This window comes from Maribacter sp. TH_r10 (assembly GCF_033101095.1).
GTDB classification, from domain to species: domain Bacteria; phylum Bacteroidota; class Bacteroidia; order Flavobacteriales; family Flavobacteriaceae; genus Maribacter_A; species Maribacter_A luteus.
Genome location: NZ_JAWMPY010000008.1, coordinates 1 through 115,343, shown reverse-complemented (window position 1 = coordinate 115,343; position 115,343 = coordinate 1). Strand labels below are relative to the sequence as shown.

The window sequence follows — 115,343 nt, the reverse complement described above, 5'->3', positions numbered from 1 at the left end:
GATCATATTCAATTGTTGTAGCCAATATGAGAAAACACCTTTTCCAAATATCAATTATCGGATTTCTAATCCTGATTTCTTGCCAAAAAGAAAAAGAAATCACTATCGAAAATGATGATTTTAAATGGACTATTAATATTCCGAATAACTTTAAAGAAGTTTCGGAAAAGAATTGGATTAAGGTTAAGTCAGATGGAATGGAATCATTCGAAAAAGTATCTGCCCAGAAGGTTAAAAAAGAAGATATTGAGAATACTTTATTCGCTTATAAGAATGGACAATTCCACACTTTGGAATCAAACTATAAAATAATCAATACGACTGAAAATTATATAAAAAGCAATAAAGAACTGAATACTGTGACGTACGAATCTTTGAAAAAAGCAATGTCAAATACGGAATTAGATTCTTTATCATCTAAACAAGTGATAAGCGGAATGGAATTTGACACTTTCGAAATTAATTTTGACTATCCGAATGGTGAAAGACTTACGACAAAGAGTTTTAGAAGATTGTTTGGAAATAAAAGATTTACAATAAACATAGTTTACAAAGATGAGGCAATCGGAAAAGAGCTGATTAACTCAATTACAAACTCGAAATTTGAATAAATACTGGCTACAACACCGTATTTAATTTATTGCTAGTTCTAGCCTACTTACGAAAATCCTCGCGGATTTTATAATCGATTTTTATTTGCTAAATTAGGTGTTTAAACCACGCAACATACCATATACAAACACGTTACCATACATTTGAGAAAACCGAACTAAATGACAATTTGGACTATATTGTTTATAATTATTGGAGTTTATGTATATCTGACTTATACTAAAATTGAATTTTTAAATTTAAGAACTGGATGCAAAAAAATATCAGCAGAAGTTGTGGAATATAGAAAAGAAAAAGGACCAATGCGGAATGATTATACGGAATTGGATTACCCTTATGTGAAAATTGATTTAGAAAACAAAGAATACACGATTAGAAGACTGAAATACGCTAACAGTATGAATAAACCATTTGCCATTGGGCAAAAAGTTGATGTATTTTGGTATGGAAGCGACCTTTTGTATTGGAATGCTTATGATAACGGAATTAATAAATATTTGCCTAATAAATGGAATTTACTGAACTGAAAAGCTTGCCGAAAAATAAAAAACGTGTGGCAACACTGGTAACTGTTGCACAAGCCCTTAATTCCCACATAAACGGATTTATATAAGCCTCTTCAAGGGGCTTTTTTTCAATGTGTCCCAGAATTGAAAAGACGTTTTCGGGTACCGTACTAGGGTTTAAAAAAAGTCGTAGAAGACAATTTTCACCAAATATGCCGAAACAAGCATTCCCGCCCCGCTTTTCGCTCGTTTTCCAATGAATTTCAGGTATTTCTTCAGGTTGTAGGCGATCGCCAACTGGAAACTCGCGAACAGTTTTTCCTGATAGTTCTTCTTGCCTTGCATACCTAAATTTGCGATCCCTTTCCCGATCGCCAATGATCGACAAAGACTTTTTCCTTAACTTGTGCAACAGGCACAATACCTAAACGTAATGCCCTTCGGGACACTACGTATAGCCGGGTCGTTGTGTTTCATTGAATGTAAACGGGAATTGTCGAATTAATAGTTTATAAATGCGAATATCTCCTTAAAATTATATTTTATGTAAGAATAGATAGTTTTTAATCTACTTATATTATGTATATTTGTCGTATTAAGATAAAATATAACAATGCTTAACCTTATTCCGACAGAAAAAATTATTGAACGTCTTCGCTATGAAAACCCATGGTGGATCACCAAAGAGATTCCGAACACTTATAGCTCCATGTCTAGGAGGTTATATTTTGACCTATTTTATCCGTTCGTAACTGAAAGAAGAATTAAAAGAGCGGTAGTCCTGATGGGACCTAGAAGAGTTGGTAAAACAGTGATGTTATTTCATTGCATTGAAAATTTACTGAAAGAAAAAACAAATCCTCACAAATTATTCTTTATTGGAATCGATAATCCTATTTATGTCAATTTAAGTCTAGAAGACATATTAATTCTTTGCAAAGAGTCCTTGAACCTTGAAAATCTTGATGGTTGTTATGTTTTCTTTGATGAGATACAATATTTGAAAGATTGGGAAAGGCATTTAAAAGTATTAGTTGACTCTTATCCCGAAACTAAGTTCATTGTTTCTGGTTCAGCGGCAGCTGCATTAAAATGGCATAGCACAGAAAGTGGTGCAGGCAGATTTACTGATTTTTTGCTGCCTCCGTTAACATTTCAAGAGTACATCCATTTGAAAAAGTTGGATCATTTAATTTTTCAAGGTGATATTCAATACGGAGACAAGGATATACCATATTGTCTAACTCATGACGCCAAAGCATTAAATAAGGAATTTATTCATTATTTAAATTTTGGAGGCTATCCGGAAGTTGTATTCTCTGATAGAATTCAGAGTGATATGGGTAGGTATGTTAAAAACGATATTGTGGACAAAGTTCTACTTCGTGATTTGCCTAGTCTATATGGAATCAAAGATGTTCAAGAGTTAAATAGATTTTTCACATATATAGCTTACAATACTGGAAATGAATTTTCCTATGAAACTATGTCAAGGGAAAGTGGTATTCTAAAAGATACGCTAAAAAAATATTTGGAATATTTAGAAGCAGCTTTCCTAATTAAGGTGTTAAATAAGGTTGGCGTCAATGCTAAAAGATTAAAAAGAATAACGAGTTTTAAAGTATATCTTACCAATCCGTCACTCCGTACTGCTCTATTTTCGCCAATAAGTGAAATTGACCAAGAAATGGGAAACATGGTAGAAACAGCAATTCTTTCGCAATGGATGCATAGAGAACAATTGGATTTAACATATGCTAGATGGAAGGACGGAAGACAAGATGGGGAAGTAGATTTGGTTCTAGTTGATGAAAAAAATTATAAACCCGTTTGGGGAGTAGAAATTAAATGGAGTAATCGATATTTCGATAAGCCTCAAGAATTAAAAAGTTTAATTAAGTTTTGTGATGCAAACAAACTCGATTCCGCTGTTGTAACCTCTATTGATCAAATTGGCACAAAAGAAGTAAAAGGATTGAAATTTACATATCTTCCTGCTTCAGTCTACGCTTACAATATTGGGGAGATTACACTTAAAATGAAAACTGGTAATTAACAAAACGAAAACACAACAAAATGTATTTTGCATGGCTGCCCTTTGGACTAGCAACAGCACCATACACAACCGTGGGCAATAGGCCGAAAATCGAACTAACTTTAAAATTCAGGCAACCATTTAAAAAGATTTTACGTCTATATAAATACAAACGGACTTGAATTGTAAAACTTTAAAGGATATGTTAGAAAACCCGAAAGTGAATATCAAAATTAAACTTGCTTCTTTATGGGCTTCAGCAACTTTCTGTTATTTATATGGAGATTATTTTGAACTCTACACACCAGGAAAAATAGACAGTTTACTTTCAGGTGAAAATATTTTAGATAGTCCTACTAAATTATTAATAGCCTCAATGATTTTAGCAACTTCATCAGTAATGGTGGCACTCTCAATTATCCTAAAACCAAGAATAAATCGTGTTCTTAATATTGTATTTGGAATGTTGTTTACAATAATGATGTTATTCATTGGATTCAATTCAAATACTAAATGGTATGGTTTCTATGTGTTTTTAGCATTTTTAGAAAGTATTATTACTGCATTAATTGTTTGGTATGCTTGGAAATGGCCTAAAGAAAAATAAATACTTTAAGGAAAAAGTTTGAACAAATTAAGAAAAGAATATAAGCCAATTGCCAACAAAGGTAACCGATGCTCAAGTCCTTAATCCCTACATAAACGGATTCATATAAGCCTCTTCAAGGGGCTTTTTTCAATGTGTCCCAGTATTGAAAAGACGTTTCCGGGTAACGAATCGGGGCAAAAAAAAAGTCGTAGAAGACAATTCCCGCCAATGATGCCGAAACAAGCATTCCCGCCCCGCTTTTCGCTCGTTTTCCAATGAATTTTAGGTATTTCTTCAGGTTATAGGCGATCGCCAACAGGAAACTCGCGAACAGTTTTTCCTGATAGTCCTTCTTGCCTTGCATACCTATAGTTACGATCTCTTTCTCGATCGCCAATGATAGACAAAGACTTTTTTCTTAACTTGTGCATTAGGCACAATGGCTCGGGGCTGGGCGGAAAAGTCCTGCGGACGTTTTCCGCAACAGATCATAGCCGAGACGTTTTGTGCCATTTGGGCAAAACTGTAACAATTACTCTATTACATCGTCAGAATTAGTATAAAATACTAAAATCAAATAATCAATGATTGTAAATACAGTACAGAAGAATTTAATTAAGACCGCAAGAATAACTGGCTTATGGTATTTAATAATGGCTATTACAGGAATTCTAGGGTTTATGGTCTTTCATTCTCAAATATTTGTATCTGGTAATCCTGAACAAACGCTAACAAATTTAGTAGAATTAGAATCTACAGCAAGAATTAGGTTGCTATTAGAGTTTGCTATCGTATTATCTCAGGCACTTACCGCAGTTTGGTTTTTCAAATTATTTAAAGATAAATATGAATGGGAAGCTTGGACTCTAGGTATATGGGGAATGGTAAATGCTTTAGCCATTATGATAAGTGCAATTTCAATCGCCTCAGCAATAGGTATTGCAAATTCTGATATAAGTGCTATGGAAGACAAAGTTTTACTAATTCAGGTTTTTCAAAATATTATTTCGCATGCTTGGGGTATTGGTGGACTATTTTTCGGGTTATGGCTATTTCCCATGGGATACATAGTTATCAAATCTAAAAGGTTGCCTGTCTGGTTAGGAAGAGTTATTATTCTAGGTGGAATAGGCTATCTAATTTCTACAATTATTCGCTACGCCGGAATTGATTTTAGCTACAATAGATTTCTTACGCTACCTGCAACCATTGGTGAATTTTGGATGATTGGTTATTTGCTGATTTTTGGAATAAGATCTAGCCATGAGTAAAATTAAATTAAAACGGCACACAACACCGGTAACCGTTGCACAAGCCCTTAATTCCTACATAAACGGATTCATATAAGCCTCTTCAAGGGGCTTTTTTTATTACTTCATTAGTATTGGACTGTAAATTTCTGATGGCCTTATCCTTTTTAAGACAACTTTAAATTCAACAATTTTATAACAAAGACCTATTTCTATTAATATATTATCTTTAAGTCAGTAAGCGACAAAACAAATTGAGACCATACGGAGTATTCATAAAACCACAAAAATGAAAGTAACACTTATAAGCATCCCAGTCCGTGATCAAGAAAAAGCCCTGCGGTTTTATACTGGGAAATTGGGCTTTATAAAAAAGAAGGACGTACCATTAGGTGAAGGAAATCGTTGGTTGACCTTGGTGTCAAAAGAATGGCAAGATGGACCGGAATTATTGTTGGAACCCGCCCCAAACCATTTTGAACCGTCAAAAGTATATCAAGATGCATTAATGAAGGCCGGGATTCCATGGACCCAATTCGATGTGGAAAATATTGATGCCGAATTTGAAAGATTAACGAAACTTGGGGTGGAGTTCAGCGTAAAACCAACCGAAATGGGGACGGTTAAAGTCGCCATTTTTAATGATACCTGCGGAAATAACATTCAACTTGTTTAGGAGTTGGAAAGCACTACGACTTAAGATTTTGACTCTTTTTAATAATCAGGGAATTGAAGAATTACTTTTAAGGTTCGCCGCATGTGTATTTAGTGACGAAAACCCTTAGCTACCTCAGTCAATATATCAATAAAGTTGGTCATTTATAAACATAGCGGTTAAGACCTGTTTTATTCTAATGAAATGAAATCGAATATTTCTCAATGGGTATTATATAATCTAGTTGTTTGCTTTGCTGTTTATTGGTTGTCAAACGTTATACTTTGGTATCCTTGGAGTATAAATGAGCAATTGGGACAATGTATAATGTTGACCGTAAATCCGATTTTGTGGGGATATGCATCCTATGTATGTATTAAAAAATATCCGAAAGCCCATTTGTTCAAAGGGGTGGTTTTCAATAGTATTATTTTTATTGTGGTGGCCATTGTTTCCGATATGGTTCTCTTTGCAGGTATTCAAAATGCAATGGATAAACTAATGCATGTGACGACCTTATATGGATGGGCTTTCGTGGTAACGGTTCCTTTTACCATATATCTATTGTTCAAAAATAAAATGAAAGCAAAAAAGAAAGTGCTGGTTGGGGATGATTTTAAAATACCATTGATTATCGGTTTGTTTTCATTTATGGTAATTTCCATTATCTTGTTATTTAATATACGTTTTGGATAATGAAACGGAAAAATTCAATTGCATAGAAAATGAGCGATAACTATATAACTATTTGTACCATAGAAGAAGTTGAAAATCCTATTGATTTAGGGCAAAAAATACTTCAATGGTTACAATCAAATGAAATTATTGAACAAGAACCGTCAGACTGTATTCTAAGTACCAAAACAAAAGGGTATAAACCGGGTAAAAACCATACAAGTGCTATTGGGTATGACGAAGATCTTTTACGGCTTAAAGTATGTGGGGTAGAAGTGAAAACAGAACGTGAAGTTTTCAATGTTGGCGCATTTACGCCTATGACTAAATTGGAATGTCCAAATTGCCGAGCGAACAGGTTCGAAGGAATAACGCCTCAAGACTTTTTTACCGACAATTGTACAAAAGAACAATTAAACTTATTTCATACGGTATTTCCCGAATTTGATAAGTGGACAAACAATGAAAAGGCTACGCTCGTCTGTCCACATTGTTCTAACGAAAGTAACTTGTCCGACTATGGTACCGATCATTCGATCGCATTTTCCAACCTTGGTTTTACTTTTTGGAATTGGCCAGATCTAAACGAAGAATTTCTAATGGACCTAAAGTCTGTTATAGGAACAGAAATTGTCCGAATGAATGACCACCTTTAAAACGTTCGGTTATGAATAATACCTGCATGTGTGGTATGTGTTCATCGAATACCATTGGTTGTTGTCTTTCTCTTATTTGTTTGGATTAACGTCTGGAATTACAGGCAACGCCAAATATTTTTGGGCCCAGGGAATGAATAAATCTAAAATTCAGTACTTTACCCTAACTTTTATAATAACGAAGAACAGGGCTTGTTCTCGGTACGAACGATTACCTTTTAAATGAGTATAATGAAGCTACGAAACGTTTTTGGCGGTAAAGACCAGGATGATAATGATCCGTATTGGGAATTTAATGAAAAAAGGCATTTTAAGCCTAAACTGAATAAAGGTGATTATTATAAATTAAGCGGTTTCGATTTCGGATGGTTTGTGCTTGAGCCTATGTCTAATTTCGTGCAAGACAAGGAGCACGAAATTGAACGGGGAAAATCTTTATCCTACGGGCAGAAAGCACTTTACTATTGGTGGTATTTGGATGCTCAGGTAACCAATGGCGGATTTGTTCAATTTTACTACAATGGTTATGCTCCTTATGTAGCGACGATAATCAAGGGGTTGGAGTTTATCGGTGATATGGAAATGGCCGATCTTGTCAAAAAAGCGGATACCATTTATCAAAAAAACAAGGAACTCGTGATCAAGGCACAAAAAAACGATTTGTTTGACAGTGACCTTTACGATAAACTTGAAGAACTGTCCGTACTCGATGACAAATACTATGGTTTGAATAAGAAGACCATGGCATCATTAGAAAGTTACATACGCAAATACCCTGATGAAATATGCTTGACTGAAGATGGTTTGCCCTTTGATTTAACTTATACGGGCTTATATAGGACGTACTTTGAAAACAAAAATATAAAAGAAGAATTTAGCGTTGAAGCAGGTTTGATAAATGGGGAATACAAACTTTTTTATCAAAACGGCATCCTGAAAGAAATGGTGGTGTACGTAAAAGGCCAAAAAACCAGGGAACGTAAAGCGTATAATGAAGATGGGGTTTTAGTACATGAGGTTATAAAAGGAGATACTGAAAACAGTTTGATTCATAAATGGTTTTATGAAAACGGAATTCCTAAAAAGATGGAGACCAGAAATGCCGATACCGATAAAAAATGCGGGGCCTATAAAGAGTGGTATGATAACGGACAACTTAAAGCGGACTCCAATTTTATGAACAATAGTACGAGAATTGGTAAATGGTCGGAGTATTGGAAAGATGGAAGTAAAAAATTCGAGGGAGAGGTTTTGGAAGGAAAACCCCTTTGCATCAACTATTGGACAGAAGAAGGTGGGCAAACACTTAAAAACGGTACGGGAATGTATTATACGGAATGGGTGACACGATCCAGTACAACCATCTATGAAACGGAATTCAAAAATTATTTAAAGGACGGTACGGCGAAAAGTATCAAAGATGGTCGACTTACCTTATATCAAGAATATAAAGAAGATAAACAGCACGGTTATACCAGATCTTATTATGATGACGGAAGCGTAAAAGATGAAAAGTATTACGAGGATGGAAAACTGATTTCTTCGAAAAAATTACCATGATCTAAAGAACTTAAAGTGTGCATGTCCCTTATCGGGACCATTTAGGTGCATTGGCAAAAAAAAACCGAGCGAATGAAAAGAACACTTGAAGAACAGCGAATTGATTTTTCCAATCAAAAATTTCTGGCCACACCCTTGGCGGGTTTGATCGTGTGGACGATTATTGGGCTTATCGGTATTTTTTTCTCGGATTTTGTGGCCGTATGGTCAATTTTCATAGGAACCGGAAGCATTGTGTACTTTGCTCTGTTTCTTTCTAAATTTACGGGTGAAAATTTCCTGAATAAAAGTAAACCGAAGAATGAATTTGATAAATTGTTCTTTTTTACGGTGGCGCAAGCGGTTATGGTCTACGCCATTGCAATTCCGTTTTTTCTAGTGGACTATTCGTCGTTACCACTGACAGTAGGGATTTTAACCGGACTAATGTGGCTTCCGTTTTCCTGGATTATTAACCATTGGGTGGGGATTTTCCATACGCTGACAAGGACAATTTTAGTACTTTCACTATGGTATCTGCTTCCTGAATACAGGTTCAGTGCAATTCCCTTTGGAATAGTGCTGATTTATCTAGTTACGATACTGATTTTGAAGAACAGAAAGAAAGTGGAGAAAGAACTATCGACAACAACACCTCTCAAATAAAACCGTTTTTCAACGCTACTTAATAAAATAAACCTTTTTTTCTTCCATTGGTTATTTGGGAATAGGGGCATAGGTATGTGTGTATTAATGTGTTGGGAATCCATGCGGGATTAAAGGCACCATTCCATTCAAAAAAATTAAAAAAATAAGTAACCCACTTAAAAATTTTATCATAATTTTGACCTGATTTTCGGTTACATATTCTTTTTTGAAGAATGGTATTAAAAGGGAATCAGGTGTAAATCCTGAACAGTTCCCGCTGCTGTAAATCCCTTCCGGTTGTTCCGGAAAAAATCTTTTTAACAAACCACTGTCTTTTAAGATGGGAAGGGTTAAAAAGAGGGATGAGTCAGAAGACCTGCCGCAATTCACATAGACAGAGCTTTCGGGAGTTATAGCTTTGGGTAGATTTTCTATTCTGACCATATCCCCATTGTTTTGTTTTGTAAATAAGTTAATGCAAATTATTAACCTCAATACAATTCAAATGCAATTAAAATCAACCTTTAAAGTATTGACCCTCTTGGTGGGTGTCCTCTTTTTTTCGTCCTGTAGCGACGATGATGAAGATGATGTAGTACCTATGTTCTTCACCGATTCCGATTATCAGACGGAATATGAGTTTACCTTGGGCGATACGTTGGTAATCGACCATGAAATACAGCATATACCATTGAATACGGCTTTTAGCTGGGTATTGGGAGAAACCGTAATCTCCACCACTAAAAATCTGGAGTATATTGTTGGGGAAGCAGGGACCTTCGCGCTTGAATTCAACGCAAAGGCGGAAAATGATTCCCTCTTTAGATCGTACCAATTGACGGTAAACGATCCTTATGACTTGTACTATCGGCCAAAGACGGAAAACAGTAGCGAATATATTTCAGAAATAATCGAATACAAACCCGCACCGGGACAGTTTATCAATGATACCTATGGTACCATGGAAGCTGCGGGGAAAATCGTCGGTGGAAAATCCGACCTTCTTTCCTTGGGAGCTTGGGGCGGTTACGTGGTTTTTTCTTTTGACCATACCATAGAAAACCGGGAAGATGCCAAGGATTTTGTTGTGTACGGCAATGCGATGAACGGACTTTCAGAACCCGGGATCGTACAGGTTTCATTTGATGAAAATGGGAATGGGTTACCTGATGATGCTTGGTATGAACTGGCAGGGAGTGCCCATGACGCTGAAACCACTTTATTGGATTATGCGACTGTGTATACCAATCCCGGCGAACATGCCGATGTACCTTGGGTCGATAATTTGAATAATGAAGGAAGTGTATTGGTCAGTTCTTACCATGCGCAAAACTATTATCCACTATTTATAGAAGAGCAAGAGCAGGTTACCTTTAACGGTACCAGGGTGTTTCCGACGATAAATTCAAGTGGTTTTGTTTCTATAGACGCCTTGGAGTGGGGGTATGTAGACAATTTTGATGCCGAGTATAGTACTTATGGCGGAAATGCAATGGAAATTGATTGGGCGATAGATGCGGATAGGAATGCAGTGAATTTAAAAGGAATCGATTTTGTAAAAGTGTACTCCGGGGTACAGGAAAATGCGGGTTGGCTTGGTGAAGTCTCTACCGAAATCAAAGGTGCTTCAGACCTTTCGATGATTAATTAATGGCTATTCTTAGAGTTCAATATGGGAGGGGGTCCACGTTTTACGTGGGCCCTTTTCTTTGCTTAAAACCTTCATCTTGGTGGTAACGTTATAGGCGAAAAAGTATGGATCAACGCAAATAGCCTTGTTAAAGCATAAAGTGCCATTGCCGGTTTTTTTCAAAAGGATCCATAATATATTTTAGGCCCTTCTAATAAAATATTATGTTCTATAAATACGTTTGATAAAGGGTTTTTAATGGTCGGGAAATAAGGTAAAATATAAAATCGACTTTAGTTGATATAATGACTTGTTAAAAGATTTTGGGTGATAGAAAATAAGAGTTCATAAAGTGGAGACCAGCCAACACTTTAAAAACGGGGTGATACCGAAAAACCTTACGAGTAGGAATAATAAATTAAAAGCAAATTTTATGAATTGGTATTTAAAAGTTTTAAACCAGTATGCTGACTTTAATGGCCGGGCAAGAAGAAAAGAATATTGGATGTTTGTTTTATTCAACGTTTTGTTTGCATTCATCGCAATGATTCTTGATAACGTTCTCGGTATTGCGTTTGAAAATATTGGATATGGACCGATTTATGGCCTATATGGTTTAGCCGTTTTTATCCCAGGATTGGCAGTTGGTGTAAGAAGACTTCATGATACGGGAAAAAGTGGATGGATGTTGTTGGTAGGTTTAATTCCAATAATCGGCGCAATTTGGCTATTGGTATTAATGGCAACAGACGGTGATTCTGGAGATAATAAATATGGTCAAAATCCTAAGGCAGTAACTGCTTAAAGTTAAAGAGATCGATCTTTTAAAATTATGTTTCGGGGGATTTTTGCTCCGTTTTATTGGTGTACTTCAGATTTAAAACTTAGTAGAATAAAGCCTAATAACACAGAAATCCTCCAATATGTATTCTGCAATCCTTCAAGACATACTATTGTGGTACGGCCGAAAATACAAGAAGAACGGAAAACCGCAGCGTCTTAATAATAGGTAACCCCGTTGATCACGTCCATAAGGCCTTTGGCCGCAGCTTCCCCGGAAATCATTGCCGCGTTCAGGGAACCGTTCAACAAGGTGTCACCTGCCAAGAAAATTTCGGAGGTCAATTGGGTTTCAGAGGGTGATAAACCATAGTTTAAACCAATGAGGTCTGGCAATGCTTTTGGGATAGTGAATTTTTTCAGGAATATGGCAATGTCAATATTACAATGGCGTTTCAGCTCTTCCTGAACTTGGGTAATAAGGGCCTCTGCTGATAAACGGTGATCTTTGACCACCGTTACCGATAAAAGTTCATTTTCGGTATTCCCAGAGGTATGAAGACTGGTATGGTAAAAAATGTTGTTGATCAGGGCCGATTTATCGGCTATGAGCCCGATCAAAGGTTGGGAGATTACCTTGGTTTCGGTTTCAAAATATAGGGTTTCGCAGGAATGCCAAGAAATAGTTTGGTTTTTTAAATTCGGGACCAGGGCGCTGGCCTCCGTTGCTACGATCGTATAATCGGTTTGCAGTACTTCACCATTGTTCAACACTATTTCTTTGTTCTTAACGCTGGCCACGGGGCAATTGTATTTAATGCTAGTGTGTTCCAGTTGTTGTACAAGCTGTTGGGGAATGGCAGCTATTCCCGATTTGGGTAAGGCAGCATACCCCTCACCGAACATTTTATAAACGAATTGGAACATTCTGCTCGATGTTCTTAGATCCGGCTCCAGAAATATACCACTGAAAAAGGGTCTGAAAAATTGTTCGATCATTTGGGCGGAAAACCCAAAACCCGTTAAAAAAGACAGGGTCGTTTCTTCTTGCTCCCCAAATATTTCGAGTACTGATTTTTGCTTTAAAATTCTATTTAGTTGGAGAACTTTCAGTTTATCCGAAAAATCCCCGATACCCGAGAAAACGGTAGGGAAAAGAAAACGGATGTCCCTAAAAGGATCACCAATAATATATTGTTTACCATTGTTGAAAATAGCAGCTCCCGGCATAAACTTTTGCAAGTCCAACGCCTTGAGGTCAAGGTGTTTTTGAACAGCGGGGTAGGCCGTTAATAGCACTTGGAAGCCATGGTCGAGGGTGTAACCGGCAAAGGTTTCTGATTTGACCCTTCCACCGGCCGTATCCGAAGCTTCCAAAATCGTTGGAGAAAACCCGTGCTCCTCCAAAACTTTGGCCGCAATGAGCCCACTGATACCTGCACCGATAATATGAATATTGTGGTTTTTCTTTTCCATAGGGTCATTTGAAAATCAAATTACTAGGGACAAAGATAGTAGTTTTAAATAATGTTTAACAAAATATATTAATAGTTAAACAAATTATAAAATATCTTTACCTCGGTTAGTGAATAGAACAGAACAAATATATATGGATAAAACAGCGGTAGTACGTTGCAAACATTTTAATGCGGCCCATCGGTTGCATAATATGCATTGGAGCGATACCAAGAACAAGGAAGTTTTTGGTAAATGCAACAATCCCAATTATCATGGACATAATTATGATTTGGAAGTAAAGGTCATTGGGGCTGTTGATCCTGGCACGGGTTATGTAATAGATACCAAAGTACTGTCCAACATTATTAAAAACAAGGTGCTCGACCGTTTTGACCATAAGAACCTGAATTTGGATACCGAAGAGTTCAAGACCCTGAACCCAACGGCAGAAAATATAGCCCAGGTTATTTATAGACTGATCAAACCGGAGTTAAACACTGATCTGGAACTGAAAATAAAACTTTATGAAACACCAAGAAACTATGTTGAATACCCTTATTAAAGAAAACGGACTTAATGGTTTTAGTGATGAGGAAATCGGTGACGACCATATTTATACGGGGTTGGAAACCCCAATGAAAACCGATGCCTTTGAAATTTCAGATGAGGAGAAAAAAGAAAAAATAGAAGACCTTTTTGCGCAGATCATGGATGTTATGGGATTGGACCTTACCGATGACTCTTTAAAAGGGACCCCCAAACGGGTGGCCAAAATGTATATCGAGGAGATATTTTCGGGACTCAATCCCGCCAATAAACCCAAAGTGGCCCTGTTCGATAATAAATACAGATATAATCAGATGCTGGTGGAAAAGAACATTACCTTCTATTCCAATTGTGAGCACCATTTTGTGCCGATCATAGGAAAGGCACATGTCGCCTATATTTCGTCGGGTAAGGTGATAGGACTTTCCAAACTCAATAGGATCGTACAATACTATGCCAAACGCCCACAGGTACAGGAACGATTGACCAATCAGATCGCGATGGATTTAAAGACGATCCTACAGACCGAAGATGTTGCCGTAATCATTGATGCCAAGCATTTATGTGTATCTTCACGGGGTATCAAAGATGATACTTCTGCTACGGTCACTTCGTACTATGGTGGCGTGTTCATGAAGTCGGACAAGATCGCCGAATTACAGAATTATTTGAATGAATAAGGGTTATGAAAACAGTGAACGAAGCTAAAACAGGTCCAACCCATAAAGGAAAAAACACAATGAAGAATCTATATGATATTCCGATCCATAGTTTAAACGGGGAACCTATCGCGCTGTCGAAATTTGAGGGCAAAAAGATATTGATTGTGAACGTTGCTTCCGAATGTGGTTTTACCAAGCAGTACAAAGAGCTACAGAAATTGAGCGATACCTATCCCGATTCGCTGGTGGTCATCGGTGTGCCCTGCAATCAGTTCGGAAATCAAGAACCGGGGAATGCACAGGAAATACAAACGTTCTGCGAACGTAATTTTGGGGTTACTTTCCTATTGACCCAAAAAGTGAACGTAAAAGGCAGTGAACAACATCCGTTATACAAATGGCTTACCTCTAAAGACCTGAACGGAAAGAAAAGCTCGAGCGTAAAATGGAATTTCCAAAAATACCTGATCGATGAAAAAGGCCAGCTTATCGATTACTTTTTTTCATTGACCAAACCCATGAGTTCCAAGATCACCCGATACCTGTAGATTTATTACGATAGTTTCTTCAAATAGGTGTCGGCCTGTTCCAGATGTGATTTTCGTTTTTCTTCGGGCATTTTGTCGAACATGGAAACCAACATCCCCAATCGTGGATTTTGGGTAAAGAAATCGCGGTGTACGTGCATAAACCGCCAAAAGAGTCCGTCCCAAACGTCCTGCCATTCCCCTTTGGGGTAATTTCCCATTTTCATCAGGTAATTACTACCGCTGATGTATGGCTTGGTGGCGAACAACCCTCCGTCGGCAAATTGGCTCATACCATAGATGTTGGGCACCATGACCCAATCATAGGAATCTATGAACAGCTCCATGAACCAGCGATAGACTTCATCGGGGTCAAATTCACAAAGCATCATAAAATTACCCAAGACCATGAGTCTTTCTATATGATGGCAATACCCGGTCCGCAAAACTTTCTTTATGGTTTGGTCAATTGGGGGAATGCCCGTGGTTCCGTCATAAAATGAAGATGGAATCTTCTTCCTGAACCCCCAATAATTCCGTTTTCGTTCTTGTGAGCCATGAAATCGGTACATACCGGCCATAAACTCTCGCCAACCGATCAGTTGTCGTATAAAACCTTCCGTTGAGTTAATGGGAATAGTGTACTCTTTGGAATAAGCCAAGCAGGCATCTATGATTTCCTGTGGGGTAACCAGTCCAATATTCAACATGGGGGTCAGTACACTATGGTGAAGTATCGAATTTTCGGCCACGATCGCATCTTCGTAGGTTCCGAACTCCATAAAGCGTTGTTCAAAAAATTGGTGCAGCCAAGCCTTGGTCGTTTCAAAATCGGTAGGGTAGAGGGCATGTTCGGTCAGCTGGCCCAAATGGTCTTGGAAATTTTCGTTTACATAGGCATTCGCTTCAATCTGGTAATCATCAATATCAGGAAATTGTATGCCCGGGGGAGTTTTTTTCTTTGGGTATTTCTTTCGGTTCTCCGTATCAAAAGTCCATTTTCCGCCCGTAGGTGAACCATCGGGATCGATCAATATATTGCGTTTTTTCCGTTCTTCGGTATAGAAGCTGGTTTGGTGGTATTTCTTCCTTCCATCCTTAAAATAAGCCTTTAGGTCTTCCTTGGTGTTCAGGAATAGTGGCGATTGTAGCACCTCAAGGCTTATTTTCGCATTTTGGCAGCCTTGGGTTATGCGTTTTTCCAACCAATTATCATTGGGGTCTATATATGTGATATGGGTGATGCCCTGATTACCCAGTTGGGGCAAAAGTAGGCGAATGTCCGAACGTTCTTCGGTCGATGGGATATAATGAACCTCAATATCCATGGACTTTAGGTAAGTTTCATACTTTTTCATGCTGGCCCTATGCAGCGCTATCTTTTGTTTATGAAACGGATATTGCCGAAAGAAAAGATATTCTTCTACCAAATAAACGGGGGCCTTCTTTTGAAAAAGAGGGGAGTCTTTAAAAAGTTGGTGCGGAAAGATCAGGTGTATGCTTTTCATTTGTTTCTTCTACAACGTTCACTACAATATTTTACTTCTTCCCAATGCTTTTCCCATTTCTTCCGCCATGAAAAAGGGCGAAGGCAAACCGGACAAGTTTTTTGGGGAAGGTGCTGTTTTTTCATTACGGTTTTTTATTCATTATCGCTGTCCCCTCGAGCGCAGTCGAGAGGTTGTTTTCGTTTACAGTAACTTTAATTCTTTCTTGCATTGCTTCCAGTAGGAAAAGAATGAAGGATAATACCCTTTTACCGAAAACATGAATTCCCGCGGTTCTTCCGTGCCTTGGTAATGTACATTGAGTGGATGTTCCTTGTAATGCACATCCGTCAGGGCATAGATATGCACCAACTCGTGGAACTCCCCGATAAATATTTGCATTCCGGGAATGTTTTCGGTCAGGGCGAGCATAAAATCCATACTTTTTTTGGAAATCGGAAGCCGGTTAAAATGTGAGGGCTCCAATAATAGGATTCGGTTGGCCGTTCTATCGTTCATCCAAAGGGGATCAAGATTGTAAAAATTATAAATACAGGTGGGTTGGTCCGTTATGATCTCCAAGGCCGAATGTTTGGGTAGGGGCGTTGTGAGTTCTAGGGTCGTGGTTGGGAGAAGCACCTCGGGCACAGACATATCCTTAAGCGTGTCATAACCCACATCTAAAAAAGTGTCCTGTTGATCGGTATGGCAATACTTGTTTACGTTCTCTTGGTTGGCCAGGTATTTTTTGTTGCTATTGGCCCCTGCGACCCATTGCCAGCTCAACGCATTACTGGCCCAATCGGCATCCAATAAGTGATAGTACATCCAATGGGCGGGCGATTTCCAATGACTTTTGGCAATATTACAGGCCAAGGAAGCAATGTACATACGAACATGGTTGTGCAAATATCCCGTTCTGTAAAAATTTGTAATGGCCGTATCTATGGCTTCGATTCCCGTGCGTGCGTTGATGATGGCGGTGGAAAGACCCGTATTCGTAACCGGATGCTGGGCTTGTTTTAGGTCCAAATCAATGGCATTGCCCTTGGCGATCCAAATTTGTTGCCAATAATCGCGCCAGGCCAGTTCCTGGATGAACTTTTCTATTTTTTCAGGAGCGTACCCCCGTTTTAAAACTGCGGTAAGTACTTGTTTTGTGGAAATGACCCCACGGGAAATATAGGGCGATAAATAAGTGACCTTTCCATCGATGAAATTACGGGTAGCCCCATAGGCTACGGGGTCTATTTTTTGTAGCCGTTGCAATACCTCGTTGTACGAGGTAGGAAAAAGCGGTATTTCTTCTTTGAACAACACGGGTTTATCGTTTGCTTATTTTGTTGCCTGTAATGGCCCTTTGTCGGGAACATTTGAATCTATTGATGTCGGGATGCCTCTTTTTTAGGTGTTTTTGGCTTACGCCACTGTTCACGCGTTTTCTCCAACGTTTAAAACTCGATGTTTTCAGTTGGCCGCGCATCAGAACGATCACCTCTTTCTCCGGTAGCCCAAACTGATAGCGGATAGCTTCAAAAGGCGTGCGGTCTTCCCAGGCCATTTCTATGATGCGGTCTAGCTCCCTTGGTGAAAATTCTTTTTTGTGCGTGGTCATAGCACATGGGGTTATAGGTTAGGATAAACGCTCTATTCGTTGCATCACCTGTTCCGCTTCAAATACTTTGGCATCGCTCATTTTACGGTTGGTAGAAGAAAGGCTATGGGCCTCTTTCATAAGTTTACCGTATTGCGCTTGCAGTTTTTCTTTCTCCGTTTTCTTATTGAATAGTCCGAACATTGTTTTGTTTTGGTGTGATATACTCCTTGAGGTATCATGGTTTAATCCCATAAAGATATATAATGTTTAACAAATAATAACAAACATTAAACAAAATATAACATTTGATTTATTGTCAAGATTAGGAAGAAGGTTGATAACTGTTGATAAGTACGTTTTAACAATAGTTGCTTTTATTTTACTTTTAGAGTACGATTTTACGTACGTGTGGGAATAGGGCAGGAAAAAGGGTTGTAAGTGGTAGGTGCAACCGCAAAATGGCTTTTGAACCTTTGTTTTTTGTGGCGTTTTGGCCCTAAAGAAAAAAAAGTAAATGCCATTACGGTTTTCTGTAAAATCGAAACGGAAAAATGTAGTAGGTTGCGAAAGTCATCGGTTTGCACCTTTTGAGGGGGGTAAACCATGTGTTTTACAAGTATATAAACAAGTTGTGGGTAATTGAAGAATTTTCAAGTGATTGAAAAAAATGAAAAAATTGAAAAAAGATTAGAAAACTTATGAATATACCGAATTTACCTACTGATAATTTATATAAGTTTCTTGCTTTGACAGGTCTTTTTTTAATGGTTGCCAGCTTTGGTTATAAAGAATATCGGAATCACGAATATAATATCCAAAAAACGGAAATAAAGGTTGAAGAAAAAATTTTAGAATTTAAAATTGAGAATAAAAAAACAATGGTAGAACATTCCAGAAAACTAAGGGATTTTGAAGTTGATATACTGAAACCTAAAAATGGGGATAAATCCATTGAAGATTTACAAAAACAAATTGAGAAATTTATAAACTCATATAAAATTGAAATTGAAGAAGCTGAGTTGGACTGGTATTACAATGATGCAGGAAAACTGCTAATGAATTCTGAATTAGCAGAAGTATATAAAAAAAGAACAGATAAATTAAATTGGATATTAAATCTATCCATGTTAATTGGATTTTTCTCAATGATTAGTGGATTTTATTTCTGGTATATAAAACTTCAACGACATCAAGACTTGATTTTATTAAATGAGTATAAAATTTCGGAATTAAAAATTAACCAAGCTAAAAATAAATAATAAAAACGTTGAACAACACCGGTAACCGTTTCGCAAGCCAATAATACACCTTGTTTTTCGCCCCTGTTTATGGTTTTCTGTAAAGCGAAAACTAAAAATTGTAGTAGGTTGCATAGGCCATTGGAATGCGCTTTTTGAGGGGTGTGAATGATGGTTTTAAATTTATATAAACGAGTTGTGGTATATATGGAAAAGAAAAAAAGACCTATCATAAAAAAAATAGTAATAATGTACGGAAGTATTCTTCTGATATTTTTTATTTCTGTAATTTATATGAGTAGAAACAATGGAAAAGATGCAGATTATTATAAAGAGGTTAATCTAAAAATGAATGGTATAATAACCGATATCAAACCATTAAATGTTTATGGACATGATTACGGTGTGATAGATATAAATATAAGTGAAAGTAATATTAGTGATTATGATATTCGCCAGGAACAGGATAGATACCTAGGAGTAATTAAAGCTAGCAAAGCTTCATTGGTATTTGGGGCAGTGAGCCAGGTCAAAACTGGAGATTCGATAGTTTTAAATATTCAGAATTATTCTATTTATAGAAATAAAAGAATAATAAGAGAAAGTACGATTGGAATGCCTCCAAAAAGCTTCTTATTTAGACCTTTCAATGAAATTAATCGAAAAATTAAACTTTAAATTGAAATTTGAAAAACCATTACAACTTTATATAATTTTTGGGGTCTTCACCTTAATCGGATTATACTTATTAGTAGTTTCTTTTAAGCAAACTATTATTAATCCATACATTATATTGGTTTTTGGTATATTATTCACCTTTTTTGGTCTAATTGGTATGTATAAGACGTATTCTCAATAAAAAATACGTACGACAACATTCCCTATAAATCTATTGCGAGTGGATTTCCTAATGGGAATCACTAACTTTATACAATGGCCCCCCGCTCTGCGAAGTCTGTGACTTCGTAGCACTAATTCGCCCGCTGTTGACAAATAGGTCTTAATTGCTATCAAAGCCTATTTTTTAGAGTACATTGTTTTAAATAAAATAGTATATGCGACTACTTCTTATCATCTGTTTATGTTGTCTCGGTTGTAAAAACGAAACGTGGGTAAAAAACAACGTACAGGACCAAACCCTAGAAAAAAAGGTTAGGCAGGTGCATGATACGATTGGTTTTACAAAGTATAATTGGCAGTTAGATACTATTTATAACCGTTTAGGTATAAGGGATTCTATAAATAATTTGCAATGGAAAGCAGCTATATGTCCACATGACGATTACAAATACGCTGGCCGTTTGTATTACGAATCGCTAAGGGGAATTAATGCCAACACGATTATTTTAGTGGGTGTAGCGCATCGCGCTAGAAACTTCAGTCTTCAGGACAAAATCATTTTCGGGGATTTTACCCATTGGGAATCGCCCTATGGTGATTTAAAAGTTTCCGATCTAAACGCTGAAATTATCGATCGACTTCCAAAATCTTCATACCTGGTTCATAACGATATGCAAGCGTTGGAACATTCTTTAGAAGCCATTGTGCCTTTTTTACATCGAAAAAACAAAAACCTGGAAATTATCCCGATCCTTGTGCCTTATCTAAATTATGAAACGATCGATCGTGTGAGTGATAATCTCTCTAGTGTTATATCAAAAATGTTAAAAGAAAAGAATCTTGAATACGGAAAAGATGTCGCAGTTGTAATTTCCAACGATGCGGTGCATTATGGTAATGAAGAGTGGAGTGGGGATTTAGCACCTTTTGGGGTTGATGATGAAGGCACTAAAAAAGCAAGAGCTTTGGATAAGGAGATTATTGGGAAGTGTTTGGTAAACGAAATCAGTAATGAAAAAGTAAAAACCTTTACGGAATATACAGTGCAAACCAATGATTATAAAGAATATAAATGGGTTTGGTGTGGTCGTTATTCCGTGCCTTTTGGATTGGGTTTAGCAAATAAATTAAATCTGGCATTACATAATAAACCGTTAACAGGAACTTTTTTAGATTACGAAACAAGTATAGATCATGATCTTATAAACGTAGAAGATCTAGGTATGGGAACTACGGCCATTGCAACTCAAAAACATTGGGTAGCATATGCGAGTATAAAATATGAATAGATATTTGATTCTTGATGGTCCTCTGCTACTGCCAGTCTGTGACCAGTGGCCATTTTTTTAAGTTTAAGATATAGCATAAGAAACAATAAAAAGCGGTAGCCAATAATTTGTCTATACTGCTAAATATTTTGTCCCGAAGCTTTGGGAGGCTTTTAAGAATGAGTAAATTTAAACTGTTACCGATAATACATAAAGCAAACAAGGCAATCCGCTTATAAACCAGTCCTTTTTATATGAATTATAAGATTTTGGCCGATTCCCCAGCCTTATACGAATTCGCAGACGAGAAAACGCGTAAATCAGTTTTTGATGCCCTGATTCTTAAGGGTAAAACGACAAATTATCATTTTGATGATATACTCTATATCCAGGGGCAAAAAAATAAACATGATTTAAATATTAAAGAAACCCCGGTTTTGACGGTAGGGGGCAAGCTGTTTATTTCCCAAAGCGTTGGCAACAAACTGGAAAAAATTAATTGAAGTATTAAAAAAACTTGACGTAAAATGGAGTTTAATGAAACTATAGACGTATTAAAACTAGCAATCGTATGGGCAAAAGCCGAAGTATTCTCAACACGTTTCTTTATTTTCTTTGCGATTGGTTTTTTAATCGCAAGTGTTGGATTTTGGCAATTAGGAAAAACAGATTTGGCAAAAGCTTATATCATTCCAACCTTAGTAGTAGGTTTATTACTATTGATAATTGGCATCGGTACCAACTATGCCAATATTCAAAGAGTTAAACAATTTGAAAAGGATTTTAATACCGATGAAACTGCCTTTTATAAGTCCGAAGTTGAACGCTCTGAAAGCATTATAAAGCAATTTACAGTTGTATTTAAATTAGTTCCAATATTAATTATCATAGCTGCATTATTAATTCTATGTATTAATACACCTACCTGGAGAGCAATTAGTATTACAAGCATTTCAATGTTAATTGTAATTTTATTAATTGACGGAAATGCACACTCAAGAATTGAGAACTACCACAAAGATTTGAAATTATTGAACTTAAAAAATGAAATAAAAAAATAACTCGCTCTGCGAAGTCGGTGACTTCGTAGCAACCAAAGCGTTGTGCAACATATGGATAAACCTATGAAATACATAGTATTACTCGGAATTCTGATTTCTTTTTCAGGAACTAACCTTGCAGCCCAATCGACCAAAGACAGTCTTAAACCAAAAATAAAAATGGTCAAAGAAGTCATATATAGTGTTGAGAATGGAACACTGAAAAATAGAGATGATCTTTTCGGATCTAAACTTACAGCGTACATTATTTATGATAAAAATGAAGAACCAATAGAATATGTTCAGTACAAAACCGATGGTTCTATTTACGAAAAAACAACCTACGAAAGGAATGAAAAAGGAGATGCGCAAAAAGGTATTGAGAAAAACGCATCGGGCGAAATAATAAGCTATTGGATATACGAGTGTGATTCCAACGAAAATCTGATCGAGGTTAAAACCTACGATGCGGAAAACAATCTGACCGAAATACAATCCAATAAAAACGATGAAAATGGAAATATTATTGAGATACAACTAAAAAGTCCTGAAAGCGAAAAGGGTTGGAGATATGTATACAAATACAATTCCGATAATAAAAAAATAGAGGAATTAAGATATAAACCGGATGGTAGTTTAAAAGATAGGAGAATGTACTTGTATGATAAGAATGGAAATGAGAATACGGTTATCAAATACTACCCTGACGGCGATTCTGTAAAAAAAGTTTGCGAATATGATACTTGGAATAATTTGATCATTGAAAGTTTGTTCGATAATCACGGTAAAGTTAGTCGCCAAACCTCATTTGAATATGTGTATGACCATTATGGCAATTGGATCACAAAAATAAGAAGTGCCGATGGAGAATTGAATATGGTTTACGAAAGGCAAATAGAATATTTTGAATAAAAAATAGGTTGCACAACAAAGAACTGGGCTACAAAGCCAAAAAATGCCCCCTTCATCCATGACAATAATCCAAAAACAACTTTTTCGCCATTAGTAGAAGATCTAGGTATGGGAACTACGGCTATCGCAACTCAAAAACATTGGGTAGCATATGCGAGTATAAAATATGATTAGATATGTGATTCTAGAAGGTCCTCTGCTACTGCCAGTATGTGACTAGTGGCCATTTTGTAGCATAAGAAACAATAAAAAGCGGTAGCCTATAATTTGTCTGTACTGCTAAATATTTTGTCCCGAAGCTTTGGGAGGCTTTTGAGAATGAGTAAATTTAAACTGTTACCGATAATACATAAAGCAAACAAGGCAATCCGCCTATAAACCAGACCTTTTTATATGAATTATAAGATTTTGGCCGATTCCCCAGCCTTATACGAATTCGCAGATGATAAAACTCGTCAATCTGTTTTTGATGCCCTGATTCTTAAAGGTAAAAAAACGGATTACCATTTTGATGATATACTCTATATCCATGGGCAAAAAAATAAACAGGATTTAAACATTAAAGAAACCCCGGTTTTGACGGTAGGGGGCAAGCTGTTTATTTCCCAAAGCGTTAAAACCATCTTTGAAAAATATAAAGTAAGTGGGGAATACTTTGATGCACGGGTAAAAGTCAATGGTGACGATTATGATGAAGATTATTATTTGTTCAATCCACTGATCGGGGTAGATTGTTTAGATTACGAAAACTCCATCTATGATAAAGCGTATGATGATTGGAGTAAGCTTTATAACATTTCTAAAATCTCACCCCTGAAAATTGATGAAAGTAAAATACCGGATAATCCATCGTTATTTTTTTTGGGACAGTTTCCGAATAAAGAAAACGAAAATCGATTTTTAGAAAGTATCATTCTTATTAGGCATGATCTGGCCACTGAATTGCTAAAATCCAAAGTATCGGGAATCAATATTTTCGAGGTTGAAAACTATGACCGCACTTGGAAATGGAAGTGATCACGCTTTGAACTATAATCCAAAGCTGGGGGTACACTGATTACAATTCTATTTAAGTTTAAATTATAGATTAAGAAACAAGCGTAACCAAGCATGAATTACCCGATAGGCAAACATTGAATGAAAATTATTCCATCAGAAAAAATTGAATTGATAACGGAACTTTCCAAACAGGAAGTCAGAACAATATTGAACAAAAACATTAGACCTAAAAGAGGTATTGCTTTTTCATTCGATAAACCAAAAGAAACCAAACTTTTTGAAGGGAAGTTCGAAAAGGACAGGTTTGAAATACAGCGGATAATAAAAGGGAGGAATTCATTTCTTCCTCAAATTAAAGGAAGCATTCAATCGGACCTAAATGGAACTAAATTAATCGCGGATTTAAAAATTAGCGCATTTGTGATTGTTTTCATGATCTTTTGGTTTGGATTTGTTTTTCTGGGGTTTCTCGCTACAATTGTGGGCGTTTCAGTCCAAGAAGCTAATCCAATAGTAATAATCGCTCCTTTGATTATGATGGCATTCGGGATTGGATTAGTGAGGTTCGGGTTCCATAGCGAAAAGGAAAAATCTATAAATGATTTAAAACGAATATTGAAGGCAAGGATAAGGAAATGATCGTTTACCAATAACACGTAAAACAAATCAGTCATAAAACGCTACATTTAAGTCCTTGTACAACAAATGAAGGAATTTAAACTATTTTTAGAATCATTGGTCCCTTTTACAGAAAGTGAGATGCAAGTTCTTTTGTCATTGTTTTCTGAAATTCAACTCAAAAAGAAGGACTATTTTGCCCAAGAAGGGGAGTTTTCATCAAAATTGGCTTTTGTTTCAAGCGGCGTGTTACGGGCTTTTTTCCGTAATAAAACGGGCAATGAATATAATAAGACTTTCTTTACCCCATCAAACTTTGTAGCGGCGTATTCCTCTATCACCACAAAACAGAAAAATTTAATCAATATTCAATGTCTAACGGACTGTACGCTGTTGGTTGCAGATTTTAGACAACTTACTTCACTATATAAAGCGTATCCAAAATTTGAAAGTCTTGCCCGGGTTATGGCAGAATACAAATTTTCGATAAAGGAGAAACGTGAAATAGAACTTGTAACGCTCGAAGCAACGGAGCGCTACGAAATCTTCAAGAAAGAACACCCGAATCTGGAAAACTTGATCAGTCAATACCATATAGCTTCATATTTGGGCATCACCCCAACCCAATTAAGCCGAATAAGGCGCCAAAACAGTAAGAGCTAATTTCCTTTACATATGTAAATGTGTACGTGCATAAGGTGCGTTTACTTTGTTGAGTAGTTCTAACACTAAAAAACAAGGAAATGCAGAATAAAGAAAATACGTTCATAAATCCGACAGGTTTGTTCAATCCCATAAAAAATGGGTTTTCCCATATAGTCAAAATCCCAAAAGGTAAGGACCTTTACTTTTTTTCGGGTCAATGGGCTTCCGATGATAAGGGCCAATTGGTATCCCAGGATTTTGGGGAGCAGGTTCGTAAAACGGTTTCCAATGTTAAAACAGCCATGGAAGCGGCAGGTATTACTATAAATGATGTAGTAAAACAAACCGTCTATATAGCGGATTTTACATTGGAAAAAAAGAACATTTTAATTGAAGTGGCTTCCAAAGAATGGGAAACGGAAAATTTTCCTGCAAGCACTATTGTCCCCGTTTCCGTATTGGCTACAGCAAAAGATTGTTTAATAGAAATTGAGCTCATTGCTGCCAAATAGAATATAAAATGGACAAATTGAAATTTATAATTACCGTAATCATGCTTGCAAATCTTTCCCTTTCGGCACAAAGCAACAAAATACTGTTCGTAATGAGTGCAGAAGACACCATACCTTTGAACAATGGGCAAAAACTGCGACAAACGGGCGTTTTCCTAAACGAGTTTTACCTTGCCTATAAATCGGTGACCGAAGCTGGGTATACGGTGGATTTTGCTACACCAAATGGGATGGTTGCCACGATAGATGAGGAAAGTACAAACGATACCTACTGGAAAAACAACCTGGAGATTAAAAATAAGGCTTTAACATTCACTCAATCGGATAGTTCTTTCAACAGTCCCATAACCCTTGAAGAAGCCATTAAGACGAAAACGGAGTACTTGGGACTGGTTATTCCGGGAGGTCAAGGTCTAATGGTAGATCTGGCCAAGGACAAACATATTCCTGTTTTGTTGAAATACTTTGCCAAAGCGCACAAACCTACAGGACTTATTTGCCATGCACCAAGTCTTATTTTAACCATTCCAAAGGCAGAGAACCCGTATATCGGATTCAAGGTCAACTCGGTATCACCAATTGAGGAATTCGTTATTGAGCGATTTATTATGAAGGGAAAACCGGAAAACAGGAAAATAGCGAAAGGACTAAGGAAAATGGGGTTAAAATATAGACGTGGATTACCAAAGTCGAACTTTGCCATAAAAGACAGGAATTTGGTAACCAGTCAAAATCCTTTTTCCGGGAGAGCATTCAATAAACGCTATTTACAAGCGCTGACCGAATATTTGGAAAGGATGCCTGTCGGCAATTAAACCGAAAGCCCTCTGAGCAAAAACCATGGGTAAGATGGAATAAACCATTAGCGGCTCCCGCTCTGCGAAGTCTGTGACTTCGTAGCAACTATACTTTTAGCGTACGATTTATTGTAAGTGTGGGAATAGGGTAGGGAATAGGTGTGAAAGTGTTAGTTACAACCGAACCATGACTTTTGAATCGCTAATGTATTGGAATTAGGGTGTGGTACAGGGAAAAACACAGTATGGTTGTTGAAAAAGGCCCAGCGGATCATTGGATTGGATTTTTCCCAAGAGATGCTGAACATAGCCAAAGAAAAAATAACGGTCTTCCTTACCAAAAGCCAAAAGCCAAAAGCCAGAAGCCAGAAGCCAATAGCCAATAGTTAAAAACCAAGGAACAAAACACGGTTAGAAAGTACCCAGATCAAAAGCTTGGGCGTATCTTTGGGGTGCGAAAAAGTAGCTGCATTAATTGTACAACCAATTGCAATAAACATATAAAATAAGCATCAAAGAATATGGATAGTACTGCACAGAAAACACACGAACTGGCATCGGAAAAATTGATCGGTTCCGTGGTATCGATTGGGACGGGTACCGCTACGGTTAAACTGACCATTACCGAAGAAATGATCGTTGATAGCTACCATCTTTCCCACGGTAGTTTTGTTTTTGGTCTGGCCGATTATGCCGCTATGTTGGCCGTAAACGAGCCGACCGTAGTTTTGGGAAAGGCCACTTCAAAGTTCTTGAAACCGGTAGTACTTCATGATGAGGTCACGGCTGTGGCCACGATTACCGATAATTCCAACGGAAAGAAAGTAACCGTTTCCGTAGGGGTCGAAAACCAAAATAAAGAACAGGTCTTTGAAGGGGAGTTCGTTTGCTTTGTCCTTAAAAAACATATCTTGGCAAAATAAAGCAATCGGGTTATCCGATGTTCAAGGATAACCCGACTGCATAAAACCCCATTGCCCAAATCTTAAGATCCGGCAGAAACCTTCATATTACTTGTGCTAGGATGATGTAAAAAGAACCCCTTAGATTACTTGGTACCTGAATAAACGAATTTGCCCAAGGCATTTGACCGGTAAAAGTGTAAATGTCCCCTCGTTATATCCCAAAAGTCATAATAATCAGCAAAAGTAGTATGGCGCCAAGAAATAAAGCGCCTGTAATAAGCATTATTCTTCCATCCCGTTTTTTTCTATGCATCCTTAGAAATTGGAAAACGGGAAATCGGTGAATAACCTGAATAAAAATACGTACAAAACTATGGCGAACATGGCTATGGTAAACCATGTGAAAATCTTGAAATAATTTCTTAGTACGTAATTTTTGATACTTCTGAATTGGTCCGCATAAATCTCTTTAAAAAGTAAAACTGTTTTCATACTACATTTTGTTTGTTTGTTTGTTGTGGTTCAAAGATTGGACGGTAAACGGGCTTTGATAATATTTTTTCGGTAAAAGGGGGCAAAATAGCAGTGAAATGCAGATGTATGGATAAAACCTAGTGATTTACTAGGAAATTAAAAAGTGCCGAAACGGTTAAAAGGTAAATAATGTGGATGTACGGTAATGGCCTAAACAGAGACCAACAAATGATCATCCATCTTTTTGCCATAACCCAGCAATGATCGAAGAAACGAAGGCTTTTCGTTCAGATATGAAAATGAAAAAAATCCTCTTTCTTTTGAAAAAAAAGTATTGGGATGATAATTGTTGATGTCCACACTTTTCTAATAGCTTGGTTTGCTTTAATTTAGGGTTCGTTTGTGCATTTTAGTAGTGATCGGGAAAGGGAAAGTAACATGAAAAAAATGAAGATAACCGGGTATTACCGGAGTGGGGTTGGTCTACCTCTAAATGCCCCAAAACCATAGGAAATAAATGAGAAGTGCTTTGGTCATATTAGTCGGACTACACGGGATTGTCCATCTATTCGGATTTTTGAAAGCTTACGGCTTATCCGAATTCAATTCGATCGCACAACCTATTTCAAAGTATTTCGGGAGTTTATGGTTGCTCGCCTTTATACTTTTTTCGGCCACCCTTGTTTTATTGCTTTTGAATAACCGGTTTTGGTGGTTAAGTGGTCTGTTGGCCGTACTGCTTTCACAATCATTGATCATCAATTATTGGACAGACGCCAAATTTGGAACACTGGCCAATATAATTATCCTCCTGGCAGTGCTCATTGGGTATTCCGGTTACCGATTTACCAGCAAAATACAGGAAGAAAGAACAATTATCTTACAAAACTCCCGATCCGTAGAAGAACAGATCCTTACCCAAAAGTCGATTACCGATTTGCCACCGATAATACAAAAATGGTTAACGAGTAGTGGGATTATCGGAAAAGATCCCATATCCCATGTGCATTTGACACAAGAATTACAATTGAAAATGAAACCTGGACAAGAAGATTGGTATAAGGGTACGGCCGAACAATATTTCACGGTAGATCCACCGGCATTCCATTGGGATATCAATACGAAAATGAATCCGTTTCTAAGTGTTGTAGGTCGGGACAAGTTTGAAAACGGTAAGGGTGTAATGATGATTAAACTGCTTTCGTTGCTTCCGGTTGCTAATGCCGCGAACGACGCGAAGGTAAACCAAGCTACATTACAGCGGTTTTTGGCCGAGATCATTTGGTTTCCTTCCGCAGCTATGAGTCCATATATACAATGGGAAACATTAAGTGAGGTTTCTGCCAAAGCTACGATGGACTATAAGGGAACCATAGGTTCTGGTGAATTCTATTTTGATTCGGAAGGAAATTTCAAAAAATTCGTTGCCATGCGTTATCAGGATGCAAAGGCTTCTGAGCCTACGGAATAGACGGTAATCGCCACAAAAATTGAAAAACGCAACGGGATCGATATTCCGGTGGAGTGTGAAGCTGCATGGAAATTGAATAGTGGCAAATGGACCTGGCTAAAAGTGAAGATCAAGGATATAACCTATGATTTGGAAAGTATGCCGGTTAGTAATTGGGTAGGTGAATGAAAAATAAATGATAAGTGACTAAAATTTAATGAGATTTAAAAATAGAATAGTTCTTACGACCATTTTATCCTTACTATTATCTTTCTTTATAGGTATTCGCTAAATTAGATGTTCCAAAAGTTTACCATGTTCAGTAAGATTATTTCAATCTAAATAGAATGAAAGCATTTAGAGCTATTATTGCATTTTTTCAGGCCCTGCTTGCATTCATTGGGTTTGGGGTTATCGGTGTTGTATTATATTCAAGTTTTAAGTCTCCATATAATGTGATTCTGGCGTTAGCAGTTTGTATTCTTGGTTTGTACTTAAGTAGATCCATTTATATTATGATGAGAAGAAGAGGGGTTATAGCCGTAGTTTCCGGCGATAATGCTTCATATGATATGGATGTATTGGAACCAACAGCATCAAGTGGTGTGCAAAAATTAGCGCCAGAAGAATTGAAACAGCTTTTTCTTGAGAATAAGGTAGATTTCAATAATGGACTTAAGGTGTCAATTTGGGGTGATTGGGAAGGTAGAAAACTGGATGTAAGGCATATCGTAAATGTAGTAGAATATGATATTGAAAATAAATTGCTTACTATCGAATTCGATGACAACTGTCTTCTCAAAGTTAAAGGACCAAGTTTAATTCTTTGTTCGAGCAACTATTTAAAAATTGTAAAGGCCAAAGAAGTGGAATGGCAAATTGATATTGATTTCCCTCCAATTCATCAATACATCTATTTAAATAATGGGAAAGAAATAAAAACTTGGTCCAATACTACATGGAAACCACATGAGTTTGATATAGGAATCGGCATGGATGCAATATACTTACAGGGCTGAAATACACACATCAAAACCTTATATAAACCAATGTTTTTTATGGGATTTGTTTAAATCAAAACCTAATCCTTTGTATTTTAAGAATATGTATTGGTTTCTATTTTATCCAACTGTAACAATTTAACGATTGCCATGTCTTTATTAGGTATTAAGAAAAAGGTAGAATAAAAAAATACAATACTACATGAAAAATAAACTGATACTCTTATTGACTTTCATTTTCATTTTAAATCCGTTCATTGGAAATGCGTGTAGCATGTATAAAATAACCAAAGACGGAAAAACCATTGTTGGGAATAATGAAGACTGGTTAAGTCCGAACAGTAAGTTTTGGTTCGAAACAGGTAAGGACGGCCAATTTGGGGTCATGTATATGGGCCAACTGGATAATTTTGCCCAAGGAGCGATCAATGAGGCCGGTTTGGTCTTTGACGGATTTGCGAATCCGGAGCTACCTATTGAGAATACAGCTGGAAAAACTGAGGTGCCTATAGGGCAAGCGATAAGAACGATCATGCAAACGATGGATAATGTGGAAGAGGTGAAAGCTTATATATTGACTGTAAATCTAAGTTCCTTAACAGCTAGCCAAATCGTATTCGTTGATAAATCTGGAACCTATTTAATTGTGGAAGGGGATGAATTGATCATCGGGGAAGAAGAGGAAAAGGCCTTTTCAAATTTCTATTATTCACAGATAGAAACCGAAGAGGAAGTTGAATTGGAAAATTTTCAGGAAGGCATGAAATTTCTTAAATCTACCCAAGGAAATGCATCTATGGCCTATTGCAGTGATGTAATGAAAAGCCTTTCGAGCGATAAATTGTTCGGTACTCAGTATTCAACCATTTATGATCTGAACACCTTAAAGGTGAGAATTCATCTATTTCATGATTATTCACAGTTCATTGAACTCGATTTGCTGCAGGAATTGGGTAAAGGGGACCACAATGTAATGATACCGGATCTGTTTCCTGAAGAATCTTTGGGTCGCCAACATTATGAAAAGTACAATGATGTGGAAAACCCGGTAAAGTTCTTAGAAGAGTTGGTGGCTTCTTCCGAAGTAGTGACTGAAGAAGAACTTATGGAAATGGGTTTCAACTCCATCATAAACATGATCGGCTACGAATGGTTAAAAGATAGGAAGAATACCAAAGCGGCGATCAAGGTTTTCGAATATGGTACCACCATTATGCCGAATGACGCCAATTTATACGATAGTTTGGGAGAGGCCCACTTTATAAATGAAGAATACGGACAGGCCCAATTGAATTATGAAAAGTCCTTATCGTTGAATCCTGACAATGATAATGCCAAGGAGTTTCTTCTTAAGATCGCTTCAAGAAAATTGGAATGAATACCTACTTGGGATGGGTAAAGGATTTTTAATGTCAATATAGGTGCCCACAGAGGATGTTTTTTGATGTTGATTTGATCGTATTTCCCATATCAAAACCATCAATCAATTACCTTATCTTTGTACATCTAAACAAGAAGATGTCCCTAACACTGCTTTCATCCCCTTTACAGGGTTTTACCGATTTTAGGTTTCGCAATGCCTTCCATCATTATTTTGGTGGTATTGACACCTTTTATGCACCCTACATTCGATTGAACGGGAAGCTAAAGATAAAGCAGTCCTACCAGAACGATCTGTCACCGGAAAACAATACCACCTTGGAAGTGATTCCACAGGTGATGACCAACGATCCCGATGAGTTCATGTTCGTTGTCAATTACGTACAAAGTCTGGGGTATAAAGAACTGAACTGGAACTTAGGCTGCCCTTATCCCATGGTCACCAAATCGGGTATGGGCTCTGGCTTAATTTGCAATCCCACAAGAATCAACGAGATCTTGCATAAGGCCCATAATGAATCGGATATCGTGGTTTCCATGAAAATGAGGATGGGGTACGAAAATGCGGAGGAAATCCTGCATACTTTTCCGATCTTAGATCAATATCCACTAAAGAACATTGCCATACATGCGAGAATCGGTAAGCAACTTTACAAAGGACCGGTAGATTTGGATGCTTTTGAAAAATGCATCGGCAGCACCAAACACAAACTATATTATAATGGGGATATTACCAGTGTTGCCGCCTATAAGGCCGTAAAGGAACGTTTTACGACCATTGATCATTTTATGATCGGTCGTGGTTTGATCGCAGATCCTTTTTTACCAAGTATGATCAAAAACGATACCACGGAATATCCTAAAGACCGATGGGACATTTTTGCGGAATTCCATGATACCATTTACCAACAATACGATGAGTACCTGTCAGGGCCCACACCTATAAAAATGAAGATGTTGGGATTTTGGGAGTATTTTTCACAAACTACATCAAATCCGCATAAAACATACAAAGCCATTAAAAAGGCTTCGAACCCTTTTAAATATAGGCAAGCGGTAAACCAAATTATAAATACCGAGAAGAAAGTAAAAAACTCTTTTTAATAATCAAAGGTCATGTTTTATAGTCCATTTACTTATCCTAACTTCGTTTCGGTCAAACAAAATCAGTTTATAGCAATACAGGAAGGTTTATGAGAATAAAGATTGATGGATTCATACTATCCGTTATCGCGGTAATTGGCTTGGCCTATCTTTTCCCACAGTGGGGAACCCAGGAAAGTAAGATTCCCATCGACACCATAAGTGCTATTGGAATTTCATTGATATTCTTTTTTTACGGACTTAAATTGAGTCCGGCGAAACTGAAGGCCGGAGTAAAAAATTGGAGGCTGCACCTTCTTGTACAAGCATCTACATTTCTGATATTTCCCTTATTGGTCTTGGTATTTCGGCCACTTGTTCAAAATGAGGAACAAGAGATCATCTGGTTGGCGTTTTTTTTCTTGGCTGCATTACCATCTACCGTATCGTCATCGGTGGTCATGGTCTCCATTGCAAAGGGCAATATACCTGCGGCCATTTTCAATGCCAGTATCTCCGGAATCATAGGGGTTGTCCTTACCCCTTTATGGATGGGGCTGTTCGTGCACAATGCCCAAACGGATTTCGATTTTACCGATATCTACATAAAACTCATTGTGCAAATAATTTTACCCGTCATCTTCGGAGTGGTTTTACAACGTTTTTTCGGGCAATTGGCACAAAAATATACGAAGCAATTGACCCTGTTCGATAAATCGGTGATCTTGTTGATCATTTATAAAAGTTTCGCCCGGTCGTTCGATGGGGACATCTTCAGTTCGGTTTCCTTGATCGATTTGTTGTTGCTCCTTATTTCCGTTTTGGTGTTGTTCGCTACCCTGTTCTTTCTGACCGGATTCTTGGCCAAGAAAATGAAATTCAATATCGGAGATCAGATAACTGCCCAGTTTTGCGGAACTAAAAAATCATTGGTTCACGGAACCGTATTCTCTAAAATCATATTTGGTAACATCCCTACGATTGGTATTATCCTTTTACCACTTATGTTGTTCCATGCCATACAGTTATTGATCATCAGTATGGTAGCCTCGAAAAGAGGGTTGGAAGATAGGGAAGCATAGCCTTTTCCCAAACTTGTTGGGGCATTGATCTAGATAGGTTTATAGGTGCTTGCGGCATTGATTTAAAGAATGAAAATTCCACTGCCAATACATTGTTAATAATCGGTTGTTCATTTGACCAAAACAACAAACATTCCTTAACTTTATATCGTATTTGAACATAAGGTGCGATATTGATTTTTAGCATTTTTAAAAAGGGAATATGAGTAGTAAAACCGAATTAAAAACCTACCGATTTGCGTCATCATCCTATCATATCCTTCCAGGAACTTCGGATTACCATTGTGTAAAACACGATGTGCGTTTAAAACATAATTACCCCTTTCATATCGAGGTCGGAACCATTAAGGACAATGTTCATATTAAGGATATCAGTGTTGAAGAAAATAGGAATTTCGAATATCAGGTCGTACAACCGTTAGGAAGTGAAAATACCAAAAAAGTGACTTTCCTTTTCCACGGTTTCAATGAGAAGGACTGGTCAAAATATATGCCTTGGGCCAATGCCATTTGTGAAGGTACGGGCAGTAGTGTTGTTTTATTCCCAATAGCGTTTCATATGCAGCGGGCCCCTAAATATTGGAGCAGTAAGCGGGCCATGTTCAAGTTGAGCGAGGAAAGGAAAAATAGATACCCCAACGTTGTGCAATCGACGTTATCCAACGTTGCCATTAGTATGCGGGTACATGCCATGCCACAGCGGTTCATATGGTCAGGATTACAGACGTACTATGATGTGATCCAGTTGATCGAAGAATGCAAAGCAGGACGGCATCCGTATATCCTTAAGGATTTTGAGTTTGATATTTTCGCATATTCCATCGGTGGTTTTCTTTCCCAAATTCTCAAATTGACCAATTACAAGGGATATTTCTCCAATACAAAGGTTTGTTTATTCTGTAGCGGTTTCACATTTAACCGCCTATCCCCGGTATCAAAATTCATTCTTGATAGCGAAGCCAATGTTGCCTTGTATTCATTTTTGGTAGAGCATTTTGACAAGTTCCTGCAAAAAGACGATTTACTGCATCATTATATCCAGGAAGACCATATAGAGGGTGAGGTACTGCTTTCCATGCTCAATTATCAAAAGGGTAGGACCTTAAGGGAAGGACTCTTGCGAAAATATGAAAAGGATATATATGCGATAACGCTTCAAAAAGATACGGTAGTACCCTCTTTTGAAGTGATCAATACCCTCCAAGGGGCGTATCGTGATATTGACATAAAAGTTGATGAGGTAGATTTTGACAGGGTGTATACCCATGAAAATCCTTTTCCTTCAAATACTGGAAACAACGAACAGATCATGGCCGATTTTACCCGGGTTTTTGCCAAGGTCTGTGCTTTTTATAATAATTAGGCTTCTGTTCATCCGGCATTGGAACAGCCTTAAAATAATCGGTGTTCAAAATACCGTGTATAGGGTGGTCACGATTTTTCCCTTATGGTCGTTCGAGAGCACGGACACTAATTGTTTTTCTTCTTTTATTTTTAGATTGAACGGAGGGTGCAATAGGTTCAATCCGCTTTGTTTTTTGATTCGGATGCCTTGTCCAGAGATTATATCCATATTGGGTGTAAAATCCCCTTCAGGAATATGTTCGGTCAGAACAACATATTTATAGCCGTACAATTTACGGACTACGGCCCCAACTTCGGCATTCGACAAATGTTGAAGTACCTGTCTGACTATGGCACAATCCCCATCGGGTAGTTCATCCACGGCGATATCCAAACAACGGAATTCCAGGTTCTTGTTCATGAACCGTTCTTTATTATGGGCGATCAGGTCGGGAACAATATCCACCGCGATATATTTTTTGGCATAACCCACCAGTTCTTTCCCGACATTAAAATCCCCACAGCCTAGATCACATACCGTAAGTGGTTGTTCAAAAGCGGACAAGAACGTTGATAAAGCGGCTATATAAGGTTGTACGGCTTCTGGATCATGGGAACCGTTACCAGAGTAGTAAGAGGAGGTTTCCCCGCCCCAAAGGTTCATGGCATAAACCTGCTCCATGGCATCTTTTGTGGGCCAAGGCTTCTTTGTTCTTTGGAAGGGTTTTTCTTTGTTGTTCATGAATAAGGGCCAGAATAGTCTGAAACCAAATATAAAAATAAAGGGTATAAGGTACAGGGACCTTCACATTAATTTCAAAACCCATATTTTCGTGAAAGTTTAAATGGGTCGTTGCGACCAAATTCATTTCAAAACCGAATACGATCATCATTGAAACACCCTAAATACGTACTTCCCGTCATTGTGATCTCCCAATTTTGCTGTACCTCCCTTTGGTTTGCAGGTAACGGTGTCATCAATGACCTTGCACATAGTTTTGGTCTTGATGGTGATGCCATGGGACATTTGACCTCGGCCGTACAGTTCGGTTTTATCATCGGTACCTTGATTTTTGCAGTGTTGGCCATTGCCGACCGATATTCCCCTTCAAAGGTATTTATGGTCAGTGCCGTTCTTGGGGCAGCTTTTAATTTAGGGGTTATTTGGGAAGGCAACGATTTATCCAGTTTGCTTACCCTTCGTTTTCTTACCGGTTTTTTTCTTGCCGGTATCTATCCGGTGGGAATGAAAATTGCCGCGGACCATTATGAAAAAGGCCTTGGCAAGTCACTCGGATTTTTAGTGGGCGCCTTGGTCGTAGGTACGGCATTCCCGCATCTCCTAAAAGACCTAACGGGAGCATATCCGTGGAAATCCGTCCTCATGGCAACTTCGTCCCTAGCGGTGTTCGGTGGACTCTTAATGGTTCTGGTAGTGCCCGATGGCCCGTATCGGAAGGCGGCACAACGAACGGAGCTTTCCGCCTGTGTCAGCGTGTTTAAGAACAAGGAATTCCGTGCAGTGGCATTTGGTTATTTCGGTCATATGTGGGAGCTTTATGCCTTTTGGGCCTTTGTACCCATTATGCTCCAGAAGTATGGTCTGTCACATTCAACGGCAAATTTCAATATTCCCTTGTTATCGTTCGTGATCATAAGTATGGGCGGACTCGCTTGTGTCTTGGGAGGGTATATATCAGAAATGGTCGGCAGCAAACGCACGGCTTTTATCGCATTGTTCTTATCGGGTGCATGTTGTTTGGTTTCACCTATGGTCTTTGATAGTGGATCCCCAAGTTTGTTTATAGGGTTTCTTATATTTTGGGGCATGGTCGTAATTACCGATTCCCCATTGTTCTCTACCCTGGTGGCCCAAAATGCCCCGGCGGAACTAAAGGGTACCGCACTTACCATCGTTAATTGTATAGGCTTTGCGATAACCATTATCAGTATCCAGGGCATTACGGCAATCATGACGATTACAGAATCCAATAGTTTGTACGTTATTTTGGCCATAGGTCCTATTTTGGGTTTGATCGCCTTACGGAAGAATATAAGCCTACTGATACCCAAAGGGGCATGACCCTAAATCCTACTTAAGTTGCACAACCACAAAAGATTATCCTTATTTTTTAATTTTGATCGGTATACGTATTTTAGTGAATAACAAACACCAAATACAATGAAAGCAGCAGTTTATACCTCTTATGGCCCGCCCAATGTTCTTCAGTTGACAGAGGTGGATAAGCCCCAGCCCAAGGAAAATGAAATTCTTATCAAAATACATGCGGCAACCGTTACCGCAGGGGATGTAAGATTGCGGGCATCGGATTTCCCACCCTTGTTTTGGCTTCCGGCACGGTTGATATTCGGCCTGTTTAAACCGAAAAAGAAAATTTTAGGGCATGAATTGTCCGGGACCATCGAAGCGATCGGAAAGAACGTCACGAAATTCAAGGTAGGGGACAAGGTTTTCGGGACCACGACCATGTTGCCCACAGGCTCCTATGCCGAATATATTTGCCTACCTGAGGAATGGAAACATGGGGTTTTGTCCATAAAACCGGATAATCTGGGATTTAAGGAAGCTGCGGCCTTACCCATTGGGGCAATGACCGCCATGTACCTTCTGGATAAGGCCAGTTTAAATAAAGGACAAAAGGTTTTGGTCTATGGGGCTTCCGGGAGTGTGGGCAGCTATGCCGTTCAGTTGGCAAAACAGCAAGATGCCATGGTAACGGCCGTTTGTAGCGGCCCTAATTTTGATATGGTAAGGTCATTGGGTGCCGATGATGTATTGGATTATAAAAAAGAAGACTATTCGGAAAGCCATGAAAAATTCGATATCGTTTTTGATGCCGTAGGCAAAACTGCAAAATCAAAGGCAAAAAAGGTGCTCAAAGAGGGAGGTGCTTTCGTTACGATCAAAATGCTGACAAAAGAGAAGATCGAAAACCTTGGGCGTATAAAACAATTGGCGGAAGCCGGAAAGCTAAAACCGTTTTTAGACAGAACCTTCGGACTCAATGAAATCGTTGCGGCACATGAGTATGTTGACCTAGGAAGGAAAAGGGGCAATGTGGTCATTGAAATAGTTCAATAAAGCGAATGATCCAAGGTGCGATGGTAAGCAGTAAATTATTGAATATACTATTTCATAATGCACTTCCGCTCGCAACATTCCAAAAAAGGGTAACACCGCATAAAAAACCCAAAATAAGTTCAATTCCTTGATGTAGTCCAATACCTTTGTAATAGCAAAATGTCGCTATTGGCAAAGCATGGATAATAGTAGTTGTATGAAAAAATGGATCTTGATTATAGCGATGGTCATCTGCCATCAAACGATCTTTTCAAACGATCTGGATAAACTCAAACAAAACGTAAGGGATTTTTATTTGCTTGAAAAGGTGAGTAACGCCGAAGTGGCCCACTTACTTGAGGGAATGAAGGGGGATTTTTCTTTTGGAGACATCGATTACGATATGCACCGAAGAAGTAATTGGAAACCGCGGGAACATTTGAAACGACTTATTAAACTCGCCATTGCCTATGAAGATGTGAACAGCGATTATTACCAGCAAGATCATTTGGCAGAGGCAATCGTTGGCGGACTGAATTATTGGAGCTACCATGATTTTTATAGCGACAACTGGTGGCATCAGGAAATTGGGGTTCCCCAAAGTATTGGGCCTACGCTTATCATTTGTGAAAAGATCATTCCCGATTCCACGATGGTGAGGTCTTTGAAAGTGATGGACAAGTCCAAAATCAAGATGACGGGTCAAAATAAGATATGGCTCAGTGGTAATGTATTTATGCGCGAACTGGTTCGTGGCAATAGGGATTTGATGACGGCCGCCGCCGATACGATCAAATCCGTCGTAGTGCCATCAAAACCCTATGAAGAAGGTATTCAACCCGATTATTCCTTTCACCAACACGGTCCCCAACCCCAATTAGGGAACTACGGATTGCATTTTGCCGAGGACATTGTAAAGTGGATGTTCATTTTCGATAAAACGGGTATCGCCTTTTCTTCAGAGAAGGTAGACCTTATGCGCAATTTCATGTTCCAGGCGCAGCAAAAAGTCAATTATAAAGGAAAATACGAGCTTTTGGCAACGGGACGACAACTTTTCCCGGAGAGGGTGAACGGCGAAAAATATCGAGGGCCAAAATCAAAATACGATCTTTATAAAAACCTTGAGCGCATATTCAACTTGTTCGATTCCCATGAGAATCCAACCGGTCCCCCCAAGGAGTATGTCCATTTTCGAAATTCGGATTATAGCCTGTATCGCACAAACGGATTTTTCTCGCCCGTACGTATGTCTTCCCAACGGGTAATAGGTGCTGAGGCTGGCAACGGCGAAAACCTAATGGGCTATCATCTGGGTGATGGTACCAACCTGATCTATCGCAGGGGAGACGAATACCATGAAATTTATCCGGTATGGAACTGGAGGAAATTACCCGGCACCACTACGGTACAGGATACTGTACCACTTCCCGTTTTGACATGGTCTGGATATAGGAACGGCTCCCATTTTACGGGAGGCCTACAGAGTGATTGGGGCGGGATTTCCGCTTTTGAATATCGACGGGATAGCCTAAAAGCGAATAAATCCTATTTTTTCAAGGACAATACGGTCTATGCCTTGGGTTCGGCCATTGGTACCGATAGGGATTTTGAGGTGGTGACCACCATCAATCAATGTTATAAAAAAGGTCCGGTGATCATTAACAAGAAGAAGGGCAAAATCACTTCCGTTTGGCATGATAGTATTGCATATGTGAACCTCGGAAAGCAACAATTGAAGGTTCAGCAAGGTATACAGACCGGTAATTGGAAAAAGATATTGACTTGGCAAACGGATACCCTTATATCAAAAGAGGTTTTTGACCTGGAAGTGGATCATGGCATACGACCAAAGAACGCAAAATATGCTTATGTAAGTATCGTGGGTGTTTCTGAAAAGGAAGCGGAAAAAGCGATAAAAAAGGAATTGGGGCGAATACTGGTGCATAGCGGGGCGGTACATGCCCTAAGTTTTGATCAGGGGAAGAACATAGCCATCAGTGCGTTTAAGCCTAGTGAAGTGCCCATAGGGCATAAACAACAATTGAAAATCAATTCTCCCTGTTTATTGAATCTTTATAAACTTGAACGAGGATGGAAGATAGAAGCGGTGGATCCAACCCAGATGCTTGAAAAGCTTTCCTTCGGAATATCAGGAAAATATAAGGTTAAAGGTTCTCAGGTTTCGAAAATTGACGGGAACGTAACTTATTTCGAAATAACACTTCCATCGGAGAATGATAATAAAGGAATGAAGGCATCCGTTATTCTGATGTTGGAATAACATAATAGATCAAGAAACAAATGGTAGAGATCAAAGTAGCATTTTACGTTTTAGGGGCATTGTTCGGGATAAAGAACAGTCGTATCGCAGCGGAAAAAACGTTGGTTACCATAGACCCGATTGCCAAGACCATCGTAATTGTCGAAGAAGACCTTTTTACGGTGATTCAGGAAGAAAACGATAGTGTTCTCGTAAGCGAAGAGTTCCTCAAGATCCAGAAGAGGGATTGGATTCCAGAAATACAGGGGTATGATGAAAAATCGGTGGAGTTCTATACCGATGAAAACAATCTACTCAATGCAAAGGTCGTTTTAAAGTACAACACCTTTGAGGATCTAAATACCTATGCTTTGGGTGTTGCTCCCAATGGGGATTATTCATTGATACAGGTACCGAATTGGAATGTAGAGAGTACTGACGGTCAATTAAACGATATGTATTGGAACTTTGATGCAAGCAAACCTTTTTCCTTTACGATGGAAGCCTATAAGGACATGCCCGAAAAATATAGGGCCGATAAAGTTAGTCTTACTGCCATTTGGGAAGCTGCGAATAAAGGGTAAACCTTTGGGTTTCGGGAAATAGCAACATCTTCATTCTTAGGTTACTACATTACTTGGTTAAGGGCAATTTTCAATGAAGTGAGTAAAGTTTTCCACCATTTCAACAAAAATATTTTTGTGTGTAATTTTTATTATCGTAATATTGCAATGAATAGATGTATGAATAAGAATCATATCTGGTCAAGGTGTCGTTGGTTGTTGGAAAATGTAGCTCGAAGGTAAAGCAAAAAGGTCGCCTCATAAGGGTTATCATTTAATGACAAGGGGAAACATTCGATTTTTTTGCACTAATTAATCGTTTTATTGCAATAAAGGAATAGTAAACAATCAAAATCCCATATACAATGAAAACTAAAATGACAATGCTTACCATGTTCGTATTACTGAGCTTTATGCAGGCCGTGAATGCGCAAAAGTTAAAAGACAGAATTAAAGAATCGGTCGTGGAAATCGGAACCACATTTATCGAAATCCCGGAGGACCGTTTAAAACTCCTGGATCAGATTGCCTTTACAATGATTAGAAAAAGGGATGACAAAGGAATCGCCCATGTCGTTTTGGTAGATGCCAACAACCATGAACTCAGTCAGCTTTCCATGGTTTGGCTTACTACCGGGATACTTTACTACGGCCATGTAGATCTTTTCCAAATACAATCCGCAGGCTTAGCAGCGGATAATCAAAAAATACCAGGGCTACGACAACTCAAGGAATATGGGTTTACATTAAAGGACAACCAAAAAAATGGGGTTATGGGGTACAGGTTAAAATACGGTTCTGGCAGTTGGGAGGTTTATGGGAAATCATTGAGCGACCTTCAGGTACCCGAAGGGATAGCCATTAAGATTTTCCTTCAAGATAACCTTATCGACAATTCAATTGATAACAATCTAGTTTTAGATTCTACGGATTCCTCCAATATCGCTAAAGAAATGCTCTATTTGGCGACACGAATAAATAATTTATTAATGCGAAATCAGAAAAAACAACAACTATGAGACTATCGAAAATAAAAGAAATCTTGGGCAAGTCAGAGACCTTGGCCTTTGAATTACCGAACGGGGAATTGGTCCCAAGACATTTTCATGTGACCGAAGTAGGGAAGGTCACCAAAAACTTCATCGATTGCGGGGGTACGGTACGTAAGGAAGAAGTGGTGAACTTTCAACTATGGCAGGCCGATGATTACGACCATAGGCTGCATCCTGAAAAATTGGTGCATATCATAGAACTTTCAGAAAAGGTTCTGGGCATCGGGGATTTGGAAATAGAGGTGGAGTACCAAGGGGATACCATTGGTAAATTCGGTTTGGATCATGATGGCACCAATTTCTTATTGACCACAAAGCAGACCGATTGCCTGGCCAAGGACAATTGTGGTATTCCCGCAGTGAAACCGAAATTGAAACTTTCGGAAATTCAGGCGGCAACTTCCTGCGCTCCTGGTAGCGGTTGTTGTTAGTCTGGGGATAAATTCCCTTACAACATGATCAAAAATAGGCCATAGCAATAGGTCTGTTCCATGGTATAGGATCTTGTTTTAGTGCTAGTAGTTTCGGCCCCAAAGGCAAGCGTATGGATCATGATGGTATTTTGGGGGTAAAAACCATCATTTGTTATACCTTTGGGGTACGATTCAAGCGGTATGTTCCTTATATCGACTTCCATTGTATATAATGGTTCTTGTTATGTTTGGCGTGGTATGGCAAGACCGGTAGAAATGACTACGTTGCGCCACCGATTTTTTTTGGATTTATGGACACTTGGACATTGGCCGCCATTATAATGTTGATCGCATTCGTAATGACAATGACAGGTCGCGGAGGCGGCAATTTTTATGTACTCACCCTGGTATTGGCAGGGATCGATATGAACCTTTCCGCATCTACCGGGCAATTTATCCTAATGTCTTCTTCCTTAATGGCCACCATTCTCTTCAGTCGCCAAAAAATGAACCATTGGAAACTCACCATCCTTTTGGGGGTTTTGATTTTCGTTTCGGCAATGAGCGGTGGGTATCTGGGACATTATTTTAATGAAAGAATGTTGAAGATCGTTTTTGCCGTGGTCATGTTCCTGGCCGCCATCCTAATGCTGAGAAAACCTAAAAAGCACCTGAAGAGCGATCGTAAATGGATCGTTTCCCTAACCTCCAATAACGAGGAATACCATGTAAACCTTTTGATAACCGTTCCCGTGGTTTTGCTCACCGGTTTTATTTCGGGTATGGTAGGGGTTTCTGGGGGTTCTTTCTTAGTGCCTTTAATGTTGCTCACCATGAGTGTGCCCATGCATATTGCCGTAGGCACATCGACCACTTTGGTCACCATTTCGGCGGCAGCTGGTTTTTTCGGGCATTTGGGTGCCGGGGTGTTTTACCCACAATTGGCCGTTCCCCTTGCATTGGGTGGACTGGTAGGCGGATTCTTAGGTGCTAAACTGGCGGTGAAATCAAAACCAAAAAACCTTAAATACCTCTTTGCAGGCACACAACTGGTGGCTTCCGTGATTATGATCTACAACGTTTTATAAGACCTTGGTACCATTTCTATTTCGGTACTTTCTTCAATACTTCAAAATGGACTACCAAAATTATATTCGGGAATCATAACCGTTGCCATACTTTTTTATGCAAAACGATTATCTTTCGAACGAAATAGAAATCCCTCACCATGAAAAAAACCGCTTTTATTCTGCTCCTGACCTTGATTTTTTCCTGCAAGGACAACAATAAACGTAATCAAGGTCCCGAAGATGGGCAGCGTCCATCGGCTAGCCAGATCATTTCGGATTTCGATACCGATAAGGACGGAAAACTGTCCCAAGAGGAAGTTGGCGGACCCCTTGTTGAGGAATTTTCAAATATAGATACGGATAAGGACGGATTCTTGACCGAAAGCGAATTGGAAAACGGGCCCAAACCCCCACCACCGATGGAGCAACATGAAAACAGTGTAAGTCCAGATGACTTCGATACCACCGTAAAGTCCGTTCCCGTAAATACGGATTTTCTTATCAAAGAGAACATCATAGGGGAAATCGCCCAGGATACGATGGTCTTATCGGGCGTGGAAACCCTTTGTTATGTGATAAAGACCCATTCACGGGCCACCGAACATCAGATGGGGCCTTGGTGCCCACTGCATATTGAAGACGGTATGGAAAAAGCGGGCATTTGGTTCCAAGATGGGAAAGTCTATGATGTATCGGGGCATTTTATCGCCAATTTGGATGAGTTCTATAACGATGATAAATGGAAAATGTATAACGAGGACGGTACCATAAACGTCACCTTGACCAAGGAAGCCTGTTTGGCCGCTGCAAAGCCCGATGTTGATGAAGCCTACAACAACTATTGTGTGGAATGTATGCCCGATTTTTTCAAGGATCAGGTAACCACCTTTGTGATTCCCGTACAACCACAATACCTCACCACCGCCCAAAGTTTTGGTAGGGGAGGCATAGGAATGGCCTTCAATGGGGTAAATTATGATCCTCCGGCACCTACACACGCCATATTGGCTGCACATACCATTGCTCCCTTAGATGATCATGGCGGACATGTAAATCCGCATGGGGGCTATCATTACCATGCCGTTACGGGTTCTACCAAGGAAATTGTCCAGGAAGATGTGCATGCTCCCATGTTGGGCTATGCCATAGACGGATTCGGAATTTATGCCTTGTTGGATAAAAACGGGGACAAACCCGAAAACTTGGACGAATGTGGGGGGCACTCCGATGAAATTCGAGGCTACCATTACCATGCCGGGGAACCTGGGGGCAACCAGATCATAAGTTGCTTACACGGCCTACCGGGCTATACCGAGGTAGAGGAGTAAGAAACCACATTCCTGATTTTTTTAAGGGTTTTTTTAGATGGATGGCATTCCGTCTGTCTTAAAGATCGAAACTTGTTGATAAGCCGCTCATGCAAAACCTCTTGCCGATAACCTAAATCGGGGGATTCGTGATGAATCATATTTTGCGTGAAATTAAAAAGGAACACCACTCTACGTGAACATTTTGGGATTTAGCTATTACCAAAAAACGTATTTGTTTTATGACAATAATGAGAAATGCGCGAGGGTTTTTTATGGGTATCATGAAAAGGGATGTAAATCGTTAATAATGAGTAATTCTTTTGTTAGTTTGTATTAGCGCACGGTAGAAAAAAGCATTGACGGCCCCTTGAACCGTACCCTAAAAAACCAAACCAAACTCTAATGAATAAAGTCTTCAATCTGTGCTATGCCGCACTTTTTATGCTTACCTCTTGTCAGGATTTCGGCATACTGTTCAAAGATGCCCTATGTATCGAGAACATATCGATCATTGACCCCGAAGAAGGATTAAAGAACAATCAGACCCTTGTCATCAAAGAGGGGAAGATCTTTCAGATAACGCCTACCGAAGAAATACGGTTATCCAAGAAGAATACCATTGTTGATGGTACGGGAAAATTCATGATTCCCGGGTTATGGGATGCCCATATGCATTTTTCGTACATCAAGGAAATGGCGCCCCATATGTTCAATTTGTTCCTGGCGAACGGTATTACCAGTGTACGGGATACGGGAGGCGATATTTCCTTTGTCAATAAATGGAAACAACTGTCATTGGCCAACCCTACCGATGCCCCTAGGGTAATGGTCGCAGGTCCGCTTTTAGACGGTATGCCCAATGTTTATGATGGTAGTGACCCCGGACACCCGCCACTTTCAGAGGGTTTAAGATCTTTAAATGATGTAAGGGACAAGGTGAATGAGTTGGACAGTCTAGAGGTAGATTTCCTAAAGGCATATGAAATGTTGTCACCCGAGCAATTTATCTTGATCAACGAGCTGGCAAAGGAAAAAGGACTTAAGGTTACTGGCCATGTTCCTTTAAGTATGGATGTGATAAGTGCATCGAACGCAGGTATGAACAGTATGGAACATTTACGAAACCTGGAACTGTCCTGCGCCTCCAATGCCGACGAACTTTTGGCAGAGCGAAATGAACTTTTGACCCTTGGGAAAGATGAAAAAGGGGCTGCCCTCCGTTCCAAAATACATAACGAACAACGACAACGGGCCATTGAGAACTATGACCCGGAAAAGGCCAAGGAAATTTTGGCCGTCCTCGCAAAAAATGACACCTGGCAAATTCCGACCCTGGCATTGAGCACGGGGTTCGTAAAAAGGCCGTTCACCCAAGAAAAGTGGCAAGAAGATTTTAAATATTTGCCCGAATATATTGAACGGGACTGGAAAAGGAACATAGAGTTGTTCTCAAAAAATGAAATCACCCCTTTTAGGATCGAGTATGTAAAATGGTTGATGAACATGACCTTGAACATACATAAATCCGGGATCAATATGATGGCCGGCACCGATTGTCCCATCTTCTTTTTGACCCCCGGAGCTAGCTTACACGAGGAATTGGCCGTTTTGGTAGAAGCCGGACTCACCCCATTACAGGTTTTAAAAACCGCTACGGTAAATCCCGCAAAGTATTTTGATATGGAAGAAGAACTCGGGAACGTAAGAACGGGGCATTGGGCAGATTTGGTGATCCTTGATGCCAACCCCTTGGAGGATATAAAACATACCAAGCTCATACATGCCGTGGTGAAACAAGGAAAGTATTATGACCGTACGGCTCTCGATGGCTTATTGCAAGAGTTGAGTGCCAAGGAAACTGAGATTAAAGAGAACCTATAGAAATAGACTTGTATTTTATATGATTTTGGTTGATAACTCTTGATAACTGGGTTATGCCATTAATAGTATTTGCCTTACTTTAGAAGTGTGATTGAAAGCACCGTTTTGTAAACTCCCGAAAACGGTCATGAACGGAAAGCCAGCTAAAAAAACCAATGCCCTTTTTTTGTAGGGCGAAGCTTTGATCAAACGTTTTACACACACCGGTACCAGTATCCCAAAAGGGCGCACCCCCTTGATCGGACTTCCCAATCCTCTTGTGGAAGCCCTAATTCGTTACATTTTTACATCCCTATTTTCTCTTTGTTCTCATGGCAATAAGGGCAAGACCATCTTGTTGCAAACAAGACAGTTACGAAAATATTTTGAAATGGCTTTACGCTTTTCTGTAAGGTATAGTTTTAAAAAAGTGATAGGTTGCAATAGTCTTGTATGCCCTAATTTTGGGGATATATGGGTTTATTTTATAGGTATAAATAAGTTGTAAATAATGCAAAAAAAACTAACAAGAATTAAGAATTAATGACATCAAAAAGTTTTGAAAAACATAGCATATTTGACAGGTCAAACCCCGCTCTGCGAAGTCTGTGACTTCGTAGCGTATTGCGTGAATACGTGACCAAAGTGAAATACCCCAGCGTAATGATATGGTGCGAAGTTGCAAACTTCCTCCGCTAGCGTGAGCATCCTGTACTGAGTGAAGTCGAAGCATCACGCTCGTGCCGTGCCAGTGAAAAATGTAATTTTAAACAAATTACTTTTTAAGCTTAATACACTAAACAAAATTTCTAAATACTCTGATTATGACCAAATCTATTAAATTTTATAATTTTTTTATCAGTCTACTTGCATTTACAATCATTTCTTGTTCATCTTCGTCAAACGATCCTGAAATAGTACCGGAAATTTTGAATGGGGAACCTAGTGATTTTTCGCTTTTGGCAGTAGAAAATAATGCTTTGGACATATCACTTAAGCCTACTTTTATTTGGGAGAATTCCATTGATCCGGAAAGTGGCATAATTCGATATAATTTTTTATTAGATACAATAAATCCACCTGAAATACTTTTGTTTGAAAATATAGAAAGTACATCTTTAGACTTAATTACTCCATTAGGTCTGAGCAAAAAGTATTATTGGCAAGTTGAAGCGAAGGATGAAAAAAACGCCATAACAAAAAGTACAGTATCAACATTTTCGACTGTCGATTTATTGATTCCAAATTCACCAGAAGTTGAAAATGCTGGTTTTCCCATAAGAAATGGTCATCGCTGTGTGGTTTTCAAAAATAAAATATGGGTTATTGGTGGCAGCTATGGGGGTTATCTAAATGATATATGGAATAGTGATAACGGAATAGACTGGGTGCTCGTAACTGATAGTCCAAATTTTTCGGGAAGAACTGGTTTTACTTTAACCGTTTTTAATAATAAAATGTGGCTAATTGCAGGATATGCTGGTTTCCGAACGAATGACGTTTGGAGTAGCGAAGATGGCATAAATTGGATTCAAGTTACTCCAAATGCAGATTTTCCGGAAAGAACGGAGCATTCGAGTTTGGTATATGACAATAAATTATGGGTAATAGGAGGTAGTCCAAAGAATCAAGATTCAATTTTCGCCAATGATGTTTGGTATACTGAAAATGGTATTGAATGGGTTATGGCAACTGAATCTGCACAATTCGAACCACGTTCTGATCATTCTAGTGTCGTTTTTGATGGAAAAATATGGGTGATAGGAGGAAACATAGCTTCTAGTCAACCTATAGGAGATGCTTGGTATAGTAGTGACGGGGTTTCTTGGGAAAAAGCAACTTCCGAAAACAATGTCTTTCCTGGTCGTGTAGGCCAATTTAGTGTAGTTTTTGACAATAAAATATGGCTCTTTGGTGGTTTTAGATATGGAGGCTCTGGATATCAGAATGATATATGGTTTAGTACAGATGGGAGTGATTGGTACGAAGTTATAAGTAATGGTCCTTATACAAAAAGATCTGGGTCAGATGGAGCCATTTTTCAGGATAAAATATGGATGATTGCAGGCGGAAGGCACTTAAATTTAAGTGGTTCATATAATACAAATGATATTTGGTCATTTGGAAAGAAATTCAATTGAAATTGAAAAAGCATTTATTATAATAACTGCCCCTCGCTAACGCGAGCAGCCTGTGCTGAGCGAATTTGAAGCATCACGCTCGTCCCGCTCTGCGAAGTCTGTGACTTCGTAGCGTGTTGAGTAAGTAATTGAGTAAGTGACAAGAGTGAAATAGCCCAGCTTAATGTTATGGTGCGAAGTTTAAAACTTCGTACAGCCGAAAAATATTTTAAATAAAACCCGTTAGCACATAGTATAAGAAAAGCCAAACCACGATGACCAAAACCAAATTTTTAATCGTTATCTCCCTAATGTTCATTTCCAATTTCACTTTTGGTCAGCATCAGGAAATAGAGGACCTTGTGAGCAAAGGAATTGAATTACATGACAAAGGGGAATATAAAAAAGCTATAGAAACTTATCAAAAAGCTTTACGTATTGACCCCGATTCAGGCCTTATCAATTACGAAATCGCATTCTCCTATCTTTCTGACAAAGACTATAAAAATGCTGAAATATATAGTAAAAAGGTCATTGATTTACAAAACGATCATCTTTTACTGGGCTACATCACATATGGGAATGCATTGGATATGCAAGGTAAAACTGAAGAGGCAATAAAGTCTTATGAAAAGGCTATGAAAGATTTTGACCATTATCTGCTGTATTACAATCATGCCATTACTTGCTTAAATTCAGGGGATACCGATAAAGCTTATGATTCCGCTTTAAAGGCAATTATAAATAATTCCGCTCATGCCAGTAGTCACTTGATTTTAAGTAAAATAATGGAAAAGAAAGGTTCCAGGATAAAAGCGATGCTTCCACTTTACTTTTTTTTACTTATTGAACCAAATTCCAATAGATCGGGAATCGAATATGAAAGTTTAAGGAAGTATATAGACCATGGTGTTTCCCAAACGTTGGAAAATAATATAAATATTGTCGTTCCCATGAACAATGACGCTGATTTCGGAGCTGCGGAAATGATGATTAGTTTATCAAAAGCATCGAACAGTTTGGAGGATAATAAAGGGAAATCGGATTTAGAACTATTTTCAGAAAACAATGAAAGGCTGTTCAAGATTTTAGGGGAATTAAAAAAGGACAATTCAGGATTCTGGTGGGATTTATATGTTCCGTTTTTTTATGACATGACAAATGAAAACCTAACAAAACCATTCAGCTATTATATATCACTTTCAAAAGGGGAAGAGGTTACCAAATGGATCGATGAAAATAATATTGAATTTGAAAAATTTTCGAATTGGATAGCCAAATAAAATATGGTGACGCTAGGGCAAGCATCTTGATCGTGTCGTGCCCTATGAAATTGTTGCACGTTTAGAAACAAGTTGTTTGTAGTATTGACTAAACTTAACTAAAAATAGAATTAATAAATGACCAAATTACAATCTGAAATTATTGATCTAAAATCGGATTTAAAAAAGTTACGGGTTTTATTAATCATATTAACTCTTTTTCATTTTGTGTATTTGATTGTTGTTTTTACGGATCCGAAATTATGGCTTAAACTAGACTATGACTACAAGGCCAACTGGCTGATTTTAGGACTTCATCTTATTGTTGCGGGGATTTTTATCTGGTTCAACTGGAAAAAAATGCCTATTCCAAGAAAAACTAAATCAAACAATACTTTCCTGATTTTATTTTTAGGAATAATCGGAATGTGGTTATGGATTCCTAATAAACGAGAAATGAAAAAACTGTTGAAGTTGTAAAATAACATTTGGCTCACGCGAGCGTTATCTTACCCCCGCTCTACAAAGTCCGTGACTTCGTAGCGTATTGTGTAAGTACGTGAAAATGTGACAAGAGTGAAATACGTGGCATAATGTTGTGGTACGTAGTTACAAACTTTACATAGCTGATTATAATAAACTTTTTGTACCTTAAGAGGTAATTTAATGGCGTATTTATGCGATTATGAGGTAGTTGGCGGTCATTTAAATAATGAAAGGGTTTTAAGGAACAATCAAGTGTTATGGAAAAAGGGTATAGAAATATTGGATATATTTTTTTACTGTTCATCCCATTAACATTTTTAGGGTTTTATAAAACGTATTTTGTCTTATCACCGGAATATGAAGGAACAGTGGATTTGTATACGCACCTTCATGCGTTGGTAGCTTCCATTTGGATTACGCTTTTAATCACACAACCGTTACTGATTAGATATAGGAATTTTAAACTACATCGCTTTTTTGGAAAAATTTCCTACGTCGTTTTTTTCGCTTTAATACTTTCTTTTATACCGCAAATGATTAAGGAATACGGGAAGAACCTTATTCCGTTAAACGCCGGTTTTGACATTGTACTCTTGGTATTGTTCTATACCCTTGCCATAAAACATAAGAACAAAGTTGCTGTTCACATGCGATATATGATAGCCATTGCATTGATTTTTTTGGGACCGACATTAGGAAGGATTATCTTTATTTTATTGGGATGGGAGGGTTTAGGTTCTTTCAATATCCCATATGTAGCTGTCATTGGTATTCTTTTCGGTTTAATAATTTGGGATAAAAGGAATAATAGAACCTATAAACCGTATGTAGTAGCGGTAATAGCTTTCGCTATCTATTTGATTGCGCTGTATACCATTAATGTGAATTTATAAGAAAAGTAATCCCATGAACTACCGATAGTACTTGGCGCCACTGCTATCAAGAGCATGATGCTCATGATCCCGCTCTACGAAGTTTGCAACTTCGCACCAGTACGAATACAAGCGTAGGAGGGTAGTGGATTAAACTAAAAAATATGAATTGGACTACGTTTTTCGCTTTGTTTTTATTGATATCGATCACCGGTTGTACTAACCATTATAATGATACCATTGCATGGATGGATAATCTTGAATCTGGAATGAATATTGAAGCCGTTCGGGAATCGGAACCTGATTTTGTGGAAATTGATTGGCAAAATCCACAAACCGTTGGAAATGAAAAATGGTATGTGGTAAACAAAATAAAGGGAAATAATGATGTCCTACATATGACCCATTATTTGGTTTTTGTTGAGAATGAATACCAATATCGGGAATCAAAAAAATAAAAAAGCGGGCACACAACCGTACCTATATTCCTTCTTGGCCGCATTGCAAAGTCTGTGACTTCGTAGTGTATTGTGTAAGTACGTGAATACGTGATAAGAGCGAATTAGCGCAGCTTCATGGTATGGTGCAAAGTTGCAAACTTCGCAAAGCTGATTTCTTTGGACAAGCAAAGAAGTTTAGACGGATTTATCTTTTCTTTAAACCTACCATCAATACGACACCAAATATCATTGGGGGGTGATCTCCTTCTGTAGTGTAGTCGGTATGGCCGTTAAGAATTATTGAAGCCTTGGAAATAATTTAGGCCATAGTGACGGTTCCAAAAATCCCAAAATTTTTGGAAACACCTAATGAAGGAGTGTCTTTTCTTTGCTTCGTTTCTTTGGACAAGCAAAGAAATGAAGAAAGAGGTTTTCAAGAACCTCCTTCCTGGATTTCTTAAAAAACCAGTATGAACCCCGCTTTGCGAAGTCTGTGACTTCGTAGCGTATTGCGTAAGTACTTGGATAAGTGACAAGAGTGAAATAGCCCAGCCTAGTGTTATGGTGCGAAGTTGCAAACTTCGCACAGCCGAATAACCAAATATAATAGGTGCTCCGTAGAACGGGCATCATGCTCGTGCCCAGAAATGGCAAGTATAAAATCGAAAAGAAAGTTAATGTATATTTGAAAGAACCCCCTAAATGACGCATGACAAAAAAACGGGTTAGCCGAAAACCGATTAAGAGTAGGCACTAAACCATCAGAATTATGAAAAAACCAACCAACCGCCTAAACGTTTTAGTGCTACTTTTTGTATTGGCTTTAAGCTTTCAAAGCTGTGAACAGCAACAAAAAGAAGAAACAAAAGAAGTTGAAAAAGAAGTTTTGGTGCAATCGGAGAAACCCGAATATTTTCTCTTGCGACCAGAAGTGGAAAAAGCATATGGCTATTCCCACGCCGTAAAAATCGGGAATAGCATAAAAATTTCTGGCGCAGTGAGTATGGATGACGAAGGAAATCCGACTGCCGTTGGCGATATAGAACAGCAGATGAAAAATTGTTATGCAGACTTGAATAAAATATTGGAACACTATGGTTGCACCTTCGATGATGTGGTCAAAGAAGACATTTTCACAACTGACATGGCACAAATGCTCGAAAAATCGGCCTACCGGGCAGAAATTTACAAGAATGGCTTTCCTACGGGTACATGGCTAGAGGTAAAAGGTTTGGCAATTCCTGAATTTATGGTTGAAATAGAACTCGAAGTACATAAATCGGAATAAAGGTACGCACGCACAACAGCTCTACGAAGTCCGTGACTTCGTAGCGTATTGCGTAAGTAAGTGACATGAGTGAAATAGCTAAGAACTGTCAGGTAAAACCAATCCGAACTTTATAAACAAATGAAATACATAAAGACAGATACTGAATACGAACCTAAAATTACGGGAAGTCCGAATGGAGTTTATTCAGTTGAAATCAAAGAAAAGAAATCATTTAAATCAAAAGGAGAAAGAAATTATTTCAACGAATTTGTCAAAAAAAATAACGAAGATATCAGAAGAGTTTATGAACAGAATTTTGTTAAGATTGACAATAAGAGAATTACTGAAATAATTTACTTCCCTTCATATAAAAAAGCTAAAAATATTGACGTTGTTCAATATTGTCCTTTTCAAATGGGTTTTCAGTTATTAATTTCTGAGAAAGCATATGAAATCCTAAAAAAGTATAGAATACCAGCTTACAATATTATACCCTCCAAGATTGAAACTTTTGATAAGAAGTACTTTATGATAGGATTTTCAATGATTGAAAATAAAAATATTGACTTTAATAAATCTAAGTTTTACGACTTTAAACTGGAAAAAGAAATAGTTTACAAAAACAATAATGATTATGCTGAAATAAATTTCTCAAGATATCCTTTAGAAACATATCTAAAAGAGAGGTACAACTACGATATCATAAATCTGCAAGGAGAAGGAATTTATTTTTCAGAAGACCTAATAACGGCATTAGAAAAAAATGGAATAATTGGGTTTGTCAGGAAAAAGTCGATTCTATATAATGAAACTGAATGACAAAAAACCGTACAGCTAACAGTACCTATCAGAAATAGCGCGTAAAGTTCTAAATTTAAATCCCGCTCTACGAATTCCGTGACTTCGTAGCGTATGGCGTAAGTAAGTAACAAGAGTGAAATAGCTCAGCTTAATAATATGGAGCGAAGTTGCAAACTTCGTACAACCCTAAATGAAAGATCATTACTATCATAGTCCAAGATCCCTTGGGCAAAATACGGCCGTAAAATATGCGGAACTAGTTCGTAAAGGGCTAGCTTAAAAACAATAAAAATGATAATTTTGATGAGGTTTTAGAAAACCAAGTCGTACTAAATTAGGGGAGGCTTACCGTTTAGGCTAGGTCCTTACTGTGCAGTACATTACATAAAATGAAAACCTACATCAAGAATTATGAAAAAGGAAAGTCCTAAATTTAAAATCGCTTTACATTTTTATTATAAGCATATTGTTGCCATTTGTCTAATAGGTATGTTTTATTCCTGTAAAGAGAAGACCAACCTACCAGAGGAAATAACACAATTGGAATATACCGAAACGCATGATGTAAACACTCAAGCCTTTAATCTAGTCGGTAAATGGAAAATGGATTCTATTTGGACCCTGAAAGATGATAAAAAGATAAAACCAAGAATCGGTTTAATCAACATCTGCTGGACATTTGATAAAAATAATAATTGGCAACTGGAAAGTGGTCCCGTTAATGCGAAAATAGAAAACAATGAGGTGGAATTGAGCAATCCAATGAATAAACTCAAATCGAAATATACCGTAACCGATAGCATTTTAACTTTGAGGTCCTTAGACCTTAAATATAAAATATTGGAAATTGATTCAACTAAAATTTATATGAAATCGCTTGGGGTAATCAATGAAGCCTACAAGTTTGTTTCCGTTACACCATAAAAAGCCAACAGGTGCACATAAAATATTGGGACAATAGGGCAACAAATTGGATACAAAAAATAAATGCATTGTTAAAATCTGATACTGTGAACATGACATCGGATGTAAAAATGGTACGGGTCTTATTCATACTAGCAACTCTTTTTTTTTAGAATAAATTTCATTTCGTTGTTTCTCCCATAGCTTTTTCCATTATTCCTATATTTGGGTGTACCAACGAAACCCATATGATGAAAAGACTATTTCCATTATTTCTGCTCCTTATTTCCATTTCCGTTTTTGCCCAAAAAAAGGCCCTTGACCATTCCGATTATGCCTTGTGGAATACGATCAAAGATGCAACTTTGGCACCGGACGGTGCCCATGTCCTGTATTCCTTGGAAAAAGGGGAGAAGGATAATTTCCTAAAAGTGAAAAATAGTCAAGGCAATACGATTTTTGAACATGAGCGAAGTTCAAAAGGGATGTTCACCTATGATTCCAACTATGTACTGTTCACCATCAAAGCCTGGAAAGACAGTGTAATTGCCATGAAGAGCAGAAAGGTGAAAAAGAAAGACCTTCCCAAGGACTCACTGGGTATCTTGAACCTCAAGACTAATAGTGTGACTAAGATCGGGAATGTAAAGTCGTACAAACTTCCTGAAGAATGGTCGGGCTATGTGGCGTATCAATTGGAGGAAATAACCAAGAAAAAGGAGAAGGATGACGATGGGGAGGAAGAAAAAGATTCCGTCCCAGAAAAAAAGGATAAGAAAAAGAAACCCAAAAAAGTAGGTAAAAAAACCGGCTATCATGTGGTATTGCGTAATCTGGAAACCCAAAAAGAGGATACCTTGAAATTCGTCACCCATTTCACCTTTGCAAAAAAAGGAAAATGGTTTGCCTACACTTCTACCGGTATTGATAAAGAGGCCGATGCAGGTGCCTATGTCATCCATCTTGAAAATGGGGAAAAGACCAACATCCATAGCGCCAAGAAAGCAAAATACAATCAACTGCAGTTCAGTGAGTCGGGCAAACAGTTAGGTTTCGTTGTCGATACCGATACGACAAAAATTCAGGTGAGGCCCAACGCCTTATATCTATGGACAGAAGGAAAAGCCATGGCTGAAAAACTGGTCGATTCCGAATCCGCACCTAAAGGGTATCTCGTATCTTCCGATGGTGAAGTGAGCTTCTCCAAAGACGAATCAAAACTGTTCTTCGGGTTGCGTAAACCCCCGATCGTCAAAGATACCACCCTGACCGATGAAGAAATCGTAAACGTTGAGGTATGGACGTACGATGAGCCACAACTCTATACCGTTCAAGAACTACAATTGAAAAACGATACCATACGATCGTACCAAACCGCTGTTCATCTCAAAGATAAAAAGTTGGTGCCCTTGGCAATGGCCGAATATCCGAACAGTGAACTTGGGGATGAGGGCAATGCAACCTATGCACTCGTGGGCACAACGAAACCCTACGAATTGGAAAGTCAATGGAAGGGTTATCGAGAAAATGACTACGTGGTCATCAATACCGTAACAGGCGAGACCAAAATGGAGGTAAAAAAATCACCCAGAATGAAGCTTAGTCCAAAGGCAAAATACACCTTTGGCTATAATGCCATTGACAGTACCTGGTTTACATATGACATTGATTCAAAAGCCTACACGGCGTTGACCAAGGGGAAGGTCTTTTATGATGAATTGAACGATTCCCCCAAATTTCCATCACCTTATGGGTTGGCCGGTTTTACTGAAAATGATGCTTCGATCATTTTGTACGACCGCTATGACCTCTGGGAATTCGACCCTAAATCAGGTTCGGGAAACCGATTGACCAAAGGCCGTGAAACCAAAACGAGATACCGTTACGTGCAACTTGATGAAGAGGAACGCTTTTTAAATCCAAAAGGAAAATGGCTGTTGAGTACGTTCAATGAGGAAACCAAAAATTCGGGTTATGCCTCGTATACCCCTAAAAGCAAAAAGTTGGTTTCCTTGATTTCGGGTCCCTTTCGGTATGCGAACGTAAAAAAAGCGAAATTGAGCGATCGGTTGCTGTTTACCAAAGAATCTTTTCAAGTGTTCCCCGATCTGCATACGAGCGACATGGGTTTTAAAAAGACAACCCTGCTCAGTAATGCCAACCCACAACAAAAGGACTACAACTGGGGTACGATCGAGTTGGTTGATTTTACCTCACTCGATGGTAAAGCTTTAAAGGGACTGTTGGTGAAACCTGAAAATTTTGACCCCAAGAAGAAGTATCCCATGCTGGTGAACTTCTATGAACGCAGTACGGACAACCTATTTCGCCATAGGGCACCAAGGGCCGAAAGATCATCGATCAACTATAGTTTTTATACCAGTCGTGGGTATGTGATCTTTAATCCCGATGTCGAATATCGTGTGGGGTATCCAGGCGAGAGTGCCTACAATTGTGTGATTCCGGGCATCACTTCCTTGATCGAAAAAGGGTTTGTCGATACAAATAATATCGGTGTGCAAGGACACAGTTGGGGTGGTTACCAAATCGCTTATCTCGTTACGAAAACCGATATTTTCAAAGCCGCGGAATCCGGTGCACCCGTACCCAATATGATCAGTGCTTATGGCGGAATCCGTTGGTGGTCAGGGCTTAGTCGCCAGTTTCAATACGAGCATACGCAAAGTAGGATCGGTGGTACGCCTTGGGAATACCCTGCACGGTATATAGAAAACTCCCCCATCTTCAATATAGACAAGATAAATACCCCGCTGTTGATCATGCATAATGATGCGGACGGACATGTTCCTTGGTACCAGGGCATCGAATTTTTCGTAAGCCTTCGTCGTTTGGGAAAACCTTCATGGTTCCTGAATTACAATGGGGAACCGCATTGGCCGTTAAAACTTCAAAACCGAAAGGATTTCAATATTCGGATGGCACAGTTTTTCGATTATTATTTAAAAGGCGCACCAAAACCCGTTTGGATGCAAAGAGGGGTACCTGCCATGGAAAAAGGGGTAAATCAGGGATTGGAGCTTATAGGGGCTGAAGAGTAGTTGTTTTATTTCGGCTCTTAGGCATGGAAAAAAATGGAAGTATCGTAATTGGACACGACGATTGTTATAACCGAATTTAAACACAAAGGGTCAGGTTTATTTAAAAAAAATACCCTAAGAGCCTGACTCTGCTAATACGAACACCTTGAACCTAAATTTTACCATAGAATGATAAACCTTTTTTTCAAACCAATTCTTTTAATTTTTCTATTGATTTGTAGTGTTGGTACTTCACCCAAAATAAAAGCATCAAAAAATAAAAATCTCGTTAAAACTTTTATCAAAGCAAGAAACGATTATGACATTGAAAAAGTGGGTGCTTTGATTGATGAAGGTTATAGTGAAACCTTTATTGACGGAAGTAAGGAAATAGAAAACAAAGATCAATTGATCGATAGGGTTTTATGGGGAAAAGAACTTGAATCACGAATAAAATTATTGGATATACAGTCTAACGGAAAAACAATTATCACAATTGAAGAAAGCTCTAATTTTATTGATATAGCCCTGAAGAGAAAACCTCGAAAGTTTAAAATCATCTATGGTTTTGTAAATGGGAAAATTCATCATCAAAGCATTGATACCTTAGCGGGTTATCATCTTATTACAAAATACAATGCCGGTAAGTACGAGGAATTTACAGCATATTGTGAACAAAATAACCTGATTTACAACGGTAATTCATTAAATCAAGAATTTGGAATGCATTTAAGAAAGGTACTCGAGCAGTATAGAACAGAAAATGAATAAATACGTGAAGCACCGGTAATCCCTTCTGGCACGAGTAGCCTTTATAGAAAGAAATAGAAGCATCAGGCTCGTGCTCATTAAGGATGTCCATATCTTGAAACCCTTCAAAACACCAAGATCGTCAATTTAAAATTGCACCCAATAGGCAATCTGATATATACAATTAATATAACTGCGATTAAAAACAATGAAAATTATTATGTTCATTTGCGATAATTCTATTAATTGCAATTCCAGTTAACATAAATATCGATTATTGAGAACATTATAGCTGTATGGATACAATATTTACGAAGGAACCGGAATTACTTCATATAAAGTTAAACGGTAGTTTTGATCTGGATTCTTTTATAGAATTATTAATAAAAATAGGCACTGAGGATAAAAATAAGGTTATCATAGACGCAACTGATCTGCAAAACACCGATATTTCGTATGATATTAGATATGAACTTATTGTTGCTGCTAAAGAATACCTGAATGAAGAAACAAAATATGCAGTTGTATGGCCACCAAAAGACATCAACAATTTTATAATCATTAATCTAAATCGTTTCGGTGTTACCATTCAGATATTCCCTAAATTGGCCAAAGCAAAAAAATGGCTATTGAGCCTTTCCTGAATACAAAACCGTAACCCAGACTATTGCGGGTATATTTCGTGTTTACCGTTTTAGGACTGGTAATAATAAAGAACCTTTTGAATGATAAACCCTATTAAAGATGCCATTGCGGCCAACGACTTTATTTTAATGGAAGGTGCCGTGATAGAGGTTTTACGTCGTGGCGGGAAGGTTTCCTTGCATCCGGATCTTCTGAACGCTCCATTGATTTATGATAGGGAAGGGGAGAATGCGCTTTCATCTATTTTCAACGGTTATATTGCTATTGCCCAAAAAAATGATGTTCCCTTTTTCATGTGCACCCCAACTTGGCGTGCGAATAAGGCAAATGTGCAAAAGTCGGGCATAAAAGAGTCCGTTAATCGTGATGCCGTAAGGTTCATGAAAAAGCTGCGGGACAATGCGGGTGATTTTAGTGAAAAAATAATGATCGGTGGAACCGTGGGCCCCAAAAATGATTGTTATACCCCTACCGATGGACTTTCAAAAGAAGAGGCGGAAGAATTCCATGCTTGGCAGCTATCGGAATTACAAAAAGGGGGTGCGGATTTCATAATTGCCGAAACCCTTCCCAATGTTCAGGAGGCATTGGGATTGGCAAGTGCTGCATCGAATCTGAACCTTGATTATATCATAAGTTTTGTGATCGGGAGAAACGGTAAAATTTTGGACGGAACGTCTTTGTCGGATGCCATGCAGCTGATCGATAATTCGGTTGGCAAGGTGCCATTGGGATATGCGATCAATTGTGCGCATCCTTCCTTTTTATGTGCGGAAAGCCAACCCAAGGAAATCTATGGTAGGTTGATCGCCTTTTTAGGGAATGCTTCGGCATTGGATCATTGCGATCTTGAAAATTCCGAGTGCCTACATGTGGACAATGTAAGCGAGTGGGGAGACGAAATGTTGCGATTGAACCGTGAATTCGGGATAAAGATACTAGGTGGTTGTTGTGGCACGGACCAAAGACATTTGGAGTATTTGACAAAGAATTAGTGGAATATGTCATTTCGACAATGTGAGGAACGAGCCATACCCATATCTTGATGTGATTCCGCTACGTGCCTCATTCGTAATGACACTCGGACTTTAAAAAGTTTTCCGGCCTATTTTCATTTTCGTAGTAAATCGATAAATTTCCACAGCTTCTATAAACACCCCTAATAAGAACTTCTTTCATAAAGTCGCGCATAAGGAAAAAGGCTGTGGCCTTGATAACTTTCCATGAAATGGTGATAAAACCAAGGGGAGGATTTTTATTTAAAATTTTAAAAAACGATTGACTTTTTAAAAATAACCCCCTCTTTTCTATAAACCAACACGTAATTAATTTCATTTTCCATAGCGTAGTATTCTGGTGTACTTTGCAATGGCCATTCTTCCGTTCTTATACGTATTAATTTATTTGGCCATTCTTCAAAACTTTCAGAAGGACTTACTTTTTTTAAACCTTTTAACCATTTGTCGATATTTTCGGGATTCACCTTTACCACATATCTATAATCCTTATACCCAGCCGTTAATAAAGTATGTATAGTAAAGGTGAATCCATTCGAATTATGGAGTAGGAACTCTGCATTTTCAAAATCACTATAAGCAGTAATTTCTTTTTTAAGAACATTGACCCTTTCCTCTTTTGTTCCGTAATTTATACTGTACAGCTCATCTTTTATGTTCTTTTCTGCACAACCATATAAAACGAAAATAAATAGAAAGTAGGCAATAAATGGTCTTTTCATTTCATTAAAGGATTGATAATGTAAAAATAAAAAATCCGTTGCGCTTTATATTTAAAATTCACCTTTGATTTCAATGCCATTAACCGTGTTTGGGGCCAAAAGTTAGTCGATGGGTTTTCCGGCCTATTTTTCCGGTTTCTAAGATTTATAGAAATTAAAACAACTTTTCGTTCTTAGGTTCTTAATGAAGCAATGCAAAAAAGAGCAAATTTCAATAAATAAAAAGGAACGAAATCGTAATTTTATGGCAAGAAAACACAAGAAAAGTTCCCAATACCCAACAAATGAAACCGATACCAACAACCATACTATTAGTTATCATCTTTTTTCTGTTGAATGCCTGTAAAACTTTGAAAACATATGAAGCCCGGCCAAAAATGACAACGACCGATTTGATTGTCTTTCAAGATGGAAAAGAAACCGTGGTTCATAAACCCATTGAGACAGTAAAAATCGGTAAAAAGGAATTCTCGCTTCGGTTTTTTAACAAGCGATACGATCCAGAAAACAAAATATTACATACCGCGCGAATAGCGGCTTTTAAAGACCCCTCGCAATTGGATAAGGTGAATGTTGGCATGTCAATGTCCGATGTTCCTTATTTTAGTGGAGGTACCGGTTTGGCGGCCAATAGTAACATTGGGTATGATAAATTAAGGCTGCGAAATGATGCGCACCATTATACGTATTACACAAATGAGGATAGAAAAAGATTAAATCTTTTAGAGGAAAACGGGGAGCTTTTGAAGTTGGAATTCGATATTCTTGCACTTTACTACAACGATACGGATTATAAAATGTCCGACCCTCAATTGAAAGCGTTCTACATCGCATTTTTAATAGACAGGAACCTAAACGGAATCATTGACAAGGGGGAGCTGAAAAAATTGACTTTAAAATTTAAATAAACGACTATAGATTATAGTACTTGGCAATCCATCTATACTATGGGGCAAGAAACAAGAACGATTTTATATCATAGATACCACAACACATGAAATACACTTTTTTGTTTCTTTTGCTTCTTTGTTCTATGTTTGGTAACGCTCAAAAAAGGGATATTGAACCTTATGTGAACTTTCTGGAAAATGTAGAAAGGAAATCAGCCAAGGATTATATCATAGAGCAGTTCAAAGACCATGATATCGTTATTCTTTGTGAAAGGGACCATCGCGATTTAACACAATATGAACTGATAAAGGAGGTCCTGTCAGATGACTATTTTAAAAAGCATGTAAAGAACCTATTTACCGAAATCGGTGTCATAAACCTTCAACCTGAAATCACGGAATTTTTAAAGACCAAGGGATTGGACAGCCTGTATGTGGAAAACAAATTGAAAGAGTTCCAATTCAATTCCAGTTTTTGGGTCCTATGGGAAAAATACAACTATCAATATTTGTTGAGGACAATTTACGACATCAACAATAGTTCCGATAATCAGATTTCCTATTATCCTTCAGATTCCGAATTCGATTGGCAAAAGGTAGATAATTTGGAAGAATATGTTAGGGAACAGGATTTTGAAATAGAGCCAAGGGATAGTATAATGGCCTATAACATCATCAATACTTTTGAAAGATTAAGGCCAAATAAGGATAAAAAGGCCCTCGTTATACTAAATTACAGACATGCCTTTAAGATGCATGTCCCTCGAAATAATGGGGAAATACAGGAGAATGCCGCAAAATACCTCTTCGATTATTTCGGTGATAGGGCAACGAATATTTTGATCCATCAAGCGGTTTTCAGGAAAAAAGAAAAAGACTATTCGTATGCTTTGATTCAGAACGGAAAATGGGATGCCTCGTTCAAGGCCTTGAATTTGGAAGATATAGGCTTTGACCTTTCGAGAACTGCTTTTGGTAGGGATAGCCTAGACCTGTGGCCAGTAGCTTCTTCCTACACATATGAGGATACTTTTGACGGATTTGTTTTTTATAGGCCCATTGAGGATTATCAACTTGTTTCTTACTTTGATGGATTTATACCAAAAGAAAGGGAAGAAGAATTTTTTAGGCGCTTCAGAATTCATTTAGCGTACCAAGAAGACACGGTTACGCTTGAAAAGCTGAAAGATGCCGATTTCAGAAAAGCGGTATTGATCGAAATGAATACAAAAAAGGTAAGAAGGTATCCTAATATAGAGGAATTGATAGGGGCTAGGGACGATTTTTTAAAGGATTAGTATAGAACGGCATCATCTTTAGGAGAAATAGAATAATTTGGGAATAACAATGTACTACTCAATGTTCGACCAGGGGATTGGTTGATTTATGAATATTATTTAGAACTAAACCCTTTTAGTTATTGTGTTTTAAAAAAAGTATTAATTACAAGATCAGACCACTTTCTTTCCTTATTTGATATATGAAAATCGATAGTTTACAACATTTCTTACAAAATTAATCTAAACTATCTTTGTTTTGTAGGTGAATTTAAAAATGGGCGATTATGTATACTGAGATTTATTTAGTGGATGACATGGAAATGGTGAACTTGGTGCATCAAGTATTGATAAGAAAGCTTGGGCTTGAAGACAAAACAAAGTCTTTTACCGACCCTGAAGAGGCTTTGGATGACCTACGTTTCAATGTAAAGAAGTCTGAACCGATATTGGTTTTATTGGATATCAGTATGCCAGTGATGAGCGGATATGAATTTTTGGAATTCATGGTACTGGAAGATTTCCCTACCAACATCGATGTTATGATAGTAACTTCTTCCCAATCGGAGGATGATAGAACGTTGGCCGAACAATTTCCCCAATATGTATTGGATTATGTTGCCAAACCTCTACAGATTGAAAAACTAAGAAAATATACCGAAAAAAAGCGTAGTGCCTAATATATTAGGTATTACGAAGTCTTCAATTTTATCCCGATTTACGGATTTATAGCAAATTCATAAAAAGGTTAAAGGAGATATAGACGACTTTGGTTCATTAAAAATCGACTTTTTTGAACGGATAAAATTTGCCCTTCGGTTATTCTGAAACCAGAATAACCATGCAGGGCTTTTTTTTGTGTATTTTTTTAGGTAATACTGGTGAAAATTGTACTTTTCAGGTGTAAGAGCCGACCGTTCGGAATGGTGAAAACCATAATACCCTTAAAATGAAGAATACGTATTTATTTCTCCTACTTGTTGTACTATTTTTATCCTGTAAATCCTCTTCCAATTTATCGGCACCGGCATTGACCCAAAATTCGGAAGCTTCCCTTCAAAAACCTTATGTTATTATGGTTTCCTTGGACGGATTTCGTTGGGATTACGTTGAAAAGTATAAGCCCCCATATCTCACGGAATTTATACGGAACGGGGTAAAGGCCGAGTCGTTGATACCTTCTTTTCCATCGAAAACATTCCCGAACCATTATACCATAGCCACAGGAATGTATCCTGATAAACATGGTATCATAAGTAATAATTTTTACAGTTATAAAAAAGGGATGGACTATAAAATGGGTAATAGGGAAATTGTTGAGGATGGTACATTTTATGGTGGAACTCCTATCTGGGTACAGGCCGATAAGGGCAATATGGTATCTGCCAGTTACTTTTTCGTAGGTTCAGAAGCAAATATTCAAGGTAAATTCCCGACCTATTATCATAAATACGACGGAAGTATAAAGAATGAGGTGCGGGTTGCCGAAACCTTAAAGTGGTTGGCCTTGCCCGAAAAGGAACGCCCACATATGATTACCTTGTATTTCTCGGATATGGACGATACGGGTCACCGATACGGTCCGGACAATCAGGAACAAATAAAAAAGGCCCTTTATGCATTGGATGAAAATTTGGGGGCCCTGTTCAAGGGTGTTGGGGCAACGGAGTTACCCGTGAATATCATCGTAGTTTCTGATCATGGCATGGCAACCTTGGAAACCAAGAACATGATGGCTGTGGAGGATTTGGAGAACGACGAATTGTTTACCATAATCAATAGTGGGGCGATACTAAACGTTCATCCAAAAGGCACTACGACCGTGGAAACTGTTTATGATTACTTAAAGGAGAGGGAAAGCAATTTTAAAGTTTTCATGACCCAAGACACTCCCGGTTTTGAGTATACCCCCAAAAATAAAGATTGGGGAAGCATTCAGGTTATTCCCGATCTGGGGTATTATTTCTCAAGCTCCCAAAGAATTCAAATGTTGAACGAAAAATCGATCAGTACCATCGGGGTTCATGGGTATGACCCTAAGTATAATGATATGCACGGTATTTTCTATGCCAACGGACCCGCATTTAAAAAAGGGTATGTTGCCCCTTCTGTAAAGAACATCCATATCTACCCTTTAATTTGTGAGATTTTAGGTCTGGATATTCCCAGTGATATTGATGGGGATTTAAATGAAATAAAAAGTGTTCTGAAAACCGACTAATCCATTATCTACCTTAATTCCGATTTCATGAACCCATGACAATGGCTAGAGGACGGAATACTGTTTTCATGGACCAATTAAACGGCAAACTTTCCAGAAGTAGAATTACCCGTTCTTATGGCAAATACTATTGGCAATCCAATCCAATTTCATAAATAAGGGGAGAACTTGTTTTTTGAATCATGATGTTCAAATTCAACAAGCAGGGCTATTTTGTATAGAATATTAACCTGTAAATGGTATTTTTTATATAAATAGGGCAATATGAATCACAATAAGGTTAATTTTGTTTCATTTTTATTCATAGAAGGCACTATCTTTGAAAATATTTTAGACTATGCTTTTAAATAAACCGGTATATAAAAAATTAAACTCTGAGTTTGGGAATTCAATTCTGATGGTGCAACGTACCGAGAGGTTGGATAGTAAAACTGCCTTTTGGCACTTTCATCCGGAATTGGAGTTACACTATGTGAATAAAGGACATGGAAAACGACATGTAGGAAACCATATCTCTTATTTTAATAATAGTCAGCTACTTTTAATAGGGGAGAACTTGCCACATAAGGGGTTTACCGATGGTATAACCAACAATGGCATGGAAACCATTATACAATTCAAGAAAGACTTCTTAGGGGATGCCTTTTTTGATATCCCTGAAATGAAAAATATCAAAACCCTTTTTGAGAAGGCAAATAAAGGATTGTTGTTCAATCCGATCGTCAAGAAGGAAATAGGTCCGAAAATTGAGGAATTGGTAAATTATCAAGGATATGAGAAAATCATTAAGTTTTTGGATGTACTCCACGATTTGTCCCTATCCGATGATTATAGAATACTGAATCCGGAAGGATTCAATTTTGAGGTGGAACCACAGAACACTTTAAAAATAGATATCATTTATAAATACGTAAATAACAATTTTAAAAATCAGATCGCTTTGGAAGAAGTTGCGGACGCGGTAAGTATGACCGTTCCTTCTTTTTGTAGATATTTTAAAAGAGTAACAGGAAAGACCTTCACGAAATTGGTCAATGAATATCGAATTGTACATGCCACTAAATTAATTCAGGAAAGCCAACTGGGTATTACCGATATATGTTACGAATGTGGTTTCAACAGTTTTTCACACTTTAATAAAATGTTCAAGGAAATTACAGGGGAAAGTGCTTCTAAATACAGGAGTAATTTAAAGACCCTTGTTCAGTAGCGAATAGCGTATTGCCCAACCTGTACAAATTCATTTTGCTATAGAAGGGAACGATCGAATAAGTTAACGAACAGGTGCCAATACCTACAAAAATAATTTTTGTGAGCAAGGTGTTCATGACTCGGTTATATAGTATGCTTTATGATTTTTAGAAGGTTCTATAAAGACGTTATTTTCTTCATCCCGTAGCATCCTTGATGTTCATGGTCCGGGCAAACATTGTTTAAATCATAGGCTGCCGTAAATTTTGGGGTATTACGGTTTCTTATATAAGCCTACTTTAAAGTATCTTTAACCAATAAAGAGGTTAATACGTACTATACAATGAAATTGATTTTTGGTCTTCTTTTTACGCTATTGATCATACCTTCCCCGTTAAGTAGTCAAAACTTAGTACCCCCGATCAACAATTATAAGGTTTTCGAATATCAGGCCGATAGTAAGAACTGGGGGGTGTCGACTAATGACGAAGGGGAATTGTTCGTAGCGAACAATAGTGGTTTATTGCATTTTAATGGTGAAAAATGGCAACTTTACAAACTTCCGAACAATACTACGATACGTTCAGTTGCGGTGATTCATGGTAAAATATTCACAGGGTCTTATGAAGAGTTCGGTTATTGGGTAAAGAATGAGTTCGGGGTATTAACGTATACCTCACTTACACATTTGATCAAAGACCATGTTTTTACAAGTGAGGAGTTCTGGCAAATTTTACCCCAAGGCGACAAGGTACTGTTTAGGTCGTTCAATGCCATTTATATTTTTAAGGATGATAATATCACTGTAATAGACCCTTCATTCGTAGTATCGCAAATAACTACCTATGGGGATAGGATTTTGATTGCGGGGGGTATTGCCGGACTTTTTGAACTCATTGATGGGGAGATAAAAAATTTGGCAGGTTATGATATCTTGTTGAACAAGTCCATAATAGATATGGATGAAATTGAAGCAGGCCTCTTGATCGGTACAAAAAGAAACGGGTGTTATATTCTCAGGGATGGGAAAATCATGCCTTTCAATACTGGAATCAATCAGGAATTGAAACAATATCAACTTAATCAGATCTTGCCACTACCAGGGAATAAAATTGCATTTGGGACCATTAAAAACGGTATCTATATCTATGATCAAGAAAAGCAAAACCATCAGAAGTTAAATAGGCAAGTAGGGCTGCAGAACAATACCGTCCTTGCCATGACCTTGTTTAAAGACCAATTATGGGTGGGATTGGATAATGGTATCGATCACATTAGGTTGAATTATCCTATTACTTATTATACGGATTATTTGGGGGCAGTGGGTACGGTTTACGATTTGGTTGAATATGAGGATATCCTTTATATGGCAAGTAATACCGGTATTTATTATTTTAAGGATAATGAAGTTCAGTTCGTTGAAGGTTCACAAGGGCATGTTTGGGATTTGAACGTTACCCACGGGGAACTCTTCTGTGGCCATAATACGGGTACCTATAGGGTTAAAGAGCAAATGTTCGATAAAATTTCCGATATCTCAGGGGGGTATCAGATCGTTAAGGTACCGGAATCCGATTCGTCATTTATTCAAGGTACATATGTAGGTTTGGCCAAATATGAAAAGGATCAAAGCAATAAATGGATCGTGACACCCATAGAGGGCATGGACAAACCATCTAAATTCCTTTGTTTTGAAGATACCCACACCTTATGGGTAGCCCACCCATCAAAAGGATTGTTCAGGATCGTATTGAATGACTCTTATGATAAGGTCGTGGAAAAGATTGAATTCAATAAAGGGGAAATACCTACCAATTATAACGTAAAGGTATATAATATTAGAAATCAGATTGCCTTCAACATTGCAGGGGTGTGGCATAGATATGATCCGATTTTGAAAACCATAGGGCGCTTTAAGGAATTTCAAAAGTATAACCATAAGGATCTTGTTCACCATGATGATGACTTTTTCTGGTTTATCGATAATGAAGGCTCCAAGGAAGTGCTGTTTACTGATTTAGGGGATGTGAGTTTCGTGTTGGACGATATTCAGTTACAGCAACGACTAACTCCCGAGGCAGAGGAAATCATTAAATTGAACGATTCAATATATTGTTTTACCCTAAATGATGGCTTTGGGCAGTTGAACACCTATAAATTTAAAAGGCAGTTTGAAAATTTTGAATTGCCCAGCCCAAAACTTGTTTCCTTTGAAGATAATGGAAACACCTATGCATTGAACAGTGATCATTTTGGCATTCCTTATAAATTCGCACAGGATATAACCATAAACATTGCATCGCCCGCCCTTCCCCAAGCTAAATATTACTATGAGTTAAAGGGGAGAAGGAACCAAAAAGGTAATATTGAGAATGGAATCATTTCTTTTCAAAATATTTCGTACGGCACCTATGATTTGGATGTGTACACCGTAAGTATAGACAATGAACGCTCAAAGGCCAATACCATTCACTTTCAAATTTACCCCCCTTGGTATCTATCTAAATTGAGCATTGTTCTGTACTGCATGGCCTTGATCGGTATTTTAATGGCGGTAAGAAAGTACAACCTACTCAAATTGGAGAAAAAGCATCTTAAATTAAAGGCCGAATTTATCAAAGATCAAGAAAAGATGTTGGCCAAAAGGGAAAAGGAAGAATTGGAGAAAGAGATAAAACTAAAACAAAAGGAACTGGCCAGGATTACCATGAACATGGCAGAAAAGAACAAAGTGATCCTTGAGCTTAAGGAAATGCTCATAGTTAATAAAAATCAGTTCGCCAGCCAAAAACGCTTTAACTCCTTCATTAAAAAATTGGATAATTCGATAAGGGATGATGAGGATTGGAAGCATTTTGAGGTCAATTTCAAGGAACTGCATGAAGATTTTTTCGAAAATCTATTGAAAATGTACCCGAAACTCACCCCAAAGGACCTTAAGTTATGTGCTTATTTGAAAATGAACCTGGCATCAAAGGAAATTGCCCCGTTGATGGCGATTTCGAATAGAGGGGTAGAAATACATCGGTACCGCCTTCGAAAGAAATTGGGAATAGATAGTTCCCAGCACCTTTCCAACTTCTTGATTAAATTCAATTAACCTTTTTTATGGCGTGTACTGCTAATTCACCATAAAAACGCCATACATCATTACTACATCAATATGTTAAATTTTAGTAATGAATTAACATATCAACTACTGCAATTATCCGTTTTACGGGGTATTTCAAGGGGTATGGCCATGATGTAGTTTTTATGTACCCCCGTAATGTACAGCCACCTACTTCTTATTACTAATTTGGTAAAAATTAAAACTAATAATTAAACTTTATTCAAAATGAGAAATACAATATTAGCAATACTGCTTTTTTTGTTTCAAATAACAGTCTTCTACGGGCAGGATGTTATTACGGTAAGCGGTATGGTTTCTGATAGCCAAGGGGTACCTTTACCTGGGGCTAGTGTTGTGGTCCTAGGGACTACTACAGGTACACAAACCGATTTTGATGGTAACTTTATGTTGGCAAACGTTTCATCAGATGCAATTTTGTCGATCAGTTATGTTGGTTTTTTGGCGCAGCAAGTTGCTGTTGATGGAAAAACCACTTTATCCATTTCCTTATTGGAAGATACCCAAGCTCTAGAAGAGGTGGTGGTTGTGGGGTATGGTACCCAGAAAAAATCGGACCTTACCAGTGCCATCGTATCGGTCGATACAGAGAGTCTTGAGAAAGTTCCGACCGGGCAATTGATGCAGGCGGTTCAAGGTAAAGCAGCCGGTGTTCAAATAAGTAGCCTTGGTTCTCCAGGCGAATCCCCGGAAATCATTATTAGGGGAGTAAACTCCGTTTATGGGGATTCTACCCCATTATTCGTAGTGGATGGGGTTTTCTTCGATAGTATCGATTTCTTGAATGCCAGTGAAATCGAGAGTATGTCTATATTAAAAGATGCTTCTGCATCTGCCATTTATGGGGTAGAGGCGTCAAATGGTGTAATCTTGATTACTACCAAGGGAGGCAAATTCAATAAAAATGCAAGTATTACCTATACGGGTTATACAGGGGTGCAAACGGCCCAGAATGTGCTGCAAATGGCAAACTCGGAACAGTTTGTGAATTTTGCCTTGGAGTCCGGGTCCGAATCTGAAATAGCTAGTGTCGCAAGTGCCATGCAACGTTTTGGACGAAGTAGGGTCAATCCTAATGTACCCGATGTGAATACGGATTGGTATGATGAGGTATTGAGAAAGGCCATGACGCAGAATCATGATATCTCTATAGATGGGGGTTCTGAGAATATAGCCTATTCCGTTGGGGGTAATTTCTTTTACCAAGACGGTATCCTCGATATGAAGAATAGTTACGAACGTTTTAATCTAAGGACCAAATTGGATATCAAGGCCAATGATTGGTTAAAAGTCGGGGGAAGTATGGTCTATAGCAATGCCACAAAATTCAATGATGAGGCTTCGGCATGGCAATTGGCCTATTTTGCCGTACCTATTTTGCCGGTTTATGATTATTTGTATACAGAGGCAGATCCCCTTCCTTATTCAGATGCAAGGGAAATTGGTTACAGAAGCAATCAAAACCCATTTCCAACGATGGACAATTCAGACCTTAGGAGTAAGATCCGTAGGACCGTAGCGAATTTTTATGCCGATTTTCAACTCATACCTGATCAATTGAACTTTAAAACCAGTTTATCCTATAATCATGCAGGTACCACAGGGCGTAACGTATATCTACCTTATTACGTAACCGACGATTATCAAAGAAGTGTTGAAGAATCATCGATAACAAGGAGTCAGGCTACCGATGAGTCCTATGTATTTGACAATGTGTTGACCTATCAGAACACCTTCGGTGAGCATGATCTAACCCTAATGGGAGGTATTTCCTATAGGGACAATTACGGAAGTTACTTTAGCACTCAAGGATATTTTGATCCCAGTGGGGCTTTCGTAAGGGATAAAGAACAGACTTGGTACTTAGAGAACACCTCTACGGATAGCCAGACTTCAACAGACTCTACTAATGATGGTGTTTACCCATACAGAAATTATGGATTCTCATATTTTGGAAGGGCTGCTTATAAGTATAAAGACCGCTATTTGGCCTATGCGACCTATAGGGCAGAAGGGACCAATAAATATGACGAGACCTATGTTTATTTACCTGCGTTTGGTTTGGGTTGGGTCGTATCGGAGGAATCTTTTATGAAAGATGTAGGTTTTGTCGATTACCTCAAATTAAGGGGTGGCTGGGGTCGCTTGGCCAATGGTTCGGTACCCGCCTCAGATGGGGGCGTGGGATCTAGTACGGTACAGACCGTTTTTAATGATCAATATTACACAGGAACCCAGTTCGAAACGATTTCGGATGATATTAGCTGGGAGTTTACCGAAGAAACGAATATTGGTATATCTGCCAAGTTTCTTGATAATCGACTGTCTTTGGAAGCTGATTATTTTATAAAGGATACCAAGGATATGGTAATACCTTTGTCTCCTCTCGTAGGGACCGAGGTCAGTTACCAAAACGTAGGTAGTGTAAGGAATAAAGGATTGGAGTTGGCCGTTGGATGGAGCGGGAAGATAGGTAATGATTTTGGATACGCTGTCAACGCCAACTTTAGTAAAATAGAAAATGAGGTCACCGACCTTTATACACAACCCTATATTGAACGAGGCTCTGCGGAATTCAGGCAGATGATCATCGAGGGGCAACCCATAGATGTTTTTTATGGATATGATATTGAAGGGGTTTACCAAACGCAAGCTGAAATCGATGCCGATCCAGTGGCACAAGTTGCCATTGCAAGTGGTACCGATATTGCCCCAGGATACTTTAAGTACAGGGATGTTGACGATAATGGTGAGTTGGATGCCGATGATAGGGTATACCTAGGCGCCCCGGTACCGGATTATTTTTATGGAGGCAGTATCAATTTAAATTATAAAAATTGGGATTTCACAACCTCTTTCTATGGTCAAGGCGGCAATGTGATCTTGAACAGGAACAGGGCCGAAGTCATTTGGACCACCGGTAGGAATATTGATGCCGAATTGGCTAAAAATAGATGGACGGGTGAAGGGTCTACCAATGCCTTCCCTTCTTCTGAAGGATATAGACAATCTTGGAACCAAAAACTTTCCAGTTTCTTCTTACAGGAGGGCGATTTTATAAGGATTCAGAACATACAGTTAGCATACACCCTTAAGAACGATAAATTACCTGAAATCCGTTTTTCACTTACGGCGGATAGACCTTTTTTATGGACCAAGGGTTACAATGGCTTTAATCCCGAAGTTGGCTTCGATGGTATAGACAGTCAAACCTACCCAATTCCTTCTACGTATTCTTTTGGAATGAATATAAAATTATAATCATATAAAAATATCGGACAAATGAAATCAACGATTTATATAAAATGTTTACTTCTTGTTTGCGGTTTGTACTTGGCAAGCTGTGACAATAAGTTAGACGAAGACGCAGAACTTAGGTCGTATCAAAATGATATTGATTACTCTAGTGAGGATGGTGCTTATGGGGCCCTTGTGGGGGCTTACCAAACCTTCCAGAGTGTTGGCTGGGAACAGATCCCGTTAATAGCCGTAAGAGGGGATGATGTGAATGCAGGAGGTCTTGGGGACCAACAAGGCTTTGCGGATACCGATAATTATACCTACGATTACAATTATTGGATGTACAATTCCCTTTGGGAAAACTGGTTTCAGGATATTACGCAGATAACATCCCAGATAGAGCAGTTGGAACTGTATAGGGAAGCAGGGGTCAATAGTGGTTTAATAGATCAATACATTGCTGAGGCCAAGACTTTGAGAGCTTTTATTACATTGGAACTATCTAGGGTCTTTGGAGATGTATATAAGATTGAAAGTACTGACCAGACGGCCATTACGGTAGAAACCAAAGATGATTTGATGCAATGGATATCCGATCAGATGAATGAGGCGATTCCGGATTTATTGGATGTGGCACCTAGCAATAGAGCCGATATCCCTGGCGGAATCACCAAATACACAGCTTTGGCGGTACAGGCTATGGCCAAATTGGAACTAAAAGATTATCAGGGTGTTGCAGATGCCACAGGGGCAATCATCAACTCCGGTAAATTTGTGCTCTATGATGATTTTTATCAATTGTTCAAGATACCCGGAAAATTATGTAATGAGAATATCCTAGAGATTCAATATTCCGATTTTGGTCAATCTTCAGGTGATAATGAAGCACATTTATTTGCATTTTATGGTCCTCAAAACTGGACTGCGGCAGTACCTGAAGCTACCAGCGGTTGGGGATTTTACGAACCTAGTTTTAAGTTCATCAAATTTATGCTCGACCGTGGGGAAACCATTAGGTTAGAGACCAGTGTTTTGTTTACTGATCGTGGGATAGATGAAATACAAACAGATTCCGATTACTCCGATTTACCAGACTTTGTCAGCAATACCACTAGGGATGGGGATATTATAAATGATTATTCCAGGGCCTATTTCGCGAGTGGTAAGCACTATTTGCCCTCAATCCAATTAACTGAAGGTAGAACAACCTATGGTACAAATAAGAATTATACGGTAATCCGTTATGCAGAAGTTCTTTTAATGTATGCGGAAGCATTGACACGTGGTGCCTCGGGTACAGCAGGATCTGCCGATGATGCCGTGAATTTAATCAGGACTAGGGCAGATATGGGCACCTTAAGCGGGGTTACCAGCGATGATGTAATGGACGAGAAATTTGCAGAATTGGCCATGGAATGGGGAATACGGTATTATGATATGATACGATTAGGGAAAACATCGGAATTGAGCTATGATGGTAGAACCTTTACCGAGGACAAGGCATATTTGCCCTATCCATTGGAACAATTGGATGTAAGTCCAATACTAGACGATTATAATAACCAAAATAACTAAACGAAATCATGAAAAATATTATAAAATCAATTTGGTTTGTTCTAGGACTCTTGGTGGTCTCATGTGATGATGGTATTGACCCATTAACGTATGTTGATCCAGGAGAGGATGCCACGGCTCCCCAAATCACGATAAATTCACCTACCGATGGTATGGAGATCAAAGTCTTTGAAGATGTAACCGTTTTAGATGTTAGTATAGAGGTTACCGACGATATTGAGATCAAGGATATCATCGTATCATTGGATAATACTGAAATTGCTTCATTTAATAGTTTTTTGGATTATAGGATTGCCATTGAGGAATTTACCTATGACAACCTTGAAAATGGTAGCCACACCCTTACGGTAACGGCTAATGACCTCGATGGTAAAACTTCGACTACCTCAGTAGCTTTTTCTAAAGAACCACCTTATACACCGTTATTTGATGGAGAATCTTTCTATATGGCCTTTGATGGGGATTATAGGGATCAGATAGGTTTCCAATTGGCAACCGAGGTCGGCACCCCAGGATTCCTTAATCCGGGATATGAGGGCATAGGGGCTTATTTGGGGGCTACCGATTCATATTTGACCTTCCCGTCAGAAGGTCTGATGTCCGATGAATTCAGTGCTACTTTTTGGTATAAAATCGATGCGGATCCCTTGGATGCGGGAATATTGGTAATTAGTGATGATGATGACCGTAAACAAGGACTTAGGTTGTTTCGCGAAGATAATGGGGATGATCAACGAATTAAATTGAACGTTGGTACCGGTATAGGGGAAAGTTGGAATGATGGTGATCTCCTGGATCCATCATTGGGACAATGGGTTCATATAGCCATTACGATTTCAAGTACTAAAAACACTATATATTTCAATGGTGTAGAGGTAAACTCCTCTGATATGTCGGCTCCCATAGATTGGACGGGTTGCGAAGAGTTCACAATTGCCTCAGGTGGTGATACATTCAGTTATTGGGGACACGGATCGGACAATAGTGCTATAGATGAACTTAGGTTTTACACAAAAGCGCTGTCTACAGACGAAGTAGTTAATATTTACGGAGGGGAATTGGAAGAGGAATATTTTGGTTCAACTTTATATATGCCTTTCGATGGTTCCCATACCGATTTGGTGAATAATACAGTACCAACGATTGTAGGAACTCCTGGTTTTACAGATGAAAGTAAAGTAGGGACAAATGCTTATGCCGGTGCAACTGATTCTTATCTCACCCTTCCGATAACCGGGTTGTTCGGCACTCAATTCAGTGGGGCATTTTGGTACAAAGTAAGTGCGGACGCCGATAGGGCAGGGATTTTAACCGTTGCTCCACCTATGATCGGTACGGACAATGATCTTTCTGCTGGCTTTAGGTTGTTCAGGGAAGGGGATTCCAGTGAACAACGAATAAAAATTCATGTTGGGGCTGTTGAAGACAACGTATGGAATGATGGTGATGTAATCGATGTTACCGCAGGGGAATGGGTTCATATAGCGTTCACGGTATCTGAAACCGAGACCAAGATCTATTTCAACGGTACCGCCGTGGCCAATACGGGTGACATGACCGATAAGACCATGAATTGGGACAACTGTTCCATTTTGTCCATTGGTTCCGGAGCACCCAATTATATAGGTTGGAACCATCTATCGGATACCAGTTATATAGACGAGCTTTATTTGTTCGATAGGGTTCTGTCCATTGAGGAAATACAGGCCTTAATGGAATAGTGGTGGGTAAGAAAATTTGAGTTGAGTTAGTTTGAGTTAGTTTTTAATATATTTTATGAGATTTATTTTGATTACAATGGCCGTTACAAGTTTGTTTGTTAGTTGTAGCGGTCATTCTTCTAAAAAGAAAAAAGCAGAATCGGAATCGAAAGTCGATACTTGGTATTTGTCCGAGAACAACCAATTGATGGATACTTTGCAAAAACAGACCTTCGAATATTTTTGGGAAGGAGCGGAACCTATTTCAGGTCTTGCCCGGGAACGTATTCATTTAGATAATATTTACCCTACCCACGATAAGGATATTATTACCATTGGCGGTTCAGGTTTTGGGCTTATGGCCATTCTGGTAGGTGTTGAGCGTGGTTTTATAACTAGGGAACAAGCGTTGGAACGTTATGAACGAGCCATTGATTTTTTGGCAAAGGCAGATCGTTTTCATGGTGCATGGCCCCATTGGCTGATGCCCTCTGGTAAAGTGGCCCCTTTTAGTGCCAAGGATGATGGTGGGGATTTGGTAGAGACCGCATTTTTGATACAAGGGATGTTGACCGTTAAAGAGTATTTTAATGATGGAAATGACAGGGAAAAAGAGTTGGCCAATAAAATTCAAAAGCTTTGGGAAGAAGTTGAATGGGATTGGTATACCCAAGGAGGTCAAAACGTGCTGTATTGGCATTGGTCGCCTACACACGGTTGGGAAATGAATTTTCCGGTAGGTGGGTATAATGAAGCCTTGATCATGTATGTATTGGCGGCGGCATCACCAACCCATGCCATAAACAAAGAAGTGTATGAACAGGGATGGGCAAGAAATGGGGCTATCCAAAAAGATACCGTTTTTTATGGCCTACCAACTATACTAGACCATTATGAGCATGATGCTTCACCGGTGGGACCATTATTCTGGGCACATTATTCGTACTTAGGATTGGATTCCAACGGACTCACGGATCAATACGGTGATTATGAAAAATTGAATGTGAACCACGCCCGGATCCAGTATAAATATGCTGTGGACAATCCCAATGATTATAAAGAATATGGTGAAAATTGTTGGGGGCTAACCTCTAGTTATTCCATAAATGGTTATGCCGGTCATAGGCCCGATCACGATTTAAGTGTAATTTCCCCTACTGCGGCCCTTTCATCCATGCCGTATACGCCCAAGGAAAGTACGCAGTTCTTAAAATATTTGTATAAGGAACAAGATTCTTTAATCGGTAAATACGGGCCTTATGATGCTTTTAGTCTTGAAAAAAAATGGTATTTGCCCCGATATTTGGCCATTGATCAAGGACCTATACCAGTGATGATAGAAAACTATAGATCAGGGATGTTGTGGAAGTTGTTCATGAAGAATGAAGAGGTACTGAACGGACTAAAAAAATTGGGATTCAATTCACCATATTTAAATAATAATGAATAAGACCCTAGGTTATTACCTTTTAACGATATTGATATTATGGTCCTGTTCCGGTAGTGATGATTATACCTATGTTCCAACAGAATTACCGAATGAGTCGGAGGAAACCGTTGATGAACCCGAAATCACCGATGCGGAATTGTTGGATCTTATCCAGGAAACCACCTTTAAATATTTTTGGGATTTTGCCGAGGTCAATTCCGGTTGTGCCCGGGAGCGTTACCATCCGTTTGATACTTCCAATAATGCCAATGTGGTGACCACGGGGGGTACCGGATTTGGATTGATGGCCATTATTGTCGGTATCGAAAGGGGATTTATCTCGAGGGAGGAAGGAGTGGAACGATTTGATAAAATACTGTCCTTTTTAGCTGCTGCGGACCGATTTCATGGGGCTTGGCCCCATTGGATCAACGGTACATCCGGGGAAGTGATCCCTTTTAGTACCGAGGATGATGGAGGTGATTTGGTAGAAACCGCCTTTTTGGCACAAGGACTTATTTGTGTATATGAGTATTTAAAGGAGGGAACCGATAGTGAACGATTATTGGCAGAAAAGGCCAATGATTTGTGGAAAGGGGTAGAGTGGGATTGGTATACCCAGGATCAGGAGGTTCTGTATTGGCATTGGAGTCCGACCTATGATTTCTCCATCAATATGGAACTCACGGGGTACAATGAGGTATTGATCGCTTATGTAATGGCGGCCGCATCTTCGGATCATGGTATCGGCAAAGAGGTCTATACCTCTGGTTGGGCTTCTAATGGGGGGGTATTATCGTCGAATACTGCCTATGGTTATCCGCTCTTGGTTAAGCACAATGGTGCGGAAAATTATGGCGGACCTTTGTTTTGGTCCCACTATTCCTATCTAGGGCTTAATCCAAAGGAATTATCTGATGATTATGTGAATTATTGGAACGTTAATCTAAACCATTCTAAAATCAACTACAATCATTGTGTTGAAAACCCAAACGAATATGAGGGGTATGGGGAAGATTGTTGGGGGCTTACAGCGAGTTATTCTCGAAATTCAGATGGTACTACCGGCTATGCGGCCCATAAGCCCGAAAACGATCTTGGGGTTATTTCCCCGACGGCGGCCATAAGTGCCATGCCCTATACACCCGATGAATCTATGGCGGCATTGCGATATTTTTATAAAAACAAGGATAAATTATTGGGTGTTGCAGGGTTTTATGATGCCTTTAGCCCCGAATATGATTATTGGGTGGCAGAGGCTTATTTGGCCATTGACCAAGGTCCACAGATCATCATGATAGAAAACTATAGAACAGGATTATTGTGGAACCTTTATATGCAAAATACTGATGTAAAGGCTGGTCTTGATAAATTAGGTTTTAATTATGCCGGGAAATAGTCTATACTTTTTCAGAACCCAAAAATATTATCATGGTTATTCTCTCAATAAAGAACGATTACAAATGAAGAAAACAAAAGTCTTACTACCATTCATATTATTTTTATTGGTTCTTGTTGCCACAAGGGCACAGGAACAAACCCCTATTCCGGAAGTGGAAGAGCTTTTGGGCAAAATGACCTTACAAGAGAAAATAGGACAATTGAATTTGGTGACCCCTGGGGGTGGTATTGCTACCGGGGCCGTTGTTAGTGAAAATGTGGAAGCCAAGATAAAGGCTGGGCAAGTTGGGGCCCTCTTTGGGATTGCCGGACCCGAGAAAATCAAAAAGGCCCAAGAATATGCAGTAAATGAAACCCGCTTGGGTATTCCATTGTTCTTTGGATCCGATATTATACATGGATATAGAACTACATTTCCCATCCCGTTGGGACTATCCTCAAGTTGGGATATGGATTTAATAGGGGAGGTTGCCCGTATTTCGGCCTCGGAAGCTACCGCGGACGGAATCAATTGGAATTTTTCCCCAATGGTAGACATTGCCCGTGATCCCAGATGGGGTCGCGTTGCGGAAGGAGCAGGGGAAGACCCCTATTTGGGTAGTGCTATTGCACAGGCCATGGTCAAAGGGTATCAAGGTGCCGACTTAACCGCAGCCAATACCATGATCGCATGTGTTAAGCACTTTGCATTATATGGAGCTCCGGAAGCGGGTCGTGATTATAATTCCGTGGATATGGGTAGGTTGAAAATGTACAATCAATACTTGCCACCCTATAAAGCGGCCATTGATGCCGGTGTTGCAAGTGTAATGACCTCCTTTAATGATGTAGACGGTATCCCGGCAACGGGTAATAAATGGTTATTGACAGAATTGTTGAGAAATGAATGGGGATTTAATGGGTTTGTAGTTTCGGACTATACCTCTGTAGGTGAAATGATCGAACATGGTATGGGTGATATGCAACAAGTTTCCGCCTTGGCACTCAAAGCAGGGTTGGATATGGATATGGTTAGTGAGGGTTTATTGAATACCCTTGAAAAATCCGTTGATCAGGACATTGTTTCGGAAGAAGAGATAACCAATGCCTGTAGAAGGATTTTAGAAGCCAAGTACAAATTGGGACTTTTTGAAGATCCTTATCGTTATATAAATCCCAAACGTGCAAAAAAGGAAATACTTACCCAGGAAAATAGAAAAACCGCAAGGGAGTTTGCAGCACGATCCTTTGTACTGTTAAAAAACCACAATGAAATCCTTCCATTAAAAAAAGAAGCTAAAATAGCATTGGTGGGCCCTTTGGCGGATAGTAGGAGCAATATGTTGGGTACTTGGTCGCCAACAGGAAAGCATGAATTAGCCGTAACCATTATCGAAGGATTCAGAAATGTGGCCCCAAAGGCCAAAATCAATTATGCAAAAGGGTCCAATATTGTTGATGATAAAGATTACGCAAAACGCATCAATGTATTTGGCCAACGTATCGACATCGATAAGCGATCACCGGAAATCATGTTAAGGGAAGCCATTGAAGCTGCCGAAGCATCGGATGTGGTGGTGACAGTGGTAGGGGAGGCCACGGAGATGAGTGGTGAATCGTCAAGTAGAACGGATATTTCCATTCCCGAAGAGCAGAAAAAATTGATACGTGCCATGGTGGCAACGGGCAAACCCGTGGTTTTGGTTTTAATGAGCGGTCGTCCCCTAACAATTCCAGAGGAGTTTGAACTTCCAGTTTCCATCCTACAAGTATGGCACCCCGGAATCGAAGCCGGAAATGCAATAGCGGATGTGGTTTTCGGTGACTATAATCCTTCAGGGAAATTAACTTCGACTTGGCCTAGGAACATTGGTCAAATACCTATTTATCATAGTATGAAGCGAACCGGTAGACCATCTTCTACACCTGATGCATATGAAAAATTCAAGTCTAATTATCTCGATGTTTCCAATGCTCCTTTGATTCCGTTCGGTTTTGGTCTGAGTTATACCAAGTTTGCATACTCGGATCTTAAAGTAAGTAAAAATGAAATCGGTTTTGGGGAAGATTTGGACGTAAGTGTAACTGTCAAGAACACCGGTGATATGGATGGGGAAGAAGTGGTTCAATTATATCTACGTGATGTGGTAAGAAGTGTAACTCCCCCAGGAAAGCAGTTGAAAGGGTTTAAAAAAATCTTTTTGAAAAAAGGGGAAACCAAAAGAGTCACCTTGACCTTACGCCCCGATGATCTTAAATTTTATAATAGCAGTTTAGAGTTTGTGGCGGAACCAGGTGATTTTGAGGTTTTTGTTGGAACGAATTCCGAGAAAACCTTAAAAACAGGCTTTACACTCAAAAAGTGACCAGATGTTTAAAAAGGTATTGTATTTCTCGATTATGGGGTTATTGTTCCTTAGTTGTAAGGATAGGACCAAAGATACGGAAGAGGAAAAGAATCCTCCGAACATCATCTTTATTATGGCAGATGATCATGCTGCACAGGCCATTAGCGCTTATGGGCATGAATTGGGGAAATTGGCCCCAACCCCGAATATTGATCGGTTAGCCGATAATGGAGCCCTTTTTACGAATAGTTTCTGCACCAATGCGATCTGCGGGCCCAGTAGGGCAGTGATTCTGACAGGAAAGTTTAGCCATATCAATGGTTTTCGTATGAACGGTGATAAGTTCGATGGGAGTCAACCCACCTTACCCAAATACTTAAAGCAAATAGGATATAAAACAGCAGTAATAGGTAAATGGCACCTTAATGGGGAACCAATGGGATTTGATTATTGGGATATCTTAAATGACCAGGGAAACTACTACAATCCCGAATTTATCAAAGGCAAGGATACAACACTTACCTATGGCTATGCTACGGATTTGATTACAGAAAAAGGATTGGATTGGTTAAAAAGTGAAACAGGTTCTGGGAAACCTTTTTTCTTGATGCTGCATCAAAAGGCACCACATAGGAATTGGATGCCGGCATTGAGACATTTAAATAAGTATGATTCTGTTACATTTCCATTGCCAAGTACTTATTTCGCTTCCCATAAAGGGCAACAGGCCGCTTCGGAACAGTTGCAGACCATTTACAAGGATATGTACGAAGGGCATGATTTAAAAATGAGCAAGGAGTTGGGTAGTGATGAATTGGCTCATAACCCATGGACCACCGATTTTGACCGCATGACCCCTGAACAAAGAAAACAGTGGAACTCGGCGTATAGGGATAAGAATGATACTTTTCATAAGGCAAAACTTTCAGGAAAAGAGTTGGCCGAATGGAAAGGACAACGTTATTTACAGGAATATTTGGCTACTATAGCAGCTGTTGATGAAGGTGTGGGTAAAGTCCTTGACTACCTTAAGGAATCCGGTTTGGAAAAAAATACATTGGTGGTATATACCTCCGATCAGGGATTCTTTTTAGGTGAAAAAGGTTGGTTCGATAAACGATTCATGTATGAAGAATCATTGAGAATGCCTTTGTTGATGCAATTGCCAGAAATCATAAAACCGGGGACACGAATAACGGGAATGGTCCAGAACTTGGATTTTGCCCCAACGTTTCTCGATTTGGCCGGAGGACATGAATATACCCAAAATATGCAAGGGGAATCATTCAAGGCACTGTTAGAGGGAAAAACAGAAGATTTTAAAAACGTGATTTATTATCATTATTATGACTACCCTGCATTTCATATGGTTAAAAGACATTATGGGGTACGTACTAAACGCTATAAGTTGATACATTTTTATGATGATATCGATAGTTGGGAATTTTATGATTTGAACAAAGATTCCCTTGAATTGCATAATGCGATAAATGAACCATCTTACAAGGACATTATCGTTGATTTAAGACAAAAGCTCGATAGTGTCCAAAAACATTATGGAGTATCGGCCAAAGAGTTCGAAACCAGTCCCAAAGAAAAAGTAGATAAGGCTTATGATCAATTTAAAAGATTAAGGGGAATACCTATGAAATAGATTTTTTGTTAGCCTTGGATAAATGATTTATTAGAACAATACCGATTATTATCGGCCATGCGATGATAAACATTCGTTATATCTTGAAGTGCGTTTTGTTCCTTTTATCCAAAAACGCCAAAGGTACTGTCAATATATATTTCGCAATAAGATACCAAGTAATCCTAGAAATCCTAACCCTACTTTTTTTGTAGGGTTCGGTTATGTTTTACCTTTTAAACTGGTATAAATTCGATTACTCCTCAGAATAAAAATTCGATAACCTTCGTTTTATATTTTCTATTGCGGAGAAATGGGTACGCTCCGTTCTTCTGTTTTAAATCTATAATTAAACCCATCTTAAAAAATTCAGTCTTATATATAAATAAAGGTTTTTATGAGACAAACGGTATTAATTATCATGATTTGCTTGCTTTGTGTTCATTGCTCAAAAAAGGATGATGATGTTGCTATTGAAAGCCCAAATTCGGAAATTGATGTCAGGGTTGGCGATTTTTCGGTAAACTATGTAAATCCCGAAATTTCACCACGGGATAATTATATGATTTGGATGGAGCTTGATACCATCAATGGTGTGACAGGAAAAGTCTGGCAATGTGGTTTAGATCCAGAGACAGGAGATTTAATTCCCGCGGATGGTAAAGGATATAGTCCTTTTACTTCTAATATTTATGCCCGTCCTGCAGATTGGGGAATAGATAATCTAGGTGTTTTTTATGTTGGGGCTACAGATTATGGACAAATAATAATGGTGAGACCAACAAGTCCTACTTCTGCATCTGTTGTCAATATTGAGGCGCCCATTGACAATAAGAGAAGAGTATTCTATCCTTCACAACTTCCTAACGAAAACAAAAGATTCGTGCTTTATATATTAAATGATGTTATCAATGGGTTTTCTTCGAATTATCCTCAAAACACAAAATTTCAGTTGAGACTTCTAGATTTGGACAATCCAACAAATGATTATTTAATAGAAGAGCAACCGAGTGTCTTTCCCTTGATTGTACCAATGGATGTCATTGTTCCGAGATGGGTCAAAGGTAGTTCGTTTCTTACCTATGGTTATAAAGATATAAATGGCATCGTGCAAGCAAAGGAATACAATGCACTTAAACCGACCGATCCCGCAATTCCAGTAACAAATGATTCATCTAATAAAGTTGATGGAAATACTGTGCTCAACCCATCGAATGGGAGTCAATATTTTATTAGTGGTATAAATTCTACAAATACGGCACATATTTATAAAAGATCGTCGTTCGGGGCTATGTTCGTTCAAAATGAAGTTGTTACACCAACATCGGTAAATCTTGACGCGCCCGCTTTGAACCAGTCGCATGAACCTATTATTTTTAATGGGCAGTTTTATTCGGCATTTCAAATTAATAATAGCGGAAATAATTTTGCACAAACCGCATTTAACAAACCCGGGGAAATTTGGTTAACTACCGTGGATAATCCAAACCAACAAATGTGGCTTTTAAGTGACTTTGATATTACGCTTAATGTATCCGAACCAGAAGCTTATGTCGGTAATGAAAAAGTATGGGTGTTCTACTCTGCAGCTACATTAGATGATTCCCCTTCGTTTATAAATAGAAAGTACCAATTGAGAAGATGTGAAACACCAATAAATCAATAACATTGAACGCAGACATGGTATTACGGACTTTATTTGATGGTTATACTTTACTGAAAAAAACAGACATTGGATAAAAACACGCACTACCTGCGACACCTGGTAAAATTTATTGCGAGTGCTGACCAATTTACGAATCCCGACGCATCGGGACTAGTAGAATTGGTATGTGGTTCGTATGTGCTAAATTAGGTCTTTATACCACAGAGCTAACCTTGAACAAACATATTGTAAGGCATTAAAATATCTGCATATATGAACTTATTTGACCATTTGGCAATTACTTTTGAAAGTATCGTGGCCGATGTTGGAATTGCGGAATTGAAAACACTATTGGATGTGGAACAAAAAAGTTTTTCCCTTCAATGGCTTTCGGATAATAAGTTCATGATAAGCTTGAATTCCTCTATTGGAACGAACTATGTTTTTGATATAAATAACAATGCGAAAAGTGCGGTAATAGCATATGGAACACTGTCTGAATTAACAGAGGATAAGACGGATATAGTATTAGTCACAAAGTTTAAGTACGGATTGCTTATGATCCTGGTTATTCCTATAATCATGTTGATTCTTGAGCTTACAATGGATTTAGGGATACCCGTGCCTTTTTACTTTGTTTTTCCTTTGGTCTTTATCTTGGTTCTATTTATCTTCAGGAGCGAGGAAAAAAGACTCTATCGCAATTTCAGGGAATATCTATACTCTGAAAACCATAAGGTATGATCGTTTTAATAATGGGAAACGTCATTGGCCTCTCCTAAACGGAAATCCCTGTTTTTTGGCAATGACCTGGTATTGAACGGATTAGTCCTGTATTGCCAACACCCCAATTTACCCATTGCTAACACGGCTGCCGTACAACAGGTTATGGCCGAACCATATACATAACAACATTGAATCCCGATGGGAACTTGAAAATGGGAATGAAAATATTAGTTCTTTGAGTGAAGTGAGGTGCAAGAAAAATAATATTTTCTGACCCTTCTACCCTCCAGGATAGTTGGGTCCGCAATGTACGCTATGTTTTTCAGTGTATGCATGGGCACTTTTAAAGTTCTATAAAGACTTTTCCGGAAAATGTATACCTACTTCCTTAAAATATATACATATTCAAAAGCCTTTCAATAGAAATTTGCAATGTAATCTTAAAAAGAAGAACCATGGCAAATTCTAAACTTGGGATATTAGTAAACTTATTTCTTCCGCAACGAAGAAAACCTAATCCCGAATATGCAATCCCTGAAAAGTACAAAAATTTAGAAGGAAAAACCATTGTTTTTACCGGAGGGACTGACGGTATGGGGCGTGTGGCGGTAGAAATGCTTTATGAAATGGGAGCTCATGTTGTAGTTCTTGGGCGCAATAAAACAAAAATAGAAAATGTAATCAATGAAATAATCAAAACCGGAGGTTCAGGTAAATTAGGTTTTCAAATTTGCGATTTGGCTTCTATGGATAGTGTTAAAAATTGTGCTGAACAAATTTTAGCACAGTATAGCAAAATTGATGTTTTAATTAATAATGCTGGTATCAATATGACAAAACCAACATTTACTTCTGATGGTTTTGAGACCAATTGGGCAGTCAATTATTTAGGAGGTTTTCTATTAACTAAGCTTTTACTTCCAAGAATCCAACAGTCATCACCTTCGCGTATTGTGAATCTTACGACCAATACCGCCTTTATCGACCATATTGATTTTGATGATATACAATCAAAACCAAACTTTGATACGGGTGATGCCTATACGCAAGCAAAACTCTCGATGAACATGTTTTCTATTGATTTGGCTAAAAAGCTTGAAGGAACGGGAGTAACTGTAAATTATCTGTATCCAGGATATATAAAATCAAATCTACTGAGCAACCTTGAAGGGCCAGAAAAGATGATGCAGTTTTTTATGAATGTAATGGCATCGCCTACAGAAGTAGGTGCAGACCGGATTATTCGATTAGCAATTTCATCTGAGTACGAAGGCAAAACGGGTGTTTATGTCTATGAAGATATAATCAAACCTCCACACAAGGAGGCTCAAATTGAATCTAAGCGAAATCACTTGAAAAAGATTAGTGAAAAGGCACTGAAAAAGTGGTTGTAAGAAAACAATCAAGTAATACGGAAAAAGTATACATCCTTCCCTAAAATATATACATGCGAGCCTATCCGATTATGGAAATTTATAGCGTACAAAATTTTAAAATAAAGTAAAATGGAAAATCGAGAGGAAACATTAAAAACAGAAAAGTTCATTAGAAAGAATGTAACCTTTAAAAGTGTTGGTTCTACTATTGAGGGTCATCTTTACTTCCCTGTAGATACCGACTTTAATATGAAATATCCGGCTATTGTTACCGGAGGACCAATGGCAACTATCAAAGAACAGTCACCTGGTGTTTTTGCCAAAGCTTTGGCCGAAAGGGGTTTTATTGTTTTGGCCTTTGACTACAGGACTTTTGGAGAGAGTGAAGGGGAACCCAGACAGTACGAAGACCCAGCATCGAAGACAGAAGATATACAAAATGCGATTAGCTTTTTAGTTGCCCATAAAAATGTTGATAGTAATCGTATTGGTGCTTTGGGAATATGTAATAGCTCATCATACATAGCCGATGCATTGCAAAGTAATAGACGAGTAAAGGCTTTTGGTACTGTCAGTGGTCACTTTAGCTTGCGCGAAGCAACGGTTACAAACCCCTTAGTGCCTGAAGAAATGAGAAAGGCTATGTATGCTAAATCAGAAGAAGCAAGACAGCAGTACTTTGAAACAGGAATCGCTGTGCCCGATGATATGCTTATGCCCGATATGAACGAAGCGCCACCTGTAGAAGCTGGGATTTTTATTTGTGAACAATACGATTATTATTTTCGTCGTAGAGAAGCGGAATGGCCAACTTACACCAACCACCTGGTGCCTTTTTCATTTGGGCAGATTGCACGCTCACATGGCCTCGACTATGCTGGCCAAATAGCTATTCCTTATCTAGGTGTTGTGGGAGAGAAAGCCTTTACACGTGAATTTACTGAGCGCTTTATTAAAGCGAAAACACATGGACCTGCTGAAATTAAAATCATAAAGAACGGTACTCATTTTAGCACCTACGACAAGCCAGAATATGTAGCAGAAGGAGCTGATGCTTTAAGCGCATTCTTCAATAAACACTTAGTTTGATCAATTCCGGAAAAAGTATTCGTCAATCCTTAAAATGTATTCAAGTACGAATGCCTAAATTATGAAATTTGCAGGGTAATATTTATTAAATGGAAGACGATGGCAGAGTCAAAAACCACATTCGAGTTCACTCATTTCTATCCAGGGTTTGAACCACGGAAGTTTTGGGAATTTCATGTAGACCATGAATGGTATACCCAGTCTGATATAATGATCGGTGAGGTTGCATTACTCAAAGAAGGTGAAGGACACCCATCAGGTTTGGGAGCGGTACGAAAACTAACCATCGGAAATATAAAGCTTGAAGAAGATATTGTTGGCTATGATGCTCCCAATTATTTTAGTTATGCGGTCCGCCCCGGTGGAATGCCGGTAAAAAACTATGTAGGTGAGTTCTTCTTTGAATCTAAGGATAATGGACTACTTCTAACCTATAAAGGTAGTTTTTCCCCCAAACCATTTGGCACAAATTGGTTGTTCAAATACATATTTAGTTCACGTATGCGTAAAATGGTGCCTATTTGGGAAAAGGGTTATAAGGTGTATCATAAATTGTAGTTCAACGGAATAAAAAAGAGAATAAAATGGAAAATTCACAAAAGCAATTAGAAGAAAACAAAGCTATAGTAAATGCAGTATTTAAAGCCATTACAGATGGTAACTGGAGTTATGTAACAGAAACATTTGCCGATGATGCGAAAGTTTGGGTAGCTGGTGATATGCCTATTTCAGGGAATCACACCAAAGATTTTGTACGAGGTTTAGAAGCAGGAAATCCGGCTATGTTTCCCAATGGAATGTCTCTTACTCCAAAAGCTATGACTGCCGAAGGCGACCGTGTTGCTGTTGAAGCTGAAACCTATGGAGAGCATTTTAGCGGCAAAACATATAACAACTTTTTCCATTTTTTATTAGTAATACGTGATGGTAAAATACAGGAGTGGAAAGAGTATATGGATACGAAACATGCCAGCTATACATTCTTTGGGGAATAAGCGTGATAATCGAAAGTTTTACGGCGGGCCCTGGGACTGGATAAACCGCAGCAGTTAAACCGAAAGCAAGGGATTCAAAAGATTTCAGCAATGCATTTTATATTGGGTTCAACCAAGAAATTTTCAATAGGCACTTCAAGTACGGCATTTAAGCCAAAAATAGCTGCTGACGAAGTAAATGTATTCTAGGGAGGTACTGGTTGTTATGGTTAAGACGGCTTATTATTACCTTATAATAAATAAATAAAGGAACAGCTGCTAATTTTATTGGCTTGAACATAGGGATGGCAGGGCATGAAAGTCTTCAATGGCTTTCAAGTAAAATTATCATTCGGGGAAGTAACAAATATCAAAACCTAAAAGTTCATAAAGCATTATTTTTATAGTATGGAAAGTATAATCAATATAAATCTAATTTCCGAAGTACATAAGGTATTGGAACTCCAAAGTCCGCAGCACCCCCTAATTTCGATTTTTTCTACAAGTGATAATCCTAATGTTGAAGTGCACAATGGTAAATATAGGGTAAACCTCTATATGATAAGTCTAAAAACGATGAAGTCGTGCGAAATGCTTTATGGTCGTAATTCTTACGATTATCAAGAAGGAACTTTGATCTATACTGCTCCTGGGCAGGTTATTTCTTTTGAAGCTGGACAAGAAAATAGTGTGGAAAAAGAAGAAGGTTGGACAATTGTGTTTCATCCCGACCTGATCAGGCATTCGAATCTCGCCCATACCATTTCTAAATATTTATTTTTTGATTATGGAACCCATGAAGCTTTGCATGTATCGGAAAAAGAAAAACGTATTCTCCTTGAACTGATCAATAATATTAAAAGAGAGATTAGTGATAATATAGATAAGCATTCCCAAGAACTCATTAACATTAACTTAGAAAGTTTGTTAAAGTACAGTAACCGCTTTTATGACCGTCAGTTTTATACAAGAACAAACCTTAATAAAGGCTACCTGGTTCGATTTGAAAAATTCCTGAAAGATTATTTTGCATCGGGGTTATTAATAAATCAAGGCCTACCGACAGTACAACAATGCGGGGAGGCTCTCAATATGTCGGGCTACTATTTGAGTGATCTGTTAAAGGTGGAAACCGGGAAAAGTACAAAAGAACATATTACATTGTATATGGTTGAGCAGGCTAAAACAAAACTTCTGGGATCAAACTCATCTGTTAGTGAAATTGCTTTCGATTTTGGTTTTGAATATCCACAGCATTTCAGCAAACTTTTTAAATCGAAAACAGGATACAGCCCAACGGAATACAGAACTTTAAACTAGAAACGAAATGAAAGCTATAATAACAGGTTCAACAGGAATGTTGGGTAAAGGGGTTTTACTGGAGTGTATTGATGACCCTTCGGTAGATCAGGTATTACTTATTAATCGAAAACATTTAGATATATCCCATCCCAAGGTTAAAGAAGTTATTCATAAAGATTTCAGGGACTTTACCTCAATAAAAGGGCAACTTGAAGGTTACGATGCATGTTTTCATTGTATGGGAGTGTCAAGTGCCGGAATGAGCGAAGAAAAATTTACTGAAATTACATATACCATGTCAAAAGCTTTAGCAACAGTATTATATAGCATAAACCCTAACATGGTTTTTAATTATGTGTCGGGAGCAGGTACTGATAGTACAGAGGAAAGTAGCACAATGTGGGCACGTGTAAAAGGTAAAACCGAAAATATGATTTTGAATATGGGGTTTAAAGATGCCTATATGTTTCGTCCTGGGGCTATTTTACCAGAACGTGGTACAAAATCGAATACAAAATTATACCATATGCTCTATGTTGTTACCCGTCCATTATTTCCATTAATGAAGCGGATGAAATCGGTCACTACAACCACAAGAATAGGTAGGGCAATGATTAATTTATACGATCACCCTCAATCATTGAAGCATTTGGAAGGGGCTGATATTAATATGGTGGCAGATATTCAGTAGATAAATCCACCTCAATCCACCAAAAAGTATACAACATTCGAAAATTTGTATACGTACCTTAGACCAGATGCATCCGATCTTTGTCCTATTCTTTAAAACATATAAAACAGGCAACAATGCAGACAAATACATTTGGCAAAAAAGGGTGGACACCCGATAGAATCAAAAATTTAAAAGGCAAAACATACGTCATAACCGGCACTACAAGTGGAACAGGGTTTGAAGCAGCCAAAATCTTGCTATCAAAAGGAGCAAAGGTGGTAATGCTCAATAGAAACCAAAAAAAATCAGAAGATACTATTGCAGTTTTAAAACAAGAACTTGGTAATGCTATAGATGTAACATCCATACAAATGGATTTGGCTGAGCAAGCTTCCATTAAAAAAGCGGCTGGGGAAGTTCTTGAAACAGTATCGAAGATTGATGCACTAATTTGTAATGCTGCAATTGCCCAAGTGCCCAAACAAACATTTACGGTTGATGGTTTTGAAAGCCAACTTGGCGTAAACCACTACGGCAACTTTTTATTGCAAGGAATGCTTTATCCACAAATTGAAGCATCTGAAGGTAGAATAGTCGTTGTTGGTAGTATGGGGTATAATCTAGGAATCAAAACCATACAGTTCGATGATATGAACTGGGACAGGAACTATGGTCCCAATGATGTATACAGCCAAAGTAAGTTAGCACAGATCATGTGTGTTTACGAATTACAGGATAGATTAAAAAAAGCCGGGAAAACCAATGTAAAAGTGTATGCCTGCCATCCAGGTGCTTCCAGAACTTCACTCATTAAGACCAGCGGCAGTTTAATGACACGCTTTATTTGGCAATTAATGAAGTTGTCCCCATTGGTACAATCAGCGGAAAAAGGCGCTTATCCACAAGTGATGTGTGCCACAGAACCGAACCTTGATCAAAATGGTTTTTACGGCCCAACTGGTAGAAATAACTGGACAGGTCCCGTAGGAGAACATAAATTGGAGCCACACGCCAAAGATAAAGCGGTAGCCAAGAGACTATGGGAACTTTCAGAAAAGGAAACAGGTGTAAAATGGAATATCTAAATTTGTAATATGCAACATTTCAAAACATTATCATCGTATTTGGATTATATAGGACTGCCTAGACCAGAGCACCCTATGTTGAGTGTGTTCAATTCAAAAGGTGATGGTTATTTGCCTTGTCCAAGGGAAAGTTCACCACCTATTACAAATGATTGTTATTCCATTAGTTTTAAAAAATATGTAGACGGAAATTTAAACTATGGTAGAACAAAGTATGATTTTACGAACGGGGCTTTGATATGTATTGCACCGAGACAAGTGTTACAATGGGACAATAGTGTGGTCTTTGAGCAAAAAGGTTTTTCAATAAACTTTCACGAAGATTTTTTAAAAGGAACCGAACTTGCACAACAGATCAAAAAATACGGTTTCTTTTCGTACGCGGTAAATGAAGCGTTACACCTTTCCCCCAAAGAAGAAAAGCAGTTGGGGTCCATAGTGGAAAATATTGAGATAGAGTATCAAAACAACCACGATGCATTTAGTAAAGACATTATTGTTTCCCATTTGGACACGTTATTAAAATATGCCAATCGATTTTATGAAAGACAGTTTTTAAACAGGAAAGAACTGTCTAATGATTTATTGGAAAAGTTCAATAAGCAAATATCGATTTATTTAGAATCCGGTCAACTACAGGAAAAGGGTATTCCGAGCATAGAACAAATCGCGGATGAAATGTCGGTATCACAACGTTATTTAAGTGATACACTTAAAAAAGAAACGGGTAAAACCACAACAGAGCATTTACACTTGCATTTAATAGATGAAGCAAAGAATATTTTATTACAACCCGACAAGAGTATTTCAGAAGTGGCTTATGAATTAGGGTTTGAATATCCACCTTATTTTTCTAGATTGTTTAAAAAGAAAGAAGGTATAAGTCCAACCGAATTTAGAGATAAATATAAACTTAATTAAGCTATGGAATTATTAAAATTAGCCACTGAATGGGCGAAATCCGAAGTTTTTTCAACACGTTTCTTCATCCTTTTTGCACTTTTGTTTTTAGTTGGAAGCGTTGGGTTTTGGCAGTTGGGAAAAACGGATTTGGCAAAGGCATACATTATACCGACATTGGTGGCAGGTGTTTTACTTATGACCATAGGACTTGGTTTATTTTACACCAACAAATCAAGGATTACCCAATTTGAAAATGCTTTTAATGCTGATGCTCCTGCCTTTTACCAATCTGAAATTGAACGTACCGAAAGTACATTAAAGGAATACACAGTTGTTTTCAAGGTCATTCCAATTCTAATAATTATTGCCGCATTAATAATATTACTCATTAATGCACCAACTTGGCGGGCTATTGGTATCACAACAATTGCCATGCTAATCATCATCATGTTAGTTGACGGAACCGCATACGCAAGAATGGAAACTTACCATAAAGAATTGAAATTGATGAATATAGGAATTGAAGTCGAAAAATAACTGTACATATCATTTTAAACCTTTATATAAGGCTTTTCTCTGACAAAAGAGACCGAAATATGCCACCGTTAGAGGTTTTCTCACTTCCTTACTTTTATTTAACTACGTTTAAAACTTTCTGTAAAATGAAAAACCCATAACTCTCGTTATGGGTTTCTTTTTGCGGAGAAAGAGGAACTATCCTAAAGTTTCTAACTAGCCGAAATACAGTAATTTATCGTATTTGGTAGATGTTTTACGCACCGATTTACGCACCGAACATGTAACTGTATGATAAACAGTGTTTTAAACTGGTGTTTTTTTGAAAACAGAACGCGAGTTTCAAATTCTTGATAAAAAGAATAATAGCTCATCAACCAATCTGGAAAAATATTATTTTTCAAACTTTAACATTCATTCAATGAAAATTATGAAGTTTGGATTGTTTTTTCTTAAACTTCTAAAGCTAAAATATTGTTTACAATAAATGGGTAATTCTTATTGCATTCTAATTCAGAAATGTGGTATATAATTTTGATTGATTTGGTATGTGTATTTTATTTAAAAATTTACTAACAGAATCCTGCATCATTTATTTAATATAGTTAAACGGCACTATTAACAATAAACCTAAAAAATAGTGATTAAAATCATTAATCGGATACGGCGAAACAATGCTATTTTATATTAATGCTATTAAGAAAAAACCCCTTTACAGTAATTTTCATTACTATAAAGGGGATACTAGTGACTAACTCAATAAACTCTAACTATAATATTTCCATTTTTATTCTACGAATATTCATAGATTAATAGGGCTGATTTCTAACCGGGTCATTAAGTATATGACCAACACCATTGGAAAAGACGTAGTTGTGGTTACGTACGTTTTCATTCCAACCTCCAGAATAAGCTGAACTTGGTAATGGAGCACCTCTGTCATTTACTTTGATATCCCAATCTTCATCCCTACTATAAGCAATTAAGCCATCATCACCGGGAACGAGTGTTTGAAAAACGTAAAAGGTCCCGGTAACCCCTAAAGTTGGAACTTGCAGAACATAATCCATAGTGATGTGATATTTTAGTATTGTTCTTAGTTTTTCCAGTTTTTCCGGTGTATCCACAAACTCCATCAACTCATCCGGAGTTAGGTTGGTTTCAGCATCTTCCAAAGCCGTACCACTAAGACCAGTCACTATTTGATTGACATTTCCTGCTCCTTTGAAAGCATTATTGTTCAATAACAAATAGGTTCTTAGCGTATCCGCAGTTTGATTAAAGACATCGATCATTTCCGCTTTCCTTATGGCCGCTTCCATATATTGAAAGTGTTCGCCATCTAAGGTGCCATCTTCATTTACACCATTTAAAGACTCAATAAATTCCCATGCGGTATTATTTTCAAATGGATCTGAAAATACGGCTCCACTTTCGAAATTATAGGTGTCCTGAACCTCTAGGTCACATGAAATGAGCGATATACCTATGCATAGTAGTAATACAAATTTTATTTTAACAAATGTTTTCATACGTATTATTTTTTTTATTTTAATATCCTGCATTTTGAGATAATAAAGGATTTTCCAAGAGATGGTCGTTATGAATTGGCCATAATAATCGCTCTTGGGTCAATGGATCAGAAATACCCCTAGCTTGTATAATAGGAGTCAAAGTTTCTATGGCCTTATCATTTCTGACCAAATCCCACCATCTTTTAGCTTCACCAAATAATTCAAAGCGACGTTCCTCTAATATAAAATCAAGACGTTCAGCTTGGGTTGCCCCAAATTCCATTGCATCCACTTGGGGTAATTGCCTTGCCGTTCTGATATCATTTATGAGCTCCAATGCCCTTGTTCCGTCGGCATTAAGATCATTCTCAATTTCGGCCAATAATAGAATCATATCAGCATAACGGTACACTACTACGTCGGTTTCATCCTCATTGGAAGGATACACCGTATCACCCCATTTTCCAGTTTTTGCCTCTCCTGTAAGAAGTGAACCTAATCCGGAGTAACCACTTTGGCGAGAATAAAAATATCTCCAATCCCCATAATTAAATCGTTCTTCTTCCATGGTACCCCCCATACCATCGTCTACAATCACTGTTCTTGTGGTAGCGGGATCAACACCAGGATATTTTGTTACCCATGCTGTTGAGTCTGTAGGAAACTTTTCGACCCACTTAGCTTCAACGTCGGGCGACATAAGGTAGGATGGAATTCCACCACGGAATAATTGCGCAATTCCCGATCTGTTCGGATTTCCTGAGCCAGCTTCTTCGCCTACAGCATCATATTTAATGGAAAAAATCAATTCCGGTCCCGTTTGTATCTTTCCAAAGGGTTCATCATCGGTATTACTATTGTAAAACAGATCCCTCCATTCCTGTGGTGTTGTAACCAAACGGTGCGTTCCTAGGTCGATTAAGGATTCTATTGCCGTTTTTGCCTTTGGATAATCTTTTAAATACAGATATACCTCGGCTTGAAGCGCATAAATGCTTGATTTGGAAAATCTAAATTCAGCAGACGGGATTGTGCTAAGTTCTTGAGCTCTGATCATATCAGGAATAACTATATCATTGATTATCGTGCTGGCATCGGTAACTGGTTTGAATGAATCATCGAATCCGTTAACAGGCTCTGTAAAAACGGGAACATCGCCCCAAACCCTCACTGCATCAAAGTACGATTTTGCCCTAATAGCAAGTGCCTCTGCAACGTAATCTTCATTATACCCAACAATATTTGGAGCATTGTTGATTACCGCATTGGCTCTAAGTACCGTAGCGTACAAATCTCCCCACCTAGCAGCTCCGTTCCCTGCAGATATTACGTTATTGGCTATTTCATCGTTATTTGCACTGGCACCTGTTGGCAAATGATTATCGGCCCTAAATTCGCCCCAATAAAAATATTGATCTTTATAGAATGCCTGCATCCCATCATAGACAGATGTTAATGCTGCGAACAAATCATCATTGTTTTCATAAAATGAGTCCTTGCCTATATCACTAATAGGCTCTTCATCTACCAAATCATCACATGACCATGCTCCAATCATAAGTACTAAAGCACATGTGGCAATTTTAAAGTTCTTTAAATCTTTATATTTTATATATTTCAACATAGCTCTTTTTTTTAAAATTGAAATTTAACACCTAAAATGATTTCTCTATCATTAGGGTACCTTAACTGGTCCATATTGGGTGTTAAGGCACTTCCCCTGTTACCTAACTCCGGGTTATAACCTTTATAATTTGTCCAAGTTATTAGATTGTTCACGGCAAAATTCATGGATGCCCCTTTTACACCAGGTATCTTATCAATAACTTTTTGATCAAAAATGTAGTTGAATCGAATATATCTCCATTTGATAAAACTACCATCAGATACAAAAAAGCTGTTAGGTTTTAAACGATTTTGAGGTACCCTGTCCAATCTTGGATAAATGGTCTCATCTCCAGGTTCGAACCAAGCTCCATAAACACGTTCCGGTCCTGGACTCTCGGCACCCGCCGCTAGGTCATTCCTGTCTTCGTCCCATCTACTATAAATATCATGGTTTAAACTAAAATCAAATAGCAAGCTGACACTTAAATTTTTATATCTTAAATCATGGGAAAAACCACCATAGGTCGTTGCCAAACCATTACCTAATATTTGCCTGTCATCTGCGGTGATATTAAAGTCACCATCCAGGTCCTCCCAAATAATATCCCCGCCTTCAGGAGTTCTCCCATTTACCTTTATTTTATTAACGGTATCGGTATATTCAGCACCATTCAATGTATAATTTGTGAAATTACCGTCTCCATCAAAGTTTGGAGTTAAACGAGTACCATCATCGGTATATGCATTGGACTCAGTATATTGGTAAACTCCTTGGTTTTTGTAACCATAAATATTGCCAATGGGCTCACCTTCTCGAACCAAATACCTTCCTCCGGGATAAAATTCGGTTCCACCATCTAACTTGGTAACTTCATTTTCAAGAAAACCAATATTGAAATTACTACTCCATGTAAAGTCTTTAGAATCTATAATGGTTCCTGTGATACTAAAATCAATACCCCTGTTATCAACGGCACCTACATTTCTTAGAATACCACTATAACCTGATTCTTCGGGTAATGGCGTTGTTGCTAAAAGACCGGTAGTCTTCTTTTGCCAGAGGTCAAGATTAATATCGACCCTGTTTTTGAGTATTGAAAGATCAAGACCTAGGTTGGTAGATTCTGTTTCCTCCCATGATAATTCTGGGTTTGCCAAAGAACTTTGAGGCCCAATCCCTGAATTGCCATTATAAGATTGCCCAGCTACTAAAACTTCGGTAAAATTATAGTTACCAATTCGTTCATTACCTGTTACACCCCAACTTCCCCTTACCAAAAGGTTGTTTATGAGTTCACTGTCCTTTAAGAAGTTCTCATTACTGATTCTCCAACCCAAAGTGGCCGAAGGAAACACACCATATTCATTTTCATCACCGAATCTTGATGAACCATCACGGCGAATGGTACCTCCTATTAGGTATTTGTCGGCGAAATCATAATTGAACCCAGCAAATAGTGAAAATAGATTATGCCTTTCGTTGGCATTATTATCGCCAGTAATGGAACCCGGTGATGCATTGTTCAAGGTCTGAACATATGAGTTGTTGAGTATTCTTGATCTAAAATCGGTATACTCAATGAAGTATTTTTGGATTTGCATACCCCCAAAGGCCCCTAAATCATGATCACCCCATCTATTTTTATAATTTAGGAAGTTTTCTTGTTGAATATCGTAGGTCATATCTTGAAGTAACCTTGCCTGATCATTACCTGTTTCGATTCTATTGGCAATAAGTTTCGTGTCAAACTGATCTTGTTTTCTAAATCTCCAATTTACACCCAATGTAGATTTGATCGTAAGTTTTGGTAAAACTTCCAATTGTGCATAATTAAAAACCTGGATTCGAAAATCCCTATCATCCCTAACCTGCAAATTGGCAAAAGCCAAAGGGTTTTTACGTCCACCAATCGTTGGTGTATACGAACCATTTGGTTCGTACAAAGGTAGATAGGGCAACCTTTCCACAAGATGGGTGAAAATACCCCCCTCTGTCAATCCTGATTTGTCTTGGTTGGTTAAGGCCAACCTTGTTCCTAATTTAAATTTTTTAGATACATTGGCATCTAACTTTAACTGGGTGTTTATTCTTTTATAATCACTATTGATTACTACCCCTTCTTCGTATAGATAGCCGGTATTCCATAAAAATCTAACCTTATCACTACCACCACTAATTGAAAAGTTTGTTTGGGTTCTTACTGCCGGTCTAGTAAGCATAGATTGTAAATCGTAATCATTTCTTCGAAGTAAGCTTAAAGAATCCCGTTCTAAACGAGGTAAAGTTTCTAAATTACCCGCTCTTTTTTTCTCAAGTAAAAATCGTTCTTCGGTATTTACGACAGGTAAATCCCCGACTAAAGAATTAAACCCCGTAGTTTGGCTTACTTCTATCTTTAAATCACCTGATTTACCCGATTTGGTTGTAATGAGAACAACCCCGTTGGCTGCCTTAGAACCATAAATCGCTGCGGTAGCCCCATCTTTTAACACCTCTAATGAAGCAATGTCGTTGGGGTCGATATTGTCAATATCATCCAATTGCTGGCCATCAACAACGTATAAGGGAGAAGTTCCACTACCAAAAGTAGAGACACCACGTATACGAATATCAAACCCTTGCCCTGGACCATTGTTGCTCAAAATCTGAACCCCGGCCAATTTTCCTTGTACGGCATCAAAGGCCTGTACAGGTGAGGCTTGCACAATCGATTCCGCTTTGACCGACGCAATTGAACCAAGTACTTTTTTACGTTCAACTGGGGCATAACCAATAACCACAACCTCTTCTAAAGCTTGGGTGTCTTCTTCTAACGTTACATTAATGTTAGAAGTATTCACTGTAATCTCTTGCGTATCAAATCCGATATAGGAAAATAACAATACCTTAGAACCCTCTTTAAGGGTTATGGCATAGTTGCCGTCAAAATCAGTTGATACTCCGTTCGTTGTTCCCTTCTGTACAATGTTTACTCCAGGAATGGGTTCTCCATTGACATCGGTTACCGATCCCGCTACTGATTTTACCTGCGCAAAAGCAGTAGAAATAGATAACATGCAGAAAACCATTGTCATCAAAACAGGTAACATTGTAAAACGCAATCGTCTGTTACACTTTTTTTTCATTTCAAGTTAATTTATTAATTGTTAGACTAGTTTTAATACACTAAAAAAGGGAGGTTTTATTTTACAATCCTTAACAAAACCTTGTTTTTTTTAGTGAATTCTTAACAATATTATTAACTTAAATTTATGAGTCCATCCTGTACTATACTGTGAGGTAAAAAAAGTGAAATTGTTCATTGAAAATTTACGGAACGGTAAAAGCTTCAAAATACGGTTTTTTACAGAATTCTATGGATTACGTAATAAAAACAACGATAACAACATTGTTCGGATAGGGGAAAGTATTTTGTATGTGTTAAAGGATATTATGTTATAATGAAAAACGATCTATAAAGTTAAATTCATTTTTTACTTCTATTCTTTTGTTATTTAAGATCATCTTGGCAGCTTCTTCTCCCATTTTTTTAAAGTTGGTACTCATAACGGTAATCCCGAGTAACTCTTTCAAGGGCGTGTCATTATAGGAAATAATACCAATATCCTCACCCATCTTATAGTGCCTGTCCCTAACTTGTTTGACTAAATGTACAAGATCGTCTTCCTCGATTATGATATAAAGATCTTTTAATTGTAGTTCCATGCCTTCATAAATCTCATCCAGAATCTCGTAATCCATATTATGCTGAATACAAAATCTTTTAAAGCCCGTAACGATTCCTTTAGGATAAGGATAAACCGATTTGTTGGGATAAACCAGCATGATCTTTCTATAGTTCTTTAATTTGTCATAAGCAGCGGTCAATGCTTTGAAAATGTCTTCGGTAAAATCCTGGTAAATCCTTCCAGCCTCTTTACTTAGACTTTTTAGGTTCCTATCCATGATGATCAATTTACCATTGGGAATGGAATGGATAGCCTTTAGGATTTCATCTGTACACCCCATATGTTGTAAATCCTCATTTTTAAAATGGGGCATGATTACATAGTAGTCATAAAAATCTTTCTTTTTTTCCAAAATATTACTGAATACCAAAGGTTCGCAATGATATATGTCAAGGTCAACATTGGCATTTGTACCCAATGAATTCACGAATGTATTGAAGATGTGCATTTTATATGTACTTAATTTATTGATTAAAAAAAGCACATTAACCTTAATGGATAGATCGGTCTTTGCTATATAATACCCTTTACCTTTTACTGAAACGATTATTCTCTTTTCTTTTAAGAGACCATAAGCCTTCTCAACGGTATCCCTAGACAATAAATACTCTTCACTTACTTCATTTATCGAAGGTATTCTTTCGCCCATTCCAAGTGTTCCGTTATTGATACCATTTATTATGGAATCCATAACTTGTTTGTATTTAGGAATCCGTGAATCGGTATTTATCAAAAAACGATTAAGTCTTTCCAAGATTTATTGCTTTGGGGTTTATTTAGGTTGTCGCCTGTCGACAATCATTTCGATGTATAAAGGTATATATTTATTATGGAATTTACTTAAAAATACCTGTCAGCATAGTACAGGATGCAATGTTGCAGGTCAAACTTTAATTTCGTCAATGAGCAAATTAATAAAAAACAAAGTCCAATGCAGGTAAAAGAATTTAAATATGTAGATTATCTATGGGATGATTCGAAAGCGGGTAAGCTTGGGGATGATCAGGTTGAACTGTTTCTTTATCGTTCGAATATTTTAGGGGCAGATTTAAGAATTACAAATTATGGTGGTGGTAATACAAGCTGTAAGACCATTGAAAAAGATCCTTTGACCAATGAGGATGTCGAGGTCATGTGGATCAAGGGTTCAGGCGGTGATATAGGTACATTGACCAAGTCTGGGATTGCTGGTCTTTATACAGAACGTTTACGTAATTTGAAAAACGTATACGGCGGGCTTTCAGATGAAGATCGTATGGTCGGTCTTTTCAACCATTGTATATACGATTTGGATAGTAAAGCACCATCTATTGATACTCCATTGCATGGTTTATTGCCTTTTAAACACATAGATCATCTGCATCCAGATGCGCTTATTGCCGTAGCAGCGGCAAAAGATAGCGCGAAAGTAACCAAAGAGATATGGGGTGATACCATGGGATGGGTACCATGGCAAAGACCTGGTTTTGATTTAGGACTACAGTTAGAGAAATGTTTGAACGACAATCCGGGAATTCGTGGAATTGTGTTGGGCAGTCATGGATTGTTCACTTGGGGCGATACTTCTTACGAGTGTTATATGAACAGTCTAGAGGTTATCGAAATGGCCTCTGAATTTATAGAAAGAAAGATTAAAGAGAAAGGAAGTGTATTCGGAGGACAAAAAATCGATAGCCTTCCTAAAGAGGAACGTTCTAAAAAAGCGGCCGAGCTTATGCCGTTGCTAAGAGGTCTTTGTTCTTCGGAAAATAGGATGATAGGGCATTTCACAGATAGTGATGTTGTACTGGAATATATAAACAGTAATGACCTTGCCAGATTGGCCCCGATGGGAACATCCTGTCCCGATCACTTTTTGCGTACCAAGATCCAGCCTTTAGTTTTGGGTTTGGATAAGCAAGAAGATTTATCCGATAGAAAAGCTGTACTTGAAAAATTACAACCGGCATTCGATAAGTATAGAAAAGAGTATAAGGAGTATTACGATAATCACAAGCGAGATAATAGTCCAGGAATGAGGGATGCCAATCCTGTAATCATTATATATCCGGGTGTAGGAATGTTCAGTTTTGCCAAGAACAAACAGACCACCCGTGTGGCCAGCGAATTCTATGTGAACGCCATTAATGTAATGCGGGGTGCAGAAGCCATTACGGAATATACGGCCCTACCTAGACAGGAGGCTTTTGATATTGAATATTGGCTATTGGAAGAGGCCAAGCTGCAGCGTATGCCAAAAGAAAAACCCTTATCCCGAAAAGTAGCCCTTGTTACTGGTGCAGGTGGTGGTATTGGTAAGGCCATCGCTGATAAACTCGCAGACGAAGGTGCAAACGTAGTTTTGACCGATATTGCGGAAGACAGATTAAAAGAGGCTTTGAACACCTATGGGAGGGATACGGCAGCTTATGCAGTTTGTGATGTAACAAAAAGCGAGTCTATTTCCGAAGCATTTACAAAAGCTTGTTTAGAATTTGGAGGTGTGGATATCGTGGTACATAGTGCCGGATTGGCGATTTCCAAACCATTGGCAGATACAACTGAAAAAGACTGGGATATTCTTCAGAATGTTTTGGTCAAGGGGCAATTTGAATTGGCCAAACAGGGGGTAGGCGTAATGCGCGACCAAGACCTAGGTGGTGATTTCATTAGTATAGCAAGTAAGAACGGATTGGTTTCAGGGCCCAACAATGTTGGGTATGGTACGGCAAAAGCTGCCCAGCAACATATGTCACGACTATTGGCCGCGGAATTGGGAGGTGATAAAATCCGGGTTAACACTGTAAATCCTGATGGGGTCATAGTCGGCAGTAAGATTTGGGAAGGTGATTGGGCCGAAGGCCGTGCCAAAGCCTATGGTATTACTGTTGATGAATTACCGGCCCATTATGCCAAAAGAAATCTACTGAACGAAATTATTTATCCTGAGGATATTGCAAAAGGTGTTTTTGCCTGTGTCGGTATTTTGGATAAGACAACAGGGAATATCATCAATGTGGATGGCGGAATGGCCAACGCATTTGTAAGATAGTATTAGTTTTTGTTAGTTTTTTTCAAGCTTCTTAGGGTGTAGGCCCTTTGAAGCTTATTTTAGAAAAGAAAGTAATTATATTATGAGAATAAATAAAGATCAAATAGAAGAACAGAACAAAGAAAATCTTTCATCACATCGTGATAGATTTAATTTTTTGGGAGATACTTTGTCAAAGGATGATAAAGATGTTAATACAATTATTCAAAAGCTTGAGAAATTCCAAGTTGCCATACCAAGTTGGGCATTGGGAGCAGGTGGTACAAGGTTTGGGCGTTTTGGCTTTCAGGGAGAGCCAAGCACACTGGAACAAAAAATTGATGATGTAGGGTTATTGCATAAATTAACACAAACTGCTGGGGCAATTTCGCTTCATATACCATGGGATGTGCCTAAGGATTATGCTGCGATAAAGGAATTGGCGAATTCCCATGATATTGTTTTCGATGCCGTAAACTCTAACACCTTCCAAGATCAAAAAGATGCAGCGGAAAGCTATAAATACGGTTCCTTGTCCAATACCAGTAAAGGTTCCCGTGAGCAGGCAATAGCCCATAACATCGAGGTAATTAAAATAGGGGACAAGCTAGGTTCAAAAAGCTTAACGGTATGGTTGGCCGATGGTGCCAATTTCCCAGGGCAGAGCAACTTTCAGACCGCATTGAACCATACCCAGGATAGTTTAAAAGATATTTATAAGGCATTGCCGAACGATTGGAAACTCTTTATAGAATATAAACCGTACGAACCAAATTTTTACAGTACCGTGATTCAAGATTGGGGAACCTCGTTCATGTTGGCCAATGAGTGCGGTGAGAAAGCATTCAGTTTGGTAGACCTAGGGCACCATTTACCCAATACCAATATAGAACAAATCGTTTCTACCCTTATGCTGAAGGGAAAATTGGGCGGTTTTCATTTCAATGATAGTAAATACGGGGATGATGACCTAACGGTAGGTAGCGTTAAGCCCTATGCACTTTTCTTGATTTTCAATGCATTAGTTTATGGTATGGAGAACAATCCCCAGAACCCATATCCTGCTTGGATGATCGACGCCAGCCATAACGTTAAGGATCCTTTGGAAGATTTGATCCAATCCTTAGAGGCAATCCAAGAAGCCTATGCGAAAGCGTTATTGGTAGATCAGAAATTATTGACTGAAGCTCAACTTAACCATGATGTTGTAAGATGTCAAGAAATTCTTCAAGATGCCTATCGTACCGATGTAAGGCCATTGTTGGAAAAAGCGAGGTTGAATAGCGGAGGGGTTATAAGCCCTATCAATGCTTACAGGTCCTTGACGGTAAGAAAAGAACTAATAAAAGAAAGAGGGGCCAATTCTGTAGCGACGGGATTATAATCAACAAGTATATAAATGGATGTCACCGCAGTATTCGATATAGGAAAAACCAATAAAAAATTCTTTCTTTTTGATAAGGATTACCAAGAGGTTTACCGTGATTATACCAAATTTGAAACCATTGAGGATGAAGACGGTTATCCGACTGAAAATCTTCAAGCGTTACAGACTTGGCTTAAGGAGGTGTTCGATAAGATATTGGTCGAAAAGGAATATAACATTACCGCTATTAATTTTTCTACCTATGGGGCAAGTTTGGTCCATTTAGATGAAAATGGGGAGGTTTTGACACCATTATACAATTATACCAAACCGTTGGATAAGAAGTATATTGACTCCTTTTTTGAGAAGTATGGACCTGAAATGGATTTTGCCGTTGCTACGGGGTCATCGAATTCCGGAATGCTCAATTCGGGCATGCAGTTGTATTGGCTAAAACAGACCAAGCCAGAGATTTTTAAAAAGATTAAATATTCACTTCACCTTCCACAATATATCAGCTATGTGTTCACTGGGATTCCGATAAGCGAATATACCAGTATCGGTTGCCATACGGCTTTGTGGGATTATGGCAAAAGGGATTATCACGATTGGGTATATGCAGAAGGCATACATCGCATACTGCCGCCCATCGTTTCCACAGAGACCAGTATGAATATGAACTATAACGGAAAACGGATTAAGATCGGCGTTGGGATCCATGATAGCTCGGCCGCTCTTTTGCCGTATGTACGAAGTGAAAAGGAGAAGTTCGTTTTGGTTTCTACAGGAACCTGGAGCATTGCGTTGAACCCTTTTTCCAATGCGTCATTGACTAAAGGGGATATTGAGAAAGAGTGTATTAATTATATGCGTATTAACGGAAAGCCTGTAAAGTCTTCCCGTATGTTCTTAGGCAATGAGTACAATCTTCAAGTACAGAATCTTTCCAAACATTTTAATGTACATAAGGATTATCACAAATGTGTTGATTTTAATCAAGATACCTATTTTAAAATACTAAAGGATTTTAAACCGATGTTTCGATGGATCAGTTTTGAAACTAAAGAAATGCCTTTAGATACCAAGATTCCTTACGATAGTTTTGAACAAGCCTACCATCATTTAATGGTAGAGTTGGTATTGTTGCAAGTAGAGAGTATTGAAATTGCTACCAGTGGGGATACGATACAAAAATTATATATCGATGGTGGTTTTAGCGACAACAGGGTCTATATAAAATTATTATCCCATTATTTAAGAAACATGGAACTTAGAACCACCGATTCGGCCTTGGGTTCAGCATTGGGAGCGGCCATTGCCATTTCGGACTCCAAATTGGATTCAAAGTTCCTTAAAAAGAATTACTCGTTAAAAAAACACGTACCATTTATAATCAGCTGAACAAGCTAAAATTGAAAACAAATGTCAAAGAATATAACATTAGTACACCCGAGAGATCAAATTACCACTGTCATCAGTAGAATATATAAAAGGGGTATGACCACCACATCGGGTGGTAATATTTCTATTATCGATGAAAATGGAGACATATGGGTAACGCCCTCCGCAATTGATAAAGGCTCTTTACGTGCCTCCGATATTATCTGTGTAAAAAAGGACGGAACCGTAATAGGGGATCATAAACCTTCATCTGAGTTTCCTTTTCACAAAGCGATTTATGAAGCCAGACCAGATGTTAAGTCAGTAATACATGCCCATCCACCGGCATTGGTTTCGTTCAGTATCGTACGACAGATACCGAATACCAACATTATTTCCCAGGCTAAACATATCTGCGGCCCAATTGGCTACGCAGAATATAAGTTGCCCGGAAGTGAAGATTTGGGTGAGGTAATTGCCGATGAATTCAAAAAAGGGTTCAAGGCCGTTATTATGGAGAATCATGGTACTGTTTTGGGAGGAAGTGATCTCACAGATGCATTTAAGCGTTTTGAAACATTGGAATTTTGTGCCCGTACGATACTTTATGGCACTCAAATAGGTACTCCTAACTATTTGACCGATGATCAAATTGATCAATTTGAAGCTCAAGTACCTTCGATGATGCCTGCAATGGAAAAGGTGGAATACCCTTCGGATGAAGTCGAAAAACGTTTGGAAATTTGCAATATTGTGAGGCGTGCTTGTGAGCAAGGCTTAATGATAAGTTCATACGGTACCGCTTCTATGCGATGGAAAGGGAACGACTTTTTAATTACCCCGACCGACGTAAATCGCTGGGATATTGATATCGATGATGTGGTTCAAATAAAGGATGGTAAACGGGAAGGAGGGAAAACACCGAGCAGGGCAACCTGGATACATCAGGAGATATACAATAAAAACCCAGAGGTGAACTCCATTATCATGACCCAATCACCTTATTTAATGGCTTTTGGAGTAACAAAGACCTATTTGAACGTACGTACGATTCCTGAAAGTTGGATCTTTTTACAAGATATTCCAACAATAGAATATGGTAGCCATTTTAAAACGAACGCTGATTCCAAGATTACCGAAAATTGTACCACGGCCCTTATCATAGAAAATGATTCGATAATGATAACGGGAGATAAATTATTACAGACCTTTGATTATCTGGAAGTTGCTGAATTTAGTGCCAAATCAATTGTTTTGGGTACTTCTTTAGGTCAAATGGTGCCCATTAACGATGATCAAGTAGAAGATTTAAGAAAGAAATTTTTAACATAAACATCCACATTAAAATAGATTTTTCCATAGCATGAAACAGTATAATCAATATATCAACGGACAGTTTGTAAAATCCTCCTCGACAACGATAATAGAAGTTATAAACCCTTGTACTGAAGAAGTCATTAGCACCATACCAACTGGTTCTGTCGAAGATGCTAACTTGGCTTTGGAAGCTGCAAATGAGGCGCAGCCTGCATGGGAAGCACTCCCAGCCATAAAAAGGGCCTCTTTTTTGCACAAGATGGCAACGGTTATTAGGGAAAATAGGATTTTCTTGGCAGAAACCTTGGCCACCGAACAAGCTAAGGTCATCGGATTAGCACAAATAGAAATAGATGTAACCGCTGATTATTTTGATTATTATGCTGCTTGGGCAAGAAGAATAGAAGGGGAAATCATTCAAAGTGATAATGAAAAGGAACATATATTTCTTCATAAGGCCCCTATTGGGGTGGCAGTGGGAATATGCCCTTGGAATTTCCCATTTTTCGTTATGGCCCGAAAGGTTGCCGCTTCACTAATAACAGGGAATACCTGCGTTTTGAAACCAAGTTCCGAAGCACCGAATACAATCATGGAATTTGCTGATTTTATTAAGGATATAGGACTACCGAACGGTGTTTTGAATTTTGTTTGTGGTTCAGGGAGAATCATTGGAAATGCCCTTTCAAAAAGTCCTATTACAGGAATCGTGAGTTTAACGGGAAGTGTTTCGGCCGGACAACAAATTATTACGGCTTCCGCGGAGAATATTACAAAAGTATCGTTAGAGTTGGGAGGTAAGGCTCCTGCAATTGTTTGCGCCGATGCTAATATGGAATTGGCTGTAAATTCAATAGTTTCCTCGAAGGTTATTTTTAGTGGTCAAGTTTGTAACTGTGCAGAAAGGGCTTATGTAGAAGAAAGTATCTATGACGAGTTTGTGGAAAAACTCACTAAAAAAATCAGTGAGGTCGTCATAGAAGATGCTTTGACCGGAACAAATGCCGATATGAGCAGCTTGGTATCAAAAAGCCAATTGGATAAAATTACCGAGATGGTTGATTTTGCCAAAAAAGAAGGTGCCGAGGTATTGATAGGTGGTAAAAGACCTGAAAAATTTGAGAAAGGTTTTTATTATGAGCCTACCATATTGACCAATTGTAAACAAGATATGGATATTATTCAGGAAGAGGTCTTTGGTCCCGTACTACCTGTAATGAAATTCAGTTCGTTGGATGAGGCGATAGCATTATCCAATGATTGCCAATTTGGCTTAACCTCTTCTGTTTTTTCTGAAAACTATAATAATATTATGCGTGCCACCACGGGCTTACATTTTGGTGAAACCTATGTGAACAGAGAGCATTTTGAAGCGATTCAAGGTTTTCACGCAGGTTGGAAAAAATCAGGAATCGGTGGTGCAGATGGTAAGCATGGTATGGAAGAATACCTGCAGACGAAAGTAGTTTATGCCAAGTATTATTAATACGTTTTAAACATATCATATAAAAAAACCCAACTAACTTTAGTTGGGTTTTATTTTTTCAAATCAATATGACGGTCAAACTTATGGCACCTTGTGCACCTATGACCAGACATTGCTCTATATCGGCCGTTTTAGACGGTCCTGATAAGAAGAGCCCGAATCTCCTTTCCCTTTTACCAATGATCTCATAAGCATGCAACAGATGTAGATATAATTGATCTTTAGGTAGGACAATAACCAAATCATTGGTAATAAAAGGCAATGCCCGGACGACTATTTCATTTTCCGATATCCATACAGCTCCGTTTTCGGCAACCCCCAAAGATCCTTTAATAATGGCTAAATCTATGGAATTAAGTTCGTGGGGGTCTGTTTTTCCTGAAATTTGAACGGTACCCAATGAACATTCATCGGCCACTGATACTATTTTTTCAGCGTTAGGGTACATCTTTTTGATCTCTACGTCAATATCTTGTGGATCCACTTCTTTAATGTTACCTCCTACTAGGTTAACATTATTTTTGAAAACCTCTATTAGATTTACTTCTTCCGTAAATTGGGTTACATCAATTTCCGGGATAGAAAGTAAGTCGGGCTTATTGTTTTTAATTGATTTTAATATTGCTTCCCTACCCATTGTTTTTACTTCTTTTTTTATACCAGTCATCAAAATTTTCGTTTTTGACTTCGGGCAGATCACGTGCCTTTCCCCATGCATTCAATTTGGAATAAATCAATGATTTCGGGGCGTATTTTAATGCGAATCTAGCTGATTTCCCAATAAAGCTGTACAAACCGGGTTTTGAAAATACGGTTCCGGTCATTTTTAAGATAGATTTTTTAACCACAGGTTGTGGCTGTTCTTTTACAATGATCTGTCGCCATTTATAGAGCTGTTCGTGAATGTTGATTTTAACAGGACAAACATTGGAACAAGAACCACATAACGTTGATGCGAATGGTAAAGAGCTATGTTTCTTTAAATCTTTTCCTGGAGATAAAATAGAACCTATAGGCCCTGGAATAGTGGCATCATAACTGTGACCTCCACTACGTCTGTAAATAGGGCAAGTGTTCATACATGCACCACATCTGATACAATGTAACGAGGCCCTAAAATCTTCCCTGCTCAATTGTTCCGTTCTTCCATTGTCCACAATGACAATATGTATTTCTTTACCTTCAGTAGGTTTATTGAAATGGGAAGAATAGGTAGTAATGGGCTGTCCTGTTGCACTTCTTGCCAAAAGGCGTAGGAATATGCCCAAATGCCCTTCCTTGGGAATTATTTTCTCAATCCCCATGCAGGCAATATGTACCTTCGCCAAATGGGCGCCCATGTCCGCATTACCTTCATTCGTACAAACTACAAAACCACCGGTATCGGCAACTGCAAAATTAACACCGGTTATCGCTACATCGGCATTTAAAAATTTGCCTCTAAGGTGTTTTCTTGCTGCATTGGTAAGGTACTCGGGGTCTCCTTGGCTGGCCTTTGTCCCAAGATGTTCTTGAAAGAGAACGTCTACTTCCTCTTTGGTTTTGTGTATGGCGGGCAATACAATATGGCTAGGTGGCTCTTTTGCCAATTGCACAATGCGTTCCCCTAAGTCCGTATCAATGACCTCAATTCCTTTTTCTTCCAAATAGGGATTTAAATGGCATTCTTCAGTAAGCATAGACTTACTTTTCACAACCTTTTCAGCCTTATGGTCTTTTAGTATTTCGTGAATAATGGTATTGTGTTCTTCAGCGTCTGAAGCCCAATGTACTTTTATGCCGTTCTGTAGGGCATTTTGTTCAAACTGTATCAAATACTCATCCAAATTCGATAATACGTGGGCTTTAATGCCAGATGCCGAATCCCTTAAATGTTCCCAACCTTTAACGTTATGGGCAGAATTATCCCTTTTCTCCCGCACATACCATAAAGCTTTATCGTGCCAATTTACCTTGGCTTCGTTCTTATTGAATATTTCTGCCTGTTTTGCGTGACTCATGCCTCTACATACTAGTATTTAAAATTTCAGCTATATGCATTACTTTCAAAGGCTGTTTGTTCCTGTTGATCAAGCCCTCCATATGCATTAAACAGGAATGATCCGCCCCTGTGATTACTTCTACTCCGCTATCTAGATGATCATGGATACGATCTTTTCCCATTTTTACTGATATTGCTTCCTCGAATACGGAAAATGTACCCCCAAATCCACAACATTCATCCTTTCGGGTTAAGGGCATTAGTTCCAGCCCTTTAACTTGGTTCAATAATTCTTCTTCCGTGGAATAATACGGATCCATTCTTTCTGAACATGAACCTAGTTTTAGTCCTCTTAAACCATGGCAACTTTTATGCAGGCCCACCTTATGGGGGAATGATGCGCCGACATCGGTAATACCCAACACTTTCACTATGAATTCGCACATTTCGTAAGCGTTGTTCCTCACTTTTATAACATCGGGTGTTTGCTCTAAAATATCAAAATGATGCTTAACATGATAGATACAACTTCCCGAAGGACCTACGATATAGTCATATTCCTTGAAATTTTCAACGAAAACCTGACAAGCTCCTTTGGAATCCTCCTCATAACCTGAATTTCCCAGTGGCTGGCCACAACAGGTTTGTCCCTGTGGATAGTATACGGTGACACCCAATTTCTCTAATAATTCTAAAGTAGCAATCCCTACTTGGGGATACAATTGATTAATATAACACGGAATAAATAAGCCTACTTTCATTTTTATGATTACATTTTGGCCATAAGAAATTAAAATGGCATATGGCTGGAAATAAAATTAATCCAATTAATGGCCTTAACTGTCCTGTAGCACCCTGTAAAAATGAACAGGTATAATTGTATTTTTTTCCTGAATCGAATTGATAGCGGTACAGTGCAGGATAGAGTTTTGTAATCCAAACGCTATCTTCGTTTTTACTATTTTAATTCAACAAAGACAGTTATTAATTGTCCGATATGTTTTAGACCGGTTTGGGTCTTTAACGGTTAAAAAAGGAAATCTATTTTAATTAAATGCTTTTATCAACTAAACCAAACAAAGAATGGGCCAATACAATATTGAAGAAGAAGTGGAAATTGCAGCAGGGGGGGAGTTTGAAAGAGAACGAGTTCCACAATCTAAATTAAAGGGTTGGAAAAGTTTTTTGGGAATGTATGCAGGAGAACATGCCGCCGGAACCGAATTCATGATCGGCCCATTGTTTCTTACCGCTGGTGTTAGCGCATTTGATTTAATTGTGGGACTGTTGATAGGAAACCTTCTTGCGGTATTGAGTTGGCGTTTTTTAACGGCAAAAATTGCAGTTGATAATAGATTTACCTTGTATTACCAATTAGAAAAGATCTGTGGTAAAAAGTTGGTGACGGCATATAATCTTGCCAATGGAATCCTATTCTGTTTCTTGGCAGGTTCTATGATCACCGTATCCGCTACCGCAGTGGGGATTCCTTTTGATATGGAAATGCCCAAACTAACCGATACCATGCCCAATGGGATGACATGGGTTATAATCGTTATTATTATTGGAGCGGTAATTTCTTTAATCGCTTCTAAAGGTTATGACACGGTTTCGAAAGCAGCCAACTATATGTCACCGATAATCGTCCTTGCTTTTATTGCCTGTGGAATCGTTGCTATGAACCAATTGGGGGTTAAAGGTTTTGATGATTTTTGGAATATATGGGGAGAAGGTTCTGATCCTTTTCCTGGACAAATAAAATATACGTTTTGGCATGTTGTTATTTGGTCTTGGTTTGCAAATGCTGCCATGCATATTGGAATGTCGGATCTATCGGTTTTCAGATTTGCAAAAAACCCAAATGCTGGATGGACAACTGCTGCAGGTATGTATGTGGGCCATTATATGGCATGGATCGCGGCGGCTTTACTTTATGCTGTTTATCTTAAGTCTCCAGAAGCACAGGCATTTTTATCTAATGGGGAAGCTCCTCCTGTGGCACCAGGTCCTTTAGCGAACAACGCCATTGGCATGTTAGGTATCATTGCTGTTGTCTTGGCAGGGTGGACCACCGCTAACCCAACCATTTACAGGGCAGGTTTGGCCTTCCAGGCGATTATTCCCAGAGTATCGACATTTTGGGTTACGATCATTGCAGGAACCGTTGCCACCGTTGCAGGACTTTTTCCTGCATTTGCCATGAAATTATTGGGCTTTGTTGCGCTTTACGGATTTATCCTTGCGCCTTTCGGAGCAGTTATAGTGTTTGAACACTTCTTTTATAAAAAAGCCGGAATTGTCAAAAACTATGCGGAGAAAGCTAACATATCTTTCAATGCCTCTGTATTTTGGGCTTGGGCCATTAGCTTTGGACTATTCTATTTTATTTCAGTAAAGTATGACGTGTTCTTGTCCTTTGTTACCTTACCTGCATGGTTACTTTGTGGAGTGTTATTCTTACTGTTAAGTAAACGTTTTCAGCGCAATACTTAAATAGAATTAATCACTTGTTAAAATACAACCTTTTTTTTGCCCTAATAAAAATGCCAGATTATTGATGAAATAGAAAAGGGTATATAACTATTGTGGTTATTTAATATTAAATAAAGGACTGAAATATTTGTATGGTCAAATTGATTACTAATGTAGTAAAAATGTCCTTGGATTTTCTGGAAAAATTTAATCCTTCTTTAGTATTTTCATGGTATAAGGTAATTCATAAAACAATACTACATAGGCATCACCTTAAGTTTATATTGTTCAATGTTGTATACAAAATATCAATACTAATATGAATTCCCCTAAAAGGACTTTTTTGCTTGACGGGCTAAACAGAATATAAGTTATGGGGTAGCTATATATCAAGGTTTTAGTGTAAAGCGGAAAACAATAAGGTGTTGTAATGCTAGGCTTGATATGGGACCTGTTCCTTAGTTAATGTTCGAAGATTCGATTATTTACATAATTAATAGGAAGTCAACAATACATAAAAAAATAAAACAAGCTAAATAATAGCTTGCTTTATTTTTTGCGTAATGGAATTTCAATTCTTCACTTTATCGTAAAAAGCAAAGGATTTTTTAAACAATCTGAAAAACGACTTAAATAGGCTTGCCATTCCACCTTATTGTTATACTGACCACTCTTTTTCCATCCAAAACCGGTGTAATATACCGCTTTATTGTTTTCGGTCTTTATATGTGCAAAAAGATTACTTTCATCCTTCCTTTCGGTTACATAATCCTCGTAACCTACCATTTTATCTACAGGAACAACAATTCCCGTTCCCAGTTCAGAATCTTGGAGCGGCTCCCAATAACTTATCCATCCTTTTTCCTCATTCACATCCCTTTCCCCTTCTTTTTCGTGTAAGGTAAGTCCGGCGGAAATAGTGTCTGTCCCTTTTAATGTAACTTCAAATCTGGATAAATTATTCCCATAATCCAAAGAAATCTTTTTTTCTTCTGAAATTTTTTCGCCGGCTGCATTCCAATCCGCATAAGTTAAAACAAAACTTGTTCGTATTGGACCTGTGCTTAGGGTTTTCCATGAAGTGAAATTTCTTGAAATATAATACGTAGTATCCATTTTCTTGGCAATACCACCAACACCCCTACTAACACCAACATGAAAATTGTCGAGACCTTCACCAGTATCTTTGTGGTAACTACCACCGCCGGAAAGATCTTTCTTATACCATTTATTGATGATGGGATAATCTACCCGTTTAAGCCAAGCATCTATTCCGCTGGACAAGGTACCTCCTTTTACCCCGTCCTCGATCATTTTTTGGGCCGTAGGACCGTAAGTTCGAAAAGCGACCCTATTGTTCTCCCAAGCATAATCATCGGTTCTTTCTGGCACAAATCTCGAATAGCAGGCAGGATCAACATCCGTTTTAACCGTATCCAATTCATCAGAGACTACCACTTCGAAAGTTCTTTCCGCATTGGCTTTGATTTCAGGCTGAAACAATACTTCATCCAGAACACCATCACCATTGGAATCGACCTTCTGGGAAACTAGATTTTTGCCTGTTGAAACGTCCTTTATTACAATATTGTTTTCCGAACTATCCAGTTCGAGTGCTGAAATAGGAATACTGACCGTTTCAAAGGCACGGTCAAAATCCATGGTATTTTTCACTACGATTTTTTTATTGGACTGTGCCCCTTCACCACAGGACAAAAGCAATGTTGCCGCACAAAACAGTATATATAATTTATTCATAACCGGTTGTTTTTTAGTTTTCATTTGATGGTTTACCGATA

General features: G+C 38.4%; 104 protein-coding genes, 1 pseudogene and 1 riboswitch. Of the genes and pseudogenes, 85 read left to right on the top strand and 20 right to left on the bottom strand.

Annotated features, from left to right (window positions below; translation table 11 throughout):
• Window positions 1-26: 26 nt before the first annotated feature.
• Complete coding sequence (locus tag R3X28_RS16365) at window positions 27-611, top strand: hypothetical protein (protein WP_154366753.1); 585 nt, start codon at window positions 27-29, stop codon at window positions 609-611.
• Window positions 612-773: 162 nt separating this feature from the next.
• Window positions 774-1,139, top strand: a complete 366-nt coding sequence (locus R3X28_RS16360; RefSeq protein ID WP_154366755.1) for a hypothetical protein — start codon at window positions 774-776, stop codon at window positions 1,137-1,139.
• A 156-nt stretch (window positions 1,140-1,295) separates the two neighbouring features.
• Here R3X28_RS16360 and R3X28_RS16355 read toward each other — a convergent pair whose 3' ends face one another.
• Complete coding sequence (locus R3X28_RS16355) at window positions 1,296-1,463, bottom strand: hypothetical protein (RefSeq protein WP_317665763.1); 168 nt, start codon at window positions 1,461-1,463, stop codon at window positions 1,296-1,298.
• 268 nt (window positions 1,464-1,731) lie between these two features.
• On the opposite strand from R3X28_RS16355, the gene R3X28_RS16350 reads away from it, so the two are divergent.
• Together R3X28_RS16350 and R3X28_RS16345 are read left to right on the top strand one after the other, a co-directional pair.
• Window positions 1,732-3,174, top strand: a complete 1,443-nt coding sequence (locus R3X28_RS16350; RefSeq protein WP_154366757.1) for an ATP-binding protein — start codon at window positions 1,732-1,734, stop codon at window positions 3,172-3,174.
• A gap of 181 nt (window positions 3,175-3,355) precedes the next feature.
• Window positions 3,356-3,760, top strand: a complete 405-nt coding sequence (locus R3X28_RS16345) for a DUF6326 family protein (protein WP_317665760.1) — start codon at window positions 3,356-3,358, stop codon at window positions 3,758-3,760.
• Window positions 3,761-3,875: 115 nt separating this feature from the next.
• Here the strand turns inward: R3X28_RS16345 and R3X28_RS16340 are convergent, their stop codons facing one another.
• The gene (locus R3X28_RS16340; RefSeq protein ID WP_317665758.1) at window positions 3,876-4,139 is read right to left on the bottom strand and encodes a hypothetical protein; all 264 of its coding nucleotides are present in this window, start codon (window positions 4,137-4,139) and stop codon (window positions 3,876-3,878) included.
• 187 nt (window positions 4,140-4,326) lie between these two features.
• On the opposite strand from R3X28_RS16340, the gene R3X28_RS16335 reads away from it, so the two are divergent.
• The 8 genes from R3X28_RS16335 (at window position 4,327) to R3X28_RS16300 (ending at window position 11,600) form a co-directional block, all read left to right on the top strand.
• Window positions 4,327-5,013, top strand: a complete 687-nt coding sequence (locus R3X28_RS16335) for a DUF4386 domain-containing protein (RefSeq protein ID WP_317665757.1) — start codon at window positions 4,327-4,329, stop codon at window positions 5,011-5,013.
• A 268-nt stretch (window positions 5,014-5,281) separates the two neighbouring features.
• Window positions 5,282-5,668, top strand: a complete 387-nt coding sequence (locus R3X28_RS16330) for a VOC family protein (RefSeq protein ID WP_317665755.1) — start codon at window positions 5,282-5,284, stop codon at window positions 5,666-5,668.
• 183 nt (window positions 5,669-5,851) lie between these two features.
• On the top strand, window positions 5,852-6,343 hold the full coding sequence (locus R3X28_RS16325; RefSeq protein ID WP_317665753.1) for a hypothetical protein: 492 nt from the start codon (window positions 5,852-5,854) through the stop codon (window positions 6,341-6,343).
• 29 nt (window positions 6,344-6,372) lie between these two features.
• A complete protein-coding gene (locus R3X28_RS16320) occupies window positions 6,373-6,978 on the top strand; it encodes a hypothetical protein (protein WP_317665751.1) in 606 nt (201 codons plus the stop codon).
• A gap of 231 nt (window positions 6,979-7,209) precedes the next feature.
• Window positions 7,210-8,538 (top strand): DUF4375 domain-containing protein, encoded by a 1,329-nt coding sequence (locus tag R3X28_RS16315; RefSeq protein ID WP_317665749.1) that lies wholly within the window; start codon window positions 7,210-7,212, stop codon window positions 8,536-8,538.
• Between the two features lie 72 nt (window positions 8,539-8,610).
• Entirely contained in the window at window positions 8,611-9,183 is a 573-nt protein-coding gene (locus R3X28_RS16310; RefSeq protein WP_317665748.1) for a DUF7010 family protein, read from the top strand.
• Window positions 9,184-9,357: 174 nt separating this feature from the next.
• Window positions 9,358-9,564: riboswitch (cobalamin riboswitch) on the top strand.
• Between the two features lie 106 nt (window positions 9,565-9,670).
• Window positions 9,671-10,816 carry a hypothetical protein gene (locus R3X28_RS16305; RefSeq protein ID WP_317665747.1) on the top strand — a complete coding sequence of 382 codons (1,146 nt, stop codon included), beginning with the start codon at window positions 9,671-9,673 and terminating at the stop codon, window positions 10,814-10,816.
• Between the two features lie 412 nt (window positions 10,817-11,228).
• Window positions 11,229-11,600 (top strand): DUF805 domain-containing protein, encoded by a 372-nt coding sequence (locus R3X28_RS16300; protein WP_282056018.1) that lies wholly within the window; start codon window positions 11,229-11,231, stop codon window positions 11,598-11,600.
• 194 nt (window positions 11,601-11,794) lie between these two features.
• On the opposite strand, the gene R3X28_RS16295 is transcribed toward R3X28_RS16300, so the two are convergent.
• Window positions 11,795-13,051, bottom strand: coding sequence for an NAD(P)/FAD-dependent oxidoreductase (locus R3X28_RS16295; protein WP_317665745.1), 1,257 nt, complete (start codon window positions 13,049-13,051; stop codon window positions 11,795-11,797).
• 133 nt (window positions 13,052-13,184) lie between these two features.
• Between R3X28_RS16295 and R3X28_RS16290 the strand changes: the two genes are divergently transcribed.
• Genes R3X28_RS16290 through R3X28_RS16280 form a run of 3 tightly spaced genes read left to right on the top strand, consistent with a single transcriptional unit; the run spans window position 13,185 to window position 14,789 of the window.
• Window positions 13,185-13,595, top strand: coding sequence for a 6-pyruvoyl trahydropterin synthase family protein (locus R3X28_RS16290; protein WP_317665743.1), 411 nt, complete (start codon window positions 13,185-13,187; stop codon window positions 13,593-13,595).
• Window positions 13,558-14,259, top strand: coding sequence for a GTP cyclohydrolase I FolE (gene folE / locus R3X28_RS16285; protein ID WP_282056013.1), 702 nt, complete (start codon window positions 13,558-13,560; stop codon window positions 14,257-14,259). The genes R3X28_RS16290 and folE overlap by 38 nt, the downstream gene beginning before the upstream one ends.
• 5 nt (window positions 14,260-14,264) lie before the next feature.
• On the top strand, window positions 14,265-14,789 hold the full coding sequence (locus tag R3X28_RS16280; RefSeq protein ID WP_317665740.1) for a glutathione peroxidase: 525 nt from the start codon (window positions 14,265-14,267) through the stop codon (window positions 14,787-14,789).
• A 5-nt stretch (window positions 14,790-14,794) separates the two neighbouring features.
• On the opposite strand, the gene R3X28_RS16275 is transcribed toward R3X28_RS16280, so the two are convergent.
• From R3X28_RS16275 to R3X28_RS16255, 5 genes are read right to left on the bottom strand one after another with little or no spacing between them, the layout of a single operon-like run.
• Window positions 14,795-16,276 carry a cryptochrome/photolyase family protein gene (locus R3X28_RS16275; protein WP_317665738.1) on the bottom strand — a complete coding sequence of 494 codons (1,482 nt, stop codon included), beginning with the start codon at window positions 16,274-16,276 and terminating at the stop codon, window positions 14,795-14,797.
• Entirely contained in the window at window positions 16,273-16,401 is a 129-nt protein-coding gene (locus R3X28_RS16270) for a DUF2256 domain-containing protein (RefSeq protein WP_154366789.1), read from the bottom strand. Before R3X28_RS16270 ends, R3X28_RS16275 begins: the two co-directional genes overlap by 4 nt.
• Before the next feature lie 58 nt (window positions 16,402-16,459).
• Entirely contained in the window at window positions 16,460-17,575 is a 1,116-nt protein-coding gene (locus R3X28_RS16265) for an FAD-binding domain-containing protein (RefSeq protein ID WP_317665737.1), read from the bottom strand.
• 4 nt (window positions 17,576-17,579) lie between these two features.
• Complete coding sequence (locus tag R3X28_RS16260; protein WP_317665736.1) at window positions 17,580-17,870, bottom strand: TIGR03643 family protein; 291 nt, start codon at window positions 17,868-17,870, stop codon at window positions 17,580-17,582.
• A gap of 18 nt (window positions 17,871-17,888) precedes the next feature.
• Window positions 17,889-18,104, bottom strand: coding sequence for a Lacal_2735 family protein (locus R3X28_RS16255; protein WP_317665734.1), 216 nt, complete (start codon window positions 18,102-18,104; stop codon window positions 17,889-17,891).
• Window positions 18,105-18,550: 446 nt separating this feature from the next.
• Between R3X28_RS16255 and R3X28_RS16250 the strand changes: the two genes are divergently transcribed.
• The 13 genes from R3X28_RS16250 (at window position 18,551) to R3X28_RS16190 (ending at window position 27,644) form a co-directional block, all read left to right on the top strand.
• A complete protein-coding gene (locus tag R3X28_RS16250; protein ID WP_317665732.1) occupies window positions 18,551-19,111 on the top strand; it encodes a hypothetical protein in 561 nt (186 codons plus the stop codon).
• A gap of 186 nt (window positions 19,112-19,297) precedes the next feature.
• Window positions 19,298-19,768, top strand: a complete 471-nt coding sequence (locus tag R3X28_RS16245; RefSeq protein WP_317665730.1) for a hypothetical protein — start codon at window positions 19,298-19,300, stop codon at window positions 19,766-19,768.
• 377 nt (window positions 19,769-20,145) lie between these two features.
• Entirely contained in the window at window positions 20,146-21,219 is a 1,074-nt protein-coding gene (gene amrB, locus R3X28_RS16240) for an AmmeMemoRadiSam system protein B (RefSeq protein ID WP_317665729.1), read from the top strand.
• Window positions 21,220-21,452: 233 nt separating this feature from the next.
• A complete protein-coding gene (locus R3X28_RS16235) occupies window positions 21,453-21,701 on the top strand; it encodes a hypothetical protein (RefSeq protein WP_317665727.1) in 249 nt (82 codons plus the stop codon).
• A gap of 24 nt (window positions 21,702-21,725) precedes the next feature.
• Window positions 21,726-22,259, top strand: a complete 534-nt coding sequence (locus R3X28_RS16230; protein ID WP_317665726.1) for a hypothetical protein — start codon at window positions 21,726-21,728, stop codon at window positions 22,257-22,259.
• Between the two features lie 63 nt (window positions 22,260-22,322).
• Window positions 22,323-23,150: a hypothetical protein gene (locus R3X28_RS16225; RefSeq protein WP_317665725.1), complete on the top strand. Its 828-nt coding sequence runs from the start codon at window positions 22,323-22,325 to the stop codon at window positions 23,148-23,150.
• A gap of 393 nt (window positions 23,151-23,543) precedes the next feature.
• Window positions 23,544-24,167: an imm11 family protein gene (locus tag R3X28_RS16220; RefSeq protein WP_317665724.1), complete on the top strand. Its 624-nt coding sequence runs from the start codon at window positions 23,544-23,546 to the stop codon at window positions 24,165-24,167.
• A gap of 189 nt (window positions 24,168-24,356) precedes the next feature.
• Window positions 24,357-24,788, top strand: coding sequence for a hypothetical protein (locus tag R3X28_RS16215; RefSeq protein ID WP_317665722.1), 432 nt, complete (start codon window positions 24,357-24,359; stop codon window positions 24,786-24,788).
• Between the two features lie 66 nt (window positions 24,789-24,854).
• Window positions 24,855-25,430, top strand: a complete 576-nt coding sequence (locus tag R3X28_RS16210; protein ID WP_154366812.1) for a Crp/Fnr family transcriptional regulator — start codon at window positions 24,855-24,857, stop codon at window positions 25,428-25,430.
• A gap of 80 nt (window positions 25,431-25,510) precedes the next feature.
• Window positions 25,511-25,924 (top strand): RidA family protein, encoded by a 414-nt coding sequence (locus tag R3X28_RS16205; protein WP_282055997.1) that lies wholly within the window; start codon window positions 25,511-25,513, stop codon window positions 25,922-25,924.
• Between the two features lie 8 nt (window positions 25,925-25,932).
• Window positions 25,933-26,739: a DJ-1/PfpI family protein gene (locus R3X28_RS16200; RefSeq protein ID WP_317665720.1), complete on the top strand. Its 807-nt coding sequence runs from the start codon at window positions 25,933-25,935 to the stop codon at window positions 26,737-26,739.
• Window positions 26,740-26,931: 192 nt separating this feature from the next.
• Window positions 26,932-27,111, top strand: coding sequence for a class I SAM-dependent methyltransferase (locus tag R3X28_RS16195; protein WP_317665719.1), 180 nt, complete (start codon window positions 26,932-26,934; stop codon window positions 27,109-27,111).
• Between the two features lie 131 nt (window positions 27,112-27,242).
• Complete coding sequence (locus R3X28_RS16190; RefSeq protein WP_317665717.1) at window positions 27,243-27,644, top strand: hypothetical protein; 402 nt, start codon at window positions 27,243-27,245, stop codon at window positions 27,642-27,644.
• A 297-nt stretch (window positions 27,645-27,941) separates the two neighbouring features.
• On the opposite strand, the gene R3X28_RS16185 is transcribed toward R3X28_RS16190, so the two are convergent.
• Window positions 27,942-28,118 (bottom strand): DUF6747 family protein, encoded by a 177-nt coding sequence (locus R3X28_RS16185; RefSeq protein WP_317665715.1) that lies wholly within the window; start codon window positions 28,116-28,118, stop codon window positions 27,942-27,944.
• 499 nt (window positions 28,119-28,617) lie between these two features.
• On the opposite strand from R3X28_RS16185, the pseudogene R3X28_RS16180 reads away from it, so the two are divergent.
• The 6 genes and pseudogenes from R3X28_RS16180 (at window position 28,618) to R3X28_RS16155 (ending at window position 35,459) form a co-directional block, all read left to right on the top strand.
• A pseudogene (locus R3X28_RS16180) lies at window positions 28,618-29,739 on the top strand (DUF6920 family protein).
• A 158-nt stretch (window positions 29,740-29,897) separates the two neighbouring features.
• A complete protein-coding gene (locus tag R3X28_RS16175) occupies window positions 29,898-30,569 on the top strand; it encodes a hypothetical protein (RefSeq protein ID WP_317665711.1) in 672 nt (223 codons plus the stop codon).
• Window positions 30,570-30,753: 184 nt separating this feature from the next.
• Window positions 30,754-31,929, top strand: a complete 1,176-nt coding sequence (locus R3X28_RS16170) for a hypothetical protein (protein ID WP_317665709.1) — start codon at window positions 30,754-30,756, stop codon at window positions 31,927-31,929.
• A 140-nt stretch (window positions 31,930-32,069) separates the two neighbouring features.
• Window positions 32,070-33,035, top strand: coding sequence for a tRNA-dihydrouridine synthase family protein (locus tag R3X28_RS16165; protein WP_317665707.1), 966 nt, complete (start codon window positions 32,070-32,072; stop codon window positions 33,033-33,035).
• 89 nt (window positions 33,036-33,124) lie between these two features.
• A complete protein-coding gene (locus R3X28_RS16160) occupies window positions 33,125-34,096 on the top strand; it encodes a bile acid:sodium symporter family protein (RefSeq protein ID WP_317665706.1) in 972 nt (323 codons plus the stop codon).
• Window positions 34,097-34,298: 202 nt separating this feature from the next.
• Window positions 34,299-35,459: a DUF6051 family protein gene (locus tag R3X28_RS16155; RefSeq protein ID WP_317665704.1), complete on the top strand. Its 1,161-nt coding sequence runs from the start codon at window positions 34,299-34,301 to the stop codon at window positions 35,457-35,459.
• Window positions 35,460-35,504: 45 nt separating this feature from the next.
• Here the strand turns inward: R3X28_RS16155 and R3X28_RS16150 are convergent, their stop codons facing one another.
• Window positions 35,505-36,182 (bottom strand): class I SAM-dependent methyltransferase, encoded by a 678-nt coding sequence (locus R3X28_RS16150; protein WP_317665702.1) that lies wholly within the window; start codon window positions 36,180-36,182, stop codon window positions 35,505-35,507.
• A gap of 150 nt (window positions 36,183-36,332) precedes the next feature.
• Here R3X28_RS16150 and R3X28_RS16145 point away from each other — a divergent pair, with 150 nt between their 5' ends.
• The 6 genes from R3X28_RS16145 to R3X28_RS16120 all read left to right on the top strand — a co-directional run bounded on the left by R3X28_RS16145 (window position 36,333) and on the right by R3X28_RS16120 (window position 42,831).
• Complete coding sequence (locus R3X28_RS16145) at window positions 36,333-37,523, top strand: MFS transporter (protein ID WP_317665700.1); 1,191 nt, start codon at window positions 36,333-36,335, stop codon at window positions 37,521-37,523.
• A gap of 99 nt (window positions 37,524-37,622) precedes the next feature.
• Window positions 37,623-38,543, top strand: a complete 921-nt coding sequence (locus R3X28_RS16140) for an NAD(P)-dependent alcohol dehydrogenase (RefSeq protein ID WP_317665698.1) — start codon at window positions 37,623-37,625, stop codon at window positions 38,541-38,543.
• 196 nt (window positions 38,544-38,739) lie between these two features.
• Window positions 38,740-40,806 carry a polysaccharide lyase family 8 super-sandwich domain-containing protein gene (locus R3X28_RS16135; protein WP_317665696.1) on the top strand — a complete coding sequence of 689 codons (2,067 nt, stop codon included), beginning with the start codon at window positions 38,740-38,742 and terminating at the stop codon, window positions 40,804-40,806.
• A 20-nt stretch (window positions 40,807-40,826) separates the two neighbouring features.
• A complete protein-coding gene (locus R3X28_RS16130; protein ID WP_317665695.1) occupies window positions 40,827-41,369 on the top strand; it encodes a hypothetical protein in 543 nt (180 codons plus the stop codon).
• Window positions 41,370-41,713: 344 nt separating this feature from the next.
• Window positions 41,714-42,367 carry a hypothetical protein gene (locus R3X28_RS16125; protein ID WP_154366837.1) on the top strand — a complete coding sequence of 218 codons (654 nt, stop codon included), beginning with the start codon at window positions 41,714-41,716 and terminating at the stop codon, window positions 42,365-42,367.
• On the top strand, window positions 42,364-42,831 hold the full coding sequence (locus R3X28_RS16120; RefSeq protein ID WP_317665694.1) for a DUF6428 family protein: 468 nt from the start codon (window positions 42,364-42,366) through the stop codon (window positions 42,829-42,831). Before R3X28_RS16125 ends, R3X28_RS16120 begins: the two co-directional genes overlap by 4 nt.
• A 17-nt stretch (window positions 42,832-42,848) precedes the next feature.
• Here R3X28_RS16120 and R3X28_RS16115 read toward each other — a convergent pair whose 3' ends face one another.
• A complete protein-coding gene (locus R3X28_RS16115; protein ID WP_317665693.1) occupies window positions 42,849-43,037 on the bottom strand; it encodes a hypothetical protein in 189 nt (62 codons plus the stop codon).
• Between the two features lie 87 nt (window positions 43,038-43,124).
• On the opposite strand from R3X28_RS16115, the gene R3X28_RS16110 reads away from it, so the two are divergent.
• From R3X28_RS16110 to R3X28_RS16040, 15 genes are all read left to right on the top strand, one after another.
• Entirely contained in the window at window positions 43,125-43,901 is a 777-nt protein-coding gene (locus R3X28_RS16110) for a sulfite exporter TauE/SafE family protein (protein WP_317665692.1), read from the top strand.
• 140 nt (window positions 43,902-44,041) lie between these two features.
• A complete protein-coding gene (locus tag R3X28_RS16105; protein WP_317665690.1) occupies window positions 44,042-45,211 on the top strand; it encodes a YHYH protein in 1,170 nt (389 codons plus the stop codon).
• 384 nt (window positions 45,212-45,595) lie between these two features.
• Entirely contained in the window at window positions 45,596-47,074 is a 1,479-nt protein-coding gene (locus R3X28_RS16100; protein ID WP_317665688.1) for an amidohydrolase family protein, read from the top strand.
• Window positions 47,075-47,877: 803 nt separating this feature from the next.
• Window positions 47,878-49,194: a kelch repeat-containing protein gene (locus R3X28_RS16095; protein ID WP_317665686.1), complete on the top strand. Its 1,317-nt coding sequence runs from the start codon at window positions 47,878-47,880 to the stop codon at window positions 49,192-49,194.
• Between the two features lie 254 nt (window positions 49,195-49,448).
• Entirely contained in the window at window positions 49,449-50,456 is a 1,008-nt protein-coding gene (locus R3X28_RS16090; protein WP_317665684.1) for a tetratricopeptide repeat protein, read from the top strand.
• 117 nt (window positions 50,457-50,573) lie between these two features.
• On the top strand, window positions 50,574-50,915 hold the full coding sequence (locus R3X28_RS16085) for a hypothetical protein (RefSeq protein ID WP_317665682.1): 342 nt from the start codon (window positions 50,574-50,576) through the stop codon (window positions 50,913-50,915).
• A 539-nt stretch (window positions 50,916-51,454) separates the two neighbouring features.
• Window positions 51,455-51,814, top strand: coding sequence for a hypothetical protein (locus R3X28_RS16080; protein ID WP_317665681.1), 360 nt, complete (start codon window positions 51,455-51,457; stop codon window positions 51,812-51,814).
• A 143-nt stretch (window positions 51,815-51,957) separates the two neighbouring features.
• Window positions 51,958-52,251 (top strand): hypothetical protein, encoded by a 294-nt coding sequence (locus R3X28_RS16075; protein ID WP_282055957.1) that lies wholly within the window; start codon window positions 51,958-51,960, stop codon window positions 52,249-52,251.
• A gap of 751 nt (window positions 52,252-53,002) precedes the next feature.
• Complete coding sequence (locus tag R3X28_RS16070; protein ID WP_282055951.1) at window positions 53,003-53,521, top strand: RidA family protein; 519 nt, start codon at window positions 53,003-53,005, stop codon at window positions 53,519-53,521.
• A 120-nt stretch (window positions 53,522-53,641) separates the two neighbouring features.
• On the top strand, window positions 53,642-54,322 hold the full coding sequence (locus R3X28_RS16065) for a hypothetical protein (protein WP_317665679.1): 681 nt from the start codon (window positions 53,642-53,644) through the stop codon (window positions 54,320-54,322).
• 393 nt (window positions 54,323-54,715) lie between these two features.
• Window positions 54,716-55,228, top strand: a complete 513-nt coding sequence (locus tag R3X28_RS16060) for a hypothetical protein (protein WP_317665677.1) — start codon at window positions 54,716-54,718, stop codon at window positions 55,226-55,228.
• A gap of 227 nt (window positions 55,229-55,455) precedes the next feature.
• A complete protein-coding gene (locus tag R3X28_RS16055; RefSeq protein ID WP_317665675.1) occupies window positions 55,456-58,266 on the top strand; it encodes an alpha/beta hydrolase family protein in 2,811 nt (936 codons plus the stop codon).
• A gap of 168 nt (window positions 58,267-58,434) precedes the next feature.
• On the top strand, window positions 58,435-59,016 hold the full coding sequence (locus R3X28_RS16050; RefSeq protein WP_317665674.1) for a hypothetical protein: 582 nt from the start codon (window positions 58,435-58,437) through the stop codon (window positions 59,014-59,016).
• A gap of 275 nt (window positions 59,017-59,291) precedes the next feature.
• Window positions 59,292-59,639: a hypothetical protein gene (locus R3X28_RS16045; protein ID WP_317665672.1), complete on the top strand. Its 348-nt coding sequence runs from the start codon at window positions 59,292-59,294 to the stop codon at window positions 59,637-59,639.
• Between the two features lie 81 nt (window positions 59,640-59,720).
• Window positions 59,721-60,635 (top strand): homocysteine S-methyltransferase family protein, encoded by a 915-nt coding sequence (locus tag R3X28_RS16040; protein ID WP_317665670.1) that lies wholly within the window; start codon window positions 59,721-59,723, stop codon window positions 60,633-60,635.
• A 272-nt stretch (window positions 60,636-60,907) separates the two neighbouring features.
• On the opposite strand, the gene R3X28_RS16035 is transcribed toward R3X28_RS16040, so the two are convergent.
• Complete coding sequence (locus tag R3X28_RS16035) at window positions 60,908-61,378, bottom strand: hypothetical protein (RefSeq protein ID WP_317665668.1); 471 nt, start codon at window positions 61,376-61,378, stop codon at window positions 60,908-60,910.
• A gap of 350 nt (window positions 61,379-61,728) precedes the next feature.
• Between R3X28_RS16035 and R3X28_RS16030 the strand changes: the two genes are divergently transcribed.
• The 24 genes from R3X28_RS16030 to R3X28_RS15915 all read left to right on the top strand — a co-directional run bounded on the left by R3X28_RS16030 (window position 61,729) and on the right by R3X28_RS15915 (window position 93,702).
• The gene (locus R3X28_RS16030) at window positions 61,729-62,286 is read left to right on the top strand and encodes a hypothetical protein (protein ID WP_317665666.1); all 558 of its coding nucleotides are present in this window, start codon (window positions 61,729-61,731) and stop codon (window positions 62,284-62,286) included.
• Window positions 62,287-62,372: 86 nt separating this feature from the next.
• Entirely contained in the window at window positions 62,373-63,566 is a 1,194-nt protein-coding gene (locus tag R3X28_RS16025; protein ID WP_317665664.1) for a hypothetical protein, read from the top strand.
• 266 nt (window positions 63,567-63,832) lie between these two features.
• Complete coding sequence (locus tag R3X28_RS16020; RefSeq protein WP_282055938.1) at window positions 63,833-64,225, top strand: response regulator; 393 nt, start codon at window positions 63,833-63,835, stop codon at window positions 64,223-64,225.
• Between the two features lie 269 nt (window positions 64,226-64,494).
• Window positions 64,495-65,766, top strand: a complete 1,272-nt coding sequence (locus R3X28_RS16015) for an ectonucleotide pyrophosphatase/phosphodiesterase (RefSeq protein WP_317665663.1) — start codon at window positions 64,495-64,497, stop codon at window positions 65,764-65,766.
• Between the two features lie 337 nt (window positions 65,767-66,103).
• Window positions 66,104-66,976: an AraC family transcriptional regulator gene (locus R3X28_RS16010; RefSeq protein WP_154366886.1), complete on the top strand. Its 873-nt coding sequence runs from the start codon at window positions 66,104-66,106 to the stop codon at window positions 66,974-66,976.
• A 324-nt stretch (window positions 66,977-67,300) separates the two neighbouring features.
• Window positions 67,301-70,057: a LuxR C-terminal-related transcriptional regulator gene (locus tag R3X28_RS16005; RefSeq protein WP_317665660.1), complete on the top strand. Its 2,757-nt coding sequence runs from the start codon at window positions 67,301-67,303 to the stop codon at window positions 70,055-70,057.
• Window positions 70,058-70,294: 237 nt separating this feature from the next.
• Window positions 70,295-73,348 carry a TonB-dependent receptor gene (locus R3X28_RS16000; RefSeq protein ID WP_317665658.1) on the top strand — a complete coding sequence of 1,018 codons (3,054 nt, stop codon included), beginning with the start codon at window positions 70,295-70,297 and terminating at the stop codon, window positions 73,346-73,348.
• Between the two features lie 21 nt (window positions 73,349-73,369).
• Complete coding sequence (locus R3X28_RS15995) at window positions 73,370-74,902, top strand: RagB/SusD family nutrient uptake outer membrane protein (protein ID WP_317665656.1); 1,533 nt, start codon at window positions 73,370-73,372, stop codon at window positions 74,900-74,902.
• An 8-nt stretch (window positions 74,903-74,910) separates the two neighbouring features.
• Entirely contained in the window at window positions 74,911-76,623 is a 1,713-nt protein-coding gene (locus tag R3X28_RS15990) for a LamG-like jellyroll fold domain-containing protein (RefSeq protein WP_317665654.1), read from the top strand.
• Between the two features lie 55 nt (window positions 76,624-76,678).
• Entirely contained in the window at window positions 76,679-78,052 is a 1,374-nt protein-coding gene (locus R3X28_RS15985) for a glucoamylase family protein (protein WP_317665653.1), read from the top strand.
• Window positions 78,045-79,430 (top strand): glucoamylase family protein, encoded by a 1,386-nt coding sequence (locus tag R3X28_RS15980; RefSeq protein WP_317665651.1) that lies wholly within the window; start codon window positions 78,045-78,047, stop codon window positions 79,428-79,430. Before R3X28_RS15985 ends, R3X28_RS15980 begins: the two co-directional genes overlap by 8 nt.
• A 64-nt stretch (window positions 79,431-79,494) precedes the next feature.
• Entirely contained in the window at window positions 79,495-81,777 is a 2,283-nt protein-coding gene (gene bglX / locus R3X28_RS15975) for a beta-glucosidase BglX (protein ID WP_317665649.1), read from the top strand.
• 4 nt (window positions 81,778-81,781) lie between these two features.
• Window positions 81,782-83,413: a sulfatase gene (locus tag R3X28_RS15970; RefSeq protein ID WP_317665647.1), complete on the top strand. Its 1,632-nt coding sequence runs from the start codon at window positions 81,782-81,784 to the stop codon at window positions 83,411-83,413.
• A gap of 376 nt (window positions 83,414-83,789) precedes the next feature.
• Window positions 83,790-85,058, top strand: coding sequence for a hypothetical protein (locus tag R3X28_RS15965; RefSeq protein ID WP_317665645.1), 1,269 nt, complete (start codon window positions 83,790-83,792; stop codon window positions 85,056-85,058).
• 252 nt (window positions 85,059-85,310) lie between these two features.
• Entirely contained in the window at window positions 85,311-85,781 is a 471-nt protein-coding gene (locus tag R3X28_RS15960; RefSeq protein WP_317665643.1) for a hypothetical protein, read from the top strand.
• A 437-nt stretch (window positions 85,782-86,218) separates the two neighbouring features.
• The gene (locus tag R3X28_RS15955; RefSeq protein WP_317665641.1) at window positions 86,219-87,157 is read left to right on the top strand and encodes an SDR family NAD(P)-dependent oxidoreductase; all 939 of its coding nucleotides are present in this window, start codon (window positions 86,219-86,221) and stop codon (window positions 87,155-87,157) included.
• 111 nt (window positions 87,158-87,268) lie between these two features.
• On the top strand, window positions 87,269-88,228 hold the full coding sequence (locus R3X28_RS15950) for an alpha/beta hydrolase (protein WP_317665639.1): 960 nt from the start codon (window positions 87,269-87,271) through the stop codon (window positions 88,226-88,228).
• 99 nt (window positions 88,229-88,327) lie between these two features.
• Window positions 88,328-88,786, top strand: a complete 459-nt coding sequence (locus R3X28_RS15945; RefSeq protein WP_317665637.1) for an SRPBCC family protein — start codon at window positions 88,328-88,330, stop codon at window positions 88,784-88,786.
• A 26-nt stretch (window positions 88,787-88,812) separates the two neighbouring features.
• Window positions 88,813-89,223 carry a nuclear transport factor 2 family protein gene (locus tag R3X28_RS15940; protein ID WP_317665635.1) on the top strand — a complete coding sequence of 137 codons (411 nt, stop codon included), beginning with the start codon at window positions 88,813-88,815 and terminating at the stop codon, window positions 89,221-89,223.
• 387 nt (window positions 89,224-89,610) lie between these two features.
• A complete protein-coding gene (locus tag R3X28_RS15935; protein ID WP_317665633.1) occupies window positions 89,611-90,522 on the top strand; it encodes a helix-turn-helix domain-containing protein in 912 nt (303 codons plus the stop codon).
• Window positions 90,523-90,529: 7 nt separating this feature from the next.
• Window positions 90,530-91,195, top strand: coding sequence for an NAD-dependent epimerase/dehydratase family protein (locus R3X28_RS15930; protein ID WP_317665631.1), 666 nt, complete (start codon window positions 90,530-90,532; stop codon window positions 91,193-91,195).
• Between the two features lie 116 nt (window positions 91,196-91,311).
• Entirely contained in the window at window positions 91,312-92,262 is a 951-nt protein-coding gene (locus R3X28_RS15925; protein ID WP_317665629.1) for an SDR family oxidoreductase, read from the top strand.
• Window positions 92,263-92,271: 9 nt separating this feature from the next.
• Complete coding sequence (locus R3X28_RS15920) at window positions 92,272-93,183, top strand: helix-turn-helix transcriptional regulator (protein WP_317665627.1); 912 nt, start codon at window positions 92,272-92,274, stop codon at window positions 93,181-93,183.
• Window positions 93,184-93,186: 3 nt separating this feature from the next.
• Window positions 93,187-93,702, top strand: coding sequence for a hypothetical protein (locus R3X28_RS15915; RefSeq protein ID WP_317665625.1), 516 nt, complete (start codon window positions 93,187-93,189; stop codon window positions 93,700-93,702).
• 788 nt (window positions 93,703-94,490) lie between these two features.
• On the opposite strand, the gene R3X28_RS15910 is transcribed toward R3X28_RS15915, so the two are convergent.
• From R3X28_RS15910 to R3X28_RS15895, 4 genes are all read right to left on the bottom strand, one after another.
• Entirely contained in the window at window positions 94,491-95,213 is a 723-nt protein-coding gene (locus R3X28_RS15910) for a hypothetical protein (protein WP_282055924.1), read from the bottom strand.
• Between the two features lie 19 nt (window positions 95,214-95,232).
• A complete protein-coding gene (locus tag R3X28_RS15905) occupies window positions 95,233-96,819 on the bottom strand; it encodes a RagB/SusD family nutrient uptake outer membrane protein (RefSeq protein ID WP_154366911.1) in 1,587 nt (528 codons plus the stop codon).
• A gap of 11 nt (window positions 96,820-96,830) precedes the next feature.
• Window positions 96,831-99,929 (bottom strand): SusC/RagA family TonB-linked outer membrane protein, encoded by a 3,099-nt coding sequence (locus tag R3X28_RS15900; protein ID WP_154366913.1) that lies wholly within the window; start codon window positions 99,927-99,929, stop codon window positions 96,831-96,833.
• Between the two features lie 310 nt (window positions 99,930-100,239).
• Window positions 100,240-101,286, bottom strand: coding sequence for a GntR family transcriptional regulator (locus R3X28_RS15895; RefSeq protein ID WP_281351233.1), 1,047 nt, complete (start codon window positions 101,284-101,286; stop codon window positions 100,240-100,242).
• Between the two features lie 177 nt (window positions 101,287-101,463).
• On the opposite strand from R3X28_RS15895, the gene R3X28_RS15890 reads away from it, so the two are divergent.
• The 5 genes from R3X28_RS15890 to aldA all read left to right on the top strand — a co-directional run bounded on the left by R3X28_RS15890 (window position 101,464) and on the right by aldA (window position 109,091).
• On the top strand, window positions 101,464-103,563 hold the full coding sequence (locus R3X28_RS15890; RefSeq protein WP_154366916.1) for a bifunctional aldolase/short-chain dehydrogenase: 2,100 nt from the start codon (window positions 101,464-101,466) through the stop codon (window positions 103,561-103,563).
• 82 nt (window positions 103,564-103,645) lie between these two features.
• A complete protein-coding gene (locus tag R3X28_RS15885; protein WP_154366917.1) occupies window positions 103,646-104,926 on the top strand; it encodes a sugar isomerase in 1,281 nt (426 codons plus the stop codon).
• Between the two features lie 15 nt (window positions 104,927-104,941).
• On the top strand, window positions 104,942-106,309 hold the full coding sequence (locus R3X28_RS15880; protein WP_154366918.1) for an FGGY-family carbohydrate kinase: 1,368 nt from the start codon (window positions 104,942-104,944) through the stop codon (window positions 106,307-106,309).
• A gap of 21 nt (window positions 106,310-106,330) precedes the next feature.
• Window positions 106,331-107,620 (top strand): class II aldolase/adducin family protein, encoded by a 1,290-nt coding sequence (locus R3X28_RS15875; protein WP_154366919.1) that lies wholly within the window; start codon window positions 106,331-106,333, stop codon window positions 107,618-107,620.
• A 31-nt stretch (window positions 107,621-107,651) separates the two neighbouring features.
• Window positions 107,652-109,091: an aldehyde dehydrogenase gene (gene aldA / locus R3X28_RS15870; RefSeq protein WP_154366920.1), complete on the top strand. Its 1,440-nt coding sequence runs from the start codon at window positions 107,652-107,654 to the stop codon at window positions 109,089-109,091.
• A 58-nt stretch (window positions 109,092-109,149) separates the two neighbouring features.
• On the opposite strand, the gene R3X28_RS15865 is transcribed toward aldA, so the two are convergent.
• Genes R3X28_RS15865 through R3X28_RS15855 form a run of 3 tightly spaced genes read right to left on the bottom strand, consistent with a single transcriptional unit; the run spans window position 109,150 to window position 111,833 of the window.
• Window positions 109,150-109,758, bottom strand: a complete 609-nt coding sequence (locus R3X28_RS15865) for a lactate utilization protein C (protein WP_179955102.1) — start codon at window positions 109,756-109,758, stop codon at window positions 109,150-109,152.
• On the bottom strand, window positions 109,721-111,091 hold the full coding sequence (locus R3X28_RS15860) for a LutB/LldF family L-lactate oxidation iron-sulfur protein (protein WP_154366922.1): 1,371 nt from the start codon (window positions 111,089-111,091) through the stop codon (window positions 109,721-109,723). Before R3X28_RS15860 ends, R3X28_RS15865 begins: the two co-directional genes overlap by 38 nt.
• Before the next feature lie 4 nt (window positions 111,092-111,095).
• Entirely contained in the window at window positions 111,096-111,833 is a 738-nt protein-coding gene (locus tag R3X28_RS15855; RefSeq protein WP_154366923.1) for a (Fe-S)-binding protein, read from the bottom strand.
• Between the two features lie 322 nt (window positions 111,834-112,155).
• On the opposite strand from R3X28_RS15855, the gene R3X28_RS15850 reads away from it, so the two are divergent.
• Window positions 112,156-113,565, top strand: coding sequence for a purine-cytosine permease family protein (locus R3X28_RS15850; protein ID WP_154366924.1), 1,410 nt, complete (start codon window positions 112,156-112,158; stop codon window positions 113,563-113,565).
• 558 nt (window positions 113,566-114,123) lie between these two features.
• Here the strand turns inward: R3X28_RS15850 and R3X28_RS15845 are convergent.
• A partial coding sequence (locus R3X28_RS15845) for a DUF4861 family protein (protein WP_317665616.1) occupies window positions 114,124-115,343 on the bottom strand: 1,220 nt, incomplete at its 5' end.

Coding starts and splice junctions, on each gene's coding strand:
- R3X28_RS16365 (WP_154366753.1), top strand. CDS start 27: ATGAGAAAACACCTTTTCCAAATATCAATTATCGGATTTCTAATCCTG.
- R3X28_RS16360 (WP_154366755.1), top strand. CDS start 774: ATGACAATTTGGACTATATTGTTTATAATTATTGGAGTTTATGTATAT.
- R3X28_RS16355 (WP_317665763.1), bottom strand. CDS start 1,463: ATGCAAGGCAAGAAGAACTATCAGGAAAAACTGTTCGCGAGTTTCCAG.
- R3X28_RS16350 (WP_154366757.1), top strand. CDS start 1,732: ATGCTTAACCTTATTCCGACAGAAAAAATTATTGAACGTCTTCGCTAT.
- R3X28_RS16345 (WP_317665760.1), top strand. CDS start 3,356: ATGTTAGAAAACCCGAAAGTGAATATCAAAATTAAACTTGCTTCTTTA.
- R3X28_RS16335 (WP_317665757.1), top strand. CDS start 4,327: ATGATTGTAAATACAGTACAGAAGAATTTAATTAAGACCGCAAGAATA.
- R3X28_RS16330 (WP_317665755.1), top strand. CDS start 5,282: ATGAAAGTAACACTTATAAGCATCCCAGTCCGTGATCAAGAAAAAGCC.
- R3X28_RS16325 (WP_317665753.1), top strand. CDS start 5,852: ATGAAATCGAATATTTCTCAATGGGTATTATATAATCTAGTTGTTTGC.
- R3X28_RS16320 (WP_317665751.1), top strand. CDS start 6,373: ATGAGCGATAACTATATAACTATTTGTACCATAGAAGAAGTTGAAAAT.
- R3X28_RS16315 (WP_317665749.1), top strand. CDS start 7,210: ATGAAGCTACGAAACGTTTTTGGCGGTAAAGACCAGGATGATAATGAT.
- R3X28_RS16310 (WP_317665748.1), top strand. CDS start 8,611: ATGAAAAGAACACTTGAAGAACAGCGAATTGATTTTTCCAATCAAAAA.
- R3X28_RS16305 (WP_317665747.1), top strand. CDS start 9,671: ATGCAATTAAAATCAACCTTTAAAGTATTGACCCTCTTGGTGGGTGTC.
- R3X28_RS16300 (WP_282056018.1), top strand. CDS start 11,229: ATGAATTGGTATTTAAAAGTTTTAAACCAGTATGCTGACTTTAATGGC.
- R3X28_RS16295 (WP_317665745.1), bottom strand. CDS start 13,051: ATGGAAAAGAAAAACCACAATATTCATATTATCGGTGCAGGTATCAGT.
- R3X28_RS16290 (WP_317665743.1), top strand. CDS start 13,185: ATGGATAAAACAGCGGTAGTACGTTGCAAACATTTTAATGCGGCCCAT.
- folE (WP_282056013.1), top strand. CDS start 13,558: ATGAAACACCAAGAAACTATGTTGAATACCCTTATTAAAGAAAACGGA.
- R3X28_RS16280 (WP_317665740.1), top strand. CDS start 14,265: ATGAAAACAGTGAACGAAGCTAAAACAGGTCCAACCCATAAAGGAAAA.
- R3X28_RS16275 (WP_317665738.1), bottom strand. CDS start 16,276: ATGAAAAGCATACACCTGATCTTTCCGCACCAACTTTTTAAAGACTCC.
- R3X28_RS16270 (WP_154366789.1), bottom strand. CDS start 16,401: ATGAAAAAACAGCACCTTCCCCAAAAAACTTGTCCGGTTTGCCTTCGC.
- R3X28_RS16260 (WP_317665736.1), bottom strand. CDS start 17,870: ATGACCACGCACAAAAAAGAATTTTCACCAAGGGAGCTAGACCGCATC.
- R3X28_RS16255 (WP_317665734.1), bottom strand. CDS start 18,104: ATGGGATTAAACCATGATACCTCAAGGAGTATATCACACCAAAACAAA.
- R3X28_RS16250 (WP_317665732.1), top strand. CDS start 18,551: ATGAATATACCGAATTTACCTACTGATAATTTATATAAGTTTCTTGCT.
- R3X28_RS16245 (WP_317665730.1), top strand. CDS start 19,298: ATGGAAAAGAAAAAAAGACCTATCATAAAAAAAATAGTAATAATGTAC.
- amrB (WP_317665729.1), top strand. CDS start 20,146: ATGCGACTACTTCTTATCATCTGTTTATGTTGTCTCGGTTGTAAAAAC.
- R3X28_RS16235 (WP_317665727.1), top strand. CDS start 21,453: ATGAATTATAAGATTTTGGCCGATTCCCCAGCCTTATACGAATTCGCA.
- R3X28_RS16230 (WP_317665726.1), top strand. CDS start 21,726: ATGGAGTTTAATGAAACTATAGACGTATTAAAACTAGCAATCGTATGG.
- R3X28_RS16225 (WP_317665725.1), top strand. CDS start 22,323: ATGAAATACATAGTATTACTCGGAATTCTGATTTCTTTTTCAGGAACT.
- R3X28_RS16220 (WP_317665724.1), top strand. CDS start 23,544: ATGAATTATAAGATTTTGGCCGATTCCCCAGCCTTATACGAATTCGCA.
- R3X28_RS16210 (WP_154366812.1), top strand. CDS start 24,855: ATGAAGGAATTTAAACTATTTTTAGAATCATTGGTCCCTTTTACAGAA.
- R3X28_RS16205 (WP_282055997.1), top strand. CDS start 25,511: ATGCAGAATAAAGAAAATACGTTCATAAATCCGACAGGTTTGTTCAAT.
- R3X28_RS16200 (WP_317665720.1), top strand. CDS start 25,933: ATGGACAAATTGAAATTTATAATTACCGTAATCATGCTTGCAAATCTT.
- R3X28_RS16190 (WP_317665717.1), top strand. CDS start 27,243: ATGGATAGTACTGCACAGAAAACACACGAACTGGCATCGGAAAAATTG.
- R3X28_RS16185 (WP_317665715.1), bottom strand. CDS start 28,118: ATGAAAACAGTTTTACTTTTTAAAGAGATTTATGCGGACCAATTCAGA.
- R3X28_RS16175 (WP_317665711.1), top strand. CDS start 29,898: ATGAAAGCATTTAGAGCTATTATTGCATTTTTTCAGGCCCTGCTTGCA.
- R3X28_RS16170 (WP_317665709.1), top strand. CDS start 30,754: ATGAAAAATAAACTGATACTCTTATTGACTTTCATTTTCATTTTAAAT.
- R3X28_RS16165 (WP_317665707.1), top strand. CDS start 32,070: ATGTCCCTAACACTGCTTTCATCCCCTTTACAGGGTTTTACCGATTTT.
- R3X28_RS16160 (WP_317665706.1), top strand. CDS start 33,125: ATGAGAATAAAGATTGATGGATTCATACTATCCGTTATCGCGGTAATT.
- R3X28_RS16155 (WP_317665704.1), top strand. CDS start 34,299: ATGAGTAGTAAAACCGAATTAAAAACCTACCGATTTGCGTCATCATCC.
- R3X28_RS16150 (WP_317665702.1), bottom strand. CDS start 36,182: ATGAACAACAAAGAAAAACCCTTCCAAAGAACAAAGAAGCCTTGGCCC.
- R3X28_RS16140 (WP_317665698.1), top strand. CDS start 37,623: ATGAAAGCAGCAGTTTATACCTCTTATGGCCCGCCCAATGTTCTTCAG.
- R3X28_RS16135 (WP_317665696.1), top strand. CDS start 38,740: ATGAAAAAATGGATCTTGATTATAGCGATGGTCATCTGCCATCAAACG.
- R3X28_RS16130 (WP_317665695.1), top strand. CDS start 40,827: ATGGTAGAGATCAAAGTAGCATTTTACGTTTTAGGGGCATTGTTCGGG.
- R3X28_RS16125 (WP_154366837.1), top strand. CDS start 41,714: ATGAAAACTAAAATGACAATGCTTACCATGTTCGTATTACTGAGCTTT.
- R3X28_RS16120 (WP_317665694.1), top strand. CDS start 42,364: ATGAGACTATCGAAAATAAAAGAAATCTTGGGCAAGTCAGAGACCTTG.
- R3X28_RS16115 (WP_317665693.1), bottom strand. CDS start 43,037: ATGGAAGTCGATATAAGGAACATACCGCTTGAATCGTACCCCAAAGGT.
- R3X28_RS16110 (WP_317665692.1), top strand. CDS start 43,125: ATGGACACTTGGACATTGGCCGCCATTATAATGTTGATCGCATTCGTA.
- R3X28_RS16105 (WP_317665690.1), top strand. CDS start 44,042: ATGAAAAAAACCGCTTTTATTCTGCTCCTGACCTTGATTTTTTCCTGC.
- R3X28_RS16100 (WP_317665688.1), top strand. CDS start 45,596: ATGAATAAAGTCTTCAATCTGTGCTATGCCGCACTTTTTATGCTTACC.
- R3X28_RS16095 (WP_317665686.1), top strand. CDS start 47,878: ATGACCAAATCTATTAAATTTTATAATTTTTTTATCAGTCTACTTGCA.
- R3X28_RS16090 (WP_317665684.1), top strand. CDS start 49,449: ATGACCAAAACCAAATTTTTAATCGTTATCTCCCTAATGTTCATTTCC.
- R3X28_RS16085 (WP_317665682.1), top strand. CDS start 50,574: ATGACCAAATTACAATCTGAAATTATTGATCTAAAATCGGATTTAAAA.
- R3X28_RS16080 (WP_317665681.1), top strand. CDS start 51,455: ATGATTAAGGAATACGGGAAGAACCTTATTCCGTTAAACGCCGGTTTT.
- R3X28_RS16075 (WP_282055957.1), top strand. CDS start 51,958: ATGAATTGGACTACGTTTTTCGCTTTGTTTTTATTGATATCGATCACC.
- R3X28_RS16070 (WP_282055951.1), top strand. CDS start 53,003: ATGAAAAAACCAACCAACCGCCTAAACGTTTTAGTGCTACTTTTTGTA.
- R3X28_RS16065 (WP_317665679.1), top strand. CDS start 53,642: ATGAAATACATAAAGACAGATACTGAATACGAACCTAAAATTACGGGA.
- R3X28_RS16060 (WP_317665677.1), top strand. CDS start 54,716: ATGAAAAAGGAAAGTCCTAAATTTAAAATCGCTTTACATTTTTATTAT.
- R3X28_RS16055 (WP_317665675.1), top strand. CDS start 55,456: ATGATGAAAAGACTATTTCCATTATTTCTGCTCCTTATTTCCATTTCC.
- R3X28_RS16050 (WP_317665674.1), top strand. CDS start 58,435: ATGATAAACCTTTTTTTCAAACCAATTCTTTTAATTTTTCTATTGATT.
- R3X28_RS16045 (WP_317665672.1), top strand. CDS start 59,292: ATGGATACAATATTTACGAAGGAACCGGAATTACTTCATATAAAGTTA.
- R3X28_RS16040 (WP_317665670.1), top strand. CDS start 59,721: ATGATAAACCCTATTAAAGATGCCATTGCGGCCAACGACTTTATTTTA.
- R3X28_RS16035 (WP_317665668.1), bottom strand. CDS start 61,378: ATGAAAAGACCATTTATTGCCTACTTTCTATTTATTTTCGTTTTATAT.
- R3X28_RS16025 (WP_317665664.1), top strand. CDS start 62,373: ATGAAATACACTTTTTTGTTTCTTTTGCTTCTTTGTTCTATGTTTGGT.
- R3X28_RS16020 (WP_282055938.1), top strand. CDS start 63,833: ATGTATACTGAGATTTATTTAGTGGATGACATGGAAATGGTGAACTTG.
- R3X28_RS16015 (WP_317665663.1), top strand. CDS start 64,495: ATGAAGAATACGTATTTATTTCTCCTACTTGTTGTACTATTTTTATCC.
- R3X28_RS16010 (WP_154366886.1), top strand. CDS start 66,104: ATGCTTTTAAATAAACCGGTATATAAAAAATTAAACTCTGAGTTTGGG.
- R3X28_RS16005 (WP_317665660.1), top strand. CDS start 67,301: ATGAAATTGATTTTTGGTCTTCTTTTTACGCTATTGATCATACCTTCC.
- R3X28_RS16000 (WP_317665658.1), top strand. CDS start 70,295: ATGAGAAATACAATATTAGCAATACTGCTTTTTTTGTTTCAAATAACA.
- R3X28_RS15995 (WP_317665656.1), top strand. CDS start 73,370: ATGAAATCAACGATTTATATAAAATGTTTACTTCTTGTTTGCGGTTTG.
- R3X28_RS15990 (WP_317665654.1), top strand. CDS start 74,911: ATGAAAAATATTATAAAATCAATTTGGTTTGTTCTAGGACTCTTGGTG.
- R3X28_RS15985 (WP_317665653.1), top strand. CDS start 76,679: ATGAGATTTATTTTGATTACAATGGCCGTTACAAGTTTGTTTGTTAGT.
- R3X28_RS15980 (WP_317665651.1), top strand. CDS start 78,045: ATGAATAAGACCCTAGGTTATTACCTTTTAACGATATTGATATTATGG.
- bglX (WP_317665649.1), top strand. CDS start 79,495: ATGAAGAAAACAAAAGTCTTACTACCATTCATATTATTTTTATTGGTT.
- R3X28_RS15970 (WP_317665647.1), top strand. CDS start 81,782: ATGTTTAAAAAGGTATTGTATTTCTCGATTATGGGGTTATTGTTCCTT.
- R3X28_RS15965 (WP_317665645.1), top strand. CDS start 83,790: ATGAGACAAACGGTATTAATTATCATGATTTGCTTGCTTTGTGTTCAT.
- R3X28_RS15960 (WP_317665643.1), top strand. CDS start 85,311: ATGAACTTATTTGACCATTTGGCAATTACTTTTGAAAGTATCGTGGCC.
- R3X28_RS15955 (WP_317665641.1), top strand. CDS start 86,219: ATGGCAAATTCTAAACTTGGGATATTAGTAAACTTATTTCTTCCGCAA.
- R3X28_RS15950 (WP_317665639.1), top strand. CDS start 87,269: ATGGAAAATCGAGAGGAAACATTAAAAACAGAAAAGTTCATTAGAAAG.
- R3X28_RS15945 (WP_317665637.1), top strand. CDS start 88,328: ATGGCAGAGTCAAAAACCACATTCGAGTTCACTCATTTCTATCCAGGG.
- R3X28_RS15940 (WP_317665635.1), top strand. CDS start 88,813: ATGGAAAATTCACAAAAGCAATTAGAAGAAAACAAAGCTATAGTAAAT.
- R3X28_RS15935 (WP_317665633.1), top strand. CDS start 89,611: ATGGAAAGTATAATCAATATAAATCTAATTTCCGAAGTACATAAGGTA.
- R3X28_RS15930 (WP_317665631.1), top strand. CDS start 90,530: ATGAAAGCTATAATAACAGGTTCAACAGGAATGTTGGGTAAAGGGGTT.
- R3X28_RS15925 (WP_317665629.1), top strand. CDS start 91,312: ATGCAGACAAATACATTTGGCAAAAAAGGGTGGACACCCGATAGAATC.
- R3X28_RS15920 (WP_317665627.1), top strand. CDS start 92,272: ATGCAACATTTCAAAACATTATCATCGTATTTGGATTATATAGGACTG.
- R3X28_RS15915 (WP_317665625.1), top strand. CDS start 93,187: ATGGAATTATTAAAATTAGCCACTGAATGGGCGAAATCCGAAGTTTTT.
- R3X28_RS15910 (WP_282055924.1), bottom strand. CDS start 95,213: ATGAAAACATTTGTTAAAATAAAATTTGTATTACTACTATGCATAGGT.
- R3X28_RS15905 (WP_154366911.1), bottom strand. CDS start 96,819: ATGTTGAAATATATAAAATATAAAGATTTAAAGAACTTTAAAATTGCC.
- R3X28_RS15900 (WP_154366913.1), bottom strand. CDS start 99,929: ATGAAAAAAAAGTGTAACAGACGATTGCGTTTTACAATGTTACCTGTT.
- R3X28_RS15890 (WP_154366916.1), top strand. CDS start 101,464: ATGCAGGTAAAAGAATTTAAATATGTAGATTATCTATGGGATGATTCG.
- R3X28_RS15885 (WP_154366917.1), top strand. CDS start 103,646: ATGAGAATAAATAAAGATCAAATAGAAGAACAGAACAAAGAAAATCTT.
- R3X28_RS15880 (WP_154366918.1), top strand. CDS start 104,942: ATGGATGTCACCGCAGTATTCGATATAGGAAAAACCAATAAAAAATTC.
- R3X28_RS15875 (WP_154366919.1), top strand. CDS start 106,331: ATGTCAAAGAATATAACATTAGTACACCCGAGAGATCAAATTACCACT.
- aldA (WP_154366920.1), top strand. CDS start 107,652: ATGAAACAGTATAATCAATATATCAACGGACAGTTTGTAAAATCCTCC.
- R3X28_RS15865 (WP_179955102.1), bottom strand. CDS start 109,758: ATGACTGGTATAAAAAAAGAAGTAAAAACAATGGGTAGGGAAGCAATA.
- R3X28_RS15860 (WP_154366922.1), bottom strand. CDS start 111,091: ATGAGTCACGCAAAACAGGCAGAAATATTCAATAAGAACGAAGCCAAG.
- R3X28_RS15855 (WP_154366923.1), bottom strand. CDS start 111,833: ATGAAAGTAGGCTTATTTATTCCGTGTTATATTAATCAATTGTATCCC.
- R3X28_RS15850 (WP_154366924.1), top strand. CDS start 112,156: ATGGGCCAATACAATATTGAAGAAGAAGTGGAAATTGCAGCAGGGGGG.